This window comes from Paenibacillus intestini (assembly GCF_030803945.1).
Taxonomy (GTDB): Bacteria; Bacillota; Bacilli; order Paenibacillales; family Paenibacillaceae; genus Paenibacillus; species Paenibacillus polysaccharolyticus.
The window spans coordinates 1-115343 of record NZ_JAURUN010000011.1; the positions used below are offsets into that span (position 1 = coordinate 1).

General features: G+C 47.0%; 95 protein-coding genes, 2 pseudogenes and 2 riboswitches (1 of these 99 running past the window's edge). Of the genes and pseudogenes, 34 read left to right on the plus strand and 63 right to left on the minus strand.

Features of this window, described 5'->3' with window-relative positions; all coding sequences use genetic code 11:
• Positions 1-592: 592 nt before the first annotated feature.
• Genes J2T16_RS23325 through J2T16_RS23340 form a run of 4 tightly spaced genes read right to left on the minus strand, consistent with a single transcriptional unit; the run spans position 593 to position 4730 of the window.
• A complete protein-coding gene (locus J2T16_RS23325; protein WP_336122052.1) occupies positions 593-1339 on the minus strand; it encodes a class I SAM-dependent methyltransferase in 747 nt (248 codons plus the stop codon).
• Entirely contained in the window at positions 1326-2999 is a 1674-nt protein-coding gene (locus J2T16_RS23330; protein ID WP_499019377.1) for a nucleotide sugar dehydrogenase, read from the minus strand. Before J2T16_RS23330 ends, J2T16_RS23325 begins: the two co-directional genes overlap by 14 nt.
• A 34-nt stretch (positions 3000-3033) precedes the next feature.
• Entirely contained in the window at positions 3034-4023 is a 990-nt protein-coding gene (locus J2T16_RS23335; RefSeq protein WP_090917931.1) for a polysaccharide biosynthesis protein, read from the minus strand.
• A gap of 17 nt (positions 4024-4040) precedes the next feature.
• The gene (locus tag J2T16_RS23340) at positions 4041-4730 is read right to left on the minus strand and encodes a glycosyltransferase (RefSeq protein WP_154887292.1); all 690 of its coding nucleotides are present in this window, start codon (positions 4728-4730) and stop codon (positions 4041-4043) included.
• Between the two features lie 313 nt (positions 4731-5043).
• On the opposite strand from J2T16_RS23340, the gene J2T16_RS23345 reads away from it, so the two are divergent.
• Positions 5044-5754, plus strand: coding sequence for a GT-D fold domain-containing glycosyltransferase (locus tag J2T16_RS23345; RefSeq protein ID WP_221787193.1), 711 nt, complete (start codon positions 5044-5046; stop codon positions 5752-5754).
• 278 nt (positions 5755-6032) lie between these two features.
• Here the strand turns inward: J2T16_RS23345 and J2T16_RS23350 are convergent, their stop codons facing one another.
• Positions 6033-6440, minus strand: coding sequence for a hypothetical protein (locus J2T16_RS23350; RefSeq protein ID WP_090917938.1), 408 nt, complete (start codon positions 6438-6440; stop codon positions 6033-6035).
• A 190-nt stretch (positions 6441-6630) separates the two neighbouring features.
• On the opposite strand from J2T16_RS23350, the gene J2T16_RS23355 reads away from it, so the two are divergent.
• The 14 genes and pseudogenes from J2T16_RS23355 (at position 6631) to J2T16_RS23420 (ending at position 18454) form a co-directional block, all read left to right on the plus strand.
• Positions 6631-7773: an RluA family pseudouridine synthase gene (locus J2T16_RS23355; RefSeq protein ID WP_260510697.1), complete on the plus strand. Its 1143-nt coding sequence runs from the start codon at positions 6631-6633 to the stop codon at positions 7771-7773.
• Between the two features lie 81 nt (positions 7774-7854).
• A complete protein-coding gene (locus J2T16_RS23360; protein WP_221787194.1) occupies positions 7855-8433 on the plus strand; it encodes an SLOG family protein in 579 nt (192 codons plus the stop codon).
• Between the two features lie 201 nt (positions 8434-8634).
• The gene (speD, locus tag J2T16_RS23365; protein ID WP_221787195.1) at positions 8635-9450 is read left to right on the plus strand and encodes an adenosylmethionine decarboxylase; all 816 of its coding nucleotides are present in this window, start codon (positions 8635-8637) and stop codon (positions 9448-9450) included.
• A gap of 236 nt (positions 9451-9686) precedes the next feature.
• Positions 9687-10097 (plus strand): flagellar basal body rod protein FlgB, encoded by a 411-nt coding sequence (flgB, locus tag J2T16_RS23370; RefSeq protein WP_221787203.1) that lies wholly within the window; start codon positions 9687-9689, stop codon positions 10095-10097.
• Positions 10098-10737: 640 nt separating this feature from the next.
• Positions 10738-11223: pseudogene (locus J2T16_RS23375) on the plus strand (GNAT family N-acetyltransferase); the annotation flags it as partial.
• Between the two features lie 141 nt (positions 11224-11364).
• Positions 11365-11811: an NUDIX domain-containing protein gene (locus J2T16_RS23380; protein ID WP_499019406.1), complete on the plus strand. Its 447-nt coding sequence runs from the start codon at positions 11365-11367 to the stop codon at positions 11809-11811.
• A complete protein-coding gene (locus J2T16_RS23385) occupies positions 11808-12683 on the plus strand; it encodes a helix-turn-helix domain-containing protein (RefSeq protein ID WP_336122050.1) in 876 nt (291 codons plus the stop codon). The genes J2T16_RS23380 and J2T16_RS23385 overlap by 4 nt, the downstream gene beginning before the upstream one ends.
• Before the next feature lie 107 nt (positions 12684-12790).
• A complete protein-coding gene (locus J2T16_RS23390) occupies positions 12791-13336 on the plus strand; it encodes an ankyrin repeat domain-containing protein (RefSeq protein WP_221787208.1) in 546 nt (181 codons plus the stop codon).
• Positions 13337-13623: 287 nt separating this feature from the next.
• Entirely contained in the window at positions 13624-14139 is a 516-nt protein-coding gene (locus tag J2T16_RS23395) for a sigma-70 family RNA polymerase sigma factor (RefSeq protein ID WP_244159253.1), read from the plus strand.
• Positions 14136-15473, plus strand: a complete 1338-nt coding sequence (locus J2T16_RS23400; RefSeq protein ID WP_499019378.1) for a DUF4179 domain-containing protein — start codon at positions 14136-14138, stop codon at positions 15471-15473. Before J2T16_RS23395 ends, J2T16_RS23400 begins: the two co-directional genes overlap by 4 nt.
• Before the next feature lie 111 nt (positions 15474-15584).
• Positions 15585-16628 carry a S66 family peptidase gene (locus J2T16_RS23405; protein WP_499019379.1) on the plus strand — a complete coding sequence of 348 codons (1044 nt, stop codon included), beginning with the start codon at positions 15585-15587 and terminating at the stop codon, positions 16626-16628.
• A 68-nt stretch (positions 16629-16696) separates the two neighbouring features.
• Positions 16697-17002 carry a hypothetical protein gene (locus J2T16_RS23410; protein ID WP_145328501.1) on the plus strand — a complete coding sequence of 102 codons (306 nt, stop codon included), beginning with the start codon at positions 16697-16699 and terminating at the stop codon, positions 17000-17002.
• A 195-nt stretch (positions 17003-17197) separates the two neighbouring features.
• Positions 17198-17977, plus strand: a complete 780-nt coding sequence (locus J2T16_RS23415) for a threonine/serine exporter family protein (protein WP_090918438.1) — start codon at positions 17198-17200, stop codon at positions 17975-17977.
• Positions 17978-17995: 18 nt separating this feature from the next.
• The gene (locus J2T16_RS23420; RefSeq protein ID WP_090917956.1) at positions 17996-18454 is read left to right on the plus strand and encodes a threonine/serine exporter family protein; all 459 of its coding nucleotides are present in this window, start codon (positions 17996-17998) and stop codon (positions 18452-18454) included.
• A gap of 98 nt (positions 18455-18552) precedes the next feature.
• Here J2T16_RS23420 and J2T16_RS23425 read toward each other — a convergent pair whose 3' ends face one another.
• The 9 genes from J2T16_RS23425 to J2T16_RS23465 all read right to left on the minus strand — a co-directional run bounded on the left by J2T16_RS23425 (position 18553) and on the right by J2T16_RS23465 (position 27184).
• Positions 18553-19104 (minus strand): DUF2569 family protein, encoded by a 552-nt coding sequence (locus J2T16_RS23425; RefSeq protein ID WP_336122046.1) that lies wholly within the window; start codon positions 19102-19104, stop codon positions 18553-18555.
• A 135-nt stretch (positions 19105-19239) separates the two neighbouring features.
• Positions 19240-21102, minus strand: a complete 1863-nt coding sequence (locus tag J2T16_RS23430) for a transglycosylase domain-containing protein (RefSeq protein ID WP_499019407.1) — start codon at positions 21100-21102, stop codon at positions 19240-19242.
• Between the two features lie 8 nt (positions 21103-21110).
• Positions 21111-21551, minus strand: coding sequence for a hypothetical protein (locus J2T16_RS23435; protein ID WP_336122044.1), 441 nt, complete (start codon positions 21549-21551; stop codon positions 21111-21113).
• Between the two features lie 148 nt (positions 21552-21699).
• A complete protein-coding gene (locus J2T16_RS23440; protein ID WP_336122043.1) occupies positions 21700-22833 on the minus strand; it encodes a sensor histidine kinase in 1134 nt (377 codons plus the stop codon).
• A gap of 30 nt (positions 22834-22863) precedes the next feature.
• Positions 22864-23568, minus strand: coding sequence for a response regulator transcription factor (locus J2T16_RS23445; protein WP_090917965.1), 705 nt, complete (start codon positions 23566-23568; stop codon positions 22864-22866).
• A gap of 121 nt (positions 23569-23689) precedes the next feature.
• Complete coding sequence (locus J2T16_RS23450) at positions 23690-24157, minus strand: DinB family protein (RefSeq protein WP_244159254.1); 468 nt, start codon at positions 24155-24157, stop codon at positions 23690-23692.
• Positions 24158-24381: 224 nt separating this feature from the next.
• Positions 24382-25332, minus strand: coding sequence for a DUF1963 domain-containing protein (locus J2T16_RS23455; protein ID WP_336122041.1), 951 nt, complete (start codon positions 25330-25332; stop codon positions 24382-24384).
• A gap of 146 nt (positions 25333-25478) precedes the next feature.
• On the minus strand, positions 25479-26768 hold the full coding sequence (locus J2T16_RS23460) for an ammonium transporter (protein ID WP_090917973.1): 1290 nt from the start codon (positions 26766-26768) through the stop codon (positions 25479-25481).
• The gene (locus J2T16_RS23465) at positions 26765-27184 is read right to left on the minus strand and encodes a hypothetical protein (protein WP_221787233.1); all 420 of its coding nucleotides are present in this window, start codon (positions 27182-27184) and stop codon (positions 26765-26767) included. The genes J2T16_RS23460 and J2T16_RS23465 overlap by 4 nt, the downstream gene beginning before the upstream one ends.
• A 294-nt stretch (positions 27185-27478) precedes the next feature.
• Between J2T16_RS23465 and J2T16_RS23470 the strand changes: the two genes are divergently transcribed.
• Entirely contained in the window at positions 27479-27970 is a 492-nt protein-coding gene (locus J2T16_RS23470; RefSeq protein WP_341181762.1) for a DinB family protein, read from the plus strand.
• Positions 27971-28046: 76 nt separating this feature from the next.
• Here the strand turns inward: J2T16_RS23470 and J2T16_RS23475 are convergent, their stop codons facing one another.
• Positions 28047-28583 carry a GNAT family N-acetyltransferase gene (locus J2T16_RS23475; protein ID WP_154887320.1) on the minus strand — a complete coding sequence of 179 codons (537 nt, stop codon included), beginning with the start codon at positions 28581-28583 and terminating at the stop codon, positions 28047-28049.
• A gap of 396 nt (positions 28584-28979) precedes the next feature.
• Complete coding sequence (locus J2T16_RS23480) at positions 28980-30032, minus strand: M23 family metallopeptidase (protein WP_499019380.1); 1053 nt, start codon at positions 30030-30032, stop codon at positions 28980-28982.
• Between the two features lie 223 nt (positions 30033-30255).
• Between J2T16_RS23480 and J2T16_RS23485 the strand changes: the two genes are divergently transcribed.
• The 3 genes from J2T16_RS23485 to thrS all read left to right on the plus strand — a co-directional run bounded on the left by J2T16_RS23485 (position 30256) and on the right by thrS (position 35358).
• Positions 30256-31023 carry a response regulator transcription factor gene (locus tag J2T16_RS23485; protein ID WP_221787239.1) on the plus strand — a complete coding sequence of 256 codons (768 nt, stop codon included), beginning with the start codon at positions 30256-30258 and terminating at the stop codon, positions 31021-31023.
• The gene (locus tag J2T16_RS23490) at positions 31020-32771 is read left to right on the plus strand and encodes a sensor histidine kinase (protein WP_221787246.1); all 1752 of its coding nucleotides are present in this window, start codon (positions 31020-31022) and stop codon (positions 32769-32771) included. The genes J2T16_RS23485 and J2T16_RS23490 overlap by 4 nt, the downstream gene beginning before the upstream one ends.
• A gap of 562 nt (positions 32772-33333) precedes the next feature.
• A complete protein-coding gene (gene thrS, locus J2T16_RS23495) occupies positions 33334-35358 on the plus strand; it encodes a threonine--tRNA ligase (RefSeq protein ID WP_499019381.1) in 2025 nt (674 codons plus the stop codon).
• Positions 35359-35362: 4 nt separating this feature from the next.
• On the opposite strand, the gene J2T16_RS23500 is transcribed toward thrS, so the two are convergent.
• A complete protein-coding gene (locus tag J2T16_RS23500) occupies positions 35363-36226 on the minus strand; it encodes an SDR family oxidoreductase (RefSeq protein ID WP_499019382.1) in 864 nt (287 codons plus the stop codon).
• A 161-nt stretch (positions 36227-36387) separates the two neighbouring features.
• Here J2T16_RS23500 and J2T16_RS23505 point away from each other — a divergent pair, with 161 nt between their 5' ends.
• Both J2T16_RS23505 and J2T16_RS23510 read left to right on the plus strand, forming a co-directional pair.
• Complete coding sequence (locus J2T16_RS23505; RefSeq protein ID WP_336122036.1) at positions 36388-36942, plus strand: hypothetical protein; 555 nt, start codon at positions 36388-36390, stop codon at positions 36940-36942.
• 140 nt (positions 36943-37082) lie between these two features.
• The gene (locus tag J2T16_RS23510; RefSeq protein ID WP_336122035.1) at positions 37083-37817 is read left to right on the plus strand and encodes an MBL fold metallo-hydrolase; all 735 of its coding nucleotides are present in this window, start codon (positions 37083-37085) and stop codon (positions 37815-37817) included.
• 864 nt (positions 37818-38681) lie between these two features.
• On the opposite strand, the gene J2T16_RS23515 is transcribed toward J2T16_RS23510, so the two are convergent.
• Positions 38682-39131: a transposase gene (locus J2T16_RS23515; RefSeq protein ID WP_221787262.1), complete on the minus strand. Its 450-nt coding sequence runs from the start codon at positions 39129-39131 to the stop codon at positions 38682-38684.
• A gap of 224 nt (positions 39132-39355) precedes the next feature.
• Entirely contained in the window at positions 39356-40639 is a 1284-nt protein-coding gene (locus J2T16_RS23520; protein ID WP_221787265.1) for an XRE family transcriptional regulator, read from the minus strand.
• A gap of 246 nt (positions 40640-40885) precedes the next feature.
• Between J2T16_RS23520 and fabV the strand changes: the two genes are divergently transcribed.
• Complete coding sequence (fabV, locus tag J2T16_RS23525; RefSeq protein WP_336122034.1) at positions 40886-42082, plus strand: enoyl-ACP reductase FabV; 1197 nt, start codon at positions 40886-40888, stop codon at positions 42080-42082.
• Positions 42083-42131: 49 nt separating this feature from the next.
• On the opposite strand, the gene brfA is transcribed toward fabV, so the two are convergent.
• Positions 42132-42413, minus strand: a complete 282-nt coding sequence (gene brfA, locus J2T16_RS23530; RefSeq protein ID WP_499019383.1) for a ribosome rescue factor BrfA — start codon at positions 42411-42413, stop codon at positions 42132-42134.
• Positions 42414-42861: 448 nt separating this feature from the next.
• On the opposite strand from brfA, the gene J2T16_RS23535 reads away from it, so the two are divergent.
• The gene (locus J2T16_RS23535) at positions 42862-44508 is read left to right on the plus strand and encodes an RNA polymerase sigma factor (protein ID WP_499019384.1); all 1647 of its coding nucleotides are present in this window, start codon (positions 42862-42864) and stop codon (positions 44506-44508) included.
• A gap of 123 nt (positions 44509-44631) precedes the next feature.
• Here the strand turns inward: J2T16_RS23535 and J2T16_RS23540 are convergent, their stop codons facing one another.
• Entirely contained in the window at positions 44632-45222 is a 591-nt protein-coding gene (locus tag J2T16_RS23540; protein WP_154887605.1) for a restriction endonuclease, read from the minus strand.
• 239 nt (positions 45223-45461) lie between these two features.
• Here J2T16_RS23540 and J2T16_RS23545 point away from each other — a divergent pair, with 239 nt between their 5' ends.
• On the plus strand, positions 45462-46745 hold the full coding sequence (locus J2T16_RS23545; protein WP_336122032.1) for a PQQ-binding-like beta-propeller repeat protein: 1284 nt from the start codon (positions 45462-45464) through the stop codon (positions 46743-46745).
• 77 nt (positions 46746-46822) lie between these two features.
• On the opposite strand, the gene msrA is transcribed toward J2T16_RS23545, so the two are convergent.
• From msrA to J2T16_RS23575, 6 genes are all read right to left on the minus strand, one after another.
• Positions 46823-47338 (minus strand): peptide-methionine (S)-S-oxide reductase MsrA, encoded by a 516-nt coding sequence (gene msrA, locus J2T16_RS23550; protein WP_499019385.1) that lies wholly within the window; start codon positions 47336-47338, stop codon positions 46823-46825.
• A 224-nt stretch (positions 47339-47562) separates the two neighbouring features.
• Positions 47563-47820 carry a GlsB/YeaQ/YmgE family stress response membrane protein gene (locus tag J2T16_RS23555; protein ID WP_090915436.1) on the minus strand — a complete coding sequence of 86 codons (258 nt, stop codon included), beginning with the start codon at positions 47818-47820 and terminating at the stop codon, positions 47563-47565.
• Positions 47821-48183: 363 nt separating this feature from the next.
• Positions 48184-49497, minus strand: a complete 1314-nt coding sequence (locus tag J2T16_RS23560) for an AAA family ATPase (protein ID WP_373323332.1) — start codon at positions 49495-49497, stop codon at positions 48184-48186.
• Positions 49497-50921 carry an RtcB family protein gene (locus J2T16_RS23565; protein WP_499019386.1) on the minus strand — a complete coding sequence of 475 codons (1425 nt, stop codon included), beginning with the start codon at positions 50919-50921 and terminating at the stop codon, positions 49497-49499. The genes J2T16_RS23560 and J2T16_RS23565 overlap by 1 nt, the downstream gene beginning before the upstream one ends.
• Positions 50922-51508: 587 nt before the next feature.
• Entirely contained in the window at positions 51509-52327 is an 819-nt protein-coding gene (locus J2T16_RS23570) for a TerC family protein (RefSeq protein WP_090915706.1), read from the minus strand.
• Between the two features lie 276 nt (positions 52328-52603).
• Complete coding sequence (locus J2T16_RS23575; RefSeq protein WP_154888556.1) at positions 52604-52918, minus strand: DUF3817 domain-containing protein; 315 nt, start codon at positions 52916-52918, stop codon at positions 52604-52606.
• A 209-nt stretch (positions 52919-53127) separates the two neighbouring features.
• Here J2T16_RS23575 and J2T16_RS23580 point away from each other — a divergent pair, with 209 nt between their 5' ends.
• A complete protein-coding gene (locus tag J2T16_RS23580) occupies positions 53128-54231 on the plus strand; it encodes a glycosyltransferase family 4 protein (protein WP_339832106.1) in 1104 nt (367 codons plus the stop codon).
• A gap of 14 nt (positions 54232-54245) precedes the next feature.
• Here the strand turns inward: J2T16_RS23580 and J2T16_RS23585 are convergent, their stop codons facing one another.
• From J2T16_RS23585 to J2T16_RS23650, 14 genes are all read right to left on the minus strand, one after another.
• Positions 54246-54608, minus strand: a complete 363-nt coding sequence (locus J2T16_RS23585; RefSeq protein WP_499019387.1) for an HIRAN domain-containing protein — start codon at positions 54606-54608, stop codon at positions 54246-54248.
• Between the two features lie 38 nt (positions 54609-54646).
• Positions 54647-55618 (minus strand): helix-turn-helix transcriptional regulator, encoded by a 972-nt coding sequence (locus tag J2T16_RS23590; RefSeq protein WP_154887595.1) that lies wholly within the window; start codon positions 55616-55618, stop codon positions 54647-54649.
• Positions 55619-55907: 289 nt separating this feature from the next.
• Positions 55908-56423 carry a hypothetical protein gene (locus J2T16_RS23595; RefSeq protein WP_336122030.1) on the minus strand — a complete coding sequence of 172 codons (516 nt, stop codon included), beginning with the start codon at positions 56421-56423 and terminating at the stop codon, positions 55908-55910.
• A 148-nt stretch (positions 56424-56571) separates the two neighbouring features.
• On the minus strand, positions 56572-57204 hold the full coding sequence (locus J2T16_RS23600) for a 50S ribosomal protein L25 (protein ID WP_154887590.1): 633 nt from the start codon (positions 57202-57204) through the stop codon (positions 56572-56574).
• A 289-nt stretch (positions 57205-57493) separates the two neighbouring features.
• A complete protein-coding gene (gene pulA, locus J2T16_RS23605) occupies positions 57494-60370 on the minus strand; it encodes a type I pullulanase (RefSeq protein ID WP_499019408.1) in 2877 nt (958 codons plus the stop codon).
• A 324-nt stretch (positions 60371-60694) separates the two neighbouring features.
• Positions 60695-62869, minus strand: a complete 2175-nt coding sequence (gene pulA, locus J2T16_RS23610; protein WP_499019388.1) for a type I pullulanase — start codon at positions 62867-62869, stop codon at positions 60695-60697.
• A 220-nt stretch (positions 62870-63089) separates the two neighbouring features.
• Positions 63090-66758, minus strand: coding sequence for a DUF5704 domain-containing protein (locus J2T16_RS23615; protein WP_418792728.1), 3669 nt, complete (start codon positions 66756-66758; stop codon positions 63090-63092).
• Between the two features lie 26 nt (positions 66759-66784).
• A complete protein-coding gene (locus J2T16_RS23620; protein ID WP_499019389.1) occupies positions 66785-68059 on the minus strand; it encodes an S-layer homology domain-containing protein in 1275 nt (424 codons plus the stop codon).
• 344 nt (positions 68060-68403) lie between these two features.
• A complete protein-coding gene (locus J2T16_RS23625; RefSeq protein WP_336122026.1) occupies positions 68404-69933 on the minus strand; it encodes an extracellular solute-binding protein in 1530 nt (509 codons plus the stop codon).
• Positions 69934-70055: 122 nt separating this feature from the next.
• Positions 70056-71159 (minus strand): glycoside hydrolase family 88/105 protein, encoded by a 1104-nt coding sequence (locus J2T16_RS23630; RefSeq protein WP_221787294.1) that lies wholly within the window; start codon positions 71157-71159, stop codon positions 70056-70058.
• 23 nt (positions 71160-71182) lie between these two features.
• Positions 71183-72682 carry an extracellular solute-binding protein gene (locus J2T16_RS23635; RefSeq protein WP_090915455.1) on the minus strand — a complete coding sequence of 500 codons (1500 nt, stop codon included), beginning with the start codon at positions 72680-72682 and terminating at the stop codon, positions 71183-71185.
• A gap of 84 nt (positions 72683-72766) precedes the next feature.
• A complete protein-coding gene (locus J2T16_RS23640; RefSeq protein ID WP_090915457.1) occupies positions 72767-73639 on the minus strand; it encodes a carbohydrate ABC transporter permease in 873 nt (290 codons plus the stop codon).
• Positions 73640-73684: 45 nt separating this feature from the next.
• Entirely contained in the window at positions 73685-74638 is a 954-nt protein-coding gene (locus tag J2T16_RS23645; protein WP_090915459.1) for an ABC transporter permease, read from the minus strand.
• Between the two features lie 294 nt (positions 74639-74932).
• Positions 74933-77269, minus strand: coding sequence for a helix-turn-helix domain-containing protein (locus J2T16_RS23650; RefSeq protein WP_221787296.1), 2337 nt, complete (start codon positions 77267-77269; stop codon positions 74933-74935).
• Positions 77270-77978: 709 nt separating this feature from the next.
• Between J2T16_RS23650 and J2T16_RS23655 the strand changes: the two genes are divergently transcribed.
• The gene (locus J2T16_RS23655) at positions 77979-80024 is read left to right on the plus strand and encodes an endonuclease MutS2 (protein ID WP_336122025.1); all 2046 of its coding nucleotides are present in this window, start codon (positions 77979-77981) and stop codon (positions 80022-80024) included.
• 37 nt (positions 80025-80061) lie between these two features.
• Positions 80062-80247, plus strand: coding sequence for a cysteine-rich CWC family protein (locus tag J2T16_RS23660; RefSeq protein ID WP_499019390.1), 186 nt, complete (start codon positions 80062-80064; stop codon positions 80245-80247).
• 292 nt (positions 80248-80539) lie between these two features.
• Here J2T16_RS23660 and J2T16_RS23665 read toward each other — a convergent pair whose 3' ends face one another.
• The 5 genes from J2T16_RS23665 to gcvH form a co-directional block, all read right to left on the minus strand.
• Positions 80540-81685: a mannitol-1-phosphate 5-dehydrogenase gene (locus J2T16_RS23665; protein ID WP_221787307.1), complete on the minus strand. Its 1146-nt coding sequence runs from the start codon at positions 81683-81685 to the stop codon at positions 80540-80542.
• Positions 81682-82116 (minus strand): PTS mannitol transporter subunit IIA, encoded by a 435-nt coding sequence (locus J2T16_RS23670; protein ID WP_090915471.1) that lies wholly within the window; start codon positions 82114-82116, stop codon positions 81682-81684. The genes J2T16_RS23665 and J2T16_RS23670 overlap by 4 nt, the downstream gene beginning before the upstream one ends.
• A gap of 1 nt (position 82117) precedes the next feature.
• Positions 82118-84226, minus strand: a complete 2109-nt coding sequence (locus J2T16_RS23675) for a BglG family transcription antiterminator (protein WP_499019391.1) — start codon at positions 84224-84226, stop codon at positions 82118-82120.
• Positions 84227-84292: 66 nt separating this feature from the next.
• Positions 84293-85756: a PTS mannitol transporter subunit IIBC gene (locus J2T16_RS23680; protein WP_499019392.1), complete on the minus strand. Its 1464-nt coding sequence runs from the start codon at positions 85754-85756 to the stop codon at positions 84293-84295.
• 447 nt (positions 85757-86203) lie between these two features.
• Positions 86204-86593, minus strand: a complete 390-nt coding sequence (gene gcvH, locus J2T16_RS23685; protein ID WP_253491815.1) for a glycine cleavage system protein GcvH — start codon at positions 86591-86593, stop codon at positions 86204-86206.
• 346 nt (positions 86594-86939) lie between these two features.
• A riboswitch (glycine riboswitch) is annotated at positions 86940-87062 on the plus strand.
• Positions 87063-87065: 3 nt separating this feature from the next.
• Positions 87066-87166, plus strand: a riboswitch (glycine riboswitch).
• 229 nt (positions 87167-87395) lie between these two features.
• Between gcvH and gcvT the strand changes: the two genes are divergently transcribed.
• From gcvT to gcvPB, 3 genes are all read left to right on the plus strand, one after another.
• Positions 87396-88538 carry a glycine cleavage system aminomethyltransferase GcvT gene (gene gcvT / locus J2T16_RS23690; protein ID WP_336122021.1) on the plus strand — a complete coding sequence of 381 codons (1143 nt, stop codon included), beginning with the start codon at positions 87396-87398 and terminating at the stop codon, positions 88536-88538.
• On the plus strand, positions 88535-89890 hold the full coding sequence (gene gcvPA / locus J2T16_RS23695) for an aminomethyl-transferring glycine dehydrogenase subunit GcvPA (protein WP_336122020.1): 1356 nt from the start codon (positions 88535-88537) through the stop codon (positions 89888-89890). Before gcvT ends, gcvPA begins: the two co-directional genes overlap by 4 nt.
• 86 nt (positions 89891-89976) lie before the next feature.
• Entirely contained in the window at positions 89977-91485 is a 1509-nt protein-coding gene (gene gcvPB / locus J2T16_RS23700; RefSeq protein WP_336122797.1) for an aminomethyl-transferring glycine dehydrogenase subunit GcvPB, read from the plus strand.
• 245 nt (positions 91486-91730) lie between these two features.
• Here the strand turns inward: gcvPB and ptsP are convergent, their stop codons facing one another.
• The 11 genes from ptsP to J2T16_RS23755 all read right to left on the minus strand — a co-directional run bounded on the left by ptsP (position 91731) and on the right by J2T16_RS23755 (position 105391).
• Positions 91731-93443: a phosphoenolpyruvate--protein phosphotransferase gene (gene ptsP / locus J2T16_RS23705; RefSeq protein ID WP_336122019.1), complete on the minus strand. Its 1713-nt coding sequence runs from the start codon at positions 93441-93443 to the stop codon at positions 91731-91733.
• Positions 93436-93711: an HPr family phosphocarrier protein gene (locus J2T16_RS23710; protein ID WP_036617010.1), complete on the minus strand. Its 276-nt coding sequence runs from the start codon at positions 93709-93711 to the stop codon at positions 93436-93438. Before J2T16_RS23710 ends, ptsP begins: the two co-directional genes overlap by 8 nt.
• A gap of 77 nt (positions 93712-93788) precedes the next feature.
• Positions 93789-95843, minus strand: a complete 2055-nt coding sequence (ptsG, locus tag J2T16_RS23715) for a glucose-specific PTS transporter subunit IIBC (protein ID WP_336122018.1) — start codon at positions 95841-95843, stop codon at positions 93789-93791.
• Positions 95844-96131: 288 nt separating this feature from the next.
• Complete coding sequence (gene glcT / locus J2T16_RS23720; RefSeq protein WP_090915486.1) at positions 96132-96986, minus strand: glucose PTS transporter transcription antiterminator GlcT; 855 nt, start codon at positions 96984-96986, stop codon at positions 96132-96134.
• 165 nt (positions 96987-97151) lie between these two features.
• Entirely contained in the window at positions 97152-98708 is a 1557-nt protein-coding gene (gene floT, locus J2T16_RS23725) for a flotillin lipid rafts scaffold protein FloT (RefSeq protein WP_336122017.1), read from the minus strand.
• Positions 98709-98784: 76 nt separating this feature from the next.
• Positions 98785-99321, minus strand: coding sequence for an NfeD family membrane protein (locus tag J2T16_RS23730; protein ID WP_336122016.1), 537 nt, complete (start codon positions 99319-99321; stop codon positions 98785-98787).
• A gap of 308 nt (positions 99322-99629) precedes the next feature.
• A complete protein-coding gene (locus J2T16_RS23735) occupies positions 99630-100793 on the minus strand; it encodes an iron-containing alcohol dehydrogenase (protein WP_154983375.1) in 1164 nt (387 codons plus the stop codon).
• A 92-nt stretch (positions 100794-100885) separates the two neighbouring features.
• Positions 100886-101416 carry an MSMEG_1061 family FMN-dependent PPOX-type flavoprotein gene (locus J2T16_RS23740; RefSeq protein ID WP_139168843.1) on the minus strand — a complete coding sequence of 177 codons (531 nt, stop codon included), beginning with the start codon at positions 101414-101416 and terminating at the stop codon, positions 100886-100888.
• Positions 101417-101605: 189 nt separating this feature from the next.
• Positions 101606-103204 carry a UDP-glucose--hexose-1-phosphate uridylyltransferase gene (locus J2T16_RS23745; RefSeq protein ID WP_499019393.1) on the minus strand — a complete coding sequence of 533 codons (1599 nt, stop codon included), beginning with the start codon at positions 103202-103204 and terminating at the stop codon, positions 101606-101608.
• Between the two features lie 14 nt (positions 103205-103218).
• On the minus strand, positions 103219-104208 hold the full coding sequence (galE, locus tag J2T16_RS23750) for a UDP-glucose 4-epimerase GalE (protein ID WP_090915498.1): 990 nt from the start codon (positions 104206-104208) through the stop codon (positions 103219-103221).
• A 1-nt stretch (position 104209) separates the two neighbouring features.
• Positions 104210-105391 (minus strand): galactokinase, encoded by a 1182-nt coding sequence (locus J2T16_RS23755; RefSeq protein WP_499019394.1) that lies wholly within the window; start codon positions 105389-105391, stop codon positions 104210-104212.
• Between the two features lie 166 nt (positions 105392-105557).
• Between J2T16_RS23755 and J2T16_RS23760 the strand changes: the two genes are divergently transcribed.
• A complete protein-coding gene (locus tag J2T16_RS23760) occupies positions 105558-106526 on the plus strand; it encodes an AraC family transcriptional regulator (protein WP_221787331.1) in 969 nt (322 codons plus the stop codon).
• 84 nt (positions 106527-106610) lie between these two features.
• Here the strand turns inward: J2T16_RS23760 and mgrA are convergent, their stop codons facing one another.
• The 6 genes from mgrA to J2T16_RS23790 all read right to left on the minus strand — a co-directional run bounded on the left by mgrA (position 106611) and on the right by J2T16_RS23790 (position 111902).
• On the minus strand, positions 106611-107627 hold the full coding sequence (mgrA, locus tag J2T16_RS23765; protein WP_154888539.1) for an L-glyceraldehyde 3-phosphate reductase: 1017 nt from the start codon (positions 107625-107627) through the stop codon (positions 106611-106613).
• Between the two features lie 109 nt (positions 107628-107736).
• Positions 107737-108477 (minus strand): NAD-dependent protein deacylase, encoded by a 741-nt coding sequence (locus tag J2T16_RS23770; RefSeq protein ID WP_221787334.1) that lies wholly within the window; start codon positions 108475-108477, stop codon positions 107737-107739.
• Positions 108478-108525: 48 nt separating this feature from the next.
• A complete protein-coding gene (locus J2T16_RS23775; RefSeq protein ID WP_154983380.1) occupies positions 108526-109293 on the minus strand; it encodes an HAD-IA family hydrolase in 768 nt (255 codons plus the stop codon).
• A 27-nt stretch (positions 109294-109320) separates the two neighbouring features.
• Positions 109321-110091: an alpha/beta fold hydrolase gene (locus J2T16_RS23780; RefSeq protein WP_499019395.1), complete on the minus strand. Its 771-nt coding sequence runs from the start codon at positions 110089-110091 to the stop codon at positions 109321-109323.
• A gap of 89 nt (positions 110092-110180) precedes the next feature.
• The gene (locus J2T16_RS23785) at positions 110181-110846 is read right to left on the minus strand and encodes a bifunctional 2-keto-4-hydroxyglutarate aldolase/2-keto-3-deoxy-6-phosphogluconate aldolase (protein WP_090915508.1); all 666 of its coding nucleotides are present in this window, start codon (positions 110844-110846) and stop codon (positions 110181-110183) included.
• A 90-nt stretch (positions 110847-110936) separates the two neighbouring features.
• Positions 110937-111902: a sugar kinase gene (locus tag J2T16_RS23790; RefSeq protein WP_154887546.1), complete on the minus strand. Its 966-nt coding sequence runs from the start codon at positions 111900-111902 to the stop codon at positions 110937-110939.
• 232 nt (positions 111903-112134) lie between these two features.
• Between J2T16_RS23790 and J2T16_RS23795 the strand changes: the two genes are divergently transcribed.
• From J2T16_RS23795 to ilvD, 3 genes and pseudogenes are all read left to right on the plus strand, one after another.
• Positions 112135-113175 carry an acyltransferase family protein gene (locus J2T16_RS23795; protein WP_221787343.1) on the plus strand — a complete coding sequence of 347 codons (1041 nt, stop codon included), beginning with the start codon at positions 112135-112137 and terminating at the stop codon, positions 113173-113175.
• A 120-nt stretch (positions 113176-113295) separates the two neighbouring features.
• Positions 113296-113544, plus strand: a pseudogene (locus J2T16_RS23800) (KGG domain-containing protein); the annotation flags it as partial.
• A 324-nt stretch (positions 113545-113868) separates the two neighbouring features.
• Positions 113869-115343: the 5' portion of a dihydroxy-acid dehydratase gene (ilvD, locus tag J2T16_RS23805; RefSeq protein WP_090915516.1), read on the plus strand. The gene runs 211 nt beyond the window's last position; 1475 of the gene's 1686 nt are visible here — the first part of the coding sequence; it begins with the start codon at positions 113869-113871; its stop codon lies beyond the right edge, outside the window.

The window sequence follows — 115343 nt, forward strand, 5'->3', positions numbered from 1 at the left end:
TCAACGAAGGAACCATAGAACCCAAATCCATTGCGTTATGATGCGTCAATCTGAGAAAAAGCTAGCTAGTGTCCAATATTAAGGGGTTGAACCGCAGATGAGCCTATTTTCGTAATTCTAGCCTACATTTGAGGGGAATCACTGAATTTAAGGCAAATAACGTCACTGGTGATCGTTAGAATTCGGTGAGCTTCAAAATGACCTAAATAAGGCTTCTGGTGATCGTTAGAAAAACTTGCCTCATTAATACGCTGTATTCTCTATAGTAATTTCTACTGGTACTAGTACAGTAGTGTTGGTACTGCTAATGACCGTAGGTGTCGGTGGTACTCATGCTAATGGCTCAGTCGCTGATAGTGGTAATTGAGTTAGAGCAGTTACTTTTTTTCTAATGTGTGTGGCGGTAAGGTTAGTGTTTGTGTAGTTAGTATTCGTGTGCTGGTCCATACTCTCACTGTGATTGCGGTTTTGTTACTGGTGTAACGGTTCCACATGCTAATGGTACAGTTACTGATGTCAGGTTTAAGTTAGTGGTGTTGGTGTTGGTGTTGGTGTTGGTGTTGGTGTTGGTGTTACGACAATGCTTCTCCGCTTACCCTTCCACATTCTCCTGACGACGTATGCGTTTCAGCTGATCCACGGCACTGTCCAGCGCTTTTTTACGCTGTTTCATGGAGCGTAGATGTTGCTGCTCCACCTCTTCAAAATGGGTATGGTCCAGCTTCATCCAGTCCAGCACCTGGTTCAGAGGCGGTTTTACGTCGAGCTGTATTTTCTGCCGTTTGCGTGCTACACAACATAGATATTTATGATGAACTTCCAGTTTCAATACTTCAAAATACGGTAATAAACACATCGCCAGATTACTCGCATAGAACGTCTGTTTATGATCGTAGAATGGATGATAGCCATACGGAACAGTCACGATGAGTGTGCCTTCCTCTGTGAGCAGACGATGAACCTGCGATAGCAATGTCTCGGGATGCGCAAAATGCTCCAGCACTTCCCCCAGTAGCACAGTGTCAAACGTAGTTCTCGCCTTCCATTGCGTGATGTCCAGCATGCGGAAATCGACATGGTTGCGGACAGGCTTGGATTCTTTAGCCAGCTCCTCTTGCGCATAGCGGATACTTTCCTCCTCCAAATCCACGCCTGTCACCCGAAAGCCTTCACGCCCCAGCAAAATAGACGTAATTCCCTGGCTGCATCCCACATCCAAAATACGTTTGCCTGTGGTTTCCCGGCACATCCAGTGCACACGGGTCCTCGTCGCTTCATGAGAATCTTCGGAATTAATCTCTCCGTAATAACGTTCGTTCACCCGGTCATGATTCGCCATAGCCGTCTCCCGTTTTCCCGTGCATTTTTTTCACGTCTTCATCCGCCTTTGTCACATCACGGTTTCCAAAAGGTTGATCTTTATCTTTATCTGTATCTTCAGCGAAGGTAACACGATCGTGTTTCGTATCCGGATGTTCTTTTGCATCCTGAGATTGCGCATCCGTATGCCCTTCATTACTCTTCTCCTGTTCCAAGCCGAGTGCTCTCCCATGGTCATGCCGCTCAGGCTGACCGAGCACAACGATATTGCTTCCACAGCATCCGGCTGTGGCGTTACGTGTATCGAAAATCAGCGGTGCATGATCCGCCATCTGCTGGTAATCAAACGCGGAGTGGTCTGTCGTGATAATAACCAGGTCGGCCCATGTCCACAATTCGGGCGAAGCAGGCCGGGACTGGAGCATGGAACCATCATCTTGACGGAATACGGGCACCATCGGATCGGTGAAAACAACTTCGGCGCCCGCTGCGCTCAGCAGCCGGAAGACGTCGAGCGCAGGGGATTCGCGCAGGTCGTCAATGTCTTTTTTGTACGCCATACCCGCCAGTACAACGCGGGCGCCGCGAATGGAATGGCCGCGTTGCTCCAGCAGGGCTGTTGCACGCTGAACTACGTGCTCTGGCATCTGCCGGTTCGTCGCATCTGCGAGCTCAATGAACCGCAGCTCCGATCCCTGGCGATTGGCTGCCCATGATAAATAGATCGGATCAATCGGAATGCAGTGCCCGCCAATACCTGGTCCAGGATAAAACGGCATGTAGCCAAACGGCTTCGTTGCCGCTGCCTGTAACACTTCCCAGATATCCACGCCCATCTGCTCACAAGCCGGGGTTAACTCATTAACCAGCGCAATGTTTACGCTGCGAAACGTATTCTCGAACAGTTTCGCTGTCTCGGCAACGGTTGTCGAGCTAACAGGCACGACTTCGTTCAGAAACGAGCCATAGAATTGTGTTCCATAACTCAGACAGGCGGGAGTCGAACCGCCGATGATTTTCGGGGTATTTTTCACACCATAATGTACGCTGCCCGGATCAACTCGCTCTGGCGAATAACAGACATAGAAATGTTCACCTGCTGTCCAACCGCGCGCTGCCTCTACGGGCTGTTTCACATGCTCTTCCGTCGTGCCTGGATACGTCGTGCTCTCCAGAATGACAAGGCTGCCCTGCTGAAGATAGGGGGTCATCCCCCCCACTGCTGATGAAATATAGGATATATCCGGCTGATGTTTATCCGTTAACGGAGTCGGTACACAGATGACAATGACATCCGCACCTGCGACTGCTGCATAATCCGTGCCTGCCGTTAACAAATTCGCCTCCAGCAGCGTTTGAAGCACCTCATCTTCAATGCCGATAATATACGAATGGCCTGCACGAAGCTTAGCTACTTTGCCTGCATCGATATCAATGCCGTGCACCTGGTAACCGGACTGTGCCATCTCAACGGCCATCGGCAGTCCCACGTAACCAAGACCGATGACAACAGCCTTCAGGGAGCGGTCATGAATGCATTGAAGCGTGGTGTGCTGTGGCTTCGGGTAGAGTTGCTTCAATCGTTGCTGTTTCCGGCCACGGTGCTCTCCTGGAGTCTGTGCCTGCTTCTCCTTTTCATCTTGACGTTTCTCTTCGGGATTCAGGCTGTTCTCACTCATCTCTTCCACCTCCAAACGTTCCGCCTCCCTTCCGTTAGTCGATATATCCCCCTGCACGCAAAAACGTAGCTATCGCCGGTTTGTTCATCATTTCACTGTCAGAGCGATACTGATCAAACTTCACACGTGGCAGATGATCATAATGTTTCGTAAGACCTTGATCGGCATGCTCCGGCAAAATGACATAATACTGCGCATCGTACTGGCGAGTACGCGGTGCTTCAAATGGCGAGATCAGCACTTCGTGCAGCTTCTCCCCCGGACGGATGCCCGTCACTTTGTAATCGCCTGACGGGCGACCTGCCTGTTCGAGCATGACAGATGCCAGTTCCGTCATGTTGCAAGCTTTCATTTTCATGACGAATGTTTCTCCACCTACCGCCGCTTCCGCTGCTTTGAGTAATAAATGAATAGCTTCGGTACGGGTCAGGAAAAAGCGAGTCATGCCTTCGTCTGTAATGGTCAGGCTTTTGCCTTCGTCAATCTGTCTGCGGAACAAAGGTACAACACTGCCGCTTGTGCCCAGAACATTGCCGCCGCGGATACATACAAATCTTGTTTTCTCGCTCAGCCAGTTGGCACGAATCATCATTTTTTCGCCCAGTGCTTTGGTCATGCCATATACGTTAATCGGATCGACTGCCTTGTCGGTGGATACGTCAATGACTTTTGGAATCCCCATACGGATGGCCGCCCGAATAATATTCTGAGTTCCAATCACATTTGTTTTAAATGCTTCATCCGGCTGATCCTCACAGACCGGAACATGCTTGAGCGCGGCCAGATGGAAGAGCACATCTACGCCTTGGCACGCTTCCTCCACTGCCCGGTAATCTCGAATATCTCCAATGATAAAACGCAGACGCGGATCATGATTGAACTCCCGCTGCATCGCGATCTGGGCATACTCGTTCCGAGATAGCAGTCGAATCTCCGCCGGGTTCTGCGCAAGCAGTACCTCCGTTAGCTTCTGGCCCCAGGAGCCAGTTCCTCCGGTGACCAGAATCGTTTGTCCTTGAATCATGGATGAATCCCTCCTGTTCAGATCATGAATTCACGTAAAACCTGCGCCATCTCCTCGCGGCTTAAGCGGTCTTTAGGCGGTACTTTTTTGACGGACGTATTGCTGGAATGAACGATATTGACGTAGTTCCGCGGTGCAAGCAGTTCATGTGGCAAGTCGATCACATTTCCATGCGTGCCTCGGCCCGGAAGCTTCACGCGATATCCCGCGGCATATTCCGCTGTCTTGTAGAGATAGACATAAAATTGAGGGGAGCGGTGGAATGCCGGAGCCATCTCGTTGTTCACACTGTCCCACAGATAACCATTCTGATTAATCAACGCCATCGTTTCTGGCTGAGGCTTTACATCATAGAGCTGCTGCACAAATGTTTTGTGATACAGATCGTCCGAATCCAGACGGGCAATATAGATGTTTTCTACGTCTTTGGCAAACTCCAGAATCGCACGTACACTCTCGATGTGGGTTCCAAAACGAATATTCGAAGGCAGCGGCTCCTGGCTCGCCAAAATCTCCTGCATCAGCTCCCCGGATTCTTTGGAAAGCTTCACCACTGTCAAGAAATCTTGATTGGTCTGAGCCTTGAGACAATGCAATGTAAATGTGCGAAAAATGGTCATACGGCGCTCCAGCCATTCGCGGGTCAGCCGCTGCGGATCTAACCCGTAGTTATTGAAGTTAATCTCAATCACAACTTTCCTGGACATACCCTTCCTCCTCATGAACGCTGTAAGCCTATATGGCGAGTACAGACGTTTTCATAGTTTTTTTTAGAATGAAATCTCGCATCTACGAAACTCGTTCCTCGCGCTGATCGCTTACACTTCAATTCTCTTAAATGCCAGCACTGTATAACGTATGAACTCCCGAACAATCCGGCACCGACATATGTACTGATTTTCTTATAAATAGATTGATATACACCCCAAGTTATCTCTTGGAGGTCGAACGCACAGATCACGGTTTCTCTCGCAACATAGAATAGAGGAGCTTGATTTTCAAAGGGGGCAGGCATTCGGAATGAAATCTACTTATCTAGAAATGCAAGACGTGCTGGATCAGCTTGAAGCAGCTTTGCAAGAGAAGCGTCCATTCTCACTGGTGCGTGTGGGGGATGGTGAAAATATCGTGATGTCGCAAGAATCCGTATGGCCTATGGAGCAGGTGCTACAAGAGCGCTGGGCAATCAAAGCTAATCTCGGACAAAAGGGGCTGCGGCTTCCCAACCTGAAGATGCGGGACGAAGTCGCTGCTTCGTTGAAAAGAGCCACTATTGTGGGTGTCCTTCCGCGTGGAGACAGCACCATCAAGGCTCCGGATTACCTTAAGCGGCCGCTGACCGATATGATCTTTGCTCACTACGGCATCGCGCCTGCGTTGACCTGTCATGCTTGTGTGAATCGTGAACTTGTGCAAGTACCTCGGTTTTGGCAGATGCTTGCCGGCAAACGTGTGTTGCTTGTAACGCGTGAACTGGATGAGTTACAGGCCGCACTCGTTAAGGAGCCTTATCACCTCGACATCGTAAGTACACTGGCTTTTGACAACTATGATCAGATGGATGAGACCTTGCAATGGATTCAAACGCATCAGGATGACTTTGATGTTGCACTGTTCTCTTGCGGGGTTAACGCCGTCATTCTTGCAGAACGAACAGCAGCACTGGCAGGTAAAGTCGCCATCGATTTCGGCAAAGCCAACAACATGATTTTGAAAGGACGCGCCAACTAAGTTGCATCTACAGTATTCAGTTTTTCTTTATGCCCATGATCGATAGCGCTGCTTGTATCTTTACTTCTCCCTTTTTCTTCTATATCAAAGTCTTTCAACTCTCTCTTATAAATCAATGCTCTTACACTTCTGCTTCATCTCAAACTCAAAATCCCCGCCTCGGTAGGCGGGGATTTTGAGTTATATCTTGATTGGAATGATCTTGATTGCCATGTAACTTAAACGGGTACAACAAACGTTACTATAAGATGGTCTCTCTAAAGTCTTTCAAAGCTCCTTTAGTTGGTCGCGGCAATACCGTAGAACATCTCCGGCCCGGTTCGCACAGCTGTGGATACACCGGAGATGAATGACGTATATACATTTTCCAGCGCTGGTGGTGCAGCCAGATCCTGAGCTGTGAACGAATGGAACTCGGCACCGCCATTTTGCCCGACCGTTCCTTCTGCTCGATAGATGATGAAGAACGGATCGTACACAAAACCACGCACTATCTCTACAACAAACGTGTCGCCCAGTTCTCCTGTAACACCCACTGTACCATTCAAGGTAATGATAGGATTAATGACCCCCTGGGTTTGAAGACCGATAGCGCCGAAAGGTTCAGGGGATTCGGACAAAGGTAATCCCGGTGCCCCTACGTATCCCGAGTTCTCCGAGGTTCTCATATCGAGAAACACGCCCATGAAGTAACACCTCCAATGCTATGGGATAACATATTCTATGAAACTGATAACTCTTCGGATTGGATGGTTGGCAGATTTGATGAACCTATTTTTAATTCCGCGCGGTTAATGGTATATTGAACAGCATAACGAAATGAACGGATCGTATGCACACAAAGGGTACAAGCTGTTCAGAAGGAGATTGTCATTCATGAATAAACGCAAACGTTCAACCGGCGGTACATCTGCCAAAGGAAAATCATACGGAGGCTCTTCCAAGCCGCGTTCCGGCCGTCCTGGCACTTCATCATCCAAACCGAATCCCCCTCGTTCGGGAGAGGATACGAGTAAGGTTTCAGCTTCCCATTCGTCCGTGGCGCCTGCAAAAAACGGTGGCAAAGGAAGCAAACCGGCCAAACCGGCTACCGCATCCAAGCGTCCAGGCAATGCTTATTATCGCAAGTCCGAACCGCCACGTCAGTACAAGGTAACCGAACCGGATGAACTGCTGAATTTCCTGCTGAAGCATATAAAGTCAGGACGTAATGCGGTGAAGTCCATTTTGGGACGTGGACAAGTATCGATAGATGAGAAAGTTGTAACGAAGTTTAACGAACCTCTGCTACCCGGACAGATCGTATCCATCAGCAAAGAAGGGGCTGTAGCCGCTCCTTCTCTGACAGGTATTAACATTTTGCATGAAGACGACGACATCATTGTGATTAGGAAGGAAGCCGGACTCCTATCGATCGCGGCTGACAAAAGTGACGATCTGACCGCTTATCGCCAGCTGATGTCACATGTGCGTCGTACCAACGAACTGAACCGGATTTTCATCGTACATCGTCTGGATCGGGATACCTCGGGTGTGATGATGTTTGCCAAAAGTGAAGAGGTTCAGCAGCAGTTGCAAAACAACTGGAAAGAAAACGTACAAGACCGTGTTTATGTCGCACTGGTTGAAGGCGCGGTAGCTCAAGAAGAAGGCACCATCTCCTCTTGGCTCAAGGAAACCAAAACACTCAAGATGTACTCCAGTTCCCGTCCAAACGACGGGCAACATGCGGTTACGCATTATAAACGGCTGAAGTCGAACCGTGAGTTCTCCCTGCTGGAGGTTCGTCTGGAAACGGGTCGTAAAAATCAGATTCGTGTGCATATGGAAGACCTGGGACATCCGATTGCCGGGGATCGTAAATACGGCGCACGTACAAGAGATCTCGGACGTCTGGGACTCCATGCACGAGTATTGTCGTTTATTCATCCAACGACAGGCAAACTGATGACATTCGAAACGGATATTCCGAAGCCATTCCTGTATCCGTTCCGCGGAGAGGCAACACCTGCACAATAACGTGCTCATACGAAGACGGACAACCGACTAAGATGCCGTTCCTCACGGACTCATTGTCCGTCTGAAAGGAGGTTAACACGTTTGCAAAACCTGTTCATTACCGGTTACCGTGCACATGAACTGCAAATTTTTGGTCAGAAGCATGAGGGTATCCCTTACATTAAAAAAGCCATCGCCTCCCGCCTTACACCTCTTGTGGAAGATGGCTTGGAATGGGTGCTTACTCCAGGTCAATACGGTGTCGACCTTTGGGCCTGCGAGGTTGTGTTGGAGCTGAAACAGAACTATCCACATCTGAAGCTGTCGATTATCACTGCTTTTCAGAACCCGGAGGAACAATGGAAAGAAGACAAGCAGGAGTACTACCGTTCCATTCTGTCTGGAGTGGACTATTATGGTGCAATTAGCAAACAGCCATACATCGGGCCCTGGCAGTTCACCGCACGGGACGATCTGCTGCTGCGTAAAAGCGATGGCCTGCTGCTTGTCTATGACGAAGATGCCGGCGAAGGCAGCCCGCGTTTTGTAAAGGAAAAGGCATTGAAGAAACAACAAAATGAGCATTATCCCATCATTACGGTCACTTCCGAGGATATCCAATCGGTCGCGGAGGAAGAACGCATGAATGATTTTGCTTATGATGGGGACATCCCCTTCTAACTTTGGATGCTGTACGGCAAATTGCTGTGCAGTATTTTTTTCTGACTGGACTCCGTTTTTATTGGACTCTTAAGCTGAACTCAAGGAGTACGTCCGCTCGCCACAAATGGGAAACTCATGTTTTTTTTCGGGCAAGGTTGGGCATAAGTAGTATTAAAACTGCGATTTTTATGTCGTATGGGATAAAGGGGAACTGCAACCATGACTTTAACGCCAGAGCAGCGCATCCAGCTGCACGGGTTCAATAACCTGACCAAGTCACTCAGTTTCAATATGTACGATATCTGTTACACCAAGACCAAAGAAGAACGTGAAGCCTACATTGAATATATCGATGAACAATATAACGCAGACCGACTGACCCATATTTTGAAAAATGTATCGGACATCATCGGCGCACACGTCCTGAATGTCGCACAGCAGGATTATGTGCCGCAGGGCGCAAGTGTAACCATGCTGGTATCGGAAGGCCCGATCGTTGAGATTCCAGAAGAATCCTTCGATGAATCGCCTGGTCCCCTGCCCGATAATGTCGTCATGCAGCTGGATAAAAGTCACATTACAGTGCACACTTATCCCGAATTCCACCCCAGCGAGGGCATCAGCACTTTCCGTGCAGACATCGATGTTTCGACCTGTGGTGAGATTTCACCGCTGAAAGCGTTGAATTACCTGATTCACTCGTTTGATACAGATATTATGATTATGGATTATCGCGTGCGTGGTTTTACAAGGGATACAAGCGGGCGCAAGCTGTTTATTGACCATGAGATCAGTTCGATCCAGAACTATATCCCGGACGAGATCAAAAGCGGGTTCGATATGATTGACGTGAACGTCTATCAGGAGAACATTTTCCACACCAAATGTAAGCTGAAAGAATTCGACCTGGATAATTATCTGTTCGGGTACACCAAGGACAAGCTGAGCCAAGCGGAACAACAGGAGATCACCGAGTGGCTGAAGCTGGAGATGGACGAGATTTATTACGGCAAAAATATAGACCGTTCTTCCTGATTGGACAGACCAGTCAGGAGTGATGTCACCATGAATAAAGACAAGTGATTCTGATCCTGCTGACTTCCTTCACGGAAGCACATATTTGGGTCATATACTTGTCTTTATTGTTGTTTAGTTCGGCTGTGACTGTGAGCTCACCAGCCATATGTTACTTTGAACAGATTGACAGTGTGTGGGCGAATTTCTTAAAATAGTGGGAACTGCACTCGGATGCGGTAAAGGAGGAACAGGGTATGATTGAAACGAATACGACCAAGCGTAATGAATCCCTTTTGCAAGCCTTAAACGCGCGACATGCAGCCATCACGAACAACATTGCTAACGCCGATACGCCCAATTACAAAAAGACCACCGTTGAGTTTCAAGATGAGCTTAGACGTATCATCGAGAACGGTAAACCCGGACAACTCCGGATGCAACGCACGCATGAGAAACATTTTCCCGTCAGCAATCCCAATGCCTCCATCGTGCAGTACCGAGTGATGCAGAACAACGAAACAGCCATGAACAATAACAACAACAATGTAGATATTGACCGGGAGATGGCTATGCTTTCCGAGAATCAACTCATGTATAACTACATGGCTGATCGAGTCAGCGGACATTACAAAAAAATGAAAAATTTATTGAATGATTTAAAATAAAAGCTTACACCAGCAGCCCTCGTGGCTGTTTTTTTGTGTATGAGGTAGAAATGCCGATGATAAAAGCCAAAATGATAGGCAATAAAACATAAGATAATATAAGTAATATGCCTGTTCCTGGCGAAGGTTTGTCCCCCGACTCTGTAATAGGAATTGTATAATTATTAATGAGAATAAAAACAATATAGAACGGAATCCATGAAACAGTTGGAATATATTTGAATTTTTCATCATGTAGCATTCTCTTCGTTATGAAATAGAACAACACCACAAATGAAACCAAAAGCAGAATACTAATAACATTTATTAAAAGTGACATTGTGTTATTTGACCAACCCGTTAATCTTGTGATCCGGTAATAGTTTAGTTGTGGTAGATAGAATACATATAGAAAAATAGCACTTGGAATACTACATAATATTATTTTATTGAACCGATTCATAGTTTCACTCCCACATTATCCCTTTGTATATAATATAAAACAATTTCTCGATCAGCTCTAGTACTTTCAAGTGTAGCGTCTGCAAGCGTTGATCCAAGTTCTCCGCCGACCAATCCACACTGGAAGTTCGGTATTTATCAGGGCTGTAGTATAATGGGATAAGCGAAGAACGTTAGATTATATAAAAAGAGGTGCAACATGACTCGTCAATACAATGCGTTTCAAGGCTCCAAAGTCAGACTCACGGCACCCTGTCCCGAAGACAGCGTGCAAATCGCACATTTTACACAAAACTACGAATATATGCGTAACTTGGATACGGATATTGTGACGCCACAAACATCCGATGAGACCGGATCTTCTTCCGTTCGGAACGGTCAAGATTTCGAATTTGCCCTGCGCACGTTGGAAGACAATCGCTTTCTCGGATTTGTTGCCATCTATCGATTGGAATGGAATAACCGCTCTGCACAACTGGCTATCGGCATTGGTGAAGAACGAGATCGTGGCAAAGGTTATGGCAGTGACGCTCTTGCGTTGATTTTGCGATATGCATTCCATGAGTTAAACCTGAATCGAATTGCTCTTGACGTGATTGAATACAACGAAGCCGCAAGACGGGCATATCTCAAGGCCGGATTCCGCGAGGAAGGCCGGCATCGTGCCGCTGTTCTTCGAGACGGTACACAGTACGATCTGATCTCGATGAGTATTCTGGCAACGGATTGGTCTGCTCAGACAGGTTATCCCGTTTCGTTTCAGCCAGGGTCTAGTTCGGGTAGTACAAGTGTTTTCCCTTCGGCAGGCTCTACTACGGTTGGTAGCATGGCGGTCGAGGCCACTCCCCGAATCGGCGTAGGTGCAGTGATCCTTAATGAACGAAATGAAGTGCTCCTCGTTTGGCGTAATCGTACGCCCGAACAGCATACCTGGAGTATTCCCGGCGGGAAAGTCGATCTGTATGAAACATTGGAAACGGCTGTTATTCGGGAGGTTAAAGAAGAAGTCAATCTGGATATTGTGATCGACGGCCTTCTCTGTACCGCAGAAACGATTCGCCCTGAACGACAGGAGCATTGGATTTCCGTGCTTTACTCCACCAAGGTAGTTAGCGGAGAAGCACGCAATCTGGAAGAAGACGGAGCTATTGGGGAGATTGGCTGGTTCCCGCTCCATGAGCTACCTTCTCCACTTGCCAGCTTTGCCATTCCGGCATTGGAGGCAATAAAGCAACAATATGCAGAGAAGCATCGGGACAACGGCACCCAATGAAGGGCTCTTCCAAAAATACATTAACGCAACGTAGCGTCCCTTTCATACTGCATGAGTCCAGACACCAGTTCGACTGGAAAGGTCAAGGTGCCCTTTCTCTGAAAACGTTCCGTTACGGAACATCATTATACGAAGCGGGTCATGGACATTTTGCAGTCGATCAGGACAGATATTTGCTTTTGAACGAAGGACAGGAATATCAGCTACATATTGATTCACCTGTTCCTGTCGAATCTTTTTGCATCTTCTTCCCTTCGGGGCTAGTGGAAGAGATCGGTCGGAATATCTCAGGAAGTAACCGCTATCTCTTGGATGAGCCTTATGCCACATCCTCCCTTGGTACACTGGACTGGATGGAACGAACATATCCTATGACCGATCAACTAGGAGCTGCTCTTGAGCGATTGCGCTCCTCCTATGCCTCTCAGGCCGTAGATGTATGGGGACTAGAGGAACAACTCTATCAACTGGGCGTGCACATGCTTGTTTTGCACCGTGAGATTCGGTTGGAAATCGATAGCCTGGATATGGTGAAATCTTCAACCCGAAACGAGATATATCGAAGAATCTATATCGCACACGAGTACATGACAGCCTACTATAATAAACCTATCACGCTTGCGGAGACTGCCTCAGCCGCGCATCTGTCCGTGAATCATTTTCTTCGCAGTTATAAAAAGGTATTCGGCATATCGCCACATCAATTTTTGACGGAACGCAGGCTTCGGGCCGCCTGCCAGTTGTTATCCAATACGGATCTCCCTGTTACAGAAATCTGTTACAACGTCGGTTTTGAGAGCCTTGGCTCGTTCAGCTCCCTTTTCTCCAGACGATTCAAACACTCCCCTGCACAGCATCGGATAAAAAGGTGATTTTCGAGAAGCACTGCCCGTGTGAACGATCTATCATGAAGTTAGCTCCGAACGAGCTTACGCCACATTCCCTGTGTGTACAGATACGAAAGAGGAGGTTTTCACAGATGAAAGACACAGATCAGAATACAAAGCAGCTAGAACCATTGGAACAGTTATTTGAAGCTGCACAGCAGAATAATGCGGAAAAAGTAAAGTCCCTGCTAGCTGTACAACCAGAACTGGCCAACACGGAAAACAAGGATGGATTGACACCGCTGGGATATGCCGCACATTTTGGAAGCACGGAGAGCGTACATGCCCTTATTGAACACGGTGCGGATGTGAATGCGATCTCTCATTCCCTTATCTCCTTCATTCCCTGCAACACAGCGCTACACGCCGCACTCGCTGGAGAGCGTTCAGTGGAAGTGATCAAGCTATTGCTGGAACATGGCGCATCCACGAGCACCCTTGACAGTGATGGACAGCAAGCCCTTCACACGGCTGCCTTTCATACCGATCAGACAGCCATTATAGACTTGCTGCTTGAATATGGAGCCGATGTCAAAGCATCTAACACATCCGGTGAAATCGCACTAGATATTGCGAAGCAACGTGGTCATACCTCTGTCGCTGCTCGTCTGGAGCAAGCGATGGCAAAGCTATCCTAAGCGGGATAGATATAAGCCGCGATAACGATGTGAATCCGTACTATACTTGGGACTCATGCTACACTTGAGACTCGGCATCGTACCTAGAAGGCTATTCGAGATCATACTTGTAACCGTCAGACTCTTCCTGGAGCCGTAATGCTCATGAGAGGGCTGACGGTTTTTGCTGTATAATGCAACGAAACTTTCTGAAGATCAACATGCACAACATTTTTTTCAAAAAAACAAGAACCGTTTGGCAACTTTCTCTGTCTAATACGAAACAACATAAGCAAAGGAGGAGCCTTGTGACCCCTACCGAACTTACGCGAGCTGCACAAAAAGGGGATGCTGCAGCGTTTGCAGCCTTAATGGAGATGCATCAGAGCCGCCTGTACCGGATCGCCTATGCGTATCTGCATAATGAGGGCGATGCACTGGAAGCGATACAGGAAGCAACCTACCGCGCATACCGCAAACTCAAAAAACTGAAAGAACCTACCTATTTCAGTACATGGCTAATCCGCATCCTTCTGAACTACTGTGCAGATGAACGCAAACGCAAAATCCGGTTCAGTCCCGTAACCGAGATCCGTGAATCCGGCCGCTGGGATCGTCCCGAAGATCCGGATCTTGCCGCTGCGGTAGCTGCACTTGAACCGGAATACAAACAAATTATTATTCTGAGTTATTTCGAAGGTTTCTCGTTAACTGAAGTCGCTGACATTCTCGAAATTCCGGCAGGCACGGTCAAATCACGACTGCACCGCGCGCTTGGCAAGCTCCGGGATCAACTTGAACCGAAAGGAGAGCTCTTATCATGACCGACGAACAAAATCCGTTCGAAGCTTTGGAGACCCGTCTTCAAGCACGCAAAGCCGAATACGATACGATGCCCGTACCGGATACAGCAACTTCCCGAGCTGTAAAGGCCGGGATTCAACAAGCTTCCCGTAAACGAAAAACCAGATTACGCTGGCTGACCAGCTCCATCTCCGCAGCAGCCCTGATTTTATTGTTCACTGGCTGTATTCGGGTATCCCCTGCCTTTGCGTCCTTTGTCGAGCAACTGCCTGGAATGGAAGGCGTCGTCAATCTGATCCGGCAAGACAAAGGATTGATGATGGCGATTGATCAGTCCCTGTTGCAAAAAGTCGGGATCACCGACGAGCATGATGGGGGTTCCGTAACCGTGGAAGGCATTATTACAGACGACTCACGCATGGTTATTTTTTATAAGATGAAAGGCATGAAAAATACAGAAAAATTCGACTATGACATCGATTTGCTGGATGGAAACGGTAAAGATCTTCCTGTTGGTTTTGGCTATTCTACAATCCACTTTGACTCAGATGATCCAGTGTATGAAAACTATATTGATGTTATTTTTACCGACCAAGCCCCCCCTCCGGATGTGTTAACAGTGGTATTCAAATCGAGAGACAAAGCCAATCCAGGCGTGTGGAAGGTAACGATGCCAGTCGATAAAAATTTAACCAAGGGCATGAAAAAGGTTATCCCTGTAAACGAAACCTTGGTCGTTGATGGACAGCGTATCCAGGTAAAACAGGCCACCATGTATCCAACCCGGTTGGTACTTGACGTACAGATCGACCCAAACAACAGCAAAAAAATCTTTGGTCTCAGCGATTTGCAACTCGTGGATGAACAAGGACGTGCCTGGAGAACCGACACCGCCATTGGGGAGGATACACGTTCCATTTATTTTGAAAGCATGTATTTCTCCAAACCCAAAAAGCTGACCTTACAAGGCTCTGGATTCTCAGGTCTGGATAAAAAAGAGCTTGATTTCAGCCTCGACCTGAAAACACGTGAGATTACGGGAGGCCCTTCCGGTCTTAAGATGCTGGGCAGCAAAGTAGAGGGCAAAAATCTTATTGTTGATTTCTCTGTTCCTGACAGCATGGAAGATAGTTTCGTACTCGGTTTCAGCAAAGTGAAAGACAGTACGGGTAAAACTTATCAAACCCCTGGTGCAAGCTGGAGTCCGGGCTATGGAAAAGATCAGGATCACACCACGGTTTCAATCACCATCGAACATGGTGCAAAATTACAGGGTCAGCTTCAGATGAAAATTGCTACCTATCCGTCAAAAGTAAAGTCACCCTTTTCACTCGAAATCCCTGTAAATCCTTGATAGATTGCCTCCAATGAGCTGTCTTTCGTAAAAGTTTGCTGTATAATGATGGAAATATTATGAAGTCATATCATGAGCAACTTCAGCTCAAGTGGGAAAGGTGTGTTATATATGAACCCGAGTTCCATCCGTTATCCGCAACCACTCGTGAAGGGCGATACGATTGGTGTAGCCGCACCGTCCAGTGGTGTAGGCGAGTCTATGCATCGTCATTTGGAAGACAGCAAACATCATATGGAGCGTCTCGGCTTCAACATAAAGGAAAGTCCTTCCCTGCGTAACAATTCCAAATGTGTGAGTGCTCCCAAAGAATCTCGCGCGGCAGAACTGAACGCATTTATGCTTGATCCCGGGATACAGGCCATTATTCCCCCATGGGGCGGAGAGTTTCTGATGGATACTCTGCCACTGCTGGACTGGGAAGCAATGAAGAAGTCACCACCTAAATGGGTGCTCGGCTACTCCGATATCAGCACTTTCTTGTTTGCTTATACGTTGTTGACCGGCTCTGCCTCAGCTCATGGTACGAATTATGTTGATCTTCGGACAAATGAATTAGATCCGGTTACGGCTCGCTGGATTGATGTGCTGCAGACGAAAGCTGACGAAGAGATCACACAAGTATCTTCTACCCATTATCAATCCGAATGGAATATGGGACTGCCCGGCTTTAATCTAGATACGCCATCTTGCTGGAAGCAGCTTGGAGCATCTGAAACACTAAGTGACTCTGTTCGCTTCTCAGGACGGTTAATTGGGGGCTGTATGGACACCATCACTTGCCTGATCGGCACTCCTTTTGCACCGGTAGAAGACTATTTGCATCAGTACTGCGCTGACGAAGGAACGATCTGGTATCTGGAAAGCTGTGAGATGGACGCAAGTGATATCTATCGCCGTCTGTGGCAGATGAGACAAGCTGGCTGGTTTGCCGGGGCGAACGGTTTCCTGTTTGGACGGCCTGCCGGTTATTCGGACACAGCCGATTTTACGTTTACCGATGCCCTCTCCTCTGCGCTTGGCGATCTGACCGTGCCTCTGCTGTATGATGTGGATCTCGGTCACATTCCACCTCAGATGACTTTTGTGAATGGCGCAGTGGGTCAGGTCAGTTACGAAAGCGGTCGTGGAACTCTGCACATGTCATATGTGTAATCACCTTTTGTAGGCAGATGCATACCTTGAAGTAAGAAGGATTTTATTTCGAGGAAGGGTTGTGCATCATGTCTGAATCGCCATCCACACCAACCACACGTGTTGTATATCAGGCCAATCAACCGATGCTGCAATCCGTGCAAAATGTGCGGAACATGCTGCACCATACGGCTCGTCAGCATATCGGCAAGAAAGTGCAAGTTCAGAACATCGATGGTCAGGTTTGGGAAGGAGTCATTATTAGTGCAGACCGCGGAATACTGTACCTTCAAGTGACACCAATGCATGGTTACCCTGAACCGCGTGCTTTGTTTGGCCCAACGATTCTACCGCTGGTGCTGTATGAATTGCTCGTCATCACCTTGTTAATGTAAGCCAAAAGGGCTTCGTCTCTTTCCTTTCGAGGATTGGGCGAAGCTTTTTTATTCCATGTGCCGGGATTGCTTGTGAGCGTGTGAAATATGATACAATGGTGTCGGTACCTTGCCTTATTTCATATGAAACGGAGTTTGATCCGGTTGGAATACATACGTCATGACCCCTCTTCTCCTGTTGAATCCGAACCGGAGATGCGTAACAAAAGTCAACACCCTGTTACTGAGCCGTCTGAGCAATCCCAAGTCATCGCTATCTGTCTGCTTGCTGGGAAAATCATGCTGCAAAGCGGCGGCGAAACGTACCGCGTTGAAGATACGATGAAGCGGATGGCCGCTGCCTTGGGGCTGCCACATTCACATAGTTATGTGGTGCCCACGGGCATCTTTTTCTCGGTGGATGCCACGGAACCCGCGAAGCTGATTCGCATCTCGGAGCGCACCACGGACCTCGATAAAGTGTCTGAAGTGAATGCCGTCTCACGTCGCATCGGACAAGGGCAACTAACCGTTCAGGAAGCCCATGAGCTGCTGCTGGAGATCGAACGCAAGCCTTCCGGTTATTCGTATGCTGTCCAGCTAGGGGCCGCTGCCTTATCCAGTGCTTGCTTCACAATCATGTTCGGCGGAGGCTGGGGAGATTTTCTTCCGGCACTACTCTGCGGCGGAATCGGTTACGCTGCGGTCATTCTTTTTCACCGCTGGGTGCGCGTCAAATTTTTTGCCGAGCTTACAGCCTCCTTTGTCATCGGCATGCTCGCCTTTTTCCTCGTGTATGTCGGTGCAGGCTTTGAGCGGGACAAAATCATAATCGGTTCTGTCATGCCGCTCGTGCCGGGACTACTCATTACCAATGCCGTGCGCGACCTGATGGCTGGGCATCTCGTATCCGGCTTATCTAAGGGCGCCGAGGCTTTTCTGACTGCTTTTGCCATCGGTACAGGCATTGCTGTTGTATTTTCACTTTTGATGTAAGACGGAGGGTTGCAAGAAATGCTCCATTTTATAGGACAAGCTTTAACCAGCTTCATTGCTTCGGCTGCGTTTGGCATTATTTTTAATGCGCCAAGACGGATGCTGCTTCACGGCGGATTTGTCGGGATGATTGGCTGGATCATTTATATTGTACTGGAGTATGCAGCAGATGCTGTCCCGGCCACACTGGCCGCAACGATTGCTGTTGGTGTCATCAGTCAGCTATTTTCTCGCATGTTCCGGGCACCTGTCATTATTTTTAGCGTGGCAGGTATCATTCCTCTCGTGCCGGGAGGACTGGCGTATAATGCGATGCGTAGTTTTGTACAAAATGACTACAGTGCTGCCATGGAGATGGCCGCCAAAGCTCTTATGTTATCAGGTGCTATCGCCGTAGGACTTGTACTATCCGAGGTATTAAACCAGATGATTCAGAGCCTTTCCCGTTCAAACCGCATCAAGTCCACCTCCAAATGAACCTCCCAATGGAAGTTGCTACCAAGCAAAAAAAGCCCATGGTCTGCAAGCTGGAGTTTTGACTTAGCTCCGTTCTTGTAGGCTATGGGCTTTCTCTTTTACTTGATAAACGTATTTTTCACACGTACCGACTTCAGAAAATACGGGATAAAAATACAGCACGTCAGCAGTGAGCGAATGATCAGGTTAAAAGCAGGAGTCGCATCCAGCACATGTTCTTCCCTTCCCACCTCGTTCTGGGCAATAAGAATCCAGGTAGCGATACCAATTATCAGATTGACAATGTACTGTACAATCATCAAACGTGGGAAAAGCCGCTTTTTACGGTATAAAAGAACAAGATTCACAACAACGATGACAGACAAAATAACGCTACTAATGAATCCAAACCACAGCAACGGCCTTATGACTTCCGTATACAGCTGCGGGTCGATGCCCCGACTTCCTTCCCATCGTGCCGGATCCATGATCACCGCGACCTGTGAGATATCCGAGAGTAAAAATACCAGTGAAGCCCAAAGACTAATCTGAATTAAAATCAACCAGCCGCCCAAACCCGAAATACCTGGAAGTTCAGGCCTGGTGCCACTTTTGGACGAAACCATATCTACATCCTCATCTTGCTTACCGTATGAACGATTCATATTCATGATACCCTCCTTAGAAAAATAGAAGAGCATCTATTATAACTTAATATCTGTATGTTGTGTTATAAAAAGGAGGATATCCTCTTACAGATCGAGCACGAGTATACATTGACCTTCCCGTTTCCTTAGCCCTTTCCTTTATTGGTTGCTACGTTTCATCACCGTTCCGAACAGCTCAGCGGCAGTTCCGCTTCCTGACTTTAAGTAATGTTTCGCATCCGTATAATCGAATCCCATCCACACGACCCCCGTCCATTTCCTTGTATATCCGGCAAACCAGATATCCCGATTTGCTTGCTTGGGCACATTCGGCAATGCGGCTTGTGTCGTACCCGTTTTGCCAGCCACATGATCATCAGGCAACTGGGCACGCTTTCCTGTTCCTTGGCTCACGACAAGCTGCAGCATGTTCGTTATTTCTTGAGCCGTTCGCCTCGTGATAACTTGTTTGTTCTCTGAGCGATGGCTATAGATAATTTGCCCTCGGGCATCCGTTATTTCGTGTATAAGGTGTGCACGATTGAATCTCCCTTCATTGGCAAAAACAGCATATGCTTGTGCAAGCTTGAGCGGCGAGACACCTTGATGTATCCCCCCAAGAGCAACGGACAGATTCATATCTTCATCCTGTAATTGAATTCCTAGTCGCTCAGCGAACCCTTTGGCTTGGTTCAACCCGATCTCGTGTAACAACCAAACCGCAGGCGCATTGATTGATTTTTGCAGCGCCTCCGACAAAGATACCGTACCTCTGTACCTTCCTCCCACATTGCCCGGCTGGTAATTCCCGTAACGCGTAGGTCGGTCAGGAAGCATACTTGATGGCTCGAATTGTCCGGACTCCAATGCAGGGCCATAGACGATGACGGGTTTAAATACGGATCCTGGTTGCCTTGCATCCTTCATAGCACGATTCATATCTCCCTTCACAGGATTTCGTCCACCCATCATTCCTTTCACTTCACCGTTATGTTGATCAAGTATTACCATACTGGCCTGTACCTGTTGAGTTTCTCGGTCATCCGGAAACCAGACATGCTCCGCGAATGTTTCCTCCATTGCCCGCTGCACACTTGCATTCAAGCCCGTTCGAATGGTCCATCCTGCGGAACGAATCTCGTCCTCACCCTTGCCGGTGAGAAGTGAAGCCTCCTGCAAAACTGCATCTAAGGCAGACGTATAGGAAGGCTTCTCCATTGGGGACGTAAGTGTCGTTGAAAGGCTCGCCATATTGGGAGGAGGTGCTTGGTATTCAACAGCTACAGCCTCTTGCATCTGTTTGCTCGTAATGATTCCCTGTTCGTGCATCATGGAGAGAACGACATTACGTCGCTCTTGGGAAAGAATCTCGTTATCCACCGGATTGTATATAGAAGGCCCCTTGGGAATACCCGCGAGCGTGGCGATCTGCCAGAGTTTTAACCGTTTCAAATCTTTCACACCGAAATAACGCCATGCTGCTGCCTTGACTCCATACTGCTGCCGTCCCATGTAAATCCGGTTCAGATACATTTCCAGGATTTCGTCCTTCGAATACTTCGTTTCCATCTCGATCGCAATGGATAACTCGTTTATTTTACGGATGAAGTTCTTGTTGGCGTTCAGATACAGATTTCTAGCCAGTTGCTGTGTGATCGAACTCCCGCCCTGGCTCCAATTCATATGTAGTATATTTTCTACCATTGCCCTGCCAACACCCATGACGTCTAGACCCGCATGTCGGTAGAAACGCCGATCCTCGGTCACTAAAAAGGCCTGTTTTAGCATATCCGGCATTTCTTGCAGATCGGCATACGCCATATATCCTCCGTTTGGTGTCGTCAACCTGATGATCTCTTGTCCAGCCTCATCCAGAATGACGGTTGATGACACTTGATGCATAACTTCCGGTTGATGGCGAATCACCATTTTTCCATACGAAAACAAATAGATGTACAGTAGCACTAGTAGAACCGCTACAATAACAGCAACATCGTACAGTCGATATATGGAACGTTTCATCTTCACATTTAACATGATGGTTCCTCTGATTTAACCTTCATTTCAGAGCAATCTTTATTCGCTGTAAGCGCCGCAATCGCATTAATCTGATCACTCAATTGCCGCAGCTCACCACCGCTCAGGATTTGAATGGGTGCAGGATTCCGGCTCTTAGCAAGTTCATTAGTTCCCCGCACAAGAGCTTGCATGTCTTCGCTTATTTTCTGAGAACGAATCCAGAAAAATAAAAGAAACAAACCTCCGCCCATAAGCAACCCGATCGGTTTCTTTCCTATATGATTGATACTCCAATGTACAAGGTCGGTAAACCAGACAGCTTCATGGAACATCAAGCGATAAGCTAATCTCATGATCTGGTACATAACAAAAAGAAGCACGATGCTGAGAACCGCGCTTGCTCCGCAAATATAGATGTATTTCATTCGAACGGTGTTAAATCTTGAACTCATCTTCGGTACCCTCCTCATACTTCGAACAGATTGATAGAGGTAGCATACCGAATAGTTCTTAAAGAAGCGTTGTTAACTTCTTATCAAATTCTTAATTTACATATCCAAAGCTTAATATGAGAGGTATGATATGAACATTCTACTCTTCCTACTCTTCCAATGGCGTATGGACGGGTGGTTTTATGGCCGGAAAACGGGTAACAAAATCCGTCCGGCCCTGATCGCTATAAGCGGCAATCTGCCCCTGATGCAGTTCTATCATGGATTTGGCAATGGCAAGTCCCAATCCTGTGCCTCCTGTATCACGAGAACGTGATTTATCTACCCGATAGAAACGTTCAAACAGATGTGGCAAGTCCTGAGCGGGAATCGGTTCCCCGTAATTACTAATACGCACCACAGCTTCTCCCTCTTCAAGAACAAGGCCAATTTCCATTACTTTGCCCTTAGCGCCATATCGAATCGCGTTGCTGAACAAGTTTTCATAGGCTCTAACGAGTTCTCCCGGAGCAGCCTGAATCCATAGTGGCTCTTGGCCTCCAACGATCGTATAGGTCATGCCTGCTTCTTCAAGCATTGGAGCAAATTCTTCGGCGAGTTGCATCAGGAACGGGGTCAGATTCAGTGGTCTTAAAGACAACGGCAGACTTCCGCCGCTGACTCGAGTATATTCAAACAAATCATCAATGAGCTTGCGCAAAGTCAGAGATTTCTCATAAGCGATACTGACGTAATAACGCATCTCTAATTCATCCTGATACCGATCCTTCTCGATATACTCCAAAAATCCAAGAATCGAGGTTAAGGGTGTCCTCAAATCATGCGAGATGCCTGTAATCAGATCATTTTTGGCTGCAACTGCACTCCGTTCTTCCTGAAGAGATCTCTGGAGTTGTTCCGCCATCTGATTGATGCTCGCCGCAACAACACCAAACTCATCCGAAGTCTTCACCGCAATCCGATGTGACAGTTCTCCTTTGGCTACTTCCTGGATACCCGCCGTGATCTCATCCAGTACAACCATCACTTTGCGGGTGAACAGAAAGAAAAACAGCACAAAACTAATGATTCCTACAGCAATCATCAGCGGAACAGAGCCAATATGATTCACTAGCCAGCGAACCACTTGCCCGGGAATCGTATAATTCGGATATTGCTGATTTTCCAGAATCGTCTCGCCCACTTTGCCTGCTCCATACAATATCACCGCAGTCAAAATGCCACTTAACAGAAATGCGTAAATAAACTTCCAGCGTACCGTATTAATCCATTTCGAATTCATGGTAGAAACTCCCTGCTTGTGACGTACAACCTAAATCGGTTTAATCATCTTATATCCGACACCCCATACGGTCTGAATGAACTTCGGATGTTTACTGTCATGCTCAATCTTCTCACGAAGTTTACGAATGTGCACCATAACCGTGTTGTTAGACTCCATGAATTCTTCTTTCCAGACTTGGCGGTAAATCTGTTCCATACTAAGTACCGATCCTTGATGCCTTGCGAGCAGTTCAAGCACTGCAAATTCCCGGGGTGTAAGATGCACAGGTTTGTCATCCAGCCACACTTCATGTGTGTCTGTATTAATAATCAGATCATCAATGATCCATTCATGCTCCTTGCTCTCCCTGCCCTCATTAAACGTATGGTATCTGCGAAGCTGGGATTTAGCTCTCGCCACAAGCTCAAGCGGATTGAACGGCTTGGTTAAATAATCATCAGCGCCGATGCTTAAACCGGTTATTTTATCGATATCCGTACTTTTTGCAGACAGCATTATAATTGGCATTTTCTGCTCTTCGCGAATTTTCATGCAGGCTTCGATTCCGTCCATATTGGGCATCATGACGTCCAGAATAATGAGATCAATGTCTTCCGTCTTAAGCACCTCTAGAGCCTGTATTCCGTCATTCGCAGTAAAAATCCGGTACCCTTCATTGCCAAAATAAATTTCCATCAGTTTAATAATATCCTGCTCATCATCGACAAGCAGTATGGATGCTGGTTGTGCCACGGCATTTTTCCTTTCTGCTTCACAAATGCTACATCGGTTAACCCAACTACTAATGCAATCTATCTGTTCACAGTATACCACTTTGGAATTAACCTGATATGTATTGATGATATGTATTCGTTTAGGCAAACATCGCTGTCTTGGGTTCTCTTCCCGTCAAGGTTAACATCGTATAGAGTTGTCCCCTGTGATGGTACATATGCCCCATCATTTCAAGTAACCATTCCAGACGGCTATAGGAAGCACCCCAATAGGATGTTGTTACATGAAGCAATTCTTCCGTCGTAAACTGCATGTAACGCTGGTATAGGAAGTTCCGGTTCTCTATGAGAGAATCCTTGATCTGGTTCACAGAACACACGCGGTTCTCTTGATAAAATCGAGTCATTTCCTCTTCTGATGCACCTTCGGATATGTACAGATCTGCGCGACAGACTAACGCTAGATGCGAAAGTAACTCCCTTATAGAACGCTTGCCCTCAATCGGAGTCAGGTCCAAATCTTCTTCACTTAACTGATCGCAAATATCAACTAATGATGCAACCGCCGTATCAATATGTTTGAATGCAGACTGAATCAATATTATCACTTCCTTTTCATCCCATTATATAGAACATATGATCTCATTTCAACCTATGTACTTCCTTTAACTATTTAAACACGCCGGCGCCTCTGATTAACATATGCGCACAAAAAAAAGTCCCTCCTCCTCTTATAAACGGGGATTCAGGACATTTTGTTACAGCTATTGAATAAATATTCACCTAATTTATGGAATGGCAGTTGGCCTGGGTAATAAAAATGAACTAAAACTTAACTGGAATAAATCGAACAACATGTATGATCAAATTGCTCAGCCTCCAGGTCAGCACCTCGAATGAAGAACTGTAATTCACCGCAATCCAGCCACTGAAAACCGATAGCATCATTCGTATCTATTTTTAACAGCAGCAGTGTGTCCGATAATTCCTCCCACGTGCGCTCTTCTTCTCCATCGTAATGCGCGGTCAGCTTCTTCACACATTCCTGCTCACTGCCGTTGTGTGCCTCACCCAGCTCAATATAACTCAACGCCCGGTGTTCTGCATCGGGATGCTGCCCATCGGGGTAACCAAACATGCCGCCCCAATTAAGCGGGCTTGGGTGATTCCAGTCTGATTCGAATTCCAGATAACGGTCTAGCCAACGGCCTCCGAGAGCTCCCTTTGAATTGGAAACTGCCTCTGAGGCTTTCCCCTGTTCATCCAACGCCGCAGCATCTATGTACGCATATGTAGGAAGCTCAAGGTTAGGCAAGACGGTAACCGAATGCGCTATCGTAGGTTCTCCCCCCAGAGCAGTGGCCCCGTCCGGTTCGCGTTTTACAAGATTATATGTAGATGGTTCATAGATCACTCGATGTTCAATCGGATAAGCTGCATCCACACTGCCAATAAAAAAGTACAACATACCCCGCTCCGGCAACGTTCCGCGCCCGTCATTCGGTGTATACGGAGACAAATCCACCATATTCAGCTGGGCCAGAAAAGTCATTGGCACCCCGTCCTTCGTAAGCGGCCAGTCCAGATCATCCGGCAGATCAGGATGTCCGCCAACACGCGAATTTCCTGTTCTGCGATATTCATCCGTTGTGGACACATCCAGGCGAATACCCCAGCGCCCAGCATCCAGCACCAGATCGGCAACAGCACCGAGACCGTATTCTTCTTCGAGGGTTTTACGTGCTTTTCTAGTCAGACGTTCACATTGTTCCGGCTTAATCATATAGATCCTCCCTTTTTGACGTTACACCTATGCTGAGACTTATTCACGTTCACACCTGTATATTCTTCCGCCTTGTCTTTTTTCCCTGCTTTCTGTGTAAAAAAGAGGCTGACCTTCGTCAGCCCCTATCTTTTCATATACTTTTGTTATCGATTTGAATCAGAGGACTTCTGCTGATAAGCAATCATATGCTCCTCGCCATCCAGAAATTCATGCGACTGGTGCGCAGCCATCACCCCATGATAACTGATGTCCAGACCAAGGTCTTCCTCTTCCTCGGTCGAACGGACAGGAACCACTTTGCCAATGAGCTTCAGTCCGAACCAGGTCATTGCGAATCCCCAGACGACCAGTGCAGTCAGACCCAGCACCTGAACACCAAGCAACTTCCAGCCGCCGCCCATGAACAAACCTCCGTCCGTGGCAAACAGACCTACAGCAACCGTCCCCCACATTCCCGAAACGGCATGAACCGGGAAAGCACCTACCGGATCATCAATGCGCATGCGATCCAGCCAGTTCGTAGCAGCCATCATCAACAGACCGGAGACTGCGCCGATGAATATTGCTGCCAGATCACCTACAAATGCACAGCCTGCTGTGATGCCTACCAGTCCAGCAAGTGAACCGTTAATCACGGACGGTGCATCGGAACGATTAAAGCGGAACAAGGTATAGAGCAACGTAGCCGCACCACCCGCAGCTGCGGATAGCATCGTAACGATGGCGATGTGACCGATTCTGACATCCGTCGCACTCAATGTACTTCCCGCATTAAACCCAAACCAGCCAAACCATAACAGGAAAGCACCTACCGATGCCAGTGGCAGATTGCTTGGCAATGCAATCGCACTTACACCAAGTGGTGTGTATTTCCCTTTACGTGGCCCGATAATAATAGCTGCCGCCAGTGCAGAGAAACCGCCCAGTGCGTGAATCACCGCTGAACCGGCGAAATCTTGCATACCGAGCTGACTGAGCCAGCCGCCACCCCAAGCCCAGTGTCCACCAATCGGATAAATAATCGCCGTCATCAGGATGATATATAGTAGGTATGCACGGAAATTAATCCGTTCAGCTACGGCACCGGATACGATTGAAATGACCGCAATCGTGAACGCGGCTTGGAATAGCCAAAACGTCTCCAGGGATACCGGAACGTTCAGATGAGAGAGATCACCATTCAGGAAAAAACCTGTCACTCCAATAAACCCTCCAGCATCTGAACCATACATCAAGCCAAAACCAATCGCGTAAAACAATAATGTGCCAATCGTAATATCAGCAAATACTTTCATGATAATATTCACACTATTTTTATAACGTACAAACCCAGCCTCCAGCAGGGCAAATCCGCCCTCCATCAACAAAATCATCGCTGCGCTGAGAACAACCCAGACCGTGTCGATCCCGGAGCTTAACGTTTCCAAAGTCATGCCTGCACATCCTCCGTTTCACTAAGCTGTCTGATCTCGCGGATAATTTCAGGCGAAAGCTCAATCTCTTCCTGCCGATTATGATCAGCGCTCTGAATACGTTCCATAATCTGATCAAGATCACGGATGCGCCTGCGAATCTGCTCCATCTTGCGGAATCGTTCCTTCACCTGCACCATGTATTCCACCGCTTGGTGATGAGAAGCCGGACGTCCCGCAAACCATTTGCGAACAGGAGACAGCGACTGATAAGCCACTTCCTCGGCTCGTCGTTTTTGTTCAAACTGTTCAATCTTCTGCTTTAGCGTTTCGATCTCATTTTCTTTTTTGACCTTCAACCGTTCGATAAGGTACAATAGATCGGACGATGATATTTGCAATGCTGTATGGTGATACACCTCGTCGATTACTAACATATCATGTCAGGACTCCTTACATATCAAGTTACTTGTTACCGATTATAGTTTGCCGGGGTGTGCCCGTCAATCTTTTTTTCGTTTTATGAAAGCCGTTGTATACAATTCAGCATACCCAATTTAAGGGTATGTTTTTTATTTTTTCCTCAAGTTCACCTAACAAGGGGTAATATAGGTAAAGTTCGCATTTGCTCATTTTGTGTTTTATGCTGGTTAAACAGGGTCTTATATGTTCGGTTGGACATATAGAAACAGTAATGTTATTGTAATAAACCTAAAGAGAGGATGTTTATGATGTTTGAACGTAATGACGAAATACGTAACCAAATCTGGGAGGCTATCTCCGGGTTAGATGAAGATCAATTGAACCGGAAACCTTCCCCGGAACAGTGGAGCATTATGCAAGTGTTACGGCACTTGAATCTGATGGAAAATGTCATCACCAAGCAAGCTCGTCTTGCAGTGGAAAAAGAACAGAATGTGTCCATTGAGAAAAAGCCTTATGAAATGTCTCTGGACCGCAGCAGATCTGTCGAAGCCCCTCCTCATGTGCAACCACCAACTGAGCCTGAGAGACTTGCGGATATTCGTAGGGATCTGGCTGAGTCCCATCAAGCACTGGAACAGTTTGCACGCGAGCATGATGTTGCCCTGTTACGTAGTAAGTCGTTCCCTCACCCGGCGTTCGGTGAATTGGATCTGGCACAATGGATCGATTTTACAAGCTACCACGAGGAACGTCATCTGGGACAGATTCGAGAGATCAAGCAGCAACTGGGACTGTAAATGGGTTCGTGGTTTGTAAAATAAGCAAAAAACCTCCGCATTCCACTTATAGTGGATACGGAGGTTTTTTCTTTATTTAAATCTGCGCCTCTTTCAGGCGGTGATCAGCTCCAACTTTTTTGCCCAGAATCACAAGGTCTCGATCCACGCCATCCAGCACCGCCACTTCCGGATAAAATCCCCACTGTTCGAAGCCATGCTTGCGCAATAACCCCAGGCTCGGCTCGTTATGCCCGAATACAAATCCTAGAATCGTCGTGATTCCCAGCTCAGGACAAGCCTCGAATACCGTATTCAGCAGCAACCCACCGGCCCCAATTCCACGGCACTGCTGATCGACGTATACACTGACTTCTACCGTCCCATTGTATGCTGGTCGCCCATAAAACGAACTCAAACTGGCCCATGCGACAACCTGCCCATCCCGTTTCATGACCCATAGAGGACGACGATCCGGTGTATGCTCATTAAACCATGGCAAACGCTGCTCTACCGTCACCGGCTCCAAATCCGCCGTTACCATGCGGCTCTCGATAGTTGAATTATAAATCTCTACAATTCTCGGCAAGTCTTCGAGACATGCATATTCGATCTGTACCTTTTCCAGTGCCATTCCCTATTCCTCCATTGACCTCTATAAGTTGAACTAAGAATTTACACAGTCCACTCCAATGACAGAATAACCTTTCAATCGCTGTTATCCCCAGATTTTTTTGATTCCCTTTTCCAAAGGGAAAAATCCGGTGATAAAGGCGCTAAGCTTATGCTTCCGATGTAGCTTTCTTGCAGAAAGCTTTTAGCTTCACTTTTTCAGGTTTTTTCTGTCCTCTCCGTTAAAGTGTAAATAAAATTTTCACCTTATCCAGCTCTAATCTCATTCACAACCAAGTTCAAGACTATAATTAATTATAGACGCTATTATAATGGAAAAAGGAAGCTGGCGTACAGCATGTAGAATATCCATACCTACACAACAAGCGTTAGCCAACAATAGTGCCGTCTTACCCGCTTACTCCGGCAGTCCCTGAACGGTATTCCCCCTTGTCAACTCCTGGCTCTGATCGGCCCAGCGAATATTGAGGGAACGTGACGTGAACAGGTCTGGACCATCGGATACCTGGAAGTGCAAGTGAGCTTCACTGGAGTTGCCCGAATTACCCAGATCCCCGATGTGATCCCCCTGCTTGACTTTTTCCCCTTTTTTCACCGCTACACTGCCTTTTTTGATATGGCCCGTGATACTGTATTCTTTATTGCCATGATCGATAACCACATAATTACCCGCCGGTTCTTCCGGATTCATCACGCCGGGTACATTATCCTCGATATCATTTTTGATCTCAACTACCGTACCATCCGCAGCAGCATAGAGCGGCTGACCAAACGCATAATAGTTAGCATTATCCTTGGCATCGCCCTGATAACTCGCCCCGTCTTTCGTCTGAACAATATCGAGTGCATAGCGCTGTGTTTCATGCTCGTAATGATAATTCTCCATAACACTATGACCTCCCCAGAAGACATACATCTCTCCTTTCATCGGGAACTGAAACTCAGTCTTGGTCAGCTTGTTATCTGTATCGGGATGTGGTTCCAGTGGAGTAATGCTTAATCCGGCAATCTGATGATCTTCTGTAAAATAAGCGAGGATCCCCTTGGTTCCTGAATCGTCTGTCCACGCATGTTCCGTCAAACCATTCATCTCAGAATCTACCACCTGCTTCCACGACTTCACTCCTTTCAAAAAGCTGTCAGCAGACGCCTTGAAATCTTCCAAGGAAACAGCTTGCTTCATGTCAGGAGTAAACTGATTATAAATGGCATCTTTGGAGCCCTTCGTCAATGTATCCATGAGATTATCTGGTGTTACCTGTTGAGCTGTCGAACCATCATTTTGTTCTTTGCTTGAAGTGTCACCGTTATCCTTTTGATCCTTTACCTGTTCTGTAGCTTGCTTCTCAGCCTGCTCTGCTTCGTCGGAGGTAATTTTGTTACTTGTACAAGCAGAGAGTACAGCACATGCTGTCACGGTTAGAAGGAGTAGTTTCCATTTCCTATTCATCATTCAACACCCTTTCTGTTTATCTTTTCTTACTTACCTCAAATCTACATCATGAGTCTTATGGTTTGTCTAACCTTCACTTACATCTAGTTAAATTTATCGCCCTACCTAAGCTTTATAATTAAGCTTCTGTTAAGGCAACCTATCTTCCAATTGGTCTCAAGAATGTTATGATGGGCAATATACCAAGAAAGAGAGTTAAGAAGGAGGTTAGCATTACATCATGGATCATGTCTCACTACTGCTTGTTGATGATGAACAAGCGATTTTACATATGCTCAAAACCGTACTGCTCAAAGAAAAGTTTCTCGATATTGATACGGTCACTACAGGTGAAGCAGCGCTCGAAGCATGCAACAACAAAACGTATCATTGTATCGTGCTTGATATTATGCTTCCAGGGAAAAGCGGCTTGGAAATCTGCCCTTTTCTAAGGCAGGTCACAGATGCTCCTATCCTGTTTCTAACCGCCAAAACAACGGACTATGACAAACTGACCGGATTTGCCGTTGGCGGTGATGATTATGTCGTCAAACCGTTTAACCCGCTGGAAGTTGTTGCAAGAATTAAATCGTTGCTTAATCGCTATTTGCCTTCTAAGACAGTCGTTTTGCAGCAACAACAAAACATTCCATCACACGTAAATACGTCATCTTCTGACCTATCACAAGGCATTTATGATTTTGGACGATTCCAAGTATTCGAACTGGCTGGGGAGCTTCGCGTTGAAGGACAGGCTGTAACCTGCCCGGCACTGGTGTTCCAGTTGCTTCTCTTCTTCTGCAAACATCCGAACCGAATCTTCACCAAGTCTGAACTGTATGAACGGGTGTGGGGTTCAGAAGCCATTAGCGACGATAACACCGTTATGGTGCATATCCACCGCATTCGGGAACGCATTGAAAAAGATCCTTCCAATCCGGCTTTTCTTGTTAATGTGCGCGGTTTGGGGTACAAACTGATCCAGCCTAGCAACCTGTCACGGACATGAGTATTCGCCGTAAGTTATTAACTCGCTTCATCGGTATGCTCACTGGCACGGTCATTCTGATTATTTTGCTAGGATCACTGGCTACCATTTGGGTTTTGCAAAAAGTGAATGAAGTGAATATTGTAGATGACTTCGCAGTTAACGGACTGGATCAGCTCATTAATTCAGCGGAGATCATGCCGGACAATACCATACGCTATGATCCCGAACTATTGAAGCAAGTCGATAAAAATCAGGGCTGGCTGCAGGTGCTCGATGAAAAAGGTTTTGTTATTGACGATTATCACGTTCCTTCCGATGTGCCTGCTCACTACAAACCTGGCGAATTAATTGCCTACTCGGAAGGTAATAAAGAATTTCCATACCAGCTATCCATGCTGATCCGGGAGAAGGACGGGAAATATTTTACGTTGTTATACGGAGAGCGAAATGCGGCCAAATCCTTACTTGATGAGATCCGTCCAAAGCTGTCGTATGAGGGCGGCAAACTGACTGTGAAACCTGCGGAGCAAGAAACGATTCGCAAAGCAGATGCCTACATCCAAATATTGGACCCTTATGGAAAAGAAATCGACTCTTATAACAAACCGGCCGTAGGCGTGCCGAACCAGTACAGTATTCAGGATCTCGTTCTCCAAGTTCGTTACCCGAATCGTTCAGGCATATCGGTCGCCACATGGTACGATAACCAAAACGAAACGACCTGGATGGTAAGTGTACGGATTGATTCAACTGTCGTTGAGAAACAGAATCCATACGCTTTTATTCTTGAACCGGCGCTAATCGTCCTAATCTTGTCCATCGTTGCGCTGCTGATTTTACTCGCTTTATGGTACGCTAATCGATTCGGTGCTCCGATGCTGCACATGCTTCAGTGGTTGCAACGTCTGGAGAAAGGACAGTATGAGGAACCAACCGGGGCAGCAGGTATTCCGCGGAGCCAACGCCGCAATGGAAAATGGAAACGTAAATACCAAGTGTATGGCGACGTACTCCACTCCATGCAAGCTTTGTCCCATACACTCAAGCAGGATGAGGAACTACGGAAACAAACCGATTCCCTTCGAGAGGAATGGATCGCTGGCATCACGCATGATCTCAAGACACCTCTTTCCTCCATTCAGGGATACGCGCATATGCTGGAAACGGACAAATACACCTGGACGGCTGAAGAAGTTCGAGAATTCGCAGGCATCATGATCGACAAATCCATGTATATGGACAGACTTGTGAACGATCTTGCGATGACCTATCGGTTGCGGAGTGGAGGATATCAACCTGAGGTTGAACGAAATGACGTAAATACGCTACTTCGTAATCTCGTGCAGCGAGCCGAGCGCAACCCTGCGTACGGTGAAGGACGTATTGTCTTTCAATCTGCAGACGCGCCTGTCTATGGGCTAGTACACGTTCCTTCTTTTGAACGGATTGTAGATAATCTCACCGCTAATGCTCTGCTGCACAACCCATCCGAGTCTGTCCTCGTTGTTCGTGTCGAGGCGGGTGAACGTGACGGTGAATTTACAATCGAGTTTGCCGATAATGGACGAGGCATGAGCCCCGAAACCGTGTGGAAGCTATTTGAACGGTATTACCGTGGTACAGATACGGGAACAAGTGATGTTGGATCAGGACTCGGCATGGCTGTCACCAGAGGCTTAATTGAGGCAATGAAAGGTCGAATTGAAGTGTCTTCCACACCTGGAGAAGGAACAACGATTCGATTAATCTGGATGCAAAATGCATAAGAAATGGGCTAGCCTGCATTTGAATATTCCACTTGACCTTTCCATTTTCAGTCTATATAATCGGTTCTCAAGTAACACCTGTTCCGATGGTTACATTAAGTTTTGCACACTACAGGATCAACAGATCTGAAATATCCCTGTGTTATTCAACTCGTTGCATCCTTCATATTTAGCGATGACCAGAGACATGATTTGCATTGCGTGCTGCCCAGAGAGAGAAGGGATTGGTGAAACCTTCTTCAGCGAACGAATTCAAGTTACCCCTCTGTAGCCGTGGTCTCGAACCTCCGACGATGTACAGATATTGCGCAGATCATTTCAATAGATTACTCCAATCGATGATTTCGCAAGATAGTTACTCGTACGGTCAGTAGAGTTCACCGCCTGATCCCCGTTAACGGATTCCAATGAGGGTTATGATGGTTCTGTTTGCGGCGGCTGGCCGAGAGCAGAATGCAACATAACCAAATTAGGGTGGAACCACGAGCCAAGCGCACTCGTCCCTTCTCCGGGACGGGTGTTTTTTGCGCTTCCATCACAAATATATTGGAGAGTGGTTCACATGAGTCAAGAAAAAAATGAGTATGCAAGCGAGCATTTATCCTTGGGTGATCAGCACGCAGAAGTGTCTGAGTCGTTGGCAGCCAAATCGTCGATTGAAAAGATTGAAGTCCAGTTGCAAGGCGGTGCTGTACGTAGTTACAAAGCAGGCATCACTGTAGGCGAAGTTGCCTCTTCGATTAGCACAAGTCTTGGTAAACAGGCGATCGGTGGGATCGTGAATGGCCAGAATGTCGATCTGAGCGAAAAACTGGAGCAGGACTGCGAACTCATCATTGTTACACTGGATAGCGAGGAAGGTCTGCACCGATATCGTCACAGCACAGCACATGTGCTGGCACAGGCACTTAAACGGTTATATGGCGCAGACCACGTGAAGCTGGGTATCGGTCCGGTCATTGAAGATGGATTTTACTATGATGTAGATCTGGAGCAGTCCCTCTCCATCAGTGACCTAGATGCCATCGAGCGGGAAATGAACAAGATTATTCAGGAAAATTGGCCCATCCGCCGCAAAGTGGTTAGTCGGGTGCAAGCCTTGGAGCGATTCGAAGCCATCCATGACCCTTACAAGCTGGAACTTATTCGTGATCTGCCAGAAGACGCTGAACTTTCAATCTATGAGCAGGGTGAGTTTTTTGACTTGTGCCGCGGGCCTCATCTCCCATCCACTGGCCTTATCAAAGCCTTTAAACTGCTGAATGTCGCTGGTGCCTACTGGCGTGGAAATTCCGACAACAAAATGATGCAGCGTATCTATGGCACTGCTTTTCCGAACAAGGCCCAGTTGCAGGAACATCTTCACATGCTGGAAGAGGCGAAAAAGCGGGATCACCGCAAGCTTGGCAAAGAGCTGGAGCTATTTATGTTCTCTGAGGAAGCGCCTGGCATGCCCTTTTATCTACCCAAAGGCATGACAGTTCGTACAGAGCTGGAGCAATTTTCACGGGAACTGCAATTGCAGGAAGGGTACCAGGAGGTTCGTACTCCGCTCATGATGAACAACCGACTGTGGGAACAGTCGGGTCACTGGGAGCACTACAAGGATAACATGTACTTTGCGGACGTGGATGACGCTACATTTGCCTTAAAACCAATGAATTGCCCAGGACATATGCTGATTTTCAAAAACACACTGCATTCCTATCGCGAATTGCCGATTCGCATGATGGAATTCGGTCAGGTTCACCGTCATGAATTCTCAGGAGCCCTGAATGGTATGATGCGGGTGCGGACGTTCTGTCAGGACGATGCCCATCTCTATGTGATGCCTGAACAGATTGAAGACGAGATTAATCGGGCCATCTCCCTGATTGGACGGATGTACGATATTTTTGGCTTCGATTATAAAATCGAGCTCTCCACACGCCCCGAAGATTCCATGGGCTCGGAAGAATTGTGGGATCAGGCGGAACAGGCGTTACGCAATGTGTTAGACGCCCGCGGTGTGGAATATCGCGTTAACGAAGGCGACGGCGCCTTTTACGGGCCGAAGATCGACTTTCACATACTTGATGCGCTGAAGCGAAGCTGGCAGTGCGGAACGATCCAGCTTGATTTTCAGATGCCGGAGAAATTCGATCTTTCTTATATCGGTGAAGGCGGTCTGAGACACCGCCCAGTCGTGATTCATAGAGCCATCTATGGCTCGATTGACCGTTTTATCGGCATTTTGACTGAGCACTATGCAGGTGCGTTTCCACTCTGGCTGGCCCCTGTGCAGGTTAAGCTAATTCCCGTATCGGATCATTATGCCGACTATGCACTTGAGGTGCAAAGTAAGCTACGGGCAGCGGGTATCCGTGTGGAAACCGATCTACGCAGCGAGAAGCTAGGCTATAAGATTCGGGAAGCCCAAATGGAAAAAGTCCCTTATTCGCTCGTACTTGGTGAACAAGAGAAAAATGCCTCATCCGCCTCTGTCCGGGCATACGGTCAGGGAGATCAAGGCATGCAACACATCGATGCTTTTGTCCAGATGATTCAGCACGCGGTGATGAATAAAATTGTGCTCGGACAGGTATAAGAGGTTATAACCTCTCGTCAGGTTGCAAACCAATCTGTTCTTCGCTCCACGTCCATAACTGCTCGGCAGCCGCATCATCCAAAGCATGCTCTTTCAAGCGCTGCTCCTTCTGCTGATAAAAGTATCGCCCAGTCACCCCGGTGACATCTGGACTTGTTGCCAAGTAGATTGCAGTCCGGGCCCCTTCCTCTGGTGTCAAGAAAAACGGCAACTTGGCTGCAAGTGCCATGATGCGGGTGCCAAATCCGGTGTTGCGATCCACTCCGATGCTGGTTCCTACCGCACCTGGATGTAAACAGTTCGCCGTAACGGAAGTTCCCGCGAGCTTACGAGCAAGCGCCCGGGTGAAAAATACGTTAGCCAGCTTGGATTGGGCGTAACTTTTGATCGGATTATAGCCTTTTCGCAAATGCGGATCATCAAAATGAATTTTACCTGCTTTGTACGCTCCAGACGACACATTTACAATTCGCCCCTGTTTAGCCGCTTTCAGTGGTTCAATGAGGAGCAACGTAAGCAGGAAGTGACCCAGGTGATTAATGCCAATGCTCTGCTCGAAGCCATCCGACGTTTCTTTGCGCTTCACCATCACCACGCCCGCATTATTCACCAGTACGTTCAGGTGATCATAGCGCTTGCGATACTTAAGTGCAAACTGACGGATGCTGTCCAGCGAACCGAGATCACACAGCATCAATTCGATACTGGTCGATCCGGACTGACGCAAGGCTTGTTCAAGCGCCGCTTGTCCTCTCTTTTCGCTGCGGCAGGCCATAATGACGTGGTACCCTTGCTTGGCAAGTTCAATGGTGGTGGCCAGCCCCATCCCTGAGTTGGCTCCTGTAACGATGGCTGTCTGAATGGACATGAGATGCCCTTCCCTTCTGAACCGGAGGTTCCGGTGAATTATTTTGACGCTAAGGCATTATGTTCCAGAATATGAGATAATGAAGCGATCACCTAATCAGCAACATTCATGATAAGATCGTGCTCCATTCACATCTCGGTACCTATGGGAGGACAAGTCGTATGCTAACCCAAGAGGATTTCAAACACGTCAAGAAACTCGCCAAGCTTGAGATTAAACTGCTGGAACAGGAATATCGCGATATTCTGAACCATGACGATTCCTCAATATATGAAGAATACGAATGGCTGAACGAAGAACAGTCAAGCGAGCTTACCCGCAAACGCAAAAACCGGAGATACGCATCGTTAACTGTGGAGTTATGCTCTATTATGGAACAGATGTTATTACAGCTTTACAAACGGACGTATCAGAAAAAGTTTAATTCGACCCAGCTCATGAAAACTCCTGCTTACCGGGCACGCTCCAACATGGAGATGCTGGAGTCCGAACTGGGCAAGCAACATATTGCTTTGAAAGCGGGCAAAGAGCCATGCAGCATAGCGCTCCATCAGGCGTTCCAGACAAGAAACAGATTAATTCACGAGAACTTCTCGTTCGTAACGATCGTAAAAGACGGCAGCAATGAAGAGGACACCTTTGAAACCATTTTACATGCAGTAAAAAAATATAGAAAACATCTGAGCTATGAACCGAACGTTCAGAATAAGGAGTAAGTAAGTGATTAAGTGATTAATTACTTAATCGTTGCTTGATGCATAATGGGAAAATGTACAAGGTACAAGCTGAGTTCACTGTACCTTTTTAAAAATACAACCATATAAGGAGGTGCTCCGGACACATATCCGGATATTTTATGAGCCAACCTATACCATCCATCACAGTGCTAACACTCAACATTCCAACACCTTCGGGCAACAGCCCTATTCATCCTGTGCTTCTTCAAGACGAAGACGGGTACACTCTGGTTGACACGGGCATGATTGGCCAATTTGCCGAATTACAATCTACACTCGAAGAGTTGAACGTCCCTCTCTCCGACATTAAACGTGTGATTGTAACACATCAGGATATCGATCATATTGGTAATCTGGGTGCTCTGCTGGATGCTATTCCAGGACTTGAAGTTTGGGCTCATGCGGATGAAATTCCTTATTTGACGGGTGCAAAACCTCTGATCAAATTCACACCGGAACGCCGCGCCATGTTGCCCGCTCCTGTGCTGGCTCTGGCAGATCAATTGTTGATGCAACTGCCTGAGATCAACATCAGCAGAACACTTGCGGACGGCGACATCCTTCCGCTCCAAGGCAGAACACAGGTGATTCATACACCAGGACATACGCCAGGCCACCTGTGTTTTTATTTTTGCGAGCAACAGTTCCTGCTTGCTGCCGATGAACTGCGCGTCGTTGACGATGAACTGGTCGGCCCAGCGCCGCCAGCAACGCCGGACATGCCTGAAGCACTGCGCAGTCTGAAGAAGCTGACCGGTCTAACGGTAGATCAAGTTCTCTGCTACCATGGCGGAGAATATACAAAAGAGCCTGCAAAGCGCATCGCCGAACTGGCTGAGAATTCGGAAGCTTAGGTGTCATGCTACATTTCGTTACCGCCGTACAGTGTTAACGTTTAAGCTTTAATTTATGGGTGCGGCACACTATTTAGCATTTGAATCACGTAAAATCTTCTTCTCACAGTGTACATTGGTACACTGACTTTCTAAGTTGGTTTGTGCGTTCTCTCATATCTAAGTGCCATAGTAGATTACCTGTAATTCAAAAGCTGCCCTTCGTCTGTATATGGCGGGGACAGCTTTTTCTGAATTTTATCGCGATGGATGCAACAGTAAATGAACAGAACAGAACAAAGCTATATCGAGTGTTGATAGGCCTCCACTACCAGTGGCTGAGTATTTACCTTCTAGCTATTCAATACACCGTAGTCCGCCAAAAATTCTAACGATCACCAGAGAGCTTATTTACTCCAATTTAGTGACGATTTCGCCCCCCATTATGCGCATTTTAGGTGAAATAGCGTCTGTAGAGATCGTTAGAGTTCTCAAACCCTCAAAAACCGCAAAATAAGCTCGCCTGTGATCGTTGCTATGAACGTTTTATTCAAGCCCAGCACACAAATACTGCAATTTCGTCGAAGTCCTAAGCGCGGGGGACCATATGCGAGCGATGGTTGGCACGCTGCTATCCGTGGGTTGGTCACCACATGGTATGCCTTCGTCAAGGAGAGCGGTTGTAAGCTAGAAACGCACGTTCAGCTCACGCAGAGCCTAGTGCAAACGATCAACACAGATTCTCTCCTGAACCTTTTCATGAACCCCCGGGCGTAAGACTCCGAGTTTTACCCTATTCCCTTGTGACGAACGTCTTAGACAAATGCAAACTTACTTACTTTGCGTTCCGCTCCATGGTTCGGGCACCCGCACAAATAAAGCCCATCAGTCACGTCCTACAGCGGCAATCGCTACATTGGGATGCTTGTGTTTTCCAAAGATTAGGCGGCACTTTGCATGTAGCCTGTTCTGCGCTTTCCATGAAATCTGCTGCACATCCTCAGACAGACCTTCTAAACGGATCGCCAGATCCCCTTTAATCGCAGGTCGATGACGGTAACTCCAGGCCGATTCAATCAAGGTTAGATGTAGGCGCCAATTGCCTGTTTTCGTGATGGAGCCTCGTTTAGTGCTGGCTCCAGACGAATGCTCACAGGGAACCAGACCCAAGTAAGCCATAAGCTTCGACGGGGAAGCAAACCGGGCGAATGAACCGATTTCCGAAACCAGCGTCACCGCCGTCAGAAAGCCAATGCCACGAAGGGACTGCAAGATAGCCACCGAAATTTTCTCTTTGGATACATCTAAACTGATGAATTTTGTGGTAGACTTCATAGTGATAGCTCTGAAATGGTGGTTTTGTCACTTTCCATTTTAACCTAAGAGTGCAGCAATATGGAGGGCTATCCTTGTTTACGTTCATCATAGCTAGAAATAAACTTCCCTGTCCTGCCCTATTCTAAGCTTGTCTTGCTCTTACTCTTACTTTACCTTATGCTTGTCTTGTCCTGTCTCATTGCCTTAACCTACCTACCCCAGCTAGCCTCACGGCCTAACCTTTACTTCGTTCTCCGTAGCAAATACACCAGCTTGCGATAATAACCTGCCGCCTCTTTGTACCGCCGCTGATCCTCACTCACCACAGCCAATCCTTCATATAGGGATTCCAGGCGTAGCGGTTGCTGCACAGACTCAAAATACGACAGACAAGTCAGGGCTTGAGTTATAAAGGTGTCCTGTTCTCCGTGTGCGAGCGCCAGCTGACTTTGATAAAAAACCGCATTCATTCGCTGATCCTCTGTGACAGCACAACTTAACAGTTGATCCACACTTTGCGCCAGCATGCCCCAGCTTTTCCTAGCGGAGGCAACCTCACAGCGATACACCAAAAGCAACGGCTTCATCGCCTGTTGCGTCTCATTCGTTTCTCCCTGAAGCAAGCTTTCGAAACGCTCAATCTCAGCCTGTGCCTGATCTAACTCCCCTGACATCGTCAACATGACAATTCGATTGTTCGCAATGGCCGTTACCAAGTCACCCTGATTTCCGGCGTAAACCAGATTCGCCTCAGCCATCGACAATGCGGACAAAGCTTCCTGCAACAGTCCCATCGTAAAGCAATACCCGCTGTATGCCACATACAGACCAGACAAACGATGAAACAACCGCTGGTCATACACATGTTTCATCGTCTGCTCAAATGTGCGCTTCGCATCCTCATACTGCCGGGTATGAATGTATGCCTCTATCTGGATATTTTGGATCGACAGCCATAGCTCGCTTCCTGGCTCCGTCAGGGCGCTCAGTCTTGTCACATGAGTGAGCACGTCCACATACGCCTGCTTGGATCGGTAATATTGGATTTTGTAAAATAACAAAGCCTTCGTAAGCGGCCTAGGTAGCTGTATGTCATCCGGGCGGCCATACTTCTCCAAATAAAAATTCAGATACGATATATGTATATATTCATGCGCAGCGGCGTCATTTAACTGCTGGTAATACACTGCCTTCATTAGAGCAGTCGTCAGTTCCACCGTAAGCGAATCATCCCGATCATCCAGAGCATGTACCGTTTCCTCCGGGATCGCCGAGGCTGGAACCGACATTTGTACAAAGATCGCTTCTGCTCTCGCAAGTGTCTGTTCATCCTGCACTGCTGTTCGCAAAAGATAGGAGGAGCTTACACCCAAGCGCTCAGCAATACTCTCGGCCAAATCTTCGGGCAGTGGATAACGCTCTGCCAGGATGTTTGCAAAATGCGCCTGCGTAACCAGACCTTCTACGAGGTCCTTACGTGAGATTTGTTTTCGTTTGCTCAAAAACTCGATCCGTTCTTTCAGCATAACAGGTCTATCCTTTCATTATGACAGTCTACTCTTTCTCTATAGCGAGTCTATCATCTCATCATCCCAAAATGAAAGCCGAATTGCCACCCCCGTACTATCCTTCCAGTAAAATTGACAAAACGGTTTCCGTTTCGAACGTAATTGTTTTACAATAGGGAGGATGTATACGTACAATGTACGAAAAAAGCATGATGAATCGATCCAATGTTACACATGAATTGAACACGAAAGGGTGCCACAACAATGATTATTAAACCAAGAACACGTGGTTTTATTTGTACAACTTCTCATCCTGTCGGCTGTGCGGCACAAGTGCAGGAGCAGATTAATTATGTAAAATCCAAGCCAGAGATTCAAGGCCCCCGCAATGTGCTCGTCATCGGCGCGTCCACAGGTTACGGACTGGCTTCGCGCATCGTCTCCGCTTTTGGAGCAGGCGCTAATACAATTGGTATTTACCGTCCCTCCAGCTCTACGGATAAACGAACAGCTTCTGCTGGATGGTATAACTCTGCGGCATTTGAGAAGGCTGCGGATGCCGCAGGTCTTAAATCCTACAGCATCACCGGCGATGCTTTTGCCAATGAAACCCGTGATAAAGCTGTTGAACTGATTCGCAGCGAATTGGGTCAAGTGGATCTGGTCGTATACAGCGTTGCTTCGGCACGCCGTACCGATCCAAATACAGGCGAAGTGTCCAACTCCGTGCTGAAGCCGATTGGACAAGCGTACACCAACAAAACCGTCAATTTCCATACAGGTGAGATCACTTCAGTGACTCTCGAAACAGCGACAGAAGAAGAGATTCGTCAGACGGTTAACGTTATGGGCGGAGAAGACTGGAAACTGTGGATGGATGCACTGAAGCAAGGCGGCGTACTCGCAGACAATGCAACAACGATTGCCTTCTCTTACATCGGCCCTGAGCTGACACAAGCCATTTATCGTGAAGGCTCCATCGGTCAAGCGAAAGATCATCTGGAAGCAACGGCGCGCAAAATGCATGAGCAACTGAGCGCAAAAGGCGGACGTGCCTACGTTACCGTAGCCAAAGCACTGGTTACACAGTCCAGCTCGGCTATTCCAGTTGTGCCACTATATATTTCCGCATTGTATAAAGTGATGAAGGAAAAAGGACTGCATGAAGGATGCATCGAACAGTTGCAACGGCTGTTTGCAGATCGTCTGTACGCCGGCGGTGAAGTGCCAACAGATGAGCAAGGACGCATTCGGATCGATGATTGGGAGATGAGAGCAGACGTACAGGAAGAAGTGGCGAAGATCTGGAACGATCTTACGAGCGAGAATATCTACGACCTGTCCGATCTTGAAGGTTACCGCCGCGAGTTCTTCCAGCTGTTTGGTTTCGAAACCGATGGCGTCGATTATGAGGCCGATGTGGATCCAAACGTGGAAGTACTTCATCTCGTTCAGTCATAAGTTTAATGTATATTGCATCCAAGGAGGAGATTCCATGCTTCTCCTTTTTTTATTTCCGTACGTCTCCGTACGTCTCCTTACATCCACGCACACATTCATCACCTTTTCCTGACCTACTCGGCTCGAAGATAAAATAAAAAGAAGCACCACCATCCTGGATGATTTGCTTCTTGTGTTTGACCTTTTGCAATTTTTCGTTCTTGGTTGGTGTCAAGCGAACATGTTGCGATAATGCGCCATAATTTCCATTCACTCTGCGGCTTTGCTCTGGGGTCCATTGTCCGGACCGCTCTGCATTGCGTAGTGCCTTTTGTGTCTGTGTACGTGCCATAATGATGAACACACTCCTTCAGTTGAACTACGTTCAATATATCATGTGTAACGTTGCAAGTGAAGGTGCAACCAGCCCAAACTCATATATATCCGTATACAATCGAGACCACTCCTCGTTAACTAAGGAACGAAGGAGTATTCCAAGTACTCAAAGAAAAACTTGGGCTCCTGCTCCTAGTTTGTAACCTCCCATAGTTGAACGGAAAAGAACTATCTTTATATACTAAAATTGAGGCCTTTACATCTAAGTAATCTTAAACTTGTTTAACAAAAAGTCATAACGTCTCTTTAACCATTGAAGTGACCTACTTATGATCTTTGTAAATACATATGTATGAGTAATCCAGTAGGACGTCCAATTTTATAAAAAAAATAATCCCAACCTTTATTTCTCCTGGCACACTATATAATTGTCAGGAATTACAGATGCAAATATGGAGGAAAAAATGGATTCAATCAGTAATAACGGAAAAGAAGCCGCGGAAGCGATTCGGAGCTATGTCAAACCGATTTTCGGTTATGCGTTAAACCGGGTCAAGCACCGGGCCGAGGCGGAGGATCTGGCTCAGGAGATTATGCTGCAGTTGTTGAAATCCTTCTCTGGGGTGCGAGACATTAGAAGCCTTGACGCTTACGTCTGGACGGTTGCTCGATACACTTGGGTGAATTGGTTGAAAAAGCGCGAGCACGCTCCCCAAGTGATTGAAATCAACGGTATGTCTGAATTATCTGCCGCCCCTTCCCGGGAGCCGCTTGACCGGCTACTGGCAACCGAAGCTTCACGGGAGCTGCGCCGAGAAGTCGCGTTTCTGTCCGACATCCATCGCCGGATCGTGGTCATGCACTACTACGATGAGCTTAAAATCGGCGATATCGCGATTGCTCTGAACATTCCTGAAGGCACGGTGAAGTGGCATTTGAGCGAGGCTAAAAAGAAGTTACGGAAAGGGATGAAACGTATGCGTACAACAGGAACTTTAAGTGTCAATCCGGTCAGCATGGGGGAAATGGGCCATTCGGGTTCGGCCGGCAGACTGGGCGAAACCAACGATTTTCTTGGACGCGCCTTGGCGCAAAATATCGTTTATGCGGCTTATCACAAGGCGCGTACCGTACATCAAATCGCGGAGGAACTGGGAATGCCGCCGTCTTTGTTGGAAGGCGAAGTCCGGCACCTGGCTGATTACAATTTTCTCATCCAAACCTCTCCCGGCAAATACCAAAGCAATACCATCGTCTGGGACCTCTTCGAGTTGGCCGTAGCCGGTCATTCATTTTGGCAAGATTGTGCTGCCGAAGTGGCCGATGTTCATTTTGACGCGTTAATGGAAGTTCGCCGTCAAGTCGAGGATAGCGGAGTGTACGTTCCGGACGGCGACTATAACTTCCTGCTCTGGACCTTGCTGCCCAAAAACATCGAGGAGCAATCCTGGCGGAGCATGCCAGCGGGCGAAAACTTCGATGCAGTCGCACCAATGCGAAAGGACGGAGGTCAATATATTGCCTATGCGGCGTTAGATCGAAGCCACTATGCCGATCCGGGTTTTGATATGGGTAGTTACGTCACCTTCGGTCCGTCGCTCCGCTACGTCGAAGACACTCCTTTATACTTATGGCAATTCAATACTTACTGGAGCGACCGCGAGACGGATTGGCGTTTCCTGGAATACCGGAATGTCGAGATTTGTCATGCGTTCCAACAAGGAGAACTGCCCGACAACGAAGAGAACGCCGAGCAGTATTCGTTCCTGCTGGAGAAAGGATACATCCGCAAGACGAAGGAGGGGTACAAGTTCAATGCGGTTTGGTTTGACTCTCCGCAAACGTTGGATCGGTTGAACAAGGCAATGCCGGATTTGTCCGCTCTGTATGCGCCTGCTGTCGGCAAGCTCTATGACAAAATGCTCAACCTGTTCCTGCAAAATCAGCCGAAACATTTGGAGCCGCAGCTTGCTTACATGGTGAGAGGCAACACCGGCGGAGGCCGGCTGGTCGCTTATATTTTGAAGCATTTGATCGATAGCGGGAAGCTGAAACCGCCGTTGCCGCACCAGCAGAAGACGATCTCAACCTGGATGGGACCAGTAAAGTAAGTTGGTTCGGAATGTATACGAAGAACGTATGAAAATGATTGAAAACTACCCATGATGCATGTGCGTCATGGGTAGTTTTCAATCGCAATATATATGCCGAATTTCTCCTTTACCTTACTGACATCAAGATCGCTTGCGCCGAGACTGCCACGTCTCAATGGGTTCGTGGTCATGCTCTTCGATCAGTTCCATCGCTTCGTCCAGCCTGCGCGACTTAAACAGGGCGATCAGCTCGATCAAGTCCTCGCGATCCAGCAGTTTTACCTCATTCACCGCAGCCAGCGTGCGGCAAGCCTCCGTGTACCGGGCAGAAGTCAGTACAATGGATCGATCCGCCTCATAATAACGAATGGAGGTATAAATCTCTTGCACCGCGCTAAGACCAACAGGATGATTGGCACCGTAGCGTTTGGCCTGTACCACCGTGCGTCTGCCCAGCCTATCCACAAACACGAGGTCTGCACCGAAATCCCGGCTGCTCGTCGTTTTGTGAACCTCTTCATAACCGAGTCGCTCGAACAGATTGAAGAGATATAATTCAAACTCTGATCCATCCTCCATTTTATCGATATCCTTTATCGTGATTTTCTGGGGATTCGCCTCACTTCGTATGCGTTGCCCACGATAAATGATCCGCCGAGTCATCCAGGTTAACAGCAACAACAGGACAATGCCTGCGATAACCCATAAGATGATGTTTTCACTCCAATTCATGCCGCTTCTCCTCGTCATCGTTACTTCGTATTTCTCTTGTTACAGCCCTAAATATATCAAACTTTAAAGGTCTTCTAAAGAAGATGAATTCCCTGTAACTGTTTCACCTCTTTTAACATTGCATTATCACATCCGTGGTGTAAAAAGGTTACAGCGTGTTCGGTTGAATTACACTAGAAATCAATGGTAGAATTCTACAATCGGTGTTATTTTACCGAAGACGAAAGGTGGTTTATCACTTGCATACTACTTATACGAATCGCAAACGCAAATCCACAACTTGGGCCGTCCTTTTGCTCAGTGGCATGCTGCTCTTGAACATGAATACAACTACAGGATACGCGGCGGCGTCCACAGAATCCTTGTCTAAACCGGCATGGACCTCCTCCTCCCTCATGTTAAATGAGGCTAATACGGAGAAAGACGTCATGATCAAGAACATTTACACTGTACCTGCTAAAAATCTGGTATATGTACACACTTCTCAGCCCGTAACCAAAACCAGTAGCAAAACAACGCTGGACTGGCAGCTCGATTCACTTCAAGCACTGGATGCCAAAACAGGACAGCTCAAGTGGAGCACTATTTTCCATGAGAAAAGTGGCCCTTATACAACCTACTCCAATTCTGTATATGCAAGCAACGGTACGGCCTACGTATATATGGAGTATTCGGATAAAAGCAAGAAATTATATTCGTTTAATACGTCCGGCAAGACCAACTGGGTGAAAACCGTGAATTCGTCAGCAAACATCTCGCTCATGGATAACGATAATCTACTGGTCGCTACAAGTCAGGGCGTACAATCCAATGGCTCTGTGCGTTCTACCCTTTCTCTTTATGACCAAAAAGGTAAGCTGTTGACCGAAAAAACAATTGCAGGCACTGTACTCAAAGCAGCTCAGGGCAGGATTGTTGTCGATGCGAGCAAACAGGTCAAGTCGGGAAACTTCTGGCAACCGGTTGCCAATCCGAAAGTTGAAATCTATGACACCTCATTAAACCGTCTGTCCTTCTATCAATTCCCGGCTGATGCCAATACACAAGGAGATGGCGGCGGTGAAGCTCTGGCGATTCTGGATGATGGTTCCGTCCTGATGCGTGCCAACTTCGAAACCACCGGCAATCGGTTGATGGGATTTGGTTCGGATGGCAAGCTTGCATGGGGGCGTGCAATCGCTGGGGATGCGTATATTCAAACAGCGGGCAATGGGTACACCGTGCTCACCGGCTCAAAGCTTGAGTTATACACGATGAAAGGCAAAGTGACGGAGCGTATGTTCAAGGATGCTCAGCCTGTGCTCATGCATGTGGACCGAACACAAGACGGGCAATACCAGCTTGATTTTGCTAAAACAGGATATATTCTGAACCCACAGACATTGGAAGACGTGCATGTGTACACCGTCAGCACTGCTGTTCCTTCATTAGAAAGTATCTCCACTTATATGAATGATGTGATCTATTCGATGAAGGGTGAAGCTCTTTCTAAGTATGCACTCAAGTCGTCGTCGCCTAAATAATGAATGTTGCTCTTACCTGACATAGCTTTAGTCAAGAAAAAGCCGGAACAGCTCCTCGCGGTGCTCTCCGGCTTCTTTTATTTCCAATTCTCGTTAATGAATTCGTCCCTACCGGACAGTGCCCGGTCTTCCTTGTAATGCTTCTCGTTTTTCTTGTGATAGTCCTGGTGGTAATCCTCTGCCGGGTAAAAAGTTACGGCATCCCGAATCTCGGTCACGATGGGCTGATTGAACCGTCCACTGGCCGCGAGTTCCTGTTTGGATTGCTCGGCAAGCTGCTGCTGGCGTTCATTGTGTACAAAGATGGCGGTACGATACTGTGATCCTCGATCCTGAAACTGTCCTCCATCATCCGTGGGGTCAATCTGAGGCCAGTATAATTCTAATAAGCGTTCGTAAGGGAATACATCTGGATCAAATGTAATCTCCACGACTTCCACGTGCCCTGTTTCCCCAGTCTTCACCTGCTCATAGGTCGGATTTTCGACATGGCCACCTGTATAACCTGATACGATACCGTGGATGCCTGGTTGTTCCTCAAACGGGGTAACCATACACCAGAAACATCCGCCAGCAAACGTTGCTTTTTCCATCCCATTCAACTCCTCTGATTCAAAACAATATCATGAAAGCATTAGCTCAGACACGCATTCATATTCCTACATTGTAAAACAACAAGAGGTTGATGGAAAGCCACCGCAATGGCTCTTCATCAACCTCTTCATTCAGCTTCGCATGGAAGCATTCATATCGATATGGTTCATACAGCTTTTAGCTGCACCATAACTTCTTAATCAGGAACATCGCTCGCTCTAGTTTACCCGCGGCTGCGTCCCATCGAACGGAAGATCAAGCTGACAATCGCTACAAGCACAATCGCACCAATCAATGCCGGTACAATGTGGAATCCGCCCATCTCAGGACCCATGTCTCCAAGAATGACTCCACCTAACCATCCACCGATAAAACCAGCAACGATATTACCAATAATACCGCCTGGGATGTCACGACCAACAATCAGACCTGCGAGCCAACCAATGATACCACCGATAATTAATGACCATAACCAACCCATATCATTCACCTCTATTTTATAATTTTTGTTGCGTCTGACTACTATTAACCGCTCCGAAGGCATTTAAACAACTGGCATAAAAATTGTTGCATATTACCATTGTCCAAAATGCTTCTTTCTCTGCTAACAGGTGCTCTGCGAGGGCATGACAACAGGCCGTGTCAATTTCCGGCATCTCATCAGCACATGGCTGCGATATGTACCTCCCGAGAGTCATTGTATGTTACCAAAGACAAGGTTAGTATACCCAGTAAAGGTGAATTTATATTTATGGCTCAGAACCATTTATACTCCAAACTTTATAGTCCATCAGAATGGTATCAGTCAACGTATTAGATCAGAAAACAAGACTCATATAACAGATCAATAAAATCCAGCCCTACCCTTGCCCGGTTGTGCAAGCCAATTATGTTTATGACTTTTGTCCAGTTCTCCCCGCATGGACTGAATGACCTGAACAATATCGGTTCGCCCGTTTTGATGCCACTCCAGCGCAACGCTGACATACAATTCGCCGAGTTGGGCAAGCGAGAACGTATCTGTCAAGCGGGCCGCTTCGATCGTCCCTTCTTCACCTGCAAACACGCTAAACCCACGCTGCCGCAAATATTGCAAGCGTAAAGCTTCATCAGGCAGTGGAATCTCATAGGCCCGGTCGAATCGTCCGGCACGGTTCATGAGACCTGGATCGATTTTTTCCGGATAGTTTGTCGTACCGATCAAGAAAATCCCTTCTTTCGACGTCGCACCATCCAATGTATTCAGGAAAAAGGAACGAACTTCATCCGGCATCGAGTCGATATCTTCAATGATCAGCACCATCGGTGCCAGTCGTTTGGCTGCATCAAAAACTTCACGCACAGACTCGCTGTTGGTGTACTCCGTAATTTGCCAATAAGCTGCCGGTCCAGGAATACTGCCTGCTATCGATTTCACCAGCGTTGTTTTTCCGTTCCCTGGATGCCCATAGAGCAGAATACCGCGTTTGTAAGGGATGTCATAGTCCCGGTAAAAGGAACGATCCGCTTCAAAGAACTGATCCAGCGAGCGGAAAATATCCTGTTTGATCTGTGCGGAGAGAACTACATCTTCTCGGCTCACCGAACGAGTTATGGACTCTACATGACGGTCACTGCCATTGCGGGCATCCGTGTAAACCGTTACTTTTTTCATATTTTGCTGACGTTCGCGTTCCCTTACACTTCCCAGGAAATGCTTCATCTCTTCATCCCCTACAGCGAAGACAAAGTCTTCACTATAGATCCCGTTCTCTCGGAAAAAAGGTACCCGTACCAAAGCTACGCCCCATTTGGGATAAGCAAATACGTTGTTGCGGATGGAATAATGCACACCGTATGTTGGCACATCTCCATCATCATCATAATGCAACGTTTGGAGCTCCAGATCCTCAAAGATACGAGCAACAAGCTCGACCTCGTCACTTCCGTTCTGCAAGTCTTCCCGCAACAGTTCCCAATATTCGTTGTTCGGATCAGAACTTGAATACAACTTGTATTCAACGCCGTAACGCTTTAGAAGTGCCTCACCAATTCCCCGAATCAGTCTCGAATAGACCGCGTATCCTTCAACCCGGATACGTGTATCATGCTGTTCGTCGTAGGAATAGATGGCTTTTGTTTCGTTCATTGGATTCATCTGTTTATCGTTATCGTTCATCATTTCGCTCCCTTTACCGCAGCAAGCGGTTTACATTTGGCTACCACTTGAGCCAGTCCGGCGCCGGTAACACTATCTATAATTTCATCAACGTTTTTATACGCCTGAGGTGATTCATCAATAATGGATTCCAAGGATCGCTGGTTCACAACGATCTCGTCCGCCGTTCCTACGCCAAGAGCTGTAGCAAAATCTTCAACCGTCACCAAACGTTTCGTTGCGGTACGTGACCGTACACGGCCCGCACCATGACATATCGAATAATAGTTGTCTGAGCCTTCTGGCTGACCGACCATAATATACGAAGCCGTCCCCATCGAGCCAGGAATCAGAGCCGGATGGCCTGTAGCCATGTAAGGTTTTGGATTATCCTGGTGGCCTGCAGGCAATGCCCGTGTTGCCCCTTTCCTGTGTACAAACACCGAACCACGCTCTGCATGGGATTCCTCCCAAGCATAGTTATGCATCAGGTCGTACAGTGTACGAAATTCGCATTTTGACCCGAATACATCCCGGAATGCTTCCCGGATTGCATAAGCGATGAGATGGCGATTTACTACGGCATAATTCAATGCGGAATACATCATGTTGACGTAATGGCGGCCTTCCGCATGCTCCAGCGGGACAAATACCAATCGGGGATCGGAAGTTCCAAGGCCCAGCCGCTGCATGACTTTGGCAATCGCTGTCGAACTTGTCTGGCTAACATATCCGCCCCAAGCGCGGGAACCAGAGTGAATCATAACAGCAATCTGTCCATCATAAAGCCCCCAAGCCTCAGCTACTTCGCGATTTTCCTCAGCAATCTCAATCGCCTGAATCTCCGCAAAATGGTTCCCGCCCCCCAGCGTCCCCAGTTGACGATGCGAACGGTGCCAGGTCATATCCGGAACAAGATTCAGTACATTCTCGTCATACGTAAACTTACTGCTCTCCACATGCGTCAGTGAAGTCGACTTCTTCGGTGTATAGCTATCCGGAATATATTTTTTCGGCAGTCCGTGTAGTCCTTTTTTCACAATATGCTCTAATCTTATATCGGAAAAATGGCCTCGCTGGCTGTCTTCCATCGGTAACACTTTTTCGATCGCTTTAACCAATTTGCGGCGCAGCTTTACATCTTTCAGATCATCCTTATGCAGATTGGTCAGATGAACTCGCATGCCACAGCCGATATCACTACCCACGATCGAAGGTGATACATATCCACTCTGTGCCTCCCAGACCGCCGTCGTTCCAATACATGTTCCTACACCGACATGCACGTCCGGAGTATAACCCATATAAGAGATATCCGGAATCTGCAAATTATTGTTAGCCATCTCGAATACTTTGTAGTCCAGAGAAGAAAATAATTGCTGTGCCGCATATACGGTAAGTTCTCCCGCTGGTAATTTCACTTGATGGCGATAACCCTCAGTCATGTTGCTAAAATTTCCAACATTGTTCATTTCGTTATTCATAAATGATTGTAATTCCTTCCTGTTCCGTTCAGCAAATATAGTTTGCCGCGTGTTGTTTTGTAAAAAATACATAAAAAAGCCATGGACTGATCGTCCATGGCTTCTACTACATGACAATAACGGATAACAGCACAAATGAGTTTGCACCTGTTATCCATCGCTGGATACCGCGAAGAACACACATTGCCTATAGCGCTACACGCTGTATTCTATAAACAATATGCCCGTTCTTTATGTCGACCGTATGAGGCCAAAAAGACGATGAGCCGGATATACAATTGTGTCGATGCTTCTGTGTCCTAGATTCAATTCATAACCTAACGTCATGTCTCTCGGCCTCCCTTCATCATTGATATGTATATATTAATAGCAAATCTTTTCAAATGTCAACCCTTTTCTTGGAAATTAATGCATTCTTATATTCTAACGAATGATGAAAAAGAGGAGGTTGTCCGGGGACATCCTCCTCTTTTTCATCAGTTTATTAGGTTATTCACCGCTGTTTCTGTCATATTCATCAGGCAAACAACATTCTCATGATCATGACCTTAGAGTTTAGCCTGTTCTTGCAATTCTTCCACAGGATTCTCATCTTCCTTCTCAGGTACTTTGGATGAAAGGAACCATCCACATACCGCAATCGTGATCAGTACAACATAAAAACCGATTTTCCATATTTTATTTTCCGGGAAATGCTCATCCAGTACGCCTAAGGAAGGGTGCGCCAATGTAATTACGGACAGCTTAACCCCTACCCAACCTACGATTACAAAAGCAGCAACTTCTAGACCCGGACGCGAATGAAGCAATTTCACGAAAAACGATGCTGCAAAACGCATGATAACGAGCCCGATAAAACCGCCGAGGAAGATGACAATGAACTGTCCACCATCCAAGCCGCCAATTGGCGGCAAGCCGCTTGGTGGCAACGCAACCGCCAAAGCAACAGCTGCTAAGATTGAATCTACTGCAAAAGCAATATCTGCGACTTCAACCTTAAATACAGTCATCCAGAATCCAGATTGTTTCTTTGGTTTTTTTGGTGCATCGTCAGCTGCCTCGTCTGTTTTATTTCGACCACTCAATATCTTTTTGACAATATGGTTTATCGAAATGTACAGAAGGTATAATGCCCCGATCGCTTGAACCTGCCACACATCCACAAGGAATGAGATAAGGAATAACGACCCGAGACGGAAAACAAAAGCCCCCATCAAACCATAAAACAATGCTTTTTTACGCTTTTCCTCAGGTAAATGTTTTACCATAATTGCGAGTACCAGGGCATTATCTGCTGCCAGTAATCCTTCAAGGACCACAAGGACTAAAAGTACCCACCCATATTCTAATAACAGTGCTGCATCCAACATTGACTCCTCCTTAATATGCTTATGATGTACAAAAAAAAGGATCTTTACCATCGCTGGTAAAGATCCTTTTATAACCACAAAAAGAGACCTTTACCGAGCATAAAAACTTGGTAAAGGTCTCGCTAACAACAAAATGCTGCCAATAAAGCCGGGGATGTGATCCCGAATTGACGACTTTACTGTAAAAGCTACTCCCCTTTAACAGGAATATGTAGTTTTAGTTGAAACCGGTGAATAACCTGTATACATCATATTTCATAACATAAAATAAAGTCAAGCTTTATTTTCAGTGTTAAGGGCCAATTTTCGAAAAACAAAAAAATCATAAATCATATTGCCCAGCGGTACAAACGAAATGAAGAATAACGCAATGGGACGGCGCAAACGCCACTTCTGAGTTGTGTATAAAGATACCATAAACAAGAGATGCATCAGAAACAAAAAACCATACAAGTTTCCGAACCAAGTCACCGCTTGAGGCATAACTCCTGCATCCCGAAGGGGAAACGCAACGAACAACAGTAAAATATATGAAATCCCCTGTAACCATAACATTAGCCGGAAACGACCCAGCATTGAACGTAACATCATCTTCCTCCTGCTTCTATGCAATACACGCTAGTTGAACCCTGTACATTATATCACAAAAGCAGTGTCGATTTGCATCCAGCCAGGCTGTATTATATTCCATGTCATTTGCATGATCCAATATACGTCTCACAGGAGCCAAATATCCACCTCTAACATACAATGCATGAAATGTGTCATGAACATGTCGGACAAGGAGGAGTGGATTCATGAAGATCGTTCTGGTTGCACCAGAGAAGTTACCACTGCCTGGCAATGGTTCCGTGGAAATCTGTATATTAGGTATCGCACACGAACTTGCCCGCCGTCATCAGGTAACCGTTGTAAGCCGTCAAATTAAAGGGCTGCCGGCACTTCAACAGATCGGACAGATAACGATTCAGCGAATCTTTGCATCCAGTATTGTAGATTATACCCGGTCAGTTATTCGTTTGCTTCGTACACTCGATGTTGATGTTATTCAAGTGGATAACAGACCTCACAGTATGGCTACCATTAAACAAGCCTTTCCGCGAACACCTGTTATCCTCTATCTCCACTCACTTACATTTGTTCAACCCGGACCTCGGAAACTGTCTAGTCTGAAAAAAGCGGATTGTATTGCCGTGAACAGCCAATCATTGAAGCGTAGACTCAGCCGCCGTTTCCCTCCTGTAACGAAACGGTTAAATGTCGTTCCGCTAGGTACTGATCTTGACCGTTTCCGACCCGTTGCCAGCAATGAAGAACGGCTTCACTTGCGAGAGAAGTTTGGAATTACCGAACGTTTCACAGTCCTGTATGCAGGCAGAGTCATCCCTGGCAAAGGGGTCGATATTCTAATTCGTGCTATTGCTTTAGCACAAAAGCAAGTACCTGTCCAACTGGTCATTGCAGGCAAGGGCCCTCCAAAGTATGTACGCTCATTACGTAAACTGACACAAAAACATAACGTTCATGCCGCCTTTTTAGGGCAGATGAATCATGAACAGATTGATCAGCTCTATCGAAGTGTAGACTGCCTGGTCTGTCCTTCACAGAACCACGAGGCCTTTGGCTTGGTGAATGTAGAAGCTATGGCCTCCGGCATTCCTGTCATCGCTTCGGATAATGGGGGTATAAGGGAGATTATCCATTCGGGAATGAACGGATACTTGATATCAGAGTATAAGCACCCTCAGCAGTTTGCTTCATCCTTGCGTCAATTGGCCACACGACCTGATCTTGTGCAATCCATGGGAAGAAGTGGCCGCGAAACAGCAAGTTCTCATTTCAGTTGGTCAAGAACCGCTCTCTACTTGGAGGCAGCTTACACAAGGCTCATCCGTTCATGAGCCTTTTTTCTTGATCAGGCTTTCTCACGGAACTGCCATTCCGTAATAATAGAGTCCATCTGAGATACAGGTACATACATGATTTCGATCAGTTCAATAATCACCATATCCTTCATCATAAATCTTACTTTTGCACAAGTTTGTTGGTAGAAGGCATCGTAGAATCCCGCACCAGTCCAGCATCCATGAGGTACCATAGCAGCATGGTTTACGATATACCCCACCTCCCCTATTGGGGGGATAACCACTTTAATGGCTTGATGATCCAAGCGATTATCCGGGTCCTTTACAAGATACAGTGTATCCCCCACATGCAGAGCTTGTGCTCCATGATAGTTTTCCATGCCCATCAAAGCGGCAAAAATTTTGTTACTCATACGAATGCTCCTTTTTACAGATATTCCTTGGCTTATGGCTATAAAGCCTCTTCATCTTTATAGTGCTCCAACCATTCCAAAAGTTGTTTGCGAATCTCTCTCCGATACTCGCGAGGTTCAAGTACCTCAGCCTCAGCACCGAACTGATATAACCATTGCAAAAATTCACGACTGCTATTCAGTGTTACTTCGAATAACAAACCACCATCCATAAGATCTGTCATTCGTGGACGAACAAACATCTCTTCTTCTTTTATGTAAGGGGCCACCTTTTCGGAGAATCTTACCTTAAAATGAATATGCTCGTCCCCTCGGTCAACAGACCAAGTATTCTTCATATACTGAGTGATATTGAAGTCACCCATATCAAATGCAGCATTGGTTCGTGTTACATCCAGGAAGCGGCTAATGCGAAACAACCGAACTTTCTGCTGTAAATGACAGTACCCAATCAGATAGAAACGTTGGTCACGCGGTACGAGATAATAAGGGTCTATTTGTCTAACCGTAATCTCGTTATTCGTGAGCGTATGATATTGCGCTTGAATCGTCCGTCCATCTAAAATCGCTTCGATAATGGGAATTAACAAGTTTGGATCCTTTCCTTCTTCTCGGTAAGCAGGTATCCCCATCCGAATAATTCCTGCAATATTTTCCACAATTTCACTGTTCCTTGTTTTTTGTTTAGTATGTGCCGATATAACCTTATCATATGCTGAGTCAAATTCAGCAGGTAATTTAGATGTATCGACTAAGGCCGGAAGCATACAGAATAGCATGGCTTCCTGTTCGGTAAAATCTAAAGGATACATGGCAAACTCACCGATAAATCGATAACCCTTTCCATATCCTTCGTTCATTATGGGAGCAACCCTGTCCAAAATCCGGAGATCGCGGTAGATTGTGCGCACCGTTGTACCACATTTCAGCGCCAATTCCTTTGCAGAGATTCCGGGATTAGCTTGTATAGCCTGAAGTATACGCAGCAGACGAATTAATTTCTCTGTCATGTAGTTTCTCCCCTTCGATATTTTATCGGCAAGGAAAACTAGTTCCTTTAGTTCATATATAAATCTTTAGTCCCAATTGATTTTTCGCAATTTCACCTTTTATTTATAGTCCAATTGCACTTTTCCCCTCTCTAAATATACCTTCTCTTACTTGCTTGCGTAAATTAATAACCCAAAATCTAATTTTCCTATGCCTGAAAGCCTATACAAATATCTAAAAAAAATACAAAAAAAGCCCTGATCTCCAAACGAGACAAGGCTTCAAAAAGTTCTATTTGTCATATTTTTATTAGTTTATTTCCCTCAACTTGTTCAGCACGTGAACCATGCAATCACATAACACTGGAATATCATGCATTTGATCCTCATTCACATGCCTTCCGAAATATATATTGGCAGAAACGTTAAATGATACCGGAGCTTCTCCAAAAAGGTAGTGGATATGCTGAACTATCCGCTGATCGGGCCAATTTTCCTGCATGATCGACTGGACGTTGTGACAACGTGGCTCCAGTTCTTTAGTTACCCACGCAAAGCGAAGCTCCAGTTCGCAGCCGGGATGGCTGCCTGGGGTCTCCAGAATCTCTGCGGCTATAGCCTGCAGCGAACTTCTCATTACCACTTCGGCAGTAACAGCCGTATGATTTCTTAGGCAGAACCGCAAGGTGAATTCCCGGGACATGCTTGCCATTTCTAATTGATCCATGCGATGGGTAATGTGAATGCTCTCATCCAGATTGTCCAGGTCATAGAGGTAATTCTCGAAAGCTACTTTTAAATTATCGTATATCGTGGGGTCAAACATAGGGCAAACCTGCTTTCTTTTCGATTTCATCTATCTTCACGTTGTACCACAAATACGCTCCTTAAATCCATATGAAAAGCCCAGCCCACAAGAAGTGGACTGAGCTTGGACCTGATTTACGCAGAATTTTTGAAATTCCAGCGTTCGCCTATTCTTCTGCAGATTGACCTTCTTCTGCTTCTGGGGCCGCTTCATCAGCAGAAGCGGTTGGTTCCTCTTCAACAGCTTGCGGTGGCATAACCGAAGCCACGATAGAATCTGGTGATGTCACGAGCGTCAAACCTTTATCCAGTTTAATATCGCCTGCTGTCAAGCGGTCACCAATTTCCAGACCACTGACGTCGACTTCGATCGAAGTTGGCAGATCTGCTGGCAAACCTTCAACCTCCAGTTGTGTTTCTTGCGTCTGGAAGACACCGCCTGCTTTGGAACCAGCAGCAGTACCTTGGAAATCAATCGATACACTAACGCTAATCGGTTTATTTTTCGAAATTTGTAAAAAGTCAACGTGTAGTAGACGTCCATTACGCTCCTGCTGATCCTTGATCAGTACAGGAACGGTTTTTCCGCCCTCTACACTAAGGTTAAACATCTCTGAGCGGCCTGTACGAGCCATTTTCAGCATTTCTTTTTCATCCACATGTATGGCGGCACCTTCTTGTCCCGGTCCGTATACTACGGCAGGAACTCGTCCACCTTGTCTTAACAGGCGCAATGCTGCACCTTTCTTTTCAGTTCTTGGCGTTGCTGTAAGTTGAGCCATTTTTCCGTTGGATTTCATGGTTGAACATCCTCCTTCAAGGGATCCCTACTTTGGTTTTGTTGGCAAGCTCTACGGCTTCTCTCATAGACCAAAACGGTCTTTTTTCTGAGGCCATATGTTGGGCCATATCTATATTTACCCCAATGATCCGGCATCTAAAACATAAATCCGGAGTTTTTTATCCTTTTTTTGTAATTATATGTGTTTTGGAGCATAAGAAAACAGCCGGAATTCCTTCCGACTGTAAGATTAGTGCTTGGAGTGATGAAACGAATTACCTGTTCAAAACATTACAGAGAAGCACACATCATGCACTATTCAGATCATCCTTTTCAGGATTTTCTCGCACAATCTGCATTTCATCTGACCCACTTTGTACCATAATCTGCAGGTCACCATCCTCAGGCATGATATCCACATAGCGATCTCCACAAGTGTCCTTGGCCTCCCACTCATTCAGCCTGATGACAAAACCCAGATGATGCAGACCGGGAGCTACGCGGAACCGTGCTTTCGCAACATGGCCTGCCCGCTCCAAGCGAATGGCTCCATCCTCCATACCCGTTCCCCATACCCAAACATCCCAGCCGTCATAACAGCCATCAGCGCGTTCATAACAGATGGTCACGGTTCGTGACAGGTATCTGTGAACCGTAACCGCATATGCCGCACGAACGGAGCCTATTTCTGCGATGATCATGGATTTCCCCGAAGTCAGCGCCCTCACGATTCCCGCTTGGCTTACAGCAGCTACATCCGAATGAGCAGAACTCCAGCGAATATGAGCATCTGTAAGTGGCTGCCCATATTGATCCAGCACCAACGCACGGAAACGACTAACTCGAGTTGTATATAGCACTGGTTCACCTATGATCTCGATTCGCTCAGCGTAGCGGATATCAACCTGAACGGTACAAGACGCTGTGATCGAACCGACGCTTGCCGTAATTGACACTACACCACGACTCAATGTACGAATAGTGCCATCTTTTTCTATACGAACCATGTCTGGATCAGAAGAGTTCCATACCACAGGTACATTTTCCAATACATTGCCGATATGATCCCTCACCGTTGCTCGTAGCTGAGAAGTTTCCTGCGGAGCAAATACCCTGCGCGGAAGAGCGATTTGCAGTGCAGCCGGTTCTGACTGGGGCGTGAGCTCCTTGTCGTACAGAACCATAAGCGACCAACGTTCCATCTGAACCTCCCCCGTAACCGTCTCGATCACGTCGGTTCCAGCGGTATGATGATTCACAACAACCTTCCACTCACCCTCATCCAGGTGTAAGGTCTGAGATTCCTCCGAGCCGTTATAGATAATCATAATCCGATGCCATGAATCTTCGTTCGCTCCATGTTCAAGCATATAGGCAACAACGTTTCCATCCATCCGAATGAAGCGGAGATGTCTGCGAATCTGTTCTGCCTCAATCATACGGAACGCCGGATGGGTGCGCCGCAAGTGGATCAGCCCACGATAATAGTCAAATACAGGCCTGAATCGGGCTTTATTGGCCCAAGTGATCGTATTTACCGCATCACCGCTTCGATAACTGTTATGATCTCCAGCCTTGGATCTTAACATCTCATCACCGGCATGTAGAAACGGTATTCCCTGTGAAGTAAGCAGGATGCCAGATGCAAGAATGGAACGGCGAACCATTTCATTATGCAATACATCTGCTTCATCGACATATCGATACGGATCTGCAGCCTTAACAGCCGACTCGGCACTGCCTCCCTCCACAGGCTGTCCGTCTTTCCATACAGGAAAGCCCAGATCATGTCTAAGATGGAGCGAGGTAGTCATTTTATCCCAGAGATTCAGGTTATCATGGGCGGTCACATAATTAACGGTTTCGGCGGGGGATGAGGTGAAGTCATCCAGTGCTCCCGCAACACCTTTGCTTATTTCATATTCCAAGCCGCCGGCACCTGTGATGAATCCTCTACTGCTACCGTCACTGTCTCCTTTAATCGCACCGCGAAAATGATCATTGAATACAGCAAATCCTTTGCCTCTCTGTGTTCCCTTGAGGGTTTGACGAGCCAGCGGAGAGTCGCCTCCCATCCACGGCTCTCCATAGATCAGAAAGGTAGGGTCTATCTTTTCTTTTAACTGACGGGTAAGCTCACTCATCGTGTCCAGATCAATCAGTGCCATCAGATCAAACCGGAATCCGTCAATATGATATTCTTCTGCCCAATAGCGTAAGGAATCCAGAATATATTTTCGTACCATAGGACGCTCTGTTGCCAGTTCATTCCCTACACCTGAACCGTTGCTGAGTGTACCATCTTCATAATAACGATAGAAGTAACCTGGCACGATTCGCTCAAAAGGGCCTTTTTCCACACTGTACGTATGGTTGTACACGACATCAAGCACAACACGGATCCCTTGCTGGTGCAAGGACTGAATCATCGCTTTGAACTCCCGAATACGAACAGCAGGATCTCGGGGATTCGTCGAATAGGAACCCTCAGGTACATTATAGTGTTGCGGATCATAGCCCCAGTTATAGGGTACTTTGGCCGTTGGATCGGTGTTCGCTACTGCGAGTTCATTTACCGTCTGGTAATCGGCCACAGGCAGCAGATGTACATGGGTAATACCCAGTTCAACCAAATGATCGACGCCAATTCGGTTGCCTGTCTCATCGGTAAGCCCGGTAGCCGTAAAAGCCATATACTTTCCTTTGTACGGAAGTTCGGCCTGAGGATCGGAAGAGAAGTCTCTTACGTGCAGTTCATAGATGATCGCATCAACCGGGCTTACAAAGGCGGGCTTTACATCTTGATCCCATCCCTCTGGATGAGTCATATTCAGATCAATGATCGCCGTCCGTTGCCCATTGACTGTAACTGCTCTGGCGTAAGGGTCCGCTACTATTTCTACCCGTTGATCATGATGAACGATGCGATACATATAAAAGTGTCCTGCCCAGTCGCCCGAAAGAGTCCGTTGCCAGATCCCGTCCGGGTCACGTGTCATCTCAAATGCCTGACCATCCTCATGATGGGACACTTCGCCAAGATCGTTATACTCTCCCTCATATTCGAAAACTAATATATTAACCAGCTGTGCTGTAGGCGCCCATACTTTGAACGTACTCGCAGCACTGGTATAAGTTAAGCCAAGATCGTTGCCTTCATAACAAAAAGAAGTCCATTCCGGCATCGTTCTCACCGCCTTTATATCCTTTAATTTCGTATTGTCCCGATGTTACGAAGTGGGACGCCTTTTGTCAACCCGGGGTTGTCTGTACTCAACATATCGGTTAGATCGAAACAATTGATGAGCAATCGCTTTCATCTATCATATGTAAACAAGCGCAGCGGTTGACAACGTATGTACCTATGGAATCAAAAAAACACCCTCTTTTGATATCAAAGAGAGTGTTCTACTGTGTGACTTTTAAACTGAAATACATCGTTATGACTCACTGCCCTGTTGTTAGATAAAAACAGACATTTTGTCATCCTTGTACAAGCCTGACTTTCTTCAAGAGGACTGCGAAAATAATACGGTCATGGATAACATGCTGACCTGTACTTGATTGTTGTTAGTCTCTTGATTGTCTGAGCTGCTCTTGGTGCTCTTTTTGCTATGCTGAGTCTGATCGTGGATGTTATTGTTGCCCTCCATTTCCTCCGTAACCTCGATGGTACGAAGCGTATTTACACCAGCCTGTCCTTCTTCAACAACCACTCTCCATGTGCCTGAAGGGATAGAGATCCGATGAGATTCTTTGGTCGCATTGTAGATCACGATAATCCGTTGCCATGCATCATTCACATCTGCACCCTGCAACTCGAATGCTAAAAGTCCTTTATCTTTTTGCAAAAGTCGAACATGCTTCTCAATCGCTTCGCGTGTACGCAGGCGAAAAGAAGGATGCTCCCGCCGCAGGCGAATCAGGCCACGGTAATAGTCGAATACGGGCTTAAATCGTTGCTTCTGATCCCAATGTATGGCGTTGACTACGTCTCCACTCTCATGACTGTTAGCGTCCCCGTATTTACTTCGTAATATCTCATCTCCTGCCGCAATCAGCGGAACACCTTGTGAGGTAAGTACAATACCGTTTGCAAGAAGGCAGCGTCTCACGGTTTCGTTTCCGAGCACATGCGCTGGATCGATCTGAAGATAAGGATCAGCCTGTCGCACAGCCTCTTCCACATTGTCGAACCCCCGGATACTCCCATCCTCATCATACGTCAGAAAGCCTAGCTTATCTTGTAACCCTTGCGTACGGGCCACCTTATCCCACAGATTAAGATTGTCATGTACAGTTACATAATTAATAGTCTCAGATGGACCTTCCGTAAAATCATGAATAGACCCTTGCACGCCTGTCCATAACTCCGCTTCTTTCCCGTCTTCACCCGTCGCAAAACCTTTGCCGTCCCCATCACTGTCTCCTTTAATGACACCACGGAAATTATCATTAAACACGGCAAAGCGTGATCCGCGCTGTGTTCCTTTCAAGGTCATCTCATCACCCAAAGGTGATTCCATTGCTCCCCAAGGTTCGCCGTATAACAAAATGGAGGGAGATACCTCAGTATGAAGCTCGGATGCGAGCTGTTTCATCGTCGTAACATCCATCAGCCCCATCAGATCAAAACGAAAACCGTCCACATGATATTCCTCTGCCCAGAAACGCACCGAATCGATAATAAATTTACGTACCATAGCTCGTTCTGTTGCCACTTCATTGCCTGTGCCTGAACCGTTACTGTACGTTCCGTCGGCATGCTGACGATAATAATATCCGGGAACGAGCTTCTCAAATGAACTCTCCGCTGTATCAAACGTGTGGTTGTACACGACATCCATAATGACACCTATCCCTTTACGATGAAGTGCAAGCACCATGGACTTGAATTCACGAATTCGCGTTACGGGTTCATCTGCGCGTGATGCATAAGATCCTTCCGGAACATTGTAATGTAGTGGATCGTAACCCCAATTATAGTTAGAGGCATCCTTAGGATCATCATCTACCTTCGCCTCGTCTACCGTAGCAAAATCAAATACAGGCAACAGGTGTACATGTGTAATGCCTAGTTCAACCAAATGATCAATTCCAAGCGTATTACCTGTTGCATCTTGAAGCCCAGTCTCGGTGAAAGCCAGATACTTTCCTTTGTTCGCAATCCCGGAAGAAGCATGAATGGAGAAATCCCGGACATGTAGCTCATACAGGACAGCATCCGTGGGATGACTCAATTCGGGACGTTTATCCTGTTGCCAACCCTCAGGGTGAGTCTCTTGCATGTCCACAATAACACCCATTTCACCGTTCATGGTTACGGCCCGCGCGTAAGGATCAACCGCGATCGTTGAAGTTCCATCGGCAAAAGTTGGCTTGAACATATAGCGATAACCTCGTAAATCCCCTTCCACTTCTAAAACCCACACATCCTGTTCACCGGAATGCATTGGGATGTTGCTCTGCTTCAACGCGTTCGGGATGTCATCGGGACTTCCACCTGTGAGGGGTGGGTACAGAAGCAGTTCCATTTGAATCGCAATGGGAGACCAAACTTTGAAAGAACAAACAGCCGGTTGAAGGGTAACCCCCAGATCCCCCCCTTTATATGTACTCGTGATCGAAGCTATATCTGTTTTCCGGGCAATCTGCTGTTGCTGTTGTTGAACTTCGTCAATCATATCAATTCCCCTCTCGGTGAGCGTCGTATGTTATTCATGTAAAACGGAATGTAGAGCGTGGTGCCAAGTGAGTATCAGGAAAGTGCTCCTTACCCTTTATACCCGTTCAACGGATCAAGCATAATCTGTTTATACAAAAAAGAAGTAGCCGTGACGCAGACTCACATCACAGCTACTTCGTATATAAAGCTTCTACTTTTATTTCAAACCCGTCGTTTCGCTAATGAGGTACCTGCGCTTGAAAATCATCACGGCTAGATTGATCTGCATGATACCACACCACATCTCCATCTCTCGTCTGCCATCTTATCCCCTGTTCATCCACTGGACTTCCATTAAAACCTTCCAGTTTCCATTGATTCATTAATGGGGCGTGCATATATTGCAGATGAGGCGCGAGTGTATTGCCATTTTGTAACGTTTCCAGATTAAAGTTCACTACAATGTATCCATCTTGCAGGAATACAGGAGCCTTGTCATCTAGCAAAGTTTCTCGGGCCAGACGCTCCAGATTCGTGCCTTTGGGAACAGCATATACATCGGCTGGCAGGCTATATTCTCCGTACCAGCGCTGTATGGCGGCATTCGCCCGATCTATATCCACCCCGGAAGGAAGGTCTGTTTTTGGACCTATGAGTGTACGAATCTGTGACGGGAGAATCATCCAATCGTACCTGCCTGTCCAAGTTTGACGATATGACATCTGGGTCACAAACCGAACCATCGCCTGTTCCAGCGTATACAACTGCCGATCTTCTGATGTCCATTCATGGGTGTACTGATAGCGTGCTGTATCGCTGAGTTCCATTCCAGGCACGTTTCGTAGCCTTGCGTTCAGCACTACATAACGCTTCTCAACATCCTGTGCCGATCCAATAAGGATAAGTTGCTGCTGCCCTCGATGGTAGTACAAATCCACTTCCTGCCTCTTGGTTCCGTCTTTGGGGATATAAAAGAAAGTTGGTGTGATTCGGATACCATCCTGTTTGCCAAACATATTCCCCTTGGTCTTCACATCAAACTTAAAGTGATAGCCTGTCTTCACAGCGACATTGCGGTATCCCTGCACAGGGTGGCTACCTGGGCGGATTGGCAAAACATACGGAGCCAGGTTGCCCCTCGGATCTCCATCAATTTCATTTGTTCCTGTCCAGTAGTTAACACCCGTAGGCTCGGGACTTCCTGGTCTTTGACGAAACACCCTCTCCCAATGATAGTCCGCGATATCTGTGATTCGAAAATCATACAATCGCCCAATGACCTCCACAGCTATCGTATCCGTTGCGACATGATGTGCCAGATCCGTATTAGCATCAGGTTGTTCTGTAAACTGCATGGGTGCATTTTCTGCGATGTTGCGGAACTCAATCTGATAGGCGCCTTCATCGATCCAGACAGGAAGCACAAAGGTAGTATCCAGTTGATTGACGGGAATATCAACCCAGGTTTTGGCTGGGATAAAGCTACTTTTGCCATCGGTGTAAACATCGAACGGGAAACGCACCTGTTTACTGCGAAAATACTTCCCGTAATCGCGATTTCCGTAACCTGGATAGCGTACTTCATCTAGATGTTGTCCTGACGTGGGGATACGGACCAAGAATGGACGCTCCAGAATTAACGCCGCCCGCATAGGATCTGGCTTCGTTTTTTGGTTATGCGGCTGGTCATCCGAAACCCAAGCATAGTCGACCACTGGTGTATGTACCGTGACCGGATTGATTCCAGGAATTGAAAACCGCTGATTTTGTCCAGCGTTTACGTTTTCAGGCAGTAGTCCGTAGAATATGTCACCCGTGCTCGGCTGATCTGCTCTGTTCATCAGTGTGTTCTGAATGGTTAATCTGTTCTGATATAACACATCATCCCCGATCATATGAGGCTGCGGAATCATTCCAGGTCTGGGGGCTTCCTTCTGGGCTGGGCTATTATTCATAATAGTCGTACCATTAAAGACCACTTTGTCATTGTTAACCGTATTCTCCTGAACCACCGCTTCTGCTTCTGCTTGAAAAAGTGAAGTTTCCATCGGCGTAGGCGGCTCAGTGGAACCTCCAGGGACAGTCTGGGTACCCAGATCAATCTCACGACATGGCGAAGGTTTAACATGACTCTGCACAGCAGTATCCGTCATAGATTGTAGAGTTGGAGGTATGTAGGAATTTGGTGTCAGCGTAACTACACCTCCGTAACCACCAAGCGCATAGTTAGACACCTTGGCTTCATTTAATTTGTAGACCTCTAAGTTATCAATCCGCCAATAACTATATTCCCTTGTTACTCGCATCGATCGATCACCTGGCACATCACGTTCTTTGGGCTCTGGTTGTGTGCCTGGATCCCCCTCACCGCGGGAAGGTCGGCCTGGTATTGTCCACGTTTTGTGGTACGTCTTCTTGACTTTAACATCATAGGTCACTGTGCCCGTCATGTTCACCCATCGGTGCTGAAACAAATATCCTTTGGCGAGAACATTTGCATATAAATCTTCCGACGTTGGGATTCCTCGTGTAACATCAAATTTCTCGGCACCCCGAATGTCTGCTCTGAGCACCCCTTGAACCGAAGGATCCATCACTTTAGCTTCAAGTACTGCGCCTCGACTTGGTGGACTGATGCTCACCGGACAGGCATTCGCAGGATCGTTTCCTGGATCTTCACCGCCCGTGTCTCCTCCACCTCCGCCATTAGAGCATTCCTTGACCTCAAGCTCTTGTTCAGCCTGTTCATCTATACGCTGGGCGGTATCCAGGAAATGAGCTTTGATGATCGTAGTACCCACAATACCCTTTGTTGTAATTTTGCCATCAGCACCGATTGTCGCCACAGAAGCATTCGAACTGCTCCACATCAATTTGGGATGCACCGTTAATTTATGGATACTTCGATCTGATTTGGTGAGGACTGCTTCCGCCTGCAATGGTGTTGTCGTAGATTTACAGGCATTAGGCAGGTTCACAACCAGTCCCGGTTCGGACGTCACGGTAACGGTGGCTGTATCCGAAATGAGATATGTACCATTGTTCCAAATTGCACGTACTGTAACCGTTCCAGGGCTTTCCGCTTTTAACATACCTGTCTTTAGTTCAATGCTTGCCACCGCTTCGTCCGAAGAAAACCATTTAATCTCCGTCTCCCTGCCAGATACATCGACCCCCTCACTCCACGCTGTGGAGCCATAGCCTTTGGTCTTTACTTTGGCTACCATCTGTTTGGTCTGGCCAATCGTGAGGGTAGTATCAGGTGTAACGTCAATCTCTTTTTCTTCCTCTAGATCACCTTCCCAAATGATGTCCATAGGGGTGAAGTAGGCAACTACTTTTTTTATACATCCAGTATTCGTTCTACCACCATTCTCAAATGGCTTATGCTCCGTTGGTACATGATATCCTCCAGTGATTGTCCTGATCGCAACAACAGTTGATAAGAACGGAGGTCTAATATCTCCTATACCAGTATACGAATTTTGATCTGCTCTTCCTTGATATTTAACATCATGAATACGTATGTTTTTAACTTTATTAGTATCAATTCTTGTAGAATTGTAATCAGGCCAGTCTGTTGGTGGCCAATTACTAAAATCTACACTATCGGGAACCTCTGTCGCTGCAGGAAATGGATTTGAGCAACTCCCTGCATTATTTGCATAGGTCGGTCCTCCTGAATGATCAGCTCTAAATTTCCCATTATTCTCTTGGTACCAATACACTCCCGGATTTCCTACCCTAGGGTTCGCTAGTATGGTAATATACTGAGGGCTCTTCATTCTTTTAGGGCCATACTCACTTGTAACAGCGTTTACTATGTTTGACGTTAATATTAACGCTGTGAGTTGTAAAATCAACACTCCAAATAATATAGCTACACAAGAATATATTACTTTTCTCATTACAACCTACTCACCATCCTACTGAACTACCTTTGAATTCTAAATTCACCTAATTGATCTGTTTTCAGAGAATAAGACCACGATGTGTTTCTCAGAGTTGAAGTAACCCAAAATCTTTTTTGAATACCCTTCTTTAATAATTGTCCCGAGTCCATAGGTATTGTATTAAAACCTTGTTTCTTAGCCACATCCAAATTGAGACGATTAAACTGTATTAGTGAATCAGATAACCCCCTATTGAATGTGATCAAATTAGAACTTTCTAAATTAGATTTGAAGGAAATATCTACAAAAGTCCTATACGAACCACTTGCATATTTTTCAGGCATAAAAAGCTTAGCATAAATTCCTTCTGGTTTACTTTGAGTCGCATCCACAACGATAAAACGATGAATTTGTAATACTCCAGACTTGTTACTAAGGCTAATATCAGCTTCTGATAGATCTGAAATCATGACAGAGCCAGAGCTATACTTATAATTACTAATCGTCGTTAAATTCGTACCTGTCGTGCCCACTTCCCGCATCTCGTTCAGGTCGCTGTACTTGGAGGCATCTGTCCCCTCCACGTCCATGTAGCGAAGCAGAATAGCGGAAACCTCTGCACGAGTTGTCGTATCTGCCGGTTTTAACGTGCCGTCTTGAAATCCACCGACAATGCCTGTTCCGCGCACTAGGACGAGGTACGGAATCTGTTCGTTACGAATCGTTCCGCGGTTTACTTCAGGTGTAGGCAGTAAGGTGTTTTTCGTATCATTAAAAGCATTCTGAAAACTGCTGTCCGACTTGATCAGTCCGTTTGCAATCCACTTCATCATTTCATATCGTGTCAGTTCCGTATTGGGCTTAAAGCCGCCTGCATAATCACCAGCGTCAATAAAGCCTTGTTCCACCAACTGGCGGACAGCCGTTTCAGACCAATGTCCTTGAAGATCAGAGAAAGAAGACTGCTCCTGCCCCTGAGCATTCTCGATTCTGGTCGAGCGAGCTAGTATTGCTGCATATTCCCCGCGGGTGATCTTACCATTCGGGCGGAAAGTGCCATCCTGATAGCCGGAAATCAATTTTTTCTCATATGCTTTTGCAATCGTTGCCTGAGCCCAGTGTCCTTTGATATCGCTGAACCGACTCCCTACGCTGTCGCTCACTCCAGCACTAACCACTGTCGTCCACTTCCCAGACCCCATTCCAAAAGAAAGACATGTACCTGCCATCATGACTGCTGTTAACAGCCCTATCATATAAACAAATCTTCTTTTCTTCTTCCCTTGAACCACTCGCTTCATCTTCAATCTGTTCACGCTCCTATGTACCTTAGTATGGGGATCCTTCATTTGCTCAAACGGATGACTTGCTTATCAAACATAAGTCAAAATCCTAAATTTGGAATTATAATCAATATTCTACCATGTATAACTAGTATTTTGGTATCATTTTCATACCTCCCCATGATTCTAAGGTGACCATCTCCCCCTCCTTGAGACCTACTCTTTATCCTAAAAAACAAAAAAAGGCCATGAATCCGCAGATTCATAGCCTTATGCTTTAAGGTGTAGTCTCACTTATTAAATTATGGAATTTTTACTCCTTTATAGGATAAACTTATTCCTTGCATGAAATCAACCTTTTTTTATGGCAGTCTCATTTATTTCCCGTTCAGTTCTTTATACGAAGCTTCCAGTTCTGTGATCAGTTGGTCACCGCCTGCTTTTCTCCAGTTGGCAACTTCCTGTTCCCAGCCAGCATCATCGATCTTGCCCATAATGTATTTGGTCTGCGCATCCCAGATCATCTGATCCAGTTCCTGACCGCGCTCTGTATAGATCACCGAGGACAGTGTAAGTGCAGGATTAGCAATTGCATACTGTTCATTTTCTCGAGCCATCTTCGTGCCTTTCATACCAATAGGAACATCGACCAGTTCAGGCACATTGTATCCTTCCACACTTAGCAGATTATCACGATATGGTTTAACCTCACGCTGATATGCGTCGAAGTCTTTCAGTTCCGTTTTACCGTCAGCGGTCTTGCTGTAGTGCACATCGAGTAAACCACGCAATTGCAGCGTGCTGAGTTCCTCGTCCAACAGCTGATCCAGGAAGGTGAGTACCTTCTTGAGCTGCGCCTCATCCGTTACAGATGCTTTCGGGATGACAAGCATACCGTAGTTTCCAGGCTCACCCGCAATGCGAATGCCATCTGGCCCTTGAAACGGCGCTACATCAATGACACCATCCGGTGCGTTAGGTGTGAGCCGTTGCTGGGATGATTTCCCGTTCTGAGCGACACCGTTCAGTTTCATGGCAACGAGACCTGAATCCATTTTTTTGTCCGCATCGGAAGGGTCCAGTGCAGGGAAATCACTATTGATCAGCCCTTCATTAAACAATCGCTTGAACAGCTTCATCGTATCCACATATTCAGGAGTCAGAAATTCTGGTGTTAATTTACCAGCGTCGTCTACACCCCATTTGTTGACTCCACCAATACTTACAGCAATCCGGGTCAGCGGTGAAGATACACCCTCGTTATACTTTTTAAACAACAACGCACCATACGTATCTTCCTTGCCATTACCATCTGGATCATCCTTGCGGACAGAACGCATAACCTCATACCAATCATCCAGATTTTTCGGGATATCCAGTTTCAGCTTATCAAACCAGTCTTTCCGATATACGATTGCCGTTCGTCCGATATCCCGGAAATTCGGGATGCCGTAGATTTTACCTTCGATCTTGATGTTATTAAAATGAGCCTCCGACTGGGCAGACAAGTTTTTGTAATCTTTCAGGTAAGGCCCGAGTTCCCAGAACAATCCTGTCTTTGCCGCATTAAAAGTTGTGGGTACATAATTGACACGCATAATCGTTGGCATCTCCCCTGATGCCACCATGACATTGACTTTGTCGTCGAACGCCGATTGCGGAATCCACTGCACGTTTACATCGGTATTCGTGTATTCCTCAATCTTCTTCTCGATTGCATTTTCCTTAGCGGGCACATCACCCACCTGCATCAATGAAATTGAAAGGGGCATTTTGCCTTCCCCGGCGGCTGGAGCTTTTTCTCCCCCACATCCAGCCAGCAAACCGGCAGACATCGCGCCAACAATAACGAAGCTTCCTACGCGAAACATTGGACTCTTTGAACGTTTTGGACTTTTTGGACTCATGAACCATCTCTCCTTTTGGATAAACCTATTGTTCAGTGGACTTGCCCTCATTCCTCAATCATAGATGCCTTCAATCTCGTAATGTATGCGCTATCATAATGCTTTGGAGAAAAGAACCGGCATTATGCCAGTTCCATCTCTACCCCTGCCAAAATAAATGGAGCAACGGATTTCGGATCATTAATACGAATCGATTCAGTCACATAGTACTCATAGGACCCGTCACGATACGGAGTTCCTCCAAGACCTGCTCCCCCGTTGCACTGTGTCAGGGAAAGCACACCCTCCTGGTCTGTTTGCAACAGATGTTGCAACAGGCCTTGATATCCTTTTTCCGCAATCGCTTTGAACTTCCCGCTCAAGTATCCTTTGCGCACACCCTTGGCAAGGGCATATACAAACATCGAAGTGCCCGAAGCCTCCAGATAATTCCGCTCGCGTCCTGGCTGATCGAGCAGATGCGGCCACAATCCTGTCTCCTGATCCTGTACATGGATAAGCGCATTTGCGAGTCGCTCGAAAATACCGATAATCTGTCCACGTTGCTCATGATCAACTGGCAGATAATCCAGCGTATCTACAACCGCCATCACGTACCAGCCTACTGCCCGGCTCCAGACATGTGGTGAGCACCCTGTATCTCCGGAGCTCCAGCGTTGCTCTTTGCTCTCGTCCCAAGCGTGGTAGAGCAGACCACTGCGTGGATCACGAGTTTGTGCTTCCACCAAAAGCAATTGCAAAGCAGCCTTGTCAAACCACTTCTCTTCACCAGTCACGGCTCCATATTGAGTCAGATAAGGTGTCGCCATATACAATCCATCCAGCCACATTTGGAACGGATAGATTTTCTTGTGCCAGAAACCGCCCCCACTTGTGCGCGGTTGCCCTTTCAGTTGCGCCATCAGCAACTCAGAAGCTTTGCGATACTTTTCCTGACCTGTTTTCTCCAGCAGGAAAAATAGTGATTTTCCCTGGTTGATCTGATCCAGATTATATTCCTCAATCGTATAGGACCGAATCGATCCGTCTTCCTGAATGAAATGATCCATAAGTTCCTGAATATAGTCAAAATATCTCTGTTCACCTGTACGAGCGTAGAGTTCTTCCAGTGCTTTGAGCAGACAACCGTTCTCATAATGCCAAGTCGCATACAGCTCATGGCTGCGATAACTCTCCATAAACTGGTCGGCCATGCGCATAGGTGTATGTTGTAACGTTTCCTTCATGATCAAACCTCCGGTTTCGCTCCTTATTGAGCCTGTTTTTTGTAATCCTCGGCATATTCCTCGCGGATTTTGGTACCGCCTGCATTAGCCCAATTCTCAATTTCCTTTTCCCAGCCGCTTTGATCGATCTTGCCCATAATGTATTTGGTTTGCGCATCGGCAATCATCTGATCCAGATCTGCTCCGCGGTCACCATATGTTGGAGAATACAACGTCAATGCAGGGTTTGGTACTGCATGTTCTGCCAGTTCCTTCACCAAAGCTGTTCCTTTTTCTCCAAGCTCGGTGTCCTTCAGTTTAGGTACATTGTAACCATCAACATAAGGGAAATTATCCCGATATGGCTTCACTTCACGCTGGAAAGCATCGAAATCACTCATTTCCACTTCGTTGTCTCCGACTTTGGTGTAATGTTTGCCTTCCAGACCACGCATTAGCAGCGTTGCCATCTCTGGATCCATCAATTTATCCAGGAAGGAGAGCAAGTTTTTCAGTTCCTCTTCCGATTTTACCGTTGCTTTCGGGAAAGCCAGAATACCCGAGTTACCTGTCTGTCCAGCTACACGGTCACCATTTGGCCCTAACAGACCGGCAATATCTACAACACCGTCCGGATTATTTTTTGACAGACGTTCCTGCTGGCTCTTACCATTCTGTGCCACACCTACACGCATGCCGACAACACCGGAATCATACTTTTTCTCCGCTTCCGTTGAATCAAATACAGCGAAGTCCTGGTTCAACAATTTCTCTTCATACAAACGTTTCAACAAATCCATCACTTGCATATATTCCGGTGTCATGAATTCTGGTGTAAAGCTCCCATCACTCTCAACCTTCCATTTGTTCGGTGCGCCAAAGCTCACACCAAGACGAGTCGTAAAAGAATACTGATCTTCGTTATACTTTTTGAACAACATCAATCCAAACGTATTCGCCTGTCCATCGCCATCCGGGTCGGAAGTAGACAACGTCTTGATCGTTTCATACCACTCATCCGGTGTTGTTGGTACTTTCAGATTCAACTTGTCAAACCAATCCTTGCGGTAAATAACAGTTGCCCGTGCAATATCGGAGAATACCGGCACGCCATAAATTTTTCCTTCAACCTTGATGTTGTCAAAGAAACGTCCGTTTTGGGCAGAAAGGTTTTTGTAATCATTGAGTAAAGGTCCGACTTCCCAAAATACGTCATTTCGCATCGCATTCGTTACCGTCGGGTTATATTGCACCTTTACGATTTTCGGCATGTCGCTGGAGGCGATCATGACATTAATTTTGTCATTGTACGCAGATGCCGGTATCCACTGGATGTCCAGTTTGGTTTTGGTATATTCCTCAATTTTTTTCTGTACATCGTTGCCCTTGCTCGGCACGTCACCCACCTGTGCAATAGCGATAGATACATTCTGTACGCCGCCTTCGGCAGCCTGACCTTCATCTGATCCGCATCCTGCCAGCAAACCGGTCACCAGAGCCAGTGTACTCAGAACAGCTACGGCTTTCTTTTTTGTTGCCTTCATTCATGAAAACCTCCCTTTTTGATATACAGTCACAGACTGGTATTCACAATTCAGTAATACGCTTCACACCACACACTGCACTAATCAGCCTTTTACCGAACCGAGCATCACTCCCTTGGCAAAATGCTTTTGCAGGAATGGGTAGACCAGCATAATCGGAATGGTAGAGAATACGATAACAGCCATGCGAATCGTAAGCGGCTGAATTTCGGTTTCTTCAATGCTCGTATCTCCGATTCGACTCTGTGCCAAAATGACAATTTCACGTAGCCAGACTTGTACAGGCCACTTCTCACTGTCGTTGATATAGATGACGGCACTGAAGAAGCTGTTCCAGTGTGCCACGGCATAAAAGAGTGAAAAGGTAGCCATGGCTGGCATCGAGAGTGGTAGCACAATGCGGAACAAAACGCTGACATCGTTACAGCCATCGATTTTGGCCGCATCTTCCAGCTCATCCGGGATGGCTTGGAAGAAGTTTTTGAGTACGATCAGGTTGAAGGCACTGATAGCCGTTGGCAACATCAAAGACCAGAGTGTATCGGTAAGATGCAGGGATTTAACGACGAAATACGTTGGAATCATACCGCCACTGAACAGCATCGTGAAGAGTACACCCAGCAGAATCGGCTGGCGTCCGCGCAAATACTTTCTGGATAGCGGGTAAGCCATAAGCGATGTAAACAGCAAGTTGATTAGCGTACCCACAACGGTGATATAGATCGATACACCGAGACTTCGAATCAATGTATCCGTAGAAAAAATGTAACGGTAAGCTGCCAAGGAGAACTCTTTCGGAAAAAGAATAAATCCTCCTTTGGCCACTTCATGCGGGCTGGTAAACGACACAGCCAAAATATAAATGAACGGGATTACGGTCACAATACCAATCAAAAGCAGCAAGCCATGATTCACAAAATCAAAGATCCGGTTGCTCCATGTTTTGTCCTGTTGCATCTAATGTTCACTCCTGTCTGATGAAGAGCGTCTGCCAATATTGCATTAATAGACGCCTTCCTCCCCGAATTTTTTGGCTAACGTGTTGGCACCAAGCACTAGCGCCAGTCCGACAACCGACTTAAACAATCCGACAGCAGCACTATAACTGTACTGTGCCTGGGTAAGCCCCTTCGTGTATACGTAGGTATCAAATACCTCGCCCACGTCACGGTTAGTAGGTGTCAGCATCAGGAAGATCTGTTCAAAGCCTGTATCCAGGAAGTGACCCAGACGCAAAATGAGCAAAATGATGATGGTACTCCGAATCGCTGGCAACGTAATGTGCCAGGTCTGACGCCAGCGGTTAGCACCGTCAATCCGAGCAGCCTCATAAAGCTGCGTATCTACGCCAGAGAGTGCCGCCAGGAAGATAATTGTGCCCCAGCCTACTTCTTTCCAAATGGATTGTCCTACAATCATCGTACGGAACCATCCTGGTTCAAGCAGAAAGGCAATTTTTTGTCCCGTCAGGTTGTAGAGCAGTTCATTGATTGCACCGCCTTCAGTCGTGAACAGCATGTAGAACACACCAACCACAACAACCCAGGAAACAAAGTGTGGAACGTAAACCAGTGTCTGCACGAAGCGTTTAAACCGCTCCCGCCTAACCTCATTCATCATGAGCGCAAGCACAATAGGTAATGGAAAAAAGAAAACCAGATTATAAATCGCAAGTAAAAACGTGTTTCTAAATAAGGTCCAGAACTGCGGTTCTCCAAAAAAACGCTGGAAGTGTTTGAATCCTACCCAATCACTCCCCAGGATGCCTTTGTACGGTGTGTAATCCTGAAAAGCCATCGTAATCCCATACATCGGTATGTATTTAAAGATAACAAAGTAAAGCACTCCCGGAATCAGCATAATGTACAGCCACCGGTTTTTGATGACGTCCCTCCAGAGCAGGTTTTTGTCACTGCGGGTAGCGGGCCTTGTTCGAGCAGCCGTTTCGGCTTTCATAGTGTCTTCCTCCCCACGTTGGAAACGATTACAAAAGATCACTTCCTGAATTCATGTCTCCATTGTGGCGGATAATCGAATCACTGGCTATCATCTCGTTTTAGCCTCTTGTTTTTCCTTGTGTATCAAGGGTTTTAACCACTTAAGAATGGCTGGCGCTACTAGAAATGAACTGCTTTCAACCTGCATGTTCCTGGTTTAACTATGGCTTATAAGCTGCGAATGGGCTCAAAAAGAAAGTTAAATTGAACGACAAAAGCCTGCCTGCCATGGGGGCAGAGCAGGCCATGTTCTCTAGCGTTGCTGCTCCCGGTACTTGCCGGGAGTTGTTCCTGTTATTTTGCGAAATGTACGGATAAAAGCTGTCGGGTTCGTGTAATTTAATTTTTCGGCGATTTCCGATATTTTTAAATCTGTCGTCTGTAGCCACGTTTTGGCTTTTTCCATGCGGTACTCTGCTAGATATTCGGTAAAATTAACACCCGCTTCCTTCTTGAAGACCCGGCTTAGATAGACCGGATGAAAGTTCAACTCCTCGGCACAAGCCTCCAGCGATAAATCCCGATCATACCGTTCCTCGATCAGTCGAATCATCCGGCGGGCGATATTCATATATTGTGACTCCTCTTGTTCCTTCCAGTAACGAATCACAGGCAGAAATAAACGCTTACGGAACCAACCCGTCATCTCATCAAGTGTAGATAATTTCAGCAAGTATGCCATGGAAGCTTTCTCACCAAGCACTTCTGCCACATCCCCGCCCTGCTCTTGCACAAGTTGATATACCCGTGACAATAACTGCACCATAATGACTGGATACTCGCTGAAATGCAGCTTTTTATCCGCCAGTAATCCTAAATATTGTGTAAAATAGATATCTGTTTTTTCTTCGTCTCCCTGTTTGATCGCTGAAGCCAACTGATCTTCGATCATTCGTAACTGCGTATACAGCGCAGCTTCCACCTGACCTCTTGGTTGGATGTCCTCATAATGTAAAATAATACGGCTACCCAAGCTGACTCTGCCTTGCAACGCTTCTTTGCTCTCTTGATAGGCTCTAGGCGTATCTCCAATGCTGGAATAAGCCCGGCTAATACCTATGCTTACTGGCAGATTCAGATAGGTTACAACCCGTTCACGAATCCAATCGGCCTGTGTGTGCATCCATTCCTTCAGCTGTATCTCATCACTCAGTTCAGAAGCAAGCACGGTAACCTGCGCATCATCTAGCATGACCGGTGTGAACCGAATCTCGGAAGGAATCAACTCACCTACCATATTATTGACCGCAAATAGCAATAGATCCCGATCCTGCTCCTCATATCTCGTGCCTTCAAGCGTATCAATCTGAAGCATCAGCACGCCCAGATGTGACCATCCGGTCGGGAAATCATACAATTCGCCCTGATATCTGAAATCTTCTTCCGATATTTTACCTGTCAGCAGCTTGGTCATGAAAAACTCCTGAAGATGCACATGTTGCCCCTTCATCTGCTCACGCATCGTTCTCTCCGAACTGAACAGGGTAGACAAGCGTTCCTCAATATAAATAAACTCATCCTGACGGCGTCCAGCTGGAGGGAGCGGAGAATCTAACCCTTTTGTAAACTGCAACAGTCTAGAGATTGGTGAGTACATACGCCGGCTACCGTAGATGGCCACAAGCCCTGTCACCAATAACATGATTAACGTCGCCACACCGGTCACCACTGCGATTTTTTGTGACTGGGCTGTAATCTGTCCAAGCGAAACAACCGATACGTATAACCAGCTGTTTAGCGGAGACTGCCTGTAGCTGACGGCTACGGGTTTGCCCTCCACTTCTGCGCTGTAAAAACCTTGTGCTTCCCCCGTTGTCTGAACCCTCTCCTGAATGTCTTGGTTGAGCAGATCGTATTTATTTCCATAATTCGTGTCATTCAGAAAGTATTTCTGGTCTTTATCCAGAACATACAAATCACCCGAATTCGGATTCCGGCTCAAAAAGCTGCTCAGTTCTGCATCCGCAATATCAATGACAAGGAACCCTTTCGGTTTCACATTTGTGGGCACCATCGGAATTTTAAAAACCATGCTGACTACATTATCAGAAGAGATCAAGGTAGGAGCCTGTTCCGTTAAAGCCTCACCCATGCCAGCAGATACAGGCACACTCTCTTTGGATGAACTTTTATTCTGAGTCACCCAGAACAAACTGTTGGTGTATGTAAGATAAGTTCCGATTCGGTCTCGAATGCTGAAATCATTGATTTTACCAAATGAACGCATCGATACGACCCAGTCCTGTTCCAGATTTACAAGGTAAGCCTGATCAATACTTGTGACCGCCTGAAGATTGTTAAAACCGGATGTCAAATCGCGAATTTCTTGAAATTCGCTACTATTCAGCGGTTGCTTCATTGCACGAAGCACCAAAGGTGAATTGACATACTGGATTGAGGACAGTTGTAAACTTCGTAATACTTGTTCTACTCGCATCTGAGTCTGATGTAGTATCTGAAGATTACTCTCGCGCACTTTCTGTTCGATATCACGCGAGGCAATCGTATACGAGACGGAACCAATCACAATGACTGGCAATGCCCCAAGAATCATCGTAAAGCAGAGTAGACGCAGTAGATATTTAGGCAAGAAGAGCATCTCCCTTTTATAAAAAATCGCTTACATTGGATTAAATTACTATTGTTATTTTAAAACCCAATCATAATCAAGTCCACATCTTTATTCAGATTTGTTGACTTGAAGTGATTTCCAGTTTATATTACATGTATATTCCTCAGGTCGAAGGAGAGATTTTGATGTCGGTGAGCGTTCTTAACTAATCAAGTTTCATATTCAGGAGTTTGGCTTTTCATGACACTTTTGCCGTCAAGGCATACGTGTGTTTCATGATGCGTCAGATCCCTGTACTTAGTTAAGAACAGCGGAAATCAAACATCGCCTCCGGGATTGCCTATGTCCGGGTCTATTGCCGCGCTGTGTTCAGCGCGGATTTTTTTTGTATAGACTCTCTTTATGGACTCTGCTTTCCCATACGTTCAGGGCGGAGAATGACGTTTGTTCATTCTCCGCCCTTTTTGTGTTTTCCATGAGAAATATTTTTGACTATATAAATTGAACTAAAGATTATTCACACATGCACTCCGATGACAGAATAACCTTCCAATCGCTGTTATCCCCAGATTTTCTTGATTCCCTTTTAGAAAGGATAAAATCTGGTGATAAAGGCGAACGCTTCGCTTCTCCAGGTCCTTTCTGTCCTCTTCGTTTCCGTGTAAATGAATAGCTCAATTTATATAAGCACAACAAAAAACATTTTACATGAAGGAGAGATTTAAACATGAACAACAATAATGACGCTAGCAAGACGGCAAATATCAAGAGTTCAAACGAACAAACCCTAACCATTCTTGGCTTCCATCATATTCAAAAAAATATTGCTGACTGCGCCCTTTCCTATCTGGGGAAACGTTATGCCCGTGAACTCAAACCGATGACCGATGTGCATCTGATTCAGATGCGTCTGGACGAAGCTGCGGAGGCCACAGCTCTTGTCCGTTTTGGGGCGAGCGTGCCCATCCCTTCGCTGGAGGGGATGGAAACGATTATCAACCTGCTTGGCACGGGATATCTGTTCAGTGAACGCGACTTCAGTCATCTCGCGCAATTTCTACACAGCTGCACACAACTGATGAAGTATATGGAGAGTAAATCCGGCATCGCTCCCATCGTAAGTCGTTATGCATCATCTATGATGCTTATAGAACCCTTACGAAGTGAAATCGAACGCTGTATCCACAACGGTCGAATTCAGGATCAAGCGAGCAAGGAACTCTTACGGATTCGAAAGAAAATGACCGTGCATGAGGAACGCATGAAGCGCAAGCTGGATTCACTGGTTAGCAAGCACCGTTCGATCATGCAGGAGCAGGTCGTGAGCCAGCGAAATGGAAAAACCGTACTGCCCATTAAAAAAGAGTTCCGTAAACAGGTTAAAGGCAGTGTACTCGACGAATCGGGTAGCGGCCAAACCGTATATATCGAACCAGCCGAGCTGTCAGGACTGCAGATAGAACTCTCTTCACTGCAAGCCGAGGAGTCCAGGGAAGAGATGAAAATCCTTGGAGACTTGACTTCCCTGGCCGAATCGTACAGCCGGGAAATTGCACTGAATACAGAAACCGTTGGCGTGCTTGACTTCCTGTTTGCCAAAGCAAAATATGCGGCGGCTATAGATGGTCGATCCGTACGCGTTAATAGCAACGGTAAAGTTAAACTGCAACGAGCGAGACACCCCTTGATGGGGCCGTCCATGGTCCCGCTTGATTTTTCCATCGGATACACTTACTCGTCCCTTATCATTACAGGCCCGAACACAGGCGGTAAAACCGTTGCTCTCAAAACATTGGGGCTGCTCACTCTCATGGTGCAATCTGGGCTGCTTGTTCCTGTGGATGAAAGAGGTGAAATGGCCGTGTATGAACAGATCGCAGTGGATATTGGCGATGGACAGAGTCTTGAGCAGGCACTCAGCACATTCTCAGCGCATATTCGGAATATGATTACCATTCTGGAGCAGGCGAATCCTTCCACGCTTGTACTGATTGACGAGATGGCATCAGGTACAGATCCAGGAGAAGGTGTAGGACTTTCCATTGCTATGCTGGAGGAATTGCATCACCGCGGAGCAACCGTGGTAGCTACAACACACTTTGGGGAAATTAAGCATTTTGCCTCAGCCACATCTGGATTTGAAAATGCACGCATGGAGTTTGACACCGCATCTCTCCAACCTCTGTATCGACTTCGGATCGGAGAAGCCGGTGAAAGCTATGCATATTCGATCGCGCTGAAGCTGGGCATGCCCCAGCATATCATCGCTCGTTCCAAATCTGTTGTGGATGAAGCTCTCACGAAGAACATGATGCAAGATGTTGCAAAAGAATCGCAATCACAAACAGATAGTGAACATCACACTACCTTGCCTGTCTCTATGGAACACACTGATTCTATAGAGCAAAATGCACATACGACCGTCCCAAATAAGACTATATCTCCAAACGGTGCGCCTCCCGTCTCCAATTCGGCACCAGCACCAATACGTGCTTTTCGTAAAGGAGACCGCGTCTACGTTGCCTATCTGGATCAGGCAGGTATAGTAAGTGAAGAAGAGGATAACCGTGGACAGATCGGGGTCATGATTCGGGGCCGCAAACTAAAAATTCATAAGAAACGTCTGCGTCTGCACATCTCTGCTGATGAGTTGTATCCAGCCGATTATGATCTCGACATTGTGCTGGAAAGCAAAGAAAACCGCAAAAAACGCAAACTCATGGGGCGCAAGCATGTAGAGGGATTACAAATTGAGCTACCACCGGAAGAATGAAGGCACGCCCACGCATTTAAAAAATCAACCTGTGCATATGTTACTCTCATACGGGTACTTGCAGCGCAGATGTGCCTATGCTGAAGGTAAACCACATTCGGAATGTTGGTGCGGCCATGTTTCCTTCCCCGAAGGTGTGTTTGAACGCATTCCAGCCGAGAAACGCGGCAAGTCATGCATTTGTCAGCAATGTTTGGAGAACTATGTACGTGAGCATGAGTAACTATTTTGCTATAACCAGCTCTTATTCGCTAAAAGCGATATGAAGAGCCGATTGTTAACTAGGATCGAAAAATAAAAGAAACCATTCCCTCTCAAATGGAACTGTATCATGAATTTGAAGGGATGGTTTCTTTATATTCGAGACTTAAGTTCGTTATTACGTTTGGTATCTCTATTCCATCTATATTTCTGTATAAACAGATAGATAAACTTGCTAACGTCCCAGCCTTAGTGGATCCACGCTGAGCTTTCAATACACTATGCCAGACTTCGATTACTGTTATACAAACCGATTACATCTGTTTGTACTGCTTCACTGCCTCCACCAGTACCGGATGATTCTCATCCATACCAGTATAGTGCGATAATGCGGCTTCAACGCCTTTTTCGCGGATCATGCTTTGTAGCTCCACCGCTTCGGGATCATCAGACACATCAAACTTGCAGGCCGCCGCCATGCCCATGGCGAGATGTGTCACTGGCATGTCTTCTTCATACGCCAGAAGTGCCGGGCGAACGAGACGATCATTCGGGGAAAGCTTGCGTAGTGGCGAGCGCCCCACACGGGTTACCTCGTCGGTCAGATAAGGATTAACAAACCGCCCCAAAATTTTTACAATATACTGCTCATGTTCTTCCGGGTTGAAACCAAAGCGTTTCACCAGCACCTGACCCGTTTCCTGCAGTGCTCCATATACCACGGATTTCACCTTTTCATCGGCAATAGCCTTCTGAATGGTATCATATCCGTGCACATAGCCGATATATGCCGCAACGCAATGTCCCGTATTCACAGTAAACAGCTTACGCTCAATGTACGGTTCCAGATCGTGCACATAAACAACACCATCCATTGGTTTGAATGCAGGTGCCATTTGCGAGCGATCCACTACCCACTCGTAAAAAGGCTCCACCTGAACATGCAACATGTCTTCATGATTCTGGATGGGGACAATCCGGTCTACGGCCGAATTGGGAAAGTAAACATATTCATCAGCAAACCCGCGAGCTTGCTCATCCAGCAAAGCATACACATGCTCTTTCAGCTGAGCGCTTCCACCGATGGCATTTTCACAAGCGATAATATGCAACGGCTTTTGTACAGAACCTGCACGTCTTCTTTGCTCCAGACCTTCTGCGATTCCTGGTGCAATATGCTTTAGTATGCCTACACCAACTGCGGTTGTAACCAGGTCAGCTTCTGCCACGGCCTTAGCAACTGTCTGCAACTCCCGTCCATCAATGGCTTTTACTCCGGTTACGGTCTCCTGATCTTTGCTTTCATTGGCAAGCTCTACGGTGTACTCCCCGCGCCTCCGAAGAGCATTCACTAGTTCCTGATTTACATCCGAGAACGTCACTTCATATCCGGCACGGGACAGAATCAAACCAATAAATCCGCGTCCGATGTTACCTGCGCCAAAGTGGAGGGCCTTCATAGCTCCATTTCACTTTCTAGAATGGTGATTACTTCCTCAGCAGTTTTCGCATAACGCAGTGCTTCCATATTCTCTTCTTCGGCACAGATTACTGCAATGCTCGTCAGAATTTCCATATGTTCGCCGCCTTGTGCAGCGATGCCAATGACCATATAAGCTTTTTCTTCTCCAAAATCAACCCCCTGCGGAAACTGAATTACCGAGATACCGGTCGAGAGAATGAACGTTTTGGATTCTTTTGTACCATGCGGAATAGCCAGTCCATTGCCGACATAAGTGGATACAATCTCTTCACGCTCAATCATTTTGTCAATGTAATCTGCAGTGATATGACCTGCATCCTTCAAAATCTGTCCTGCCATACGAATCGCTTCATATTTATCTTGAGCCGTCGCGTTCATGATGACTTTGTCTTTTGTTAACATACTCATGTTAAATACCTCCAATTTCATTTTTACTGCGATAGAACCCAACCAGTTCACGGGAAAGGTAATGGATGATTTCATCCCTGTTTCCTTTGCCCAGCAGTGTAATCATCTCTTCTTGCAGAAGCAGTGCACTAATCTCGCTGAGCACCTCCAAACTTTCTTTGGACAACTCCTTTGGCCCCAGCATCAGTAATACATGACTGACACCTTCCGGGTCCTCCGCTGTTCGAAGCAGAGGTTCCTCTAGTTGAAAAAGACTGATGGACGGCTTGTAGATACTCTCACTCCGTGTATGGAAAAGGGCCAGCTGCGTCCCGGGAATCTTCTGACTTCCCATCGACTCGCGAACCTCAAGCAACTTGGCGACCTCGCCCGGGTCTTTCAATATGCCTGAGCGATGTGCAACCTTACACATCCCAAGCACACTTTGAGCAAAATCAAGATGCGCATTATCCATTGCATGTACCTGAAACTTACCGATAATGCGTACAATTTCAAGCAGCGTTGCTTCCATTCCGTCCGCATCGGAGATCCTACGAGTGGGTGTCTCCTTGCCCATGTCGCGGGATTTGCGATGTTGCCGCTGTAACGTTGTAGTTTTGATAAAATGTCGCAAGCTCTCGCTTTCTTCGGCTGTCAATAGCGGACTGACCTTGTAATACTGATCTTCCTCCATCGGTAAATCGACTGTAGACAACACCAGATCATACTCATCGGTAGGCATTCGTGCGGCTTCGTACCAAGAGACACTGTCTATAATCTGGATCTCCGGAAATTCCTTCGACAACCGGCTGGATAACATGCGCGAGGAGCCAATGCCACTGTTGCATACAACGATGGCCCGAATTTCCTGCTTCAACGCTCGCAACCGTTCAATGGATGCACCAAAGTGCATGACTAGAAAACCGATCTCCTCATCCGGCACTTCTGCTCCCGGCCATGCATGTAACACAGACCTTTTAACTTGTTCGAAAAGGGTGTCATAATCCTTACGAATCTGCTGTAGCAGTGGGTTACGTATCATCTGATGCCCTTCAAGTCGCTCCATTACCGGTACCATATGTGCAATTAAACCTTCACGTAGCAAGCGGTCTTCATGAAACGCATAACCTGTTCTTTGTTGCATCTGGTCCGTAAGCGAATGCACCCTGTCCATCAGAATCAGATCATCGATCGGGAGCAGTCGTGAAGAATGAATCTGCTGTTCTGTCTCCGTAAGCAATTGGTGAAAATAGGCTTGCTCCTCACCAGAAAAGCTGACTTCAAGCTGTGAGGATAGAACACTGCAGAGTCGCGAAGCCATGAAAGCTGCCACTCTCTGCTCGTTCTGCTCCGCCACGGTTTCAGCGCCTTCAGCCGTCTTAGCACCCGACGAAGAACGTTCTATATTAAACCCTTTACGTATCCGAACCACAGCAGCCGATAACTGAATGAGCAATTTCATGTATTGCCGCTCAGGTATCTTTTCAAGCCATTCGATATCCGGTTGCCATAGTGCATTTTCAATGGTAAGTACATCGCTGTGACCAATCATACTGAGCAACTTTTGATTAACGATGGAGCCTCCTTGCTCAGGCTGTCTACCAAAGAGATCCGACTCATCCAGTACTTCCAAAGCAAGCGCTGCAATGGCTCTGCGATGAATCGCTTCACTTCCGGTGATTTTGACACCATAGCCTCGCCTTCGAACAAGCTTCAGACCCGCCTGCCGAATGCGTGACTCCAGATCATCCAGATCGGTGGTGACCGTCGAAACAGTCACTTTCAGATCCGAAGCGAGAGCAAGCAGTTTGACCGGCTCAGCTTCATCCAGCAGGATGCAAAGCATGAAGAGCTTACGCTCTTCCGGCGTAAACTCTACATATTCATTACCCTCCAGTTTCTGGCGTAATGCACTGAGGTCATCTGAACCGGAATCAATGCGTATTCCGGTTCCCGACTTTTTTTCGAGGCGCATACCGAGTGGTTCAAGCCACTGTTCAATCATCAGCAGCTCACGATGCACGGTACGTGTACTCACTTTTACTTCAACGGCAATTTCACCCGCCGTGACTTCATGGGGATGTTCCAACAGGAATTCCACGATTTCACGTTGTCTTTTGGTAATACTCATATCTCAGCCTCCGGCTCTGGGAAAACGGCTGCCCTTGTTTGAAGCTGGTTCGCAGTCTGCTCCCTTTTACTTCAAACGTTCAACAAGCGCATCGTATTCCGGGCTTTTTAGGAAGTTGTCAATGGATATATGCTCTGCATTAGGTGCTACCGAACGTGCACGATCCGTTAGTGTTTTTTGCGTAATAACAACGTCTGCGTCTTGCGGAATTTCACTGATCGCTGTGTTAGTTACAGCAACGTCAATTCCTTCGGTTTTCATTTTTTTGCGCAGAATCGAAGCACCCATTGCACTCGACCCCATACCTGCATCGCAGGAGAAAACAATCTTTTTCACATCTGCTTTTGCCTTGGATGCAACGGAAGTTGCGATATCCGCTGCTCTGTTCGCTTCATGGTTATCCGCTGTGATGGTTGCGTTTGCTGTATTGCCTTGGCTCTTCATATCTTTCATTCGACTGGAGGCTTCTTCCAGATCCTCTTCCTTCTGTTTACCCGTTTTGAGTAACAGAGAGGCAATCAGGAAGGAAACCACCGCTGCCACGATAACCCCGGCAAGCATTGGGATATATCCACCTTTTGGCGTCAACAGGAAATAGGCAATGATACTGCCTGGTGATGGTGCCGAAACCAATCCCGCGCCAGTTAGCATGAACGTTAACGTACCCGCAACACCGCCGGCGATGGCTGCCAGAATCAAAATAGGTCTCATCAGGATGTACGGGAAGTAAATCTCATGAATCCCGCCGAAGAAATGAATGACAACCGCACCAGGTGCAGAAGATCTCGCCATTCCACGACCGAAGAAACAGTAAGCGAGCAAAATACCTAGTCCCGGTCCCGGGTTAGACTCAAGCATGTAAAGAACGGATTTACCTAATTCTCTTGCCTGATCTGTTGCAATTGGCGTTAAGATCCCGTGGTTAATGGCATTGTTCAGAAACAATACTTTACCCGGTTCAATAATCAGATTGACGAGTGGCAATAAGCCCAGATTCATCAAACCCTGCACGCCTGCAGACAAAACTTTGCTAACGGCCTCAACTGCTGGCCCGATACCGAGCAAAGCAAAGATGGCCAAAATACCACCGATGATTCCTGCCGAGAAATTGTTGACCAGCATCTCAAAACCGGCTCTGATCTTGCCCTCAATGGATTTATCAAACTTCTTGATCACCCATGCACCGAAAGGCCCCGCAATCATGGCCCCGAGGAACATTGGAATATCCGTTCCGACAATGACACCGATGGTCATAATCGCCCCGACGACACCACCACGCGTGCCATGCACCATCGTACCCCCGGTATAACCAATCAGTAGCGGCAGCAAATAAGTAATCATCGGCCCTACAAGCTGCTCTATTGTCGCATTCGGAAACCATCCTGTTTTAATAAACATCGCTGTAATTAATCCCCAAGCAATAAATGCTCCCATATTGGGCATGACCATACCGCTCAGAAATCGTCCGAAGCGTTGCACACCAACACGTAACCCACCTTTGGAATTGGATGTTTGATCCAAATTACTCATTGGTTTATCCTCCTTGAATCAAGTCATTATTTCGTATGAAAGGGGTATCATTGATCCCCTGCTGTAATCCTAAGCGAGAAAACCTTCCTGTTCAATCAAATGAAAGCGTACTTTCGTCATGAACAATGATGACAACATTGGATTATGTAGTCGCTTTTAATTAGGAATATATGCTCAACCCTTTGATACCCAAGGCTTTTCTCGCCTATGACTTTATTCATATACAACATACAAAGCAATAAAATAGCTTGGTCCGTTTGCATTTTTTTTATTCATGATTTTAAGTTACTCCTACTTAAATTCCTACAATATGCAGAAAAAAACAGCAAAAAAAAACCTGCATGAGCTCATAGCTCACGCAGGTTTAAATAGCAAGATTTTTATATTCAAGTAAGATCATATATATGTCAATAAGTACAAATCAACTCGACGATTCAGTCTATTCCACTACTCGGTATGTTTAAGATATGCATCCGCATTCAGCAATGTGGATAATGCAGCAGTTACATCTCCATCGACACGGATTTCGATCATCCAGCCTTCTTCGTAAGGAGAACTATTGACCAGTTCTGGCGAATCCTGCAAAGCTTCATTCACTGCAACAATGGTGCCGCTGACAGGTGAGAACAGATCAGATACCGTTTTGACGGATTCAATCGTACCGATGCTGTCTTCTGCTTTTACACCGGCTTCAAGATCAGGCAATTCTACAAACACAATGTCACCCAGCTGATGCTGCGCGAACTCGGTAATGCCAATACGTACGGTATCCTCCCCTACGGTTTGCACCCATTCGTGCTCTTTACTGTACAGGAAATCATTTCTCAATTCGCTCATTGATATCCGCCTCGCTTTTCATTAATGAGTGCATGCGTTCTTTGACCTTAACCTTTTTCCCAGACAATAGCGTATGATATTTCAGATTCAAATGTCAAGTTAGCTCACAATTTATTTAAATTTGGATACCTCTTCGTGTGTAACCTCACACTACTCTTTCTGCATATAATGGTGAATACTAGAATAGTAAGCGCACTCTTTTAAAATAACCGAACATTAATATAGTATAAACATTAAATATTCGTATTTTACACAATTTCAATGATATCGTTCTTGACATCAGGAGTGGATTCACGTTTTAATGAGAAGAGCAACTGAAGTAAATTGGACTACGTATGAACCGCGGATGAATGTAAAGGGAGAGATTGCCCGTACACCCGGTTTGGGGATGTGCATGAGGCGGCGCCGAAGGAGTAAACCACCGACAAGCGGGGGTGAATCTCTCAGGCAAAAGGACTTTTACAGGACGCAACTCTGGAGAGCATCTAATCGTCCTATACGGACGTTATGATCACCCAAGGGGAAACCTGTCTGAATAAACGGCGGGGTAACTCTCAGGTACAAGGGACAGAGCCTAAGAATACAGCGTGCTACTTGGCATGCCGGTTCTTTGGCCTGTCCTTTTCCTTTTTCCCAAAAAATGAATTGCAGGTTCTAGAATCGTACTGAACATAACCAATGAAAAAATGTAAAACAGACGGCTGTTAACTCTCGATTACTAAAATTACTTAAGCATTAATGATCTGGCTCACAGAACGTGTTTTCATACTTGGCCTACTACGGCCCATGACGAGGTGATTGGATGTCTGATTTATTAAGAACACCACTCTTCCCCCTATACGCGCAATATGAAGGTGTACGTTGCATTGATTTTGGCGGCTGGGAGCTCCCAGTGCAGTTTAGCGGTATTCAAAAAGAGCATGAAGCCGTGCGCGAGCGCGCCGGGCTGTTTGATGTATCCCATATGGGCGAATTCACCGTAACTGGTGAACAGGCAGAAGCCTTTTTGCAAAACATGACAACCAACGACGTGACCGCATTTGTACCAGGTCAGGCACAATACACACTGATGTGTTATCCCGATGGCGGTGTAGTGGATGATCTGCTTATCTATAAAATCGCGGAGCAACACTACATGCTGGTCGTCAATGCCTCCAATATCGACAAGGATTGGGCATGGTTGCAGGAGCACATTATACCTGGGGTGAACATGACCAATGATTCCGAGCAAACGGCGTTGCTGGCGCTACAAGGCCCTTTAACGGTCGATATTCTCTCGAAGGTTACAGGTTCAGAGATAGATGCAAGCTCCATCGAACCGTTCCGCTTCGTACAGCATGCCGAGGTATGCGGAGTAAAGCTGCTGCTATCACGAACCGGTTACACCGGAGAAGATGGCTTTGAACTGTATGTTGCAGCTGATCAGGCAGCTCTTGTATGGAACGGACTGATGGAAGCCGGTGCTGATGTAGGCCTCGTTCCAGCAGGACTTGGTGCACGTGATACACTGCGATTCGAAGCGAAGTTGCCTTTATACGGGCAGGAATTATCACCAACCATCTCTCCACTGGAGGCAGGGCTGGGCATGTTTGTGAAACTGAACGCCGGGTCTTTTATCGGACACGAAGCTTTGTTGCAACAAAAAAATGACGGCCCTGCCCGCAAGCTGATCGGTATCGAAGTGCTGGAGCGTGGCATACCGCGGCCCCATTACCCGATCTATGCGGATGGCGTTCAGATTGGTGAAGTGACAACCGGTACACAATCGCCAACCTTGAAACGTAATCTGGGGCTTGCCCTGATTGACAGCAAATATACTGCACTGGGTACACCACTGGAGATTGAGATTCGTGGCAAAAAGCTAAAAGCCGAGGTCGTCAAGGCCCCTTTTCATAAACGGACACGTACGTCAAAGACACCTACCCAAGGAGCTGAGCAAGCATGAGCAAGCACCGCTACATCCCCATGACAGAACAAGACCAGAGCGCTATGCTGGCCACGATCGGCGTGGATACACTTGAAGATTTGTTCAAAGATATCCCGCAGGAAATTCGTTACCAAGGCGAGTTGCCTGTATCCTCCAAACTGGATGAATATGCCTTAACTCGCCATATGTCAAAGCAAGCTGGCTCCAATGCCAACTTTGAAACACACGCCAGCTTCCTCGGCGCAGGCATCTATGACCATCACATCCCTTCTGTCATCAACCATGTCATTTCCCGTTCGGAGTTTTACACAGCCTACACCCCTTATCAACCTGAGATCAGTCAGGGGGAATTACAAGCTATCTTCGAATTTCAATCATATATTTGCGAGTTGACAGGTATGGCGGTAGCCAATGCGAGTATGTATGATGGTGCAACGGCTTTTGCAGAAGCTGGCAATCTTGCCGCCGCAGCTACCCGTCGTAAACAGCTTATTGTATCTCGCACCGTTCACCCTGAAGCCCGTCAAGTATTGCAGGCGTACGCACATGGACTGAGTCTGGAGATTGTAGAGATTGGTTATAAAGATGGGGTTACCGATTGGGATGCCCTGCAAACGGCCATTTCGGAAGATACCGCAGCGGTTATGATTCAGAGCCCGAACTTCTTTGGTGCCGTGGAAAATATAAAACAGGCTGCCGACCTTGTGCACACGCACAAAGGGCTGCTCGTGGTGAGCGCCAACCCGCTGTCGCTCGGTTTGCTGGAAGCCCCAGGCAAGCTGGGCGCCGACATCGTTGTAGGCGATGCGCAGCCCCTCGGAATCGCCGCTTCGCTCGGCGGACCCACTTGCGGATACTTCGCCGTGTCCCAGGCTCACATGCGCCGGATTCCTGGTCGAATCGTCGGCCAGACGACCGATCGCAACGGCAAACGAGGCTTCGTGCTGACGCTGCAAGCCCGCGAGCAACACATTCGCCGCGAAAAAGCGACATCTAACATCTGCTCAAATCAGGCGTTATTAGCGCTTAGTGCTTCTGTCTATATGTCTACTATGGGAAGACAAGGCATGATTGATGTTGCTGATCTGAATTTGCAGAAGAGTCACTATGCACGAAATACGTTAACAGCTATTCCCGGAGTGAAACTCACTTTTACTGCCCCTACGTTTAACGAGTTCGTCGTCCAGCTCCCTGAAGGAACCGATGTGGATGCTCTTCAGCTGAAACTGCTGGATGCAGGCTTCATCGGCGGTTATGAACTCGGACGTGAATATTCGGAACTGGCAGGACATATGCTCATTGCGGTCACCGAACGACGCAGCAAAGAAGAGATCGATGAATTCGCATGTGTATTGGAGGGATCGCTGTGACTCAGGAAACGACCACAAAAGTAACCATTGCGGGAGCTTCATCGGAAACATCTAACCTACATCAGTCAGTCAATGTGCAGACTGGAATGGACTCGCAAGCATTAGGAAATTCGACCAGTCCGCAAGTCGCACCATCCGTTGCTCCCGAACAAACTCTAATTTTTGAACTGAGCAGTCCCGGACGTGTGGCCTATTCCTTGCCGGAATGTGATGTTCCCCGTCAGGATGCTGATACGTTGATTCCCCGGGAAATGCTGCGCTCGGAAGCGGCCGCGTTGCCGGAAGTATTCGAGGTTGATGTTATTCGTCATTATACGGCATTGTCCCGCCGCAACTTCGGGGTAGATAACGGCTTTTATCCACTTGGTTCATGTACAATGAAATACAATCCAAAGATCAACGAAGATGTAGCACGTTACAACGGCTTTGCCAAGATCCATCCGTATCAGCATGAATCCAGTCTTCAAGGTGCTCTCGAACTGCTCCATACTTTACAAAATGATCTTGCAGGTCTGACCGGTATGGATGCCGTAACCCTGCAACCTGCTGCCGGAGCACACGGGGAATGGACCGGACTGATGATGATTCGAGCTTATCACGAAAGCCGTGGTGAACTGCGTACCAAGGTTATCGTACCCGATTCATCTCATGGCACGAACCCGGCCAGCGCAACCGTAGCTGGATTCGAAACGGTGACAATCCCGTCGCGTACGGACGGTTTGGTCGATCTTGATGCTCTCCGTGCAGCAGTCGGTTCAGATACCGCAGCACTCATGCTGACGAATCCGAATACGCTCGGCTTGTTTGAAAAGGATATTCAAGAGATTGCGTCCATCGTACACGAAGCTGGCGGATTATTGTATTATGACGGAGCTAACTCCAATGCCATCATGGGCATTACACGTCCGGGAGATATGGGCTTTGATGTGGTGCATCTGAATTTGCATAAAACGATGAGCACACCTCACGGTGGTGGTGGACCTGGTGCCGGACCTGTCGGTGTGAAGAGCCGCCTGATCCCGTTCTTACCTAAACCGATGGTTGTTCAAAATGATCAAGGCATGTACGCTCTGGATTACGAAGGAGATCAATCGATCGGTCGGGTCAAAGCCTATTATGGCAACTTCGGTATTCTTGTTCGTGCTTATGCTTATATCCGCACTTATGGACCAGAAGGGCTTCGCCGTGTGTCCGAATGTGCTGTGCTGAACGCCAATTATATGATGGCTCGCCTGGCACCTCATTACGAGATTCCTTATCCTGGCGTGTGCAAACATGAATTTGTCATGTCAGGCCGTGGCCTGAAGCAGTATGGTGTACGCACACTGGATGTAGCCAAACGCCTGCTGGACTTTGGCTATCACCCGCCAACCATCTACTTCCCGCTTAATGTCGAGGAGTGCATTATGATTGAGCCAACGGAAACCGAGAGCAAAGAGACGCTGGACGGATTTATCGATACAATGATCCGTATTGCGAAGGAAGCCGAAGAATCACCGGAATTGGTGCTCAACGCTCCGTACGGCACGCCGGTAACTCGTCTGGATGAAACGACCGCAGCACGCAAACCTGTATTAAACTGTGCTTGTAGCTAAATAAGTTAAACTTTTTACACAGTCTACTTTAATGACAGAGTCCCCCTGTGCGTGATGAGATATTCTCTCACTCCCATAAGGGGATTTTATTTTATCCACTTGTAAGAACAGCTATCCTGTCACTACGATAAAAAAGCAAAAAAAGCCGGCCCCACTGGATCGTGGACACCGGCAATATTGCTGCAATAACGCAGCCCTTTATCGGAAAAAGAAAGACCTCAAATCCGGAGGAAACTCCGGCAAAATTACGCTTGAATGCTTTGAACCAGTTCAACCACTTGTTCAGCGGTTTGCATTTCCAACGCTTTGGCAGCGAGTTCCTGCATGTCCGCACGGGACAATTTGGTGATTTGGCTACGCGCTGGCAGAATGGAAGTTGCGCTCATGCTGAACTCATCCAGTCCAAGACCAAGCAGCAATGGAATTGCTGTTTCGTCTCCTGCCATCTCACCGCACATGCCAGCCCATTTACCTTCACGATGCGCTGCATCGATAACCATTTTGACCAAACGCAAAATAGCTGGGTTGTATGGTTGGTACAGATAAGATACACGTTCGTTCATCCGGTCAGCAGCCATCGTGTACTGAATCAGATCGTTAGTACCGATACTGAAGAAGTCTACTTCTTTGGCAAATTGATCCGCCATCACAGCTGTTGATGGAATTTCGACCATGATCCCGAGTTGAATGCTGTCGGAAACAGCGATCCCTTCAGCGACCAGCTTTTCCTTCTCTTCGAGCAGGACAGCTTTGGCTTCACGGAATTCACCCAGTGTTGCGATCATAGGGAACATGACACGCAAGTTTCCGTGTACACTTGCACGCAGCAACGCACGCAATTGAGTACGGAAGATATCCAGACGGTCCAGACACAGACGAACTGCGCGGAAGCCGAGGAATGGATTCATTTCTTTTGGCAGATCCAGATAAGGAAGCTCTTTGTCTCCACCGATGTCAAGTGTACGAACTACAACAGGTTTGCCTTCCATTTTTTCGAGTACCGCTTTATAAGCATTGTACTGAATGTCTTCGGAAGGAAGCTTGTCTCTGCCCATGTACAAGAACTCGGTACGATACAAGCCTACCGCCTCGCCGCCGTTTTCCAATACACCTGTTACATCGTTCGGCGTACCGATATTTGCAGCCAGTTCCACATGAACGTTGTCCACCGTAACCGTTGGTTCGTCACGCAGTTTTCTCCACTCCGCACGCTGTGCATCATACTGTTCCTGTTTGGCACGGTATTCAGCAATTACGTCATCTGTAGGGTTAACCAGAACTTGACCGTCCAGACCGTCAACAATGATCAAGTCTCCTTGTTTCGCTTGAGCCAAGATGTCTTTCGTTCCAACCACAGCCGGAATCTCAAGCGAACGAGCCATGATAGCGGAGTGAGAAGTACGTCCACCGATGTTGGTTGCAAAACCTTTTACGTATTGGCGGTTCAATTGAGCTGTATCAGAAGGTGTTAAATCCTCTGCAAGCACAATCACTTCTTCACTGATTTCAGCCGGGCTCATGAAGTCGATACCAAGCAAGTGATTTAGCACACGCTTCGTAACGTCACGCATATCCGCAGCACGCTCTTGCAGGTATGCACTCTTCATGTTTTCGAACATCGAGATGAACTGGGAAGCTGTTTCATTCAGTGCGAATTCTGCATTGATCATGTCATCAGCGATCTTCGCTTTCACCGGATCAATCAGTTCCGGGTCATCTAGGATAAGCAAATGTGATGCAAAAATCTCCGCTTTCTTCTCGCCAAGCTCTTGTAAAGTACGCTCTTTGATCGCCTCAAGCTCAGCGCGGGATTTACCCAGCGCCGAGTCAAGTTTAGCAATCTCTGCGTCAACGTCGTTAATCTGGCGTTTTTCTACAGAGTAGTCAGGATGCTCCAAGATAAACGCCTTGGCGATAGCAATACCCGCCGAAGCCGCGATCCCGGAAACATTAAGCATTAATTTCGCCCAACCCTTCGTTAACCATAACGTCTGTCAGAGCTTGAAGAGCTTCTGCTTCGCCTTCACCTTCAACGATGATGCTGATGGTGTCACCTTGCTCCAGACCGAGGGAAAGAACGCCCAGAATGGATTTCAATGTTACTTTTTTGCCGTTAGCTTCTGCGAAGGATTCAGCACCTTTGAATTTGTTTGCTGTATTAACCAGGGCAGTTGCCGGACGTGCGTGGATACCATCTTCGTCTGTAATTCTGAATGTTTGTTGCATTACAATCATCTCGCTTTCAGTAGTTTAGTTTAGGCATTGCATATATTTACACTTGCTTGCCATCGTTGGAACAGTTCTTATTTTATCTCAATGATCGGCTGATCGCCAACTTTGAGCACGCCACTCTTCTTCAAAGTGACGGTAGAGCCTTCTGGCAGGTTGGTGAATATCACCGGAGAAATGATCGAAGGAGCGTTCGCTTTGACATACTCCAGATCCACTTCCATAATCGGTTGCCCTGCAGATACCAGGTCACCTTCCTGTACCAGTACGTTGAAACCTTGGCCTTTCAGTTTCACCGTATTGACACCTATGTGTACAAGCACTTCCTTACCACCGTCAGACATAATGCCCACGGCATGTTTGCTTGGAAATACATTAAATACTTTACCATACACAGGAGAAGTAATCGTTCCGTCATGTGGCAAAATGGCGAACCCGTCACCTGTCATCTTTTCAGCAAAGACCGGATCAGGTACATTCGTAATATCCATCAGCTCACCATTGACTGGCATTACGATATCCTCTGTGACAATGCGTTCACCTTGTTCTCCTTGTGCTTTCTCCTCTTCAGGAGTTGGTTTAACTTCAGCAACTGGAGTTGGTGCAGGTGTACGCCCTGCAATGATATCTTGCATTTGGGACTTGATCGTATCGGAACGTGTTCCGAAGATGGCTTGAACATTATTACCCACTTCAAGCACACCAGATGCACCCAATTGTTTCAAACGATCTTTTTGTACATTGGATTTCTCATTCACTTCAATCCGCAAACGAGTAATACATGCATCCAGATGTTTAATGTTTTCCTTCCCGCCAAAGGCTTCGAGGATATTGTGAGGCAGATCGTCCGTGGAGCCTGAAGAACCGCCGGATGCAGTTTCCGCAGATGCCTCTTCACGTCCAGGTGTTTTGAGATTGAACTTGCGAATGATCAATCGGAATCCGAAGTAATAGATCACGGCAAGGATCAAACCGACGATAATAACATCCCACCATGGTGTGCGGTTTGGAATGATACCAAAGATCAGGAAGTCAATGAAACCGCCTGAGAAGGTCATCCCGATTTTGACATCGAGCAATTGCATCGTCATGAAAGACAAACCTGCAAAGATACAGTGTACTGCAAACAAAATCGGTGCTACGAACAGGAATGAGAACTCGAGTGGTTCTGTGATCCCTGTCAGGAATGATGTCAGCGCAGCTGAACCCATGATCCCTGCAACATATTTTTTCTGCTCAGGTCTTGCTTCATGGTACATCGCAAGTGCCGCTGCTGGCAAACCGAACATCATGAACGGGAATTTACCAACTTGGAACGTTCCCGCAGTCAATTCAACGCCATCGCGCAACTGGCTGAAGAAAATCTTTTGGTCCCCGCGAATAACATCGCCGGCTTTGTTCACATATTCACCGAACTCAAACCAGAATGGGGAGTAGAAAATGTGATGCAGACCAAACGGAATCAGTGACCGTTCTACAACACCGAAGATAAAGGCCGACAAAGTCGGGCTGGTATCTACCATGAAGTGAGAAATGGCATTTAATCCGTTCTGGATTGGTGGCCAGATGACCACAAGCAGTAACCCTAACAACAGGGAAACTACTGAAGTGACAATAGGAACAAATCGTTTACCTGCAAAGAATCCAAGGTAAGACGGCAGTTCAATTTTGAAGAACCGATTGTAACACAGCGCTGCGGCGATACCAATAATGATACCTCCAAAAACCCCTGTGCTTAGTGTAGGAATACCCAAGATACTTGCATAACCAGGTACTTTGCCGATCATGGCAGGCGTAACACCTACTGCAGAACCCAGAGTTACATTCATCACCAGGTAACCGATGATGGCTGCAAGTCCTGCTACACCTTCACCGCCAGCGAGTCCAACAGCTACCCCGACAGCAAACAGCAATGCCAGATTATCAAATACGATCTGACCTGCGTTCATCATTATAGTTGCAATCGAGTTTACCCACGGGGTATCGAGCGCAGTCACATATTGCAGGAAATCCGGATTCACCAGCATGTTACCAATTCCGAGCAGCAAACCTGCGGCTGGCAAGATCGCTACAGGCAACATGAGAGCTTTACCTACTCTTTGCAATACACCAAAAAGCTTTTTAAACATCGCGTCGTATTCTTCCTTTCGTCTAAGTCTGTATGTCGTGATGCAAGCAATGGAACACAAAAAAAGGCATGAACTAATAAAAGTGAACTGCGCCTACCTTGGGGTATAGCATACCCTTAAAAAGGTAGAACAATCACACTCTAATTAACTCATGCCTGATCGAGTCAGTAACACGTCGCTTATGTTTATTCAGTTGCTTGATTACGGTCACCATTGTAGCACCACTTCAAACGTATTGCAAGCCTTTACAGGAAAAAACGTGATTTCGCTAAAATTTCTGACATGATTTCACTTATTCTCTTCTTCTTTCCGTTGATTCAGTCGCTGTAAATGTATCGTTAGATATCCAACTTCTGCCGGATATACAGGCAGTTTTAATCGTTTCTCCATCACCTTAGTAAGCTTCCATGCAAGCGAGTACATTTCGGGATACTCTAGTTTGAGCAAGGAATCCAGCTTGTGCAGTTCCTCCACCTTATCTCCACGGCGTACACGTTCCAGGGCAAATCGAAGGTGAGTTAGCAGGCGGGAGTAATCCAAAGACTGCGTTTCGAAGGAATAGTCGAGCTGGTCTGCAACCAGGTTCACCAGATCCGTAATTAATTGAGAATGCTCTCGTACCTGTGATATGTTCTGGTTCGTCATCGCACTATAGATATGCAAAGCGACAAAACCAATCTCATCTTGGCCAAGATCTACGCCCATCTTTTCCTTAATTAAACGAACGGCATATTCCCCCATCCTATACTCATCTGGATAGATCTCTCTTGTCTCATATAAAAAAGGATTTTGGATGATTATTCCCTGCTCTTTGCGTTTAAGGGCAAAAGAAATATGATCTGTTAACGCAATATGAATATGTTCATTAAGCGGAACGTCCGTACGCTCTGCGATATACGTGATGACTTCGTTAATAATCTCAATCAAAGCCTCATCCACCTGCGGAAGAAGTTGCTTGTACTGCTCCTGCTCCTGCTGGTTTTTCAAAATAAACATCTTCTCCACAGCCGTCAGTGGGATGTCATCACTCGGCTTCCGGTTAAAGCCGATGCCCTTGCCAATGACCACAACTTCGCCGTGTTCAGGATGCTGTGCAATAATTACATTATTATTTAGCGCTTTATCTACATGCAGGCTGCTCATTTTTGCACCTCTTTTTTCACACCATCTTGGATGTGTCTGACACATCTTCAAACCAAATCAAAAAAACATCCGGAGCGGGCAAACCGCGCCGGACGTCTCGCTTAAAAAGTAACAAAAATTCGCCATAAGGTCAATAGACCAGCCATGTAATTAAGCTGCCATTTCTTACTCTTTACTATCGCTACGCTCTACAATGCTCTCGATAATAGGTGACGTCTGTTTTACAGCTTCACTCGATGGCACAGCCACTGGTGTAGCTATTTTCGGTTTGGTCAGCCCTTTAATCAGTTGCTCCACGTCGATACCTGACACGCTTTTCAACATCTCAGGTGCAGTAGACATCAGTTCCGTAACGTAATTGCTGACACGTGCTGCACCTTCACCCTTACCTGTATCCACAACGGTAAGTTTATCAATAGCCGAGATTGGCTCAGCAATTTTACCAGCAAGCTCAGGTAGCATTTTGACGATGATATCGAGTACCGCAGCTTCGCCAAACTTCTGGAACGCCTCAGCCAATTTTTCTTTGGCTTCCGCTTCGGCAAGACCACGTAAACGAATAACTTCAGAGTCTGCCGTACCTTTGGCAAGTTCCGCGTCCGCCATAGCCTGACCTTCCAGTCGCTTCTGTTCAGCCGTGGCCTTGGCATGTGTTTCAATGGAATACTGCACTGCATCGGCTTCACGCATTCTTTTCGCTTTGTCAGCCTCGGCCGCCTGCTCGACTGCATAACGGTCCGCTTCCGCCTTTTTCTTCACTTCCGCATCATACTGCTTCTCGCGTACGATGATTTCTTTTGCTTGCAAGTCAATCTCCCGTTCTTTACGGACGAGTTCAACTTTCATTTCTTCTTCTACTACGGTCTGTCTAGCACGCGCTTCATGGATATGGTATGCCTGATCCGCTTCCGCTTTCGCTGTATCCTGATCCCGCTTAAACGTCGCCACTTTCAGTTCCTTCTCTTTGGCAGCCTCGGCGATATTGGTATCACGCAACAGCTCCGCTTTTTGACCCTGCTCTTCTGCGTTTGCTTTCTGAATACGAGCATCTCGCATCGCTTCCGCTTCAGCAATCTCGGCATCCCGCTTCACGGCTGCAATTCTCGGTTTACCTAATGCATCAAGATAACCCTGCTTGTCACGGACATCTTTGATGGTGAAAGAGACAATCTGTAATCCCATTTTCTTCAAGTCTCTTGCTGCTACACCTTGAACCTCTTGCGCAAATCGATCCCGATTCCGATACACTTCTTCCACTGTCATTGTACCGAGGATGGCCCGCAAATGACCCTCTAGCACCTCCTGTGCTTCGCTTCTCAGCGCTTCTACAGGTTTCCCGATGAATTGTTCAGCTGCCGTGGCAACGTCCTCAACAGCACCTCCGACCTTGATAATGGCTACACCATCAGCAATTACCGGAACACCTTGTTCCGTGTATACCTCGGGAGTGGAGACATCCAGCTTGTGGGATAACAATGAGATAAACTCGGATTGCTGGAACACTGGCAGGATAAATGCACCGCCACCACGAACAATTTTAATTTTACGGCCCGAGTCGTCATCCGATATATTTTTATTACCAAGAAACGAACCCGTCACAATCATTGCTTCATCTGGTCCAACCGTCTTATATCTTGCCCAGAAAGCCAAACCCAAAATTAAAATAACTCCAACCACAATGACAGGAATCAACAATACATCCCAATCCAAATTTTCAATCATTCACATCTCTCCCCTTATCTCGTAAGTACTTGAACCTCGTCGGCGATCCATAATCGTATAACTAACCTGCCGATCTTTAGACTTCCTTAAGTACATCTTTCTCCCACTCGGATACGCGGAGCACGCCATCAACCACATCAATGACAACCACTCGTGCTCCCGCCGCAATGGGGAGCCGTTCAAAACTAGAAGCAGTTTGAATTGTACTGCCGGAAGCGAAACGGATCATCACTTCACCAAACCCTTGTTCCGGCACAGGTATGGTGATTTCACCAATTTTGCCCGCTAACTCCTTCATGGAGAAACCAATTGAAACGTCACTGTTACGCATCGGCTTGATATATGCGAAAAATACCAGCATGGCTGCAGCAATACCGATCAGCAGGGATAAGATCAGATTCGACATCACACTAAGAGAGCTGTACCGCGTCAGTAGTATGCCTGCTCCACCAAAAGCAGTGATGGACCCCGCCAGTACAACAGGTTTAAAAAAATCAACACCAGGCATTTCGAAAGCACCATCCAGCAAACCGTCAATCAAGTCACCTAGCACCAGACTCACGATGGCAAAAACGGCACCTCCGATGAGACACCCCCAATAGATTGCTTCCATCCCCTCTTCCTCCTCTCCGCTGCAATTTCTCCCAATCTGTGCATTCCACATGTAAATAAATACGTACATCCAGGCAAAATGTTTCAAAATCTTTCCTGAGTTGTATTGAGAAGCCGCTAATGGGTATTAGCATCATAATATTCAGGAATGCTCCATTTCTCTCTCCCATGCCAATTCACGGTGTGGAATCACAGAAGTGATTCACAGTAGTCCAGACATGAAAAAACGCAAGCCTCCAACAGGAGACTTGCGTTTATTATCAGTATTCCAATGGATATTAAGCTTACATGCCAAGCTTCTTAATTCACTTACAGCGAAGCTTTGTAGATGGATACCACATCTTCACGTTGCAACTTTTTAAAGTTACCGAACGGCCCAAACAGCATCGCTTTATCCGCCATAACCTCAATCTGACTGTCATCAATATCATAGTCAGCCAGACGGTTTGGTGCACCAATGGATGTCCAGAACTTGCTGAGTGCATCAATACCTTCCTCGGCAATCTGTCTGTCGGATTTACCTTCAGGGTTCACATCAAACACGTTGATCGCAAGACGTTTGAAACGATCTACCTTCACATCAAGGTTATGTCTCATCCAGTGCGGGAACAGAATTGCAAGTCCACCACCATGCGGGATGTCGTAGACCGCAGATACCGCATGTTCAATATTGTGCGTTGCCCAGTCTCCTGCAAGTCCCATGTTCAACACGCCATTAAGTGCCATTGTTCCGCAATACAGAATCGTCTCACGAAGTTCGTAGTTCTCCAGGTCATCCACCAAACGAGGTGCTGCATCCATAACTGTACGCAGAATCGTCTCGCAGAAGCCGAGTTGAACAGGTGTGTTCGGATCCAGATGGAAATAATGCTCCAATACGTGAGACATCATGTCCACCATACCGTATACCGTTTGGTCCTTAGGTACCGTGTACGTGTTCACGGGATCAAGAATGGAGAATGCAGGGAAAGAATGCGCACTACCCCATCCGAGCTTCTCTTGTGTTTCCTGGTTTGTGATTACGGAACCGGAGTTCATCTCTGAACCAGTAGCCGCCATGGTAAGCACTGTGCCGAGTGGAAGCGCGTCTTGTGCAACAGCTTTACGCTGTGCAAAGTCCCACATATCTCCATCATATTTGGCTCCAACGGCAATCGCTTTGGCGCAATCAAGCACACTACCGCCACCAACAGCCAGAATGAGCTCAATACCGTTCGTTTTACACAAGTCCACGCCTTTATGTACAGTGGATAGACGCGGATTCGGCTCCACACCTGCGAGCTCCGTTACTTCTGCTCCGATTTCCTTGAGCAAACCAAGCACTTGATCATACAGTCCGCTACGTTTGATGCTTCCACCACCATATACAAGCAGAACCCGTTTGCCGTATTTCGGCACCTCGGTTTTCAGCGCTTCGAGCTGGCCTTTACCGAAGATTAGACGAGTCGGGTTATAAAATTGAAAAGATCTCATGATCTATAATCGCCTCCAATGGAGTTTAGTTTTTAGTGCAACCTCAATTATAGTACCCCTTTTATAGAAAAACAAATCGATAGCCGCTCACTTTAGTTCAACCCGTTGATCTTCAGATGTGCTTGAAGAAGTTCATTCACGGATGGCAACTCTTCGGATTTCGCCCATGTTGCAGCGTCCCATAATCCTGCCTGATGAAAAGCACGCGGACAATGAATGAAACATTCCTCGACTTCAACAATGACGGCTGCTCCAATCGTTTTACCTTCCCAGTTCATGCTTTTGATGAATTCTTCATCCTTTGTAATCCGAGCTGTTCCATTGATACGCAGCACTTCATTTAAACCCGGAATCACAAACAACATTCCTACACCTGGATCTGACAGAATGTTCAACAAGGAATCGATTCGGCGATTTCCTGGACGTTCCGGGTACACCAGTCTATAAGAATCAAATACACGAACAAAGCCGGGTTCATCCCCACGCGGTGATACATCACATTTTCCATCCTGATCCGAAGTGGACAAGAAGAACAAGGGTGACTTCGTGATAAAATTTTGAACATGCGAATCCACAAACGGGATTACTTTATTGCGCACACGTTCGCTGGATTCTCCAACCATGCTTTTAAGTTCCTTGGCATCTGAGATAAATGGAAGATTAAGCGGCTGCTTTTCCAAATAAATCGTCCCCTTTTCCTTATGTAGTGTGGGTCATTCTAACTGTTCTTCTTTCGTTCCTTACTCTATTATACATCTCGAACCATGCCAAAAAGCACCCGTTCACAATTGAACGGATGCCAAATGGTCTTCCTACTCGGTATAGCCCATGCTACTTACGAAGCGACGGAATGCTTGACGTCCAGCTTCATCATGTTTGTACACACCTGCATGCTCCAGTATTTCGGAGAATTTCAAACCTACCTGCTGTTGTACAAGTGTAACCGCTTCTTCCTTCGTCAAGCTGGAGCCATGCTCCTGCTTCAACTCTTCTGTCCACGGTACATGTTTGTTCAGCTCGTGATCCGCTGCCTGGGCAGCTTCTGCAAGCTCTGTATTTCCCGCCAAGATGTCGGCAATACCATCTAGTTCTTCTTTAAGACGTCCTGGCAAAATAGCCAGTCCCATGACTTCGATTAAGCCGATATTCTCTTTTTTCAAATGGTGCATTTCACGGTGTGGGTGGAAAATACCTTCCGGATGCTCGTCATTTGTACGGTTGTTACGCAACACGAGATCCATCTCAAAACCGCCATCCGCACTACGGCGAACAATCGGAGTTACCGTATTGTGAGGTACCTTTTCCCCATCGATCTCACTAAAAGCCTCGATCTCTACTGCGGAGTCACTGTAGACTTTCCAAGCTTCATAGACCGCGTTACCCGCTTCTAGCAATTCCGCAGGATCATGTGAATGCAGACGCATCACGGACATCGGCCATTTGACAAGGCTAAGTGTCAGCCCTGGTGCATCCGCATGACGGAAGACCGCCTCTGGCTGTGCGTTTTGAATGGCAAACGTATGACGTCCACCCTGGAAGTGGTCATGGGTCAGAATGGAACCGCCCACGATTGGAAGATCGGCGTTAGAGCCGATAAAGTAATGCGGATATTCCTGAACAAAGGCAAGCAGTCTGCGCAAGGTATCCTTCGTCAGTTTCATCGGCACATGATCATGATGGAAAATAATGCAGTGCTCATTGTAGTACACGTACGGCGAGTATTGGAACAACCACGGCTCATTGTTAAGCTGTAGCGGAATGACACGCAGATTCTGGCGGGCCGGGTGATTCACCCGACCAGCATAACCTACATTTTCACGACACAGCTGACATTTCGGATATACCGGAGGTGGAAGCAATTTCGCCATAGCGATTTCCTTTGGACTCTTCTCCGGCTTCGAAAGGTTGATCGTGATCTCCATCTCGCCATAAGCGGTATCCTGCGTCCAATAGACGTTCTTGGATACGCGATCCATTCGGATGTAGTTCGAGTTAATGGATAAGTCATAAAATTGCGATGTTGCCGCCTCGATACCTTCCGTTTTCTCCTTATCACGGAAAGCACGCACAACTTCTGAAGGGCGCGCCATCAGATGACCCATAATTTTCGCATCCAGCAGGTCACGGAAGGTATCGCTATTTTCAGGAATGAGTCCAATCGTATATCCATAGTCAATGAGAGTGTCCAACATGGTCTGTGGACTATCAGAAACTGTAGCATGCAATTCACCGGCATAAGGCTCCGAGAATCCGAACTGTTCCATCAGCAGGTTGCGACTGTAATCATAGTCCGCTTCCTCGATCAATTTTTTCTGTAAGGCAAATTCGACCAGACGCTCAATGGCATGCAGTGCTTCCTGCTGCTCGGGTGTACGCTCTGTGGCCTCTGCTCCAGGTTGAGTCTGTGACATAAGATGTTCGCCTCCTAGTTTTTTCCGTAGCCTTCAGGGCGTGATTGATGCCAGTTCCATGCGCTTTGAATGACATCTTCGAGATTTGTCCATTTTGGGTTCCAGCCCAGAACGGATCTTGCTTTCGCAGAAGATGCCACCAGCACAGCCGGGTCACCTGCACGACGTGGTTCCTGAACAACCGGAATATCCAGGCCTGTTACTTTTTTAGCGGTTTCGATCACTTGTTTTACCGAGAATCCAGTGCCGTTACCCAGGTTGAACACGTTGCTGTTCTCCCCTTTGCGCAAGTAATCCACTGCACGCAGATGCGCATCAGCCAGATCACTAACGTGGATATAGTCGCGAACACATGTGCCATCCTCTGTTGCATAGTCATCTCCGAATACAGCGATATGTGAACGTTGTTTCAATGCCGTCTGCAATACAAGCGGAATCAAGTGACTTTCCGGCTGGTGATCTTCACCGATTTTTCCACTTTCGTGTGCACCGGCTGCATTGAAGTAACGCAGGGAAACGTATTTGATATCCTGCACTTTGTCGAACCAGGACATCATGCGCTCCATCATCAATTTTGTTTCACCATATACATTCGTAGGCTCCGTACGGTCGCTCTCTTCGATCGGCACTTTCTCAGGCTCACCATAAGTTGCTGCTGTAGATGAGAAGACGATGCGACGTACATTCGCTGCATTCATTGCTTCAAGCAGGCAAAGTGTGCCGAATACGTTATTATCGTAGTATTTAGCCGGTTCTTTCATGCTCTCGCCGACGAGCGAGTTCGCCGCAAAGTGAATGACAGCATCAATTGAATTTTCTGCGAATAGTTTCGTCAAGATTTCCTTGTCACGCAAATCACCTTCATACAACTTACCGCCAAGCAATGCCTCGCGATGTCCTGTTTGCAAGTTATCCAGTACAACGACTTCTTCGCCACGTTCGAGCAATGCTGCCACCGTATGAGATCCAATATATCCTGCTCCACCTGTCACCAAAATTGCCATTTTACTTCGCCTCCTTGAGTTCGTTAACACCTTCGCCTACACCACATACATAGAAATCACCTTTGAGACCGGTGCGTGCTTCATACGCTGCACCCACTTCACTCAGAAAACGTTCCACATCATTCTCATGTACCAGAGACACCGTACATCCGCCAAAACCTGCACCCGTCATACGTGCACCCAGTGTTCCTGGAATCCGCTGTGCTTCCTCAACCATGACATCCAACTCGTTGCAGCTAACTTCATACAAATCACGCAACGATTCATGTGAAGCATTCATCAACTGTCCAAACGTCTGCAAGTCATTGTTCTGCAGCGCTTCTACGGATGCAAGTACTCGTGCATTTTCATCTACAACGTGCTGGGCACGCTGTCTGACTTTCTCATCCTTGATCTGATCCTGTAAGGTGTCAAACTGCTCTGGCTTTAATTGAGCCAGGTAATTCAGTGCAGGCAGCTGTTCCTTCAAAATGGCAAGTGCCTGCTCGCATTGAGAGCGCCGCTCATTGTAAGCCGAATCAACCAAACCACGGCGTTTGTTCGTGTTACCGATAATCAGTTTGTAAGCACCTGTACGGAAAGGAACCTTCTCATACTCGAGCGTATCACACATCAGCAGAATCGCATGATCCTTCGCCCCGTTGGCTACAGCAAACTGATCCATGATGCCGCAGTTGACACCAACAAACTCATTCTCTGCTTTCTGGGACAAAAGCGCAAGCTCCACGGTGTCAATGTCGAGTACCCCTTCCATGGATTGAATCGCATACCCGGTGAGAACCTCCAGAGATGCTGATGAGGAAAGTCCTGCGCCATTTGGTATTTCACCGTGGTAGAGGAAATCATACCCTCTCGTCACTTGCACACCTTTGCCTTGCAGCTGTACCATGACGCCTACCGGGTAGTCCGTCCACTCCCCCGTTTTCTCCTGACCAATGGAGGCTCTGTCCAGAGTCCCCTCGTAAGCCATATTGGTAGAAGCCAGCTGTAATGCGTTATCCGTACGTTCACGAATGAGCAAGGTTGTGCCAAACTCAAGCGCGGCCGGGAGCACATAACCACCGTTGTAGTCGATATGTTCACCAATCAGATTCACACGCCCAGGGGCATGGAATACACGGATGTCCGCTCCACTTTCTCCGTACCTCTCAATAAACTTTTGTTGCAAATCAGTTACATTCAAAGCTGATGCACCTCGCCTCTTTGTTGTGGTTTTCTTAATGTTATTATACAAGGAAGTGATCTCTCTTAAAATGAAACCATGTGTGATTCATATGGATAAATGTGACCTTTAATCATATAATGAATCTAACGACTGAAGCTCTAATCAACGGAAAGAAGGATTCCACATGAAAGATTCCAAAACAAATCCGGCAGAAACATCCCATAACACAACAGGTTCATCCAGTTCGTCCAGCTCCAGACCCTCACAGGAAACAGCCGTAAGCAAAAGCGGAGCACTTAGTTATTCGGTTGCCTCCAATCCCACCTATGATAACCGAGGGGCACTTCATGTCCTGTTTGCTGGTGCAAGCCAGACTCTCCCTGGACATGCACTTGGACCGAAGCTATATGATTATTATCTTTTGCATTATGTAGAAAAAGGAGCCGGCACGTTCCGTACGGAGCTGCACACCTACGATCTCGCCGCAGGTGATTGTTTTTTGATCCATCCGGGACAACTGGTAAGCTACCAGTCCCATAACCGGAAGCCGTGGCAATACCGCTGGATTGCCTTTACAGGCAGTGAAGCTGCCGGGCACGTCGAACAGGCCGGGTTTAGGCCCGAGAAATCGGTTTTTCATGCCGGTACAGCCTGTGACATATCCAACTGGTTGTCGGTCATGCAGGACGCTTTTGCCGAGCGAAAAGAAAGCGCCCATTATACATCACTCGGTACACTGTACATGATTTTAGCCGAGGCCCAGACCCATCTCTCCGAGGGGCAAACATTAACATCAGGAGAATCCTCCATTCGGCGGACGGTAAAACAGATGATTCAATATATGTCCACTCAATACGCTTACCCCGTATCCATTGAACAAATGTCGGAGAGTCTGGGATATAACCGTGCATATCTTTCACGTATTTTCAAGCAGGAAACCGGACTCACCCCTGTGACCTATTTGTTGAAACTGCGGATCGACAAGTCACGTCAATTGCTTCGGGAACGTCCAGACTTGTCCATTGAACAGGTATCTGCATCTGTTGGTATGCCTGATGCTCTGTATTTTTCCCGTCAATTCAAACGTTTCCACGGCGAAGCCCCCACTCTCTATCGGGAGAAACTGCTTGCGCGTCCGCTACGCTCAAAATAAAAAAAGTGCATCTTGCCTTTATGGCTAAGATGCACTTTTTGTGTGTGATTTATTTCTGAACATTACCCTAATATGGGACAGGTTCTAATCTTTGTTTTTATTCGTAGACTCTGGTCGCAAAATGGATTCAATCCGCTCCAGTTCCTCCGTGGAAAACTCCAGCTGACTAAGCGCAGCTACGTTCTCTTCAATCTGAGACGGACGGCTTGCGCCAATTAGCGCAGACGTGACTCTTCCATTGCGCAGTACCCATGCCAGTGCAAACTGGGCAAGACTCTGACCACGGGATGCCGCAATCTGATTCAGAGCACGTACCTTACGAAGTGTCTCGGGAGAGATATTATTTTCATTGAGAAATACAGAAGGGCCTTTGGCACGGGAATCTTCTGGAATGCCATTCAAATATTTGTTCGTAAGTACACCTTGCTCCAATGGACAGAACGCAATACTGCCTGCTCCGTATTCGTCCAGCACATCCTGAAGTCCATCTTCAATCCAGCGATCCAGCATGGAATACCTTGGTTGATGAATCAGCAATGGCGTACCTAAGCTTTTCAAGATCTCTGCCGCCTGTCTCGTTTGCTCTGCAGGATAATTGGAGATACCAACATAAAGTGCCTTGCCGGAACGAACCATATGATCAAGTGCCATCATTGTTTCTTCCAGCGGCGTATCTGGATCATAACGGTGTGAATAAAATATATCCACATAATCCAGTCCCATTCGTGTAAGGCTCTGATTCAGACTGGATATCAAGTATTTGCGAGAACCCCACTCACCATAAGGTCCTGGCCACATATAATATCCGGCTTTGGTGGAGATAATCAGTTCATCCCGGTATGGTTTCAGATCCTGAGCCAGCACCTGCCCAAACAGTTGCTCTGCTGAACCTGCAGGTGGGCCATAATTGTTAGCCAAATCAAAATGTGTAATGCCGAGATCAAATGCACGTGTAATCATGTTGCGTCCATTCTCTACACTGTTAATTCCACCAAAATTATGCCAAAGTCCAAGTGAAATCGCTGGCAGCTTGAGGCCGGAACGTCCCACGCGGTTATATTTCATCGTTTCATAGCGTGTTTCAGCAGCTACATAGACCATCATGAATCCCTTCTTTCCACAGGTTCGCGCATCCTGTATCCAAGCCTTAGCCAGAGGATGCCATAATTCCGTTCAATGCGTTTAATAAAAGCTGGTTCACAACTTTGTATCAACCAATAAGCTGTTCTACACCCTTCATTACCTCGCCAATCGGCTCTGTAATCAACAAGTCTGCCCGATGATCGTAAGCGGTTGGTGTGGCATTGAGCAGAACGGTGTGTTTTCCCTGAAAATACGTAATTAATTGCGCTGCTGGATATACCGTCAACGAAGTCCCACCTACAAGCAATAAATCTGCTGAAGACAGGGCGTCGATGGCATGATACAACGTTGCCTGATCCAGTTCTTCTTCGTACAAAACTACATCTGGCTTGACCACACCTCCGCATGACGAGCAACGAGGTACAACCTCTTTCGATTGCATAATGTCATGCAGCGAATAGAACTGCTTGCAATCCATGCAAGCATTGCGATGAACCGAACCATGAAGCTCCAGCACATGACTGCTGCCTGCCTTTTGATGCAAACCATCGATGTTTTGCGTAATGACAGCGTGAAGTTTACCTTTCTGCTCCAGCCTGGCAAGTAAACGATGACAACCATTCGGTTCCGCATCGGGATGAAGCATTTTCCCCCGGTAAAAGTCATAAAAAATATCAGCGTGCTGATCAAAAAAATGTCGGCTTAACAGTTCCTCTGGAGGATAAGGGGAGTGCTGCTCCGTCTGGTACAGTCCCGCAGCCGAGCGAAAGTCGGGAATCCCGCTTTCCGTTGAAGTTCCGGCTCCTCCGAAAAAAACAATGCGTGAGCTTTCCTGAATCCAGGCAGCCAGTTGCTCTGTTGCGTTCATCCTCTCTCCTCCTTTGATTTCCTTATACATACGAACATAGCGCAGGATCTATAACACAATACCTAACTCATCATAATGACGAATGACGGCGTCCGCATCATGCAAATGCGCACTCTGGTCCGATGGAAGACAGTACCCCAAAGTATATGTTGCTCCTGCATGGCGGCCCATTTGCATATCACCGTTGCTGTCTCCAATGACTACAGCCTCATGAGGCTCAACCGCTAATTCCCGGCAAGCCAGCAGGAATGATTCACCATCGGGTTTGCCGCGCGTTACCCGGTCACAGCCTACAATCGAACTGAAAAAGGAACGGATGCCCATCCAGTCCAGATGTGTCTCAGCCGCTAATGTACTGTCGGAAGTCACCACTGCAAGCTGAATGCCTGCTTCCTTACAACGTTGTAGTAAATCCAGTAATCCAGGCATGGGTTCAGCGGATTTCCGCTCTCTTACAGACTTCATCGCTATACTTGAAAACTGGCGTATCGTTGTAATAGCTTCGTTCCATGGCGTACCCGCAGCATAGAGCTGACCTGCCAGCCAGCCGTTACATTCATCTACAGTTGCAATGGCAAGCGGCCCTTGCACATCGTAGCCGCTGAGATGACCTTCCGAATCGTGAACCGTACCCAGCACATGTTCGAGTTCCACGGTAAAAGAGGCATCACGTTCTCGCATCCATGCTTGCATTTGCACGAGCATACTCTCGGCCCAAGGACCCCATAATTGAAGAAAATCCAGCAAGGTGCCATCTTTGTCAAACAGAATTGCCCTGCAGGGGATCTTCTCTCCCTGCACCTGTAGCAAAGCCACTCACCTTCACCTCCGCTGAAAATTAGACTACTTGATGGTATCTAACCAAGATAACAACGTTTTGACCGTCTGCTTCAACTGATCCTCTTCACTAATTGATGGCTCACCGTCACCCTTCTGATGACCATAGTCACCAAACTGAGCGTGGTTCCCTCCTTCAACGGTGTAATACACGGTATCTGGTGGCAAATACATGCGTCCAGCCTGATACTTGGTCATATTCACAACTCCATCATTCGTGCCGAGAATGGATAAGGCCGGAATATCCAGCTTCTGCACACTTCCCTTTTCATCCGGATAGGACGCCAGGAAAAAAATGCCGTGAAGGGCATCTGGATGTGCCACTACATATCGTGCAGCCATGGAGCCACCTAACGAGTGACCACCCATGACGAACTGCTCTTCAGGGTATGCTGCCAAAATATCATCGGCCAGATCGGGTTTGATTACAGCCAAATTTACCGGCATCTTAGCAATAATGGTATGATGGCCAGCTGCAGCGAGCTCATGAGCAAGAGGAGCATAACTTTCTGGTTTAACTAATCCGCCAGGATAGAAAAGCACACTTTTTCCATTTGCTTTAGGTTTATCCGGCTTAAAATCGATCCAATTCTCCTGCTCACTGACGGTAACCCCGCCGGCTGTTTCCATCGCAGCCTGCGCCGATTCCTGTGGGCCGTAAGGCGTGAGCAACTTCCATGCAACATATCCGCAACCAATAACAATGAGCGCCAAAAGTACGAGCAGAAACTTGCCAATGCCCCTCTTCTTGCGCCCCGTATTATAACGATTTCTCAACATCATTCACCTTTCTACACTTCCGCAAATTACCGCGGCTTATGGAAGCGGGAGCCCGCTTGTCGCAGGCTCCCTTCCATCTTGAAACATTATTCAGCCTTGGCTTTGCGATAAGCTTCCATATATTGTTCCGCTTTGCGGCGGACATGACTCAAATCTCCCGTCTTTACAGCTTCCGACGTCAGGTCAGAGCCGATCCCGACAGCTACTGCTCCACCTTTGATCCACTCACCAAGATTGGACAAAGATACACCGCCTGTTGGCATGAAGTTCGCCTGTGGCATAGGGCCTTTCATCGTTTTGATAATGGATGGATCATACAGGTTGCCAGGGAACAGCTTGATAATATCCACGCCAAGCTCCAGTGCACGCTGCACGTCAGCAATGGTCATGACACCCGGCAAGATCGGCACACGATACAAATTACACATCTGAACGGTCTCAGGGTTAAGAGATGGTCCTACGACAAACTCGGCACCTGACATAATCGCAGCTCTCGCCGTTTGCGCCTCAAGCACAGTTCCTGCGCCAATAATCGCGAATTTCTCCGGATCTTGCGTATTCCAATGATACACACGGCTTAATTTTTCGATCGCTTTGAGCGCACCCGGAACGGTCATCGTAATTTCGATAACCTTGATCCCACCCGCGATTGCCTGCTCGGCCATAGCAATGACCTGGTCAGCTGAATCTGCGCGCAGAACCGCCACCACACCATTGTCCGTCATCTTTTGCAACAGTTGAAGCTTCTTCATTTCATTCTCTCCCTTGTTCATGTGGTGGTTGTATATACAAACTTTACATTTTTAAAGAACGAAGATGAGTCATCCTGATTTTAACGCGACTTAACGCTCGACGTGAGCAACATTATTCAACTTGGCCTCGACCTGTGCCCATGTCGGGAGTGCTTCCCAATCCCCGACGGCCTGAATAACCATTGATCCGTTCAAATTACCAAGTCGGGTCGCTTCCTGCGGAGTGTATCCCTTTAACAGACCAGCTAAAAAACCTGCACAGAATCCGTCTCCAGCTCCGACAGTATCAAGAACCTGATCTGCTTTAAAGTACGGAACTTCCGTTAGGGTACCATCCGCAAGTACGTAGGTCAAATCAGGCCCACCCTTAACAATGCACACGGCATCCATGGCAGCTAAGCGTTCAAGCACCTTCTCATCGCTTTCTTCGTTATATAACAGTTTCATCTCATCCAAACCTGGTAAAAAGTAGTCAGCCTGTTCTGCCAAACGCAGCAACACAGGGCGAGCCTTCTCTGCTGACCATAGCTTGAGGCGCAGATTCGGATCGAAGCTCACTTTCACCCCCGCCTGCTTGGCAATATGTATGGCGGCTTCAACCGTGGAAAGTCCTGAATCGCTGATGGCTGCAGTAATACCTGTGACATGCAAAATCTTGGCCCCGGCAATATATTCCGGATCAAGATCATCCGGTGTCATCGCACTCGCCGCGGATAACTTCCTATAATAATGCACCGAGGCTTTCCCGGAAGCGTTCTCACGAATCATCAGACCTGTAGGTTCATGATCACTTAATTTGGCCCGGGATACATCCACACCTTCGCCGCGAATAGCTTTTAGAATCATGTTACCGATCGGATCGTTGCCAAGCCGTCCAAACCAGCCGCTGGTATGTCCAAGGCGTGCTACGCCAATGGCCAGATTGCTTTCGGCACCTCCGAACGTCTTGTCCAGTGTAGCTGCATATTCAAGCCCTCTCGTATCTCTGGCCGTCAGCAACCCCATGCTCTCCCCGAATGTAATAATATCAGGGCTTTGAAAGGGACTCGTTGACATATTGCCTTCCTCCTTAATATTGACTACCTCATCTTCTTCTACCATTGTCATCCCGTATGCAACCGTTGTCAATCCCGAAGCATTCTTTTTGTTGTCACATCTTTGAGAAAAGATAACGTTTACTAATGTGAATTAAATCACAATCATTAAAGTGAATCCATATTAACCTTAGTACAGATGTATATAACGAATGCAGATAAACTTTTAATGAAGTTTTCGAGGGGGCTACATCATGAGAAAACAGATACTGATTCAACATGATCAGGAATCTTTCTTTTACAATCTTCGCTTTATGTTAATTGTGTGCGTACTTGCGGGAAATGCACTGGAACCACTCATTACTCGCTTTGCCGGAGCAGAGGCATTGTTTCTGTGGATTTATACGTTTCATATGCCACTGTTCGTTTGGGTGACCGGATATTTTGCCAAACCTTCTATCCAGGGTGCCTCGGGGCGCAACGTGCTGAAACAGATTGCACTACAATATCTTCTGTTCCAAACGTTATATGCATTGATGGATGCGACCGTGTTTCATACACCACATATGCGCTTATCCTTCTTTGCACCGTACCTGTTGCTATGGTTCCTTGCCAGCCATTTCTGCTGGAGGTTACTTGTCCGTCTCACCATCTCTTGGAAACCTGTATATCGGTTGATTGCTTCAATCGCACTGGGAGTCATTGCCGGTTACTTGCCTGTCGACGGTTTTTGGCTCAGTTGCAGCCGCACCTTTGTATTTCTTCCATTCTTCGTAATTGGATATGACTATGGTGCAGCCATCCGTGCGCGCCTGCTCCCAGGCTGGGGCCGTAGAGTAGCCGGAATCCTATCTGTTGCTCTGCTGGTCTATATTGCATATGGCGATTTAAACATTCCGCAAGGATGGCTGTTTGGAAGCAAGACTTATGCTGAATTGGGGCATCAGGAGTGGTATGCCGGGATTTTCCGGCTTGGCGTGTATCTGCTGGAGATCATCTCCGCTACGCTTTTCCTTGCCTGGGTTCCGAACTTGACCTCCAAACTGACAGACCTGGGGCGTCGTACATTGTACGTCTTCCTTTTACACGGATTTCTTGTACGGCTTGCGATCTGGTCAGGGATCTACAGTTATATGGGTAGCGCACTCTTCATCCCGGTTATCCTTGGTATTGCTGTGCTCTTCTCGGTTACTCTGGCTCACCCGCTTGTACGGCATACCTTTAAAGTACTCATTGAGCCGGACATCTCCCGGATTTCAATTCATCGACATGGTGTTTTCAAACGTTCTGCTTGAGATTTAACTCACTCCTATTATCCAACCGTTTCCATTTAAGTTGTTTCATGCTGGAAAAACTGTGGTAATTCAGCATACACGATGCAAAAAACAACTTATCATGGTAAGGAGTGATTTGTAATGGCACAAGGGCAGACATCTGAACGCAAGATGAGCAGAGAAGAAGCCGGACGGTTAGGCGGGAAAGCTACTTCAAGAAACCATGACCGGAGCTTCTACCAGACGATTGGTAAAAAAGGTGGCGAAGCTACTTCCGACGCTCATGATGCAGATTTCTACAAGGAAATCGGACGTAAGGGCGGCGAAGCTACTTCCGAAAACCATAGCAAGGAATTTTATCGCGAAATCGGTCGCAAAGGCGGAAGTAGTTAACTGAGCTTATAAAAGAAGTATACCATTCAAAGCGAACCTCGCTTTAACTTAATTCAGAAGCCAAACTCCATGTTAATGGAATGTGGCTTCTTTTCTATATGTCTATTGATTGTAGAAATATGACGATGGTTGTGATAGACTCTATAGAAAAACCGGGTGTTCACGGGTTTAAAGCAGCAAAGAAATTCACAAACTACGGGGAGCCAGACACCAGCCCACGGGTTTAATTTTTAGAGTACGGATGAAATTAAACGACAGATGTACTGCCATTTATTTTTCCATTCATGTTGCTCAATATTATATATTTGGGGGGAATACACCATGTCAGCCAATAAAATGCGTTCCGATATGATCAAAAAGGGGTTTGACCGCGCACCACACCGGAGTTTGCTCCGTGCAGCGGGCGTAAAAGAAGAGGATTTCGGCAAGCCGTTTATCGCGGTATGTAACTCGTACATCGATATCGTACCTGGTCATGTTCACTTGCAGGAGTTTGGTAAAATTGTTAAAGATGCCATTCGTGAAGCCGGCGGCGTTCCGTTCGAATTCAACACCATCGGGGTTGATGACGGGATTGCGATGGGACACATCGGTATGCGTTACTCCTTGCCAAGCCGTGACATCATTGCGGATTCCGTAGAAACGGTTGTATCTGCTCACTGGTTCGACGGCATGGTTTGTATCCCGAACTGTGACAAAATTACACCAGGTATGATGATGGGCGCACTCCGCTGCAACATCCCTACCGTATTCGTAAGCGGTGGACCGATGAAAGCAGGCCGTGACAGCAACGGTAAAGCTCTTTCCCTCACTTCCGTATTCGAAGGCGTAGGTGCTTTCCAGGCGGGTAAAATCGACGACAAGAGCTTGCTTGAGCTTGAGCAGTTCGGTTGTCCAACTTGCGGATCATGCTCCGGTATGTTCACCGCGAACTCCATGAACTGTCTTGCAGAAGCGATGGGACTGGCTATGCCGGGTAACGGAACCATTCTGGCTGTTGCTCCAGAACGTCGTGAGTTTGTTAAACAATCGGCGAAACAGTTGATGGAACTGATCAAACTGGATCTGAAACCACGCGATATCGTAACTGTAGAAGCCATCGACAATGCGTTTGCTCTGGATATGGCGATGGGCGGTTCTACCAATACTGTACTGCATACACTGGCTCTGGCTCACGAAGCTGGCATTGAATATCCGATCGAACGTATTAATGAAGTTGCTAACCGCGTTCCGCATCTGGCGAAACTTGCACCAGCTTCTGACCTGCATATAGAAGATGTTCACAATGCAGGCGGCGTAAGTGCGGTTCTGAATGAATTGCTCAAGAAACCGGGCGCAATCCACGCGGACTGTATTACGGTTACAGGTAAAACCATCCGTGAAAACGTGGAAGGCCAGGAAATCAAAGATACAAACGTAATCCACAAGCTTGATAACCCGCACTCCGAAAAAGGCGGACTGGCTGTATTGTTCGGAAACCTTGCACCACAGGGTGCAATCATCAAAGTTGGTGCGGTTGATGCTTCGGTTGGTGGATACCACAAAGGCCCTGCGATCTGTTTCGACTCTCAGGAAGAAGCACTTGAAGGAATCGCTAACGGGAAAGTTAAAGAAGGACATGTCGTGGTTATTCGTTATGAAGGACCAAAAGGCGGACCAGGTATGCCTGAAATGCTTGCGCCAACTTCCCAGATCGTAGGTATGGGACTAGGTGCCAAAGTCGGTCTGATCACGGATGGACGATTCTCCGGCGCATCCCGCGGAATCAGTATCGGCCATATCTCTCCAGAAGCAGC

Coding starts and splice junctions, on each gene's coding strand:
- J2T16_RS23770 (WP_221787334.1), bottom strand. CDS start 108,477: ATGAACGCAACAGAGCAACTGGCTGCCTGGATTCAGGAAAGCTCACGC.
- J2T16_RS23555 (WP_090915436.1), bottom strand. CDS start 47,820: ATGGGTTGGTTATGGTCATTAATTATCGGTGGTATCATTGGTTGGCTC.
- J2T16_RS23345 (WP_221787193.1), top strand. CDS start 5,044: ATGAAATCTACTTATCTAGAAATGCAAGACGTGCTGGATCAGCTTGAA.
- J2T16_RS23535 (WP_499019384.1), top strand. CDS start 42,862: ATGGATTCAATCAGTAATAACGGAAAAGAAGCCGCGGAAGCGATTCGG.
- J2T16_RS23580 (WP_339832106.1), top strand. CDS start 53,128: ATGAAGATCGTTCTGGTTGCACCAGAGAAGTTACCACTGCCTGGCAAT.
- J2T16_RS23635 (WP_090915455.1), bottom strand. CDS start 72,682: ATGAAGGCAACAAAAAAGAAAGCCGTAGCTGTTCTGAGTACACTGGCT.
- pulA (WP_499019388.1), bottom strand. CDS start 62,869: ATGATTGACGAAGTTCAACAACAGCAACAGCAGATTGCCCGGAAAACA.
- J2T16_RS23430 (WP_499019407.1), bottom strand. CDS start 21,102: ATGAAACGTTCCATATATCGACTGTACGATGTTGCTGTTATTGTAGCG.
- J2T16_RS23340 (WP_154887292.1), bottom strand. CDS start 4,730: ATGTCCAGGAAAGTTGTGATTGAGATTAACTTCAATAACTACGGGTTA.
- brfA (WP_499019383.1), bottom strand. CDS start 42,413: ATGGCACGTACACAGACACAAAAGGCACTACGCAATGCAGAGCGGTCC.
- J2T16_RS23410 (WP_145328501.1), top strand. CDS start 16,697: ATGTCTGAATCGCCATCCACACCAACCACACGTGTTGTATATCAGGCC.
- J2T16_RS23440 (WP_336122043.1), bottom strand. CDS start 22,833: ATGAATTCGAAATGGATTAATACGGTACGCTGGAAGTTTATTTACGCA.
- J2T16_RS23660 (WP_499019390.1), top strand. CDS start 80,062: ATGTTACTCTCATACGGGTACTTGCAGCGCAGATGTGCCTATGCTGAA.
- J2T16_RS23325 (WP_336122052.1), bottom strand. CDS start 1,339: ATGGCGAATCATGACCGGGTGAACGAACGTTATTACGGAGAGATTAAT.
- gcvH (WP_253491815.1), bottom strand. CDS start 86,593: ATGAGCGAATTGAGAAATGATTTCCTGTACAGTAAAGAGCACGAATGG.
- J2T16_RS23790 (WP_154887546.1), bottom strand. CDS start 111,902: ATGTCAACGAGTCCCTTTCAAAGCCCTGATATTATTACATTCGGGGAG.
- J2T16_RS23630 (WP_221787294.1), bottom strand. CDS start 71,159: ATGAAGGAAACGTTACAACATACACCTATGCGCATGGCCGACCAGTTT.
- J2T16_RS23740 (WP_139168843.1), bottom strand. CDS start 101,416: ATGGTTGGAGAATCCAGCGAACGTGTGCGCAATAAAGTAATCCCGTTT.
- J2T16_RS23485 (WP_221787239.1), top strand. CDS start 30,256: ATGGATCATGTCTCACTACTGCTTGTTGATGATGAACAAGCGATTTTA.
- J2T16_RS23680 (WP_499019392.1), bottom strand. CDS start 85,756: ATGAGTAATTTGGATCAAACATCCAATTCCAAAGGTGGGTTACGTGTT.
- J2T16_RS23655 (WP_336122025.1), top strand. CDS start 77,979: ATGAACAACAATAATGACGCTAGCAAGACGGCAAATATCAAGAGTTCA.
- J2T16_RS23465 (WP_221787233.1), bottom strand. CDS start 27,184: ATGTTAGTAATCGACGAGGTGTATCACCATACAGCATTGCAAATATCA.
- floT (WP_336122017.1), bottom strand. CDS start 98,708: ATGATTGAAAATTTGGATTGGGATGTATTGTTGATTCCTGTCATTGTG.
- J2T16_RS23595 (WP_336122030.1), bottom strand. CDS start 56,423: ATGTTTGACCCCACGATATACGATAATTTAAAAGTAGCTTTCGAGAAT.
- gcvPA (WP_336122020.1), top strand. CDS start 88,535: ATGAGCAAGCACCGCTACATCCCCATGACAGAACAAGACCAGAGCGCT.
- J2T16_RS23500 (WP_499019382.1), bottom strand. CDS start 36,226: ATGTCCATTCAGACAGCCATCGTTACAGGAGCCAACTCAGGGATGGGG.
- J2T16_RS23665 (WP_221787307.1), bottom strand. CDS start 81,685: ATGAAGGCCCTCCACTTTGGCGCAGGTAACATCGGACGCGGATTTATT.
- flgB (WP_221787203.1), top strand. CDS start 9,687: ATGATTGAAACGAATACGACCAAGCGTAATGAATCCCTTTTGCAAGCC.
- J2T16_RS23625 (WP_336122026.1), bottom strand. CDS start 69,933: ATGAGTCCAAAAAGTCCAAAACGTTCAAAGAGTCCAATGTTTCGCGTA.
- J2T16_RS23420 (WP_090917956.1), top strand. CDS start 17,996: ATGCTCCATTTTATAGGACAAGCTTTAACCAGCTTCATTGCTTCGGCT.
- J2T16_RS23565 (WP_499019386.1), bottom strand. CDS start 50,921: ATGACTGAGGGTTATCGCCATCAAGTGAAATTACCAGCGGGAGAACTT.
- J2T16_RS23760 (WP_221787331.1), top strand. CDS start 105,558: ATGAAAGATTCCAAAACAAATCCGGCAGAAACATCCCATAACACAACA.
- speD (WP_221787195.1), top strand. CDS start 8,635: ATGACTTTAACGCCAGAGCAGCGCATCCAGCTGCACGGGTTCAATAAC.
- J2T16_RS23520 (WP_221787265.1), bottom strand. CDS start 40,639: ATGCTGAAAGAACGGATCGAGTTTTTGAGCAAACGAAAACAAATCTCA.
- J2T16_RS23355 (WP_260510697.1), top strand. CDS start 6,631: ATGAATAAACGCAAACGTTCAACCGGCGGTACATCTGCCAAAGGAAAA.
- msrA (WP_499019385.1), bottom strand. CDS start 47,338: ATGGAAAAAGCAACGTTTGCTGGCGGATGTTTCTGGTGTATGGTTACC.
- J2T16_RS23670 (WP_090915471.1), bottom strand. CDS start 82,116: ATGAGTATGTTAACAAAAGACAAAGTCATCATGAACGCGACGGCTCAA.
- J2T16_RS23735 (WP_154983375.1), bottom strand. CDS start 100,793: ATGAGATCTTTTCAATTTTATAACCCGACTCGTCTAATCTTCGGTAAA.
- J2T16_RS23560 (WP_373323332.1), bottom strand. CDS start 49,497: ATGAACGATAACGATAAACAGATGAATCCAATGAACGAAACAAAAGCC.
- J2T16_RS23435 (WP_336122044.1), bottom strand. CDS start 21,551: ATGAGTTCAAGATTTAACACCGTTCGAATGAAATACATCTATATTTGC.
- ptsG (WP_336122018.1), bottom strand. CDS start 95,843: ATGTTTAAAAAGCTTTTTGGTGTATTGCAAAGAGTAGGTAAAGCTCTC.
- J2T16_RS23415 (WP_090918438.1), top strand. CDS start 17,198: ATGCGTAACAAAAGTCAACACCCTGTTACTGAGCCGTCTGAGCAATCC.
- J2T16_RS23785 (WP_090915508.1), bottom strand. CDS start 110,846: ATGAAGAAGCTTCAACTGTTGCAAAAGATGACGGACAATGGTGTGGTG.
- J2T16_RS23515 (WP_221787262.1), bottom strand. CDS start 39,131: ATGAAGTCTACCACAAAATTCATCAGTTTAGATGTATCCAAAGAGAAA.
- J2T16_RS23460 (WP_090917973.1), bottom strand. CDS start 26,768: ATGACTTTGGAAACGTTAAGCTCCGGGATCGACACGGTCTGGGTTGTT.
- J2T16_RS23590 (WP_154887595.1), bottom strand. CDS start 55,618: ATGACAGAGAAATTAATTCGTCTGCTGCGTATACTTCAGGCTATACAA.
- J2T16_RS23510 (WP_336122035.1), top strand. CDS start 37,083: ATGAGCCAACCTATACCATCCATCACAGTGCTAACACTCAACATTCCA.
- J2T16_RS23380 (WP_499019406.1), top strand. CDS start 11,365: ATGGCGGTCGAGGCCACTCCCCGAATCGGCGTAGGTGCAGTGATCCTT.
- J2T16_RS23540 (WP_154887605.1), bottom strand. CDS start 45,222: ATGAATTGGAGTGAAAACATCATCTTATGGGTTATCGCAGGCATTGTC.
- J2T16_RS23745 (WP_499019393.1), bottom strand. CDS start 103,204: ATGTCACAGACTCAACCTGGAGCAGAGGCCACAGAGCGTACACCCGAG.
- J2T16_RS23390 (WP_221787208.1), top strand. CDS start 12,791: ATGAAAGACACAGATCAGAATACAAAGCAGCTAGAACCATTGGAACAG.
- J2T16_RS23645 (WP_090915459.1), bottom strand. CDS start 74,638: ATGAAAGCCGAAACGGCTGCTCGAACAAGGCCCGCTACCCGCAGTGAC.
- glcT (WP_090915486.1), bottom strand. CDS start 96,986: ATGAGCAGCCTGCATGTAGATAAAGCGCTAAATAATAATGTAATTATT.
- J2T16_RS23400 (WP_499019378.1), top strand. CDS start 14,136: ATGACCGACGAACAAAATCCGTTCGAAGCTTTGGAGACCCGTCTTCAA.
- J2T16_RS23475 (WP_154887320.1), bottom strand. CDS start 28,583: ATGGCACTGGAAAAGGTACAGATCGAATATGCATGTCTCGAAGACTTG.
- J2T16_RS23425 (WP_336122046.1), bottom strand. CDS start 19,104: ATGAATATGAATCGTTCATACGGTAAGCAAGATGAGGATGTAGATATG.
- mgrA (WP_154888539.1), bottom strand. CDS start 107,627: ATGGTCTATGTAGCTGCTGAAACACGCTATGAAACGATGAAATATAAC.
- J2T16_RS23330 (WP_499019377.1), bottom strand. CDS start 2,999: ATGAGTGAGAACAGCCTGAATCCCGAAGAGAAACGTCAAGATGAAAAG.
- galE (WP_090915498.1), bottom strand. CDS start 104,208: ATGGCAATTTTGGTGACAGGTGGAGCAGGATATATTGGATCTCATACG.
- J2T16_RS23480 (WP_499019380.1), bottom strand. CDS start 30,032: ATGAATAGGAAATGGAAACTACTCCTTCTAACCGTGACAGCATGTGCT.
- ptsP (WP_336122019.1), bottom strand. CDS start 93,443: ATGCTTAATGTTTCCGGGATCGCGGCTTCGGCGGGTATTGCTATCGCC.
- J2T16_RS23710 (WP_036617010.1), bottom strand. CDS start 93,711: ATGCAACAAACATTCAGAATTACAGACGAAGATGGTATCCACGCACGT.
- J2T16_RS23795 (WP_221787343.1), top strand. CDS start 112,135: ATGAGAAAACAGATACTGATTCAACATGATCAGGAATCTTTCTTTTAC.
- J2T16_RS23730 (WP_336122016.1), bottom strand. CDS start 99,321: ATGGAAGCAATCTATTGGGGGTGTCTCATCGGAGGTGCCGTTTTTGCC.
- J2T16_RS23600 (WP_154887590.1), bottom strand. CDS start 57,204: ATGAAATCCAACGGAAAAATGGCTCAACTTACAGCAACGCCAAGAACT.
- gcvPB (WP_336122797.1), top strand. CDS start 89,977: ATGGACTCGCAAGCATTAGGAAATTCGACCAGTCCGCAAGTCGCACCA.
- J2T16_RS23640 (WP_090915457.1), bottom strand. CDS start 73,639: ATGCAACAGGACAAAACATGGAGCAACCGGATCTTTGATTTTGTGAAT.
- J2T16_RS23455 (WP_336122041.1), bottom strand. CDS start 25,332: ATGATTAAGCCGGAACAATGTGAACGTCTGACTAGAAAAGCACGTAAA.
- gcvT (WP_336122021.1), top strand. CDS start 87,396: ATGTCTGATTTATTAAGAACACCACTCTTCCCCCTATACGCGCAATAT.
- J2T16_RS23335 (WP_090917931.1), bottom strand. CDS start 4,023: ATGATTCAAGGACAAACGATTCTGGTCACCGGAGGAACTGGCTCCTGG.
- J2T16_RS23385 (WP_336122050.1), top strand. CDS start 11,808: ATGAAGGGCTCTTCCAAAAATACATTAACGCAACGTAGCGTCCCTTTC.
- J2T16_RS23405 (WP_499019379.1), top strand. CDS start 15,585: ATGAACCCGAGTTCCATCCGTTATCCGCAACCACTCGTGAAGGGCGAT.
- J2T16_RS23505 (WP_336122036.1), top strand. CDS start 36,388: ATGCTAACCCAAGAGGATTTCAAACACGTCAAGAAACTCGCCAAGCTT.
- J2T16_RS23350 (WP_090917938.1), bottom strand. CDS start 6,440: ATGGGCGTGTTTCTCGATATGAGAACCTCGGAGAACTCGGGATACGTA.
- pulA (WP_499019408.1), bottom strand. CDS start 60,370: ATGCCGGAATGGACTTCTTTTTGTTATGAAGGCAACGATCTTGGCTTA.
- thrS (WP_499019381.1), top strand. CDS start 33,334: ATGAGTCAAGAAAAAAATGAGTATGCAAGCGAGCATTTATCCTTGGGT.
- J2T16_RS23575 (WP_154888556.1), bottom strand. CDS start 52,918: ATGTTACGTTCAATGCTGGGTCGTTTCCGGCTAATGTTATGGTTACAG.
- J2T16_RS23490 (WP_221787246.1), top strand. CDS start 31,020: ATGAGTATTCGCCGTAAGTTATTAACTCGCTTCATCGGTATGCTCACT.
- J2T16_RS23585 (WP_499019387.1), bottom strand. CDS start 54,608: ATGAGTAACAAAATTTTTGCCGCTTTGATGGGCATGGAAAACTATCAT.
- J2T16_RS23615 (WP_418792728.1), bottom strand. CDS start 66,758: ATGAGAAAAGTAATATATTCTTGTGTAGCTATATTATTTGGAGTGTTG.
- fabV (WP_336122034.1), top strand. CDS start 40,886: ATGATTATTAAACCAAGAACACGTGGTTTTATTTGTACAACTTCTCAT.
- J2T16_RS23675 (WP_499019391.1), bottom strand. CDS start 84,226: ATGAGTATTACCAAAAGACAACGTGAAATCGTGGAATTCCTGTTGGAA.
- J2T16_RS23470 (WP_341181762.1), top strand. CDS start 27,479: ATGTTTGAACGTAATGACGAAATACGTAACCAAATCTGGGAGGCTATC.